Raw genomic sequence first — 89556 nt, 5'->3', positions numbered from 1 at the left:
GGCCAGCTTCGCGTCGAACTCGCGGCGCTCACGCTCCCGCCGCTGCAACTCGGCCGCCCCCCGCGGGGGGGGCCGGGCGGCCGGCTGGGGGGGGTGGGCGGGGGGCGAGGCCGGGCGGCGGGGGCGGGGGGCGCCCCCGCGCCCGCGGCCGTCGCGGTGGCGGCGAGGAGGACGAATCCCCAGGTGTAGTCATGGGCGACGCTGTCGACCGCTCCCATCACGAGGGGTGGGAAGAAGCCTCCGAGACCGCCCGCCGCACCGACCACTCCCGTCACCGAGCCGACCCGCTCGGCCGGCACCAGACGTGCGACGAGCGCGAAAACGGCCCCGGACCCGGCGCCCAGGCCGGCGGCCATGCCGAGGAAGGCCGCCGTTCCCACGGGGACCAGCGCCGTCTCGAACGCCGCGACCAGGGCGCACACCGAAACGAGCCCGTACGAAACCGTCAGCACGGGTACGGGGTGGATCCGGTCCGACAGCCAGCCGCCCACGGGGCGCATGGCCACGGCGAGGACGACGAATCCTGCCGTCCTCAGCGCCGCGTCGGAGCGGCCGAGCTCATAGGCCCGGGTGAGGTACGTCGGGAGGTAGACGCTGAACGCGACGAACCCGCCGAAGGACACGGCGTACAGGAAGGCCAGCTGCCAGGTGGCCGGCGTCCGCATGGCCAGCGCCGTGCGCGACACCATCGACCCCGTCGCCGTCGCGCGTCCCGGGCGGTCGCGGAGCAGGAACCAGGCCACCGCGGCGTACACAGCGAGACAGCCGGCCACGAGATCGAAGGGGAAGGCCCGTCCGACGGAGTCGGCGAGCTGGACGGTGGTGAACGCCGACAGGGCCGTACCACCGGTGCCGATGCCGAAGATCCCGAGGGCGACGCCCCGCCGTGCGGGCGGGTACCAGGCGTTGACGAACGGCACGCCGACAGCGAAGGCCGTTCCCCCGAGCCCGAGGAGGAAGCCGCCCGCGAGCACCTCGGCCAGTGAGTCGGCCAGGTGCCCCAGGTACAGCACGGGGAGGATCGTCAGGGCCGCGACGAGGGGGAAGACGCGGCGGGCGCCCCAGCGGTCCGTCAGCGCCCCCGCCGGGATCCGGCCGAGCGCGCCCACCACCACGGGTACGGCGACCACCAGCGACTGCTCGAAGGAGCTCAGCCCGAGGTCATCCCGCAGCCGCGGGCCAAGGGGGGCCAGCAGCGCCCACGCCCAGAAGCAGAGCGCGAACCCGGTGGTGGCGAGGAGCAGCATCTGCCACGGCCGCGGTGCGTCCGCGACCGGCGGGCTCTCCGCGTTCCGGACCATGGTGGCCTCCCGGCAGTGATCCGCGTGGACGGCGTAAGGCGTGCTGTTCCCCACTCTCCGGCCGCCGGGCCCCGGCTCCCAAGGGCCACTCGTACCGTTCCGTGACCGTCCGGCCCCCGGCCAGGGGCCGATCGGCCCTGTGCGGGCGTCCTGGGGCAGCGCACGGTGGGAGTGGTGGATGGACCAGAGGCAGGGGCGTCCGGCGCCTGCCGGTCCGCCGCCGGGAGTGTGAGTGGCCATGATGTTCTGGTACGGCGACGGCATGAACGGATGGGGATGGTTCGCCATGTCGGCCGGCATGGTGCTGTTCTGGGGCCTGCTCATCACCATCGCGGTGATGCTCTTCCGCACGCTGGACCGCGCTTCGCATCGACCGCCGGGGTCTCGGCCCGCCGTGTCGGCCGAGCAGATCCTGAGCGAGCGACTGGCGCGTGGTGACATCGACGAGGAGGAGTACCGTCGGCGACTGACCGCCTTGCGCAGCGCGGAACCGTGAGCCCCATGACCGGCCGGGATGCGGGCGGGGGACCGGCCGGTCACCCTGGGAGCATGGTCGCTCGGATGCCCGGGAAGCCGGGTCGACGCTCAGATGCGCTCCGTGAGCTGACCGCACGGCACGGAGGGCGTGGAGGGCTGTTGCCGGCCGCGCTGGAGCGTGCCAGGTCGGGTACCGGTGAAGAGCCCGGGACGTGGGCTCCCCAGGTCGCGGAGGCAGCCGGGCTTCCGGCGGCGGGGGGCCGGGGCCCGCCCACCTCCTCCCCCGACCGCGCCCCCCCGGGGGGCGCGCGGCATGTCCGGGTGTGCACCGCGACGGCGTGCTTCGCCGCGCGGGGCGGCCGTCATCTGGCGGAGGTCGAGCGGGCGCTCGGAGTGACGGCGGGCGCGGTCGACGAGGCGGGTGCGACGTCGCTGCAGACCGTGCACTGCCTCGGCTACTGCTACGCGGGCCCCGCCGCCCTCGACGGCACCCTTCCCCTTACGGGCCCGGACCTGGCCGACCAGCTCGGCGGGCGGACGGAACCGCGCACGCCCGGCATCCCCGTGGCCGACACCACCGGGGCGCCCGTCCTGCTCGCCGGGATCGTGGGAGGGCAGGACGCCTGGGAGGTGTGGCGGGCAGCGGTGACCGGGCTGCGGCCCGATGACGTACAGAAGGAGACCGCCGCCTCAGGACTGCGCGGGCGCGGCGGAGCCGGATTCCCCGTGGCTGCCAAGTGGGCCGCGGCGGCGGGGAAGCCGGGTGCGGTCGTCGTCGCCAACGGGGACGAGGGCGACCCGGGCTCGTACGCCGACCGGCTGCTCATGGAGGAGGACCCCGAGCGCGTCCTCACCGGACTCGCGCTGGCCTGCTTCGCCTGTGGCGCCGGGCGCGGGATCGTCCTGGTGCGCTCCGAGTACCCGAGAGCCATGGCCCAGCTGCGGTGGGCGGTGGCGCGCGCGACGGAGGCGGGCGACCTGGCTCCCTCGGTCGGGGCGGCCGGTCCGCGGCCGTTCGTCGAGATCGTCGAAGGAGCCGGTTCCTACGTCTCCGGTGAGGAGACCGCCCTGATCGCCCGCTTGGAAGGCGCTCGCGGCTGTGCGCGCCCCCGTCCCCCCTACCCCACGGACCACGGCCTGTGGGACGCGCCGACGGTGGTCAACAACGTGGAGACGCTGGCGGCCATCCCCTGGATCGTCGCCCACGGCGGAGCCTCCTACGCCCGACGCGGCGTACCGGACGAGACCGGCACCAAACTGGTCTGCCTGTCCGAACGCTTCGCCCGCCCCGGTGCCTACGAGGTCGAACTCGGCACTCCTGTCGGCGAGATCGTCACCCGGTTCGGCGGTGGCCTGAAGGAAGGGCGTGAGCTGGTCGCCCTCCAGATCGGCGGCCCTCTCGGGGGCTTCCTCGCCGGGACCGCGCTCGACGTCCCGCTCACCACGGCCGCTCTCGCCGAGCATGATGCCGCTCTCGGGCACGCCGGCATGGTCGCTTTCGACGCCGGCACCGATCCGTACGAACTCCTGCGACACATCTGGGAGTTCGCCGCCGACGAAAGCTGCGGAGCCTGCTCGCCCTGCCGGGTGGGTACCCGCCGAGGGCTCGAACTCGCACAGGACCGGGGTGGGCCGGGGGAGACCTACGAGCGAATGGCACGGCTGATGGGCGAGGCGAGCCTCTGCGCCTTCGGCCGCCGTGTCCCCGCCGCCGTCCGCAGCCTTGCCCGCGCCTACGGGCCGGCCCTGGAAGGATGGGACCGATGACCCGGCTCCAGGTCGACGGCGTTCCGGTCGAACTGCCCGCCGGGGCCACGCTGCTCGACGCCGTGCGTGCCACCGGAGCCGACCTGCCCGCCCTCTGCCACGACGACCGCCTCCGGCCGGCAGGCTCCTGCCGGACCTGCCTGGTCCGCGCCGACGGCCGGACCGTCGCCGCCTGCGTCACACCCGCGGTTCCGGACCTCACCGTCGACACCGCCGACGCGGGCCTGCGCGAGCTGCGCCGGGACGCGGTCGCCCTGATCGCCTCGGCGCTCCCGCCGTACGCGCTCTCCGACAGCGCCCACAGTGAACTGGCCGAGGCGTGCCGGGCCTTGGGTATCCCGGCGGACGCGGCCGCCGGTGACTCCACGCGCGGGCGGGACGAGAGCCACCCGTACGTCCACCTCGACCGCGACCTGTGCATCGCGTGCGGGCGCTGCGTACGGATGTGCTCCGACGTCCAGGGCACGTTCGCGCTCACCCTCACCAGGCGCGGCGTCGACACGGTCGTCGCCCCGGGCACCGGCGGCGACTGGGCCGAATCCGACTGCGTGTCCTGCGGCGGCTGCGTCGACACCTGCCCCACCGGGGCGATTACGCAGCCCGGACCCGGTCACGGCCTCACATCGCGGCAGACCCCCGATGACCGCGTGCGGACCACCTGCGGCTACTGCGGCGTCGGCTGCACCCTGGACGTCGTCGTCCGCGAGGACCGCGTCACCGCCGTGCTGCCCGCCCGGGACGGGCCGGTCAACCAGGGCCACGCCTGCGTCAAGGGCCGCTTCGCGTACGGGTACCTCGGCGCCGCCGAGCGTCTCACCGAGCCCCTGCTCCGTGAGAACGGAGTCCTGCGGCCCGCGAGCTGGGATGAGGCCGTGGCCCGGATCGCGGACGGCCTGCGCGCGGCCGTCCGTGACGGCGGCCCCGACGCGGTCGCCGCGATCTCCTCCGCCCGCGCCACCAACGAGGAGAACTACCTCGTTCAGAAGTTCCTGCGGACCGTGATCGGCACCAACAACGTCGACAACTGCTCCCGCCTGTGCCACGCACGGTCCGCCGCGGGCAACCGGGCGACCTGGGGGGGGGCCGGGGGCACCGACCCCTTCGACGACGTCGAGACCGCCGACTGCCTTCTGGTCGTCGGCGCCAACCCCGTCGAGGCCCACCCCGTCGTCGGCGCCCGACTCCTCCAGCGCGCCCTCGCGGGTGCCTCCCTTGTCGTCGCCGATCCCCGTTCCGTGGGGCTCGCCCGCCACGCCGACCTGCACCTGCGCCCCCGCCCCGGCACGAACGTCGCTCTCTTCCACGGCCTCGCCCACGTCCTCGTCGACGAGGACATGACCGACCCCGACTTCCTCCGCGACCGCGCCACCGGGCTCGACGAACTCACCGACCTGCTGGCCGACCACCCGCCCGAGCGGGTCGCCGGGATCACGGGCGTCCCCGCCGACGACATCAGGAAGGCCGCCCGGCTCTACGGGCGTGCGGAGCACCCCGCCGTCCTGTACGGGCTCGGCGTCACCGAGCACCTGCACGGCACCGACGGCGTCCGGAGCCTGGCGAACCTCCCCATCCTGCGTGGTGCCGTCGGTGGCACCGGCCGAGGCTTCGGCATCAGCCCCCTGCGCGGCCAGAACAACGTGCAAGGCGCCTCCGACATGGGAGCCCTGCCCGACTTGCTCCCCGGCTACGGCCGTGTCACCGACCCGGAGGCCCGCGCCCGCGCCGAGGCGGTGTGGGGCCGACCGGTCCCACCGACACCAGGGTTGCGCATCCCCGAGATGTTCGCGGCGGCCCGGGAAGGCAGGCTGCGGGCGCTGTGGATCATCGGCGAGGACGTGTGCGCGACGGACCCCGACAGCCGACGCGTGGCCCAGGCTCTCGACGCCTGCCCGCTGGTCGTCGTCAACGAGCTATTCCGCGGCGAGACCGCCCGGCACGCCGATGTCGTCCTGCCCGTGGCCTCGTGGCTGGAGAAGGACGGGACCTTCGTCAACTTCGACCGCCGCTTCCAGCGCGTACGGCCGGCGGTGGCTCCGCCGGGCACGGCGCGCTCCGACTTCGAGGTGGTGCACGCCGTCGCCGCTGCTCTCGGTGCCGACCTGGGGTGTCCTACCCCGGCCGCGGCACTCGCGGAGTGCGGACGTGTGACACCTCTCTTCGCGGGTCTCTCGCACGAGCGACTCGACCGGGAGGGGGCCGTACCCTGGCCCTGCCCGGCACCCGACCGGCCGGGCGAAGCCACGCTGTACGCCGACGAGTTCGCCACGCCCGACGGACGCGCCCACCTGTCGGCGGCCCCGTATCTGCCACCCGGCGAGGAACCGGACCAGGACTATCCACTGGTCCTCGTCACGGGGCGCCGCTGGGCCCACTACAACTCCGGAAGCATGACCCGGCGCGGCGGAAATCTCCTCCTCGACGCGAACGACCGCCTTGACCTGAACCCCGAGGACGCCGCCCGGTTCGGAGTACGGGACGGCACACCGGTCACCGTCGAGAGCCGGCACGGGCAGGCACGACTCGTCGCCCGCGTCGGCACGGAACTCGCCCCGGGACAGGTCTTCTGCGCGTTCCACTTCCCGGCCAGCGGCGTCAACTCCCTCACCTCGGAGCACGCCGACACCGTGACCTCGTGTCCGGAGTACAAGGTCACTGCGGTACGGCTGCGGCCGACGGCACGCGAGGGCTGATCGGCACCGAGTTCAGGCGTGGGGCACGACGGCCACGGGCACCGGGCTGTGGTGCAGCACCGCGTGGGCCACGCTCCCGATGCGCGCGCCCAGAGCCGAATGGCGAGTGCGCCGACCCACCACCACGAGCGCGGCGTCCCCGGCGGCCTCAACCAGTTCGAGGCCGGCCGATCCGACCACCACGCGGGCAGTGGTCTCGACGTCGGGGTACTTCGCGCGCCAAGGCTCCAGCAGCTCTTCCAGCGAACGCTCGATCTCCGGAGCCAGGGCAAGGCGGACGTCCGGGACCATGGCGGGCCCCAGGCCGGCGAACGGCGGAAGCTGCTCCGCGTACACGACATGGACCCGGGAGTCACGCCGGGCGGCTTCCTCGAAGGCGAAGCCCAGCACGGCGTCCACGGGCCGTCGCACGTCGGTCCCGACCACGACCGGGCCTCTCGGATCGGTCGCCCCGCTGTCGGCCCGTACCAGCACGACAGGGCGTTCGACCGCACCGGCGACCGTCAGGCCGACCGAGCCGAGCAGATAGCCGGCCACACTGCCGAGGGCCCGTGAGCCCAGAACGAGCAGCTCGCTCTCCTCGGCTGCGGCGACGAGGCCCGGCACGGGCCCTGTGGGCAGCAGGCGGGTGGTCACCGACAGGCTGGGACGGCGCTCGCGCAGGCGTGCGGCGGTGCGCGACAGCATCTCCTCGGCCCACGTCTCGTCGGCCCCTCGCGGCATGAATGCCAGCACGCTCTCCGGTACCGGTTCCTTGGCGCACACCAGGTGCACGCCGGTGCCGCGCAGCAGAGCCTCCTCGGCCGCCCATTCCGCGGCGGCGGTCGCTTGTTCCGTGCCGTCCAGGCCGACCACGATGTTCCGCGTCATGACCGCGTACCTCCTCGTGCGGTGTCATCTGTGTCGTACGTGAGACGGGTGGAGGAGACCGAGACCACGCCGTCGACGGTCGCGACCATGCGCTCGATCGCCGGGATCATGCCCCGGAAGCGCAGCCTGCCGGCGAGGTCCACCCGCCCGTCATGTACCTCGACGGTGAGCACGGCCGGTCCGAGACGCAGCGTGTCGCGGAGCACGTCCTCGACGATCTCCCGGCGGATGTCGTCGTCCTGGCGGAGGAAGATGCCGAGCAGATCGCGGCGGCTCACGATGCCCACCAGCCGGTCCTCGTCGTCGACGACGACGAGCCGCTTGATCCCCTGGACCTCCATCAGCCGCGCCGTCTCCGCCACGGTCCAGTCCGGGCGGGCGCACACGGGGGGTGCCGACATCAGCTCCTCGGCCCGTGTCCCCTCGGCCTTGGCGCGCTCCCATGCCTCCAGGTTCGGAACGGCCGGCCGATCACCCGGTGCGGCGGCCTGGTCGGCGGTCTTGCGGAGCAGATCCCCCTCCGAAACCACGCCAACTACCCTGCCCCCGCCGTTCAGCACGGGAACAGCGGTCACCCGGTGCTGTGAGAGCGTGCGGGCGACCTCCTTGAACGAGGCGTCGCCGCGGACACTCACCACTTCGCGCGTCATCAGTTCGCCGATCCTGCGGTGACGCATCACCCTCTCCTTTCTTGTGCGGGTGTACGTTCCTCGCCCACCAGGCGAGCGGCGCAGCCGTCCCAGGTGTCGAGGGCCGGATAGTCGTCCTCGGTGAGTTCCGTCCCGCTGAGTTCGGCGAGCGCCTCGACGAACTCGAGGAAGTCCAGCGAATCCATCTCGAACGCGTCCCTCAGCGACACGCGGGGATCCAGCCCGGTGAACTCGGCGCCGGGGACGACACGCTGCACGGCTTGCCGAACGAACTCCTTGGCCTGGTCGTGGTTCACAGTTCCTCCGGTTGTTGCAGGAGCCGGTCCATGGTGGTCAGGAAACGCGCGCCGGTGGCACCGTCGGCGGCCCGGTGATCGGCGGACAGCGTCGCCGTCAGCACGGGGTGCACTCCCAGTAGGCCGTTCACGGCCACCGGCCGCTCGACGATCCTGCCGAGGCCGACGAGCGCGACCTGCGGCGGGTAGACGACGCCGAACACCGCCTCGACGCCCTGGTCGCCGAGGTTCGTGACGGTGAGACTGGGATCGGCGGTCTGCGACGCTCGGAGTCGACCTCCCCGTGCCCGTGCCACCAGATCCTTGAGTGCGGCCATCACCTCGGCCACGGAGAGCGTGTCGGCGTGTGCGAGGGCCGGGGCGACAAGACCACCGCCCCGCAGGGAAACGGCGACGCCCAGCCGTACCTCCTCCGCCGGGACGAAGCCGTCGTCGCCCCAGTGCCCGTTGAGCTCGGGCACTTTGCGCGCAGCCATCGCGACGGCCTTGAAGGTGAGCGCGGCGGGCACCAGACGGGCGGACAGCGGCAGTTCGCGGTTGCGAGTGTGCATCCACTCCAGTGCCGCTGCCATGTCCACGGTCGTGGAGAGGTAGAAGTGCGGGATCTCCCGCTTGGACCGGCTCATGAGCCGGGCGGTCGCCGCCCGTGCCGCATCCGGGACGGCCGGCCGTGGTGCGCCCGCGGCGGCTGCGGCGGAACGGACATCCTCGGCACGGACGGTGCCGCCCCGCCCCGTGCCGGTCACCTCGGTGAGGTCGACGCCGAGTTCCGTGGCCAACCGCCGCGCGAGCGGTGAGGACTTCACCCGCGCCGGAGCGGGACGCTTCCCCGTCGAGTCGTCAGTGCGCACCGGCTTCGCCGGCCGTGGCGTCGACGCGGCCTTGTCGCGCTCTGGTGCCGGCGCAGCTTCCGGCTTCGGTTCCGCGTGTTCCACGTCCGCGCGTGTGATCCTGCCTCGGGGGCCCGAACCATGGACGGCGGCGAGGTCGACGTGCCGGTCCTCGGCGAGACGGCGGACCAGGGGTGTCGACGGCGGCGAGCTTTCGACGGGCTGTCTTTGGGCGACAGGCTGTCTTTGGCCGGTGGGCTGCCTTTCGGTGGGCCGGCTCTCGGCGGTCGTGCCGATACGTGCCAGCGGGGTGCCCACCGGCACGGTGGTGCCCTCGTCGACGAGGAGGGCCTCGACCGTGCCGGTGTCGAAACACTCCACCTCGATCGCGGACTTGGCGGTCTCGACCACGGCGATGACGTCGCCCCGCGTCACCTGGTCACCTGGATGCACCAGCCACTCGGAAAGTAGGCCCTCGTCCATGTCGGCGCCGAGCGACGGCATGGTGAACTCGGCCATCTCAGCTCACCACCCGGCGCGCCGCCGCCACGATTCCGGACGGCTGGGGGAGCGCCGCCTCCTCCAGCCGACGGGCGTACGGAATGGGGACCTCCGCGCTGCAGACCCGTTCCACGGGCGCATCAAGGTCGAAGAACGCCTGTTCGCAGATACGCGACTCGACCTCGGCCGACAGACTGCCGCTGCGCCAGCCCTCGTCCACCACGACGGCCCGGTGGGTCCGGCGGACCGAGCCGACGACCGTGGCGTCGTCCAGGGGCCGCAGCGTCCGCAGGTCGACGACCTCCGCGCTGATTCCCTCCCCGGCCATCGCCTCTGCGGCTTCGAGGGCTTTGGGCACGCAACCGCCGTACGCGACGATCGTGACGTCGGTGCCCTCGCGGCGGACGGCCGCGCGGTCCAGGTCGACATCGTGGACCGCCGGATCGAGCATGCCGACCGCGTTGTAGAGGCTGCCGTGTTCGAAGAGCAGGACCGGATCGGGGTCGGCGAGCGCGGCCGCCAGCACATGGCGGGCGTCGTCGACCGTGGCCGGCGCCAGGACCCGGAGCCCGGGGATGTGCGCGTACCAGCCTTCGAGGCTGTGGGAGTGCTGGGCAGCCAGCTGTCGTCCCGCGCCGGTCGTCATGCGGATCACCAGCGGCACTCCGAGCTGTCCGCCGGACATGTGGCGCAAGGTGGCGGCGTTGTTGAGGATCTGGTCGAGGGCCAGCAGGCTGAAGTTGACCGTCATGATCTCGACGACGGGCCTCATCCCGGCCAGGGCGGCGCCGATGCCGGCTCCGACGAACGCGGACTCCGACAGAGGCGTGTCCCGGACGCGATCCGGTCCGAACTCCTCCAGGAGGCCGAGGCTCACGCCGAAGCAGCCGCCGTAACGGCCCACGTCCTCGCCCATGAGGAAGACCCGGTCGTCCGAGGCCAGGGCCGCGCGCAGCCCCTCTCGCAGGGCCTCCCTGTACGTGGTGGTGCCGTCGTCGGGATGGGCCCGCGGTCGCGTACGCGTGGTCATGACGGAGCCTCCTCGTGTCGACCGGTGACATGGAGCAGTAGGTCTTCGGTCGGCTCCTCGGGTGCCTGTTCGGCCGCCCGGACGGCTCGGTCGATCTCCTCCATGACCTCGTGGTCCAGTGCTTCCAGCGCGGCGGTGTCGAGGAGACCGGCTGCGGTCATGCGGTCGGTGAGGCCCGTGACGGGGTCGTGCCGCTTCCACTCCTCGACCTCCTCCTTCGGCCGATACCGGTCGGGGTCGTACATCGAGTGTGCTCGGAAGCGATACGTCCGCATCTCCAGGAAGTGCGGTCCGTTGCCGGCGCGCATGGACTCGACAGCCCCGCGTGCCGCCTTCTCCACGGCGTGTACGTCCATGCCGTCCACGGCCCAGGCCGCCATGCCGTACGACGCGGCCCGCAGGGCGAGGTCCGTCTGTGCGTGTTCGCGGGCGAGGGCCGTCCCCATCGCGTACAGGTTGTTCTCGCAGACGAAGAGCACGGGCAGTTCCCAGAGGGCCGCCAGGTTGGCGGTCTCGTGAAACTCGCCCTCGGCGAAGGCCCCGTCACCGAAGAAGCAGCAGGTCACCGGGGACTCGCCGCGCATCCGGTCGGCGAGGGCAAGACCGGCCGCGAGCGGCAGTCCGCCGCCGACGATCGCGTTGCCGCCGTAGAAACGGCGGTCGGAGTCGAAGAGGTGCATGGAGCCGCCGCGGCCGTGGCTGCACCCGGTGGTCTTCCCGTACATCTCCGCCATCACGGCCTCGGGCGGTACCCCACGGGCCAGCGCGTGGCCGTGTTCGCGGTACGTGGAGACGACCGCGTCCCGCTCGTCGAGCGCCTGGTGGACGCCGACCGCCACCGCCTCCTCGCCGATGTACAGGTGGACGAAGCCCCGAATCGCCGCCGCGCTGTACAGCTCGACGCACCGTTCCTCGAACCGCCGGATGAGCAGCATCTGCCGCAGGAGGTCCAGGTCGTGGGATGCCGCAGGAGCGGGGGAGGGTGTCGCGGCTCTACGAGTGCGACGGTGACGCTTCTTCTGCGACGTCCCGGCGGACATGCCGTCGTGTGCGGTGGCCATCACGGCTCCTTCCCGGACATGCCGACCGTCCCGGCCGGTTCGGGTGCCTCCAGCGTTGACACATCGCCTTCGGGCAGGCCCAGTTCTCGGGCTCGGAGCAGGCGGCGCATCACTTTGCCGCTGCGGGTGTGGGGCAGGTCCTCGACGAACTCGATCTCCCGGGGAGCGACGGCCGGGCCGAGGCGCCGTCGGGCGAACGCCATGACGTCGCGCCCCAGTTCGTCGTTGGGCGGATACTCGGGGCGCGGCAGCACGAACGCCTTGACGATCGAACCGGCCAGCGGATCCGGACGTCCGATGACACCGGCCTCGGCGACGGCCGGATGCTCCATGAGCGCGCTCTCCACCTCGAACGGCCCGATGAGGTGCCCCGCGGACTTGATGACGTCGTCGGCCCGACCCACGAACCAGTACCAGCCGTCGGCGTCGCGGCTGACGAGGTCGCCCGTCAGGTACCACCCGTCCGCGAAGCACGCTTCGTACCGGCTCGGTTCGTGGAGGTAACCGCGGAACATCGACGGCCAGCCGGCCCACAGGGCGAGCTCGCCCTGGGCACCCGGCTCCTGGAGGATCTGGACGTGCCCGCCGGTGACAGCGGCCCGCCCGTCCTCGCCGCATGCCAGTACGGCGGCCTCGACACCGGGAATCGGTCGGCCCATCGAACCGGGCCGTACGGGATCGGCTGCGAAGTCGGCGATCATGATGGCGCCCGTCTCGGTCTGCCACCAGGTGTCGTGGACCGGTAGCCCGAGCGCTTCCTGGCCCCAGTGCACGGCCTCGGGATTCAACGGCTCGCCGACGCTCGCGACGAACCGGAGGGCGGAGAGGTCGTGGCGCGTGGCAGGCGTCGCGTCGCCACCGCGTGGCGCGGCCCGCATGAGCATGCGCAGCGCGGTCGGGGCCGTGTACCAGACGGTGACCTGCTGGTCGGCGAGGATCCCGTACCAGCGGGCGGGGGCGAAGTCCCCTTCGTCGACGACGGTCGTCACCCCATGGGTGAGCGGGGCGATGATGCCGTACGACATGCCGGTGACCCATCCGGGGTCGGCCGTGCACCAGAAGACGTCGCCCTCGTGCAGATCCAGGGCATAGGCGGCGGTGACGTGATGGGCGAGGACCGCCTCGTGCACGTGTATCGCGCCCTTGGGCGTGCCCGTCGTGCCGCTGGTGAAGTGCAGCAGTGCCGGCTCGGCCGGATCGGTCGGCCCCACCGTGTACTCGTCCGGCGCGGCGGACGTGAGAGCGGGGAAGGAGAGGGTGTCCGGGGGTGGGTCGGTGCCGGGGTCGAGGAGCAGGACGTGGCGCAGGTGCGGAAGTCGGGACCGTATCGGGGCCACCTTGCGCTCATACAGCTCCCGGGTCGTGACCAGGGTCCTGGCGTTGCCCAACCCCATGCGCAGCGCGACGGGTTCGGGTCCGAAGGCGGTGAACAGGGGGCACAGGACTCTTCCGGCACGCAGCGTGCCGAGGACGGTGCTGTACAGCTCGAACCGGCGGCCGAGTAGGGTGAACACCCGCTCGCCGCGTTCCACGCCCAGTGTCTCCAGTACGTGCGCGAAGCGGGAGCTCTCGGCCGCGAGTCGGGTGAAGGTCACCGTCTGCACCGATCCGTCACGGGCGATGCAGCGCAGCGCGACGTGTTCGCCGTGGCCCTCCCGCAGGTGCCGGTCGACGGTCTCGTACCCGATGTTGATGCCGCCGTCCGGCAGCCCGGCGAGCCGGGACCGTGCGCGCCGCCAGGAGAACGTGTCCCGGGCACTCTCGTAGTCGGGCATGACCGGGGCCACCCACAGGGCCTTCATCGCGGTTGCTCCACGTCGAGCGCGAGGTTGTCGTAGGAGTACTCGATCGATTCGTGCAGGGCGACCACTCCGTCGACCGAGCGGCAGAGCCGCACGATCACGGGGATGTCGGCGCGCTCGTCGACTCGGCCCGTCAGCCTGACGACTCCGTCGTCGACAGTCACACGGATCGTGTCGGGGGCGAGGCGCAGAGTGTCGGACAGGACGTCGTGCTCGATCTCGTCGCGGATCGCGGTGTCACTGCGCAGGAAGGGGCGCAGCAGGTCACTGCGGCTGATGATCCCGACGAGTCGACCAGTCTCGTCGGTGACGGGCAGCCGTTTGATCCCCTTGCGGTGCATCGTCCGGGCCGTCTCGACGAGATTCCAGTTCGGCTGGGCCGTGACAGCGGGCGAGGTCATCAGCTGGGCGGCCGTCTCCGCATCGGGCGACCCTTTCTCCTGGGACAGCAATCGGACGCCCGTTGGGCGGCCCTCCGGATCGGGGAGCTCGGCTGTGGTCCGCAGCAGGTCGGCCTCCGAGACCACGCCGAGCAGGCGTCGGTCCGGGTCGACGACCGGGACCGCCGAAACGTCGTTTTCGGCGAAGAGCCGGGCGATCTCCTTGAACGAGGTCTGCGGGGCGGCAGTGACCACGGAGTGGGTCATCACCTCGAAAACCGTACGGTGCTGCATGACGGTCCTCCTTCACGGGACGTGGCGGCCCCGGTAGATCTCACCCTGCTGCGCGAAGCCCACCCTCGGGCAGTGCCGAATGGTCCCCTTCCGGGACTGTTCGCCCCTATGACGGTCGGCCGGCCAGGACGCACGGTGGAGGCGAGAGCACCGGTCTCGGGGAGGCCGCGGCCGGGCGCGCGGGGCCGGGAGGCGAGAGCGATGACTGCGACCGGAACACGGCAAGCCCAGGAGAGGCCACGCGCCGGGCTGTGGGCTCATGTCGGAGACCGGCTGATCGTGGGTGGTGCCACGGTCGGCGACGAGGGGCGTGACGGTGAGATCGTCGGGCTGCACCACACCGACGGAACTCCCCCCTTCGACGTCCGATGGTCGGACACGGGCCGGGTGACCCTGGTGTTCCCGGGCCCGGACGCGCGGGTCCAGCACTTTCCGGCGCATGACGCGACGCATGACGCGAAGGCCGCTACGCGGTCGTGAACTCCGCGGCCGCGTCCACCACGCCGGGGACCGCCCGGGCGAGCCGCAGAGCCAGATCCGCAGATACGGACTCGGGCAGGCGCCCAGTGAGCGTCACCGCGCCGGCCGCGACCCGTACGGTGAGCGCGGTGTCGCCTTCCGGGAACAGGTGCGTGAGGAGTTCGTGCCTCACGTCCTCGGCGACTTCGGCGTCGGAGCGCAGGTAGACCTTGAGCAGGTCGCCCCGACTGACGACACAGAATGTCCGCCTCGGACACCACGCCGACCACCCGCCCCTCGGCCGACAGCACGGGAACCGCGCTCACGCCCCAGCGCCGCATGGACCGGACGATCTCCTTGACCGGTGCGTCGAGCCTGGCGGAGACCACCGCATGGGTCATCACGTCGTCGACGGTACGTGGGTGCTTCATGACCGGCCTCCGGTGCTTCTGCGCTCTGAGTCACGCGTGGTCCGGGCGGACCACGCCCGGGGCCGACCGGCCCTACCCAGCGCCCGCCACCCGGTGCGAGCGTGGCAGCAGGTCACCACTCGACCCGGAAGGCGGTGGGCACGATGGAGTCGCCCCTGGTGGTAGGAGTCGACGGGTCCGATGCCAGTCTCACGGCGTTGGACTGGGGCGTCGACGAAGCGGTACGGCACGGGGTTTCCCTACGGATCGTCCACGCCTCGATGTGGGAGCGGTACGAAGGAGTCGTGCCGACCTGGGCCACAGACCGGCCCTCGGGCCAGGTCCTCGCCGAGAACATCGCCGGCATCGCGGCCGAACGCGCCCGGCGCCGTGCGCCCGACCTCCCTGTCACCACGGACGTCCTCGCTGAGGACGCCTCCACCGGGCTGCTCAGGGAGGGAGGGGACGGCTCCCTCCTTGTCGTCGGGTCCCGAGGGCGCGGTGAGTTCGCCGACCTTCTGCTCGGATCCGTCAGCCTCGTCGTGGCCGCCCGGGCCCACTGCCCGGTCGTCGTCGTCCGTGGGGATCGGCAGGCACTGGAGGCACGCCACGGGCGCGTCCTGCTCGGCGTCGGAGAACACGACATCGACTCGCCGGCCGTGCGGTTCGCCTTCCGTGAGGCTGCGGTCCGGGACGCCGAACTCGACGTCGTCCGCGCCTGGCGACGACCGGCGCACGGACCGGCCGACCACCTGCTGATGAAGCGCGCCGGGGGAGCCTATTTCGCGGAAGAGTCCACCGAACTGCTCGACAAGGCCCTTGAGGCCGCGGCGTCCGAACATCCCCAAGTCCGCCTGCGCAGGAGCTCGGTCGAGGGCCCCGCCCACACGGTACTGACCGAGCGCTCGGCCGCCGCCGACCTGTTGGTCGTCGGGGCACGACGCAGGGACAGACTCGTCGGCCTGGAACTCGGCAGGGTCGCCCACCGCGCCCTGCACCATGCCTCGTGTCCGGTCGCCGTCGTACCCCAGCAAAATCCGGAGCCCAGGGAAGGAGACCGGTGATGAACACGGCCGATGACCGGCACGCGCCGCACGTCACGAGCGACCTGGGCCGCCGCGTCGCGGCCCGGCGCACGCAGCTGGGCCTGTCCCGGGAGGAAGTGGCCGAACGAGCCGGCTCCGCACCGAGCTTCATCGCCTACGTCGAGGAGCAGGTGCCGATGCCGGGGAGCGAATTCCTGGTCAGGCTCGCGAACGCCCTGGAGACCACCGTCCAGGATCTCACCGGGTACGGGTCGGACCTCGCGCCCGGAGGAGGCAACGCGGGACACCGGGCACGGATGGAGGAGATCGGCGAGGCCGAATGCTGGGAACTGCTCAACAGCCACGGCGTCGGCCGGATCGCCGTCGAGGGAGAGGACGGCCCGGCGGTCTTCCCTGTGAACTACCGAGTCGTCGACGGGGAGATCGTCTTCATGACCGCCGCCGACTCGGCCCTCGCGCGCGCTTCGGCGTCCGGAGCCGAGGTCGCCTTCGAGGAGGACCGCCTGGACGAAGCGTTCAGCCAGGGTTGGAGCGTGCTCCTCGTCGGTCCGGTACGCACGGTGTCGGACGAGACCTCGGTACAGAGGATCACGGACGCCGGCCGCCCGGAGCCGTGGGCCGGGGAGGGGCGCGACACCATGGTGACGCTCTCGCCGCGCCGCGTGACCGGCCGCCGCATCCGCGTGCCGGGCGCGCCCGGCACGCCGTCGGGGTCTGCCGATCAAGGGCCGTCGCGCGCATCGCGGTCTGCGTAGGCCGAGTCTCGGGAACGTCGCGCCACGCGAGCGATCGCGAGTGCCGGTCCGTCAGTTGCCTCGCTCTCCCGCTCCGGTAGAGCGCGGCAAGCGAGATGGTGTCTTTCCGCGCCGGCCAACGGTGGAGTCGTCGCCGTCCGCTCACAACAAGGGGACGACGGCGACCGGCGCGGGGCTGTGGTGGATGACCGCGTGGGCGACATGGCCGAGATGCGCGCCGAGGGGGACCTTCCGGCTCCGGCGTCCCACGATGACGAGCTGCGCGGTCTGTGACGCCTCGACCAGCTGGTAGGCAGGCGAGCCCACCACGGCCGTGGCCGCCACGTCCACGCCCGCGTACCGCTTCCGCCAGGGAGCCACCAGGTCGTCGAGACCGCCGAGGAGTTGGCCGCCCAGCTCCTCGCCGATCCCGGGATCCATGACGGCCGCGTAGCCGTACGAGGCGGGAAGCGTCCAGCTGTGCAGGAAGCGCAGCGGCGTGTTCCTGCGGGCGGCTTCATTGAACGAGAACGCGAGCAGGGCCTCGCACGGGTGGTAGATGTCGACGCCGACCACGATTCCGCCTTCGGGAGTCACGGGGGCGCCCTCCGCGCGCACGAGGACGACGGGCCGGCGCGCCGAGCCGACGACGGCAAGGGAGACCGAGCCGACGATGAAGCCCCGGACGCCACCGAGCCCACGCGATCCGAGCACTGTCAGATCCGCCTCGTTCGCGGCGGCCGTCAGTTCCTCGGCCGCCCGACCCCGCGCACGCTCCGTGAGTACTTCGAGGCCGGGGTGGTCCTTCCGCACGCGGTCCGCCTCATCCCGCAGGAGACTCTCGCTCCGCTCGCCCATGGTGCGGGCGTATGGCAGGGGCACCTCAGGGGTGTTCGGCCACTCCTCGACGTGCACCAGCCGGAGGGGCACTTCACGCAGCACCGCTGCCGTCGCCGCCCAGCCCACGGCGGCGAGGCTTTCCTTCGAGCCGTCCAGACCGACGGTGACCTGAGCAGTCATGGCATGCCTCCTCAGTCGTGTCCGCTCCGTTCCGCGCGAGGTCCGGATCGGAGAGGACATCCCGAATTCCAGGCTGGTGGTGCCGCGCCTCCCGGCAGCAGGGCCGGGCAGGTCTCGATCGGGGCCGAACGGCCCATCGCGAGCATGCCCACCACGGTGTCAGCGTGGGAGGTGTCGCCCCTTGGGACGTGCCCCTGCGAGGGGCGTACCTCGGAGGAGGAAGCCATGACCAGCGAGATCCCCGCTCGACCGGAGCTCGGCAACGTCGTCGTGGGAGTCGACGGGTCCCCCTCCGGGCGCACGGCCGTGCTCTGGGCCGCAGCCGAGGCGGACCGCCGGGGGCGGCCCCTGCATCTCGTCCACGCCGCCGACACCGACCGCCGGGCCCTCTTCGCGAATGCCGAGACGATCCAGGCGATACGCGAAGCGGGCCGCGACCTGCTGATCGAGTCCGCGAGCACGGTCCAGGAGCGCTTTCCGGACCTTGCCGTCACAAAAGAACTGAGCCGCCAGGAGCCGGTCGCCGGCCTCCGGGCGGCCGCCGGCCACCGGGGCACGATCGTGGTGGGCAACCGGGGGCTCGGTGGCTTCTCCGCGCTCATGCTCGGCTCCGTGGGTCTGGGCGTTGCAGCCCGCGCCGAGACGCCCGTGATCGTCGTCCGCGGTGACAGCGACCGCCCCGAGTCCGGCTCGGTGACGGCAGCCGTGCACGGCGCCTCGGATCTCGGGTGGCTGCTCGTCGCGGCTGCCGAGGCGGATGCCCGCAAGGCGGTCTTGCGACTGGTGAGCGTCTGGAACGTGCTCACCCACGTCGGCATGGTCGCGACCATGCTGGACGACCTCGACGAGATCGCGCGGCAGCGCGTGCACGAGATCAAGGCGCTCGCCGACCGCGTGCGTGACTTCTATCCCGGGCTCATCGTCAGCCATCACGTCGAGACGGGCACGAGCACGCCCGGGATCCTGGTGGAGGCGAGTGCCCACACCGATCTGCTCGTGATGGGCAGAGAACACCGTGTTCTGGGCGCAGGCCCGTCCCTGGGGCGCGTCGCCCACGTCCTGCTCCACCACGCCCACTCACCGGTGGAGATCGTCCCACCCGCCTTCGCCACCCGGGTCGAGAAGACGTGAACGAGATACTGCTCGGAATCGACCCCCGGGAGCAGTCGATCCCCGCTCTCGTCTGGGCCGCCGACGAGGCCGTACGAAGAGGGCTGGCGCTCCGCCTCGTCGTCGCCGTACCGCCCGCCCACGACAGGCTCCGCTACGACGCGCTTGCCCACCAGAGCGCCCTGCGGCTCCGGGCGGAGTCGGCGATCGCCAACGCCGAAGACCTCGTACGGGAACTCCACGGCGGTCTGCGAACCGCGACGGAACTCGTGAACGGTGTGCCGGCGACCGTGCTCCACGACCTGGCGGCGCACGCCGCACTCGTCGTCGTGGGCTCGCGCCGTCTTGGCAGGGCGGCCGAAGCGTTCAGCGAGAGTTCCGTGGTCGTCCCGCTGACTGCGCGGGCCGAATGTCCCGTCGTCGTGGTCCGCGAACCCGAACACAGCGCCGTGCACCCACCGACCCTCGTCGTCGGCGTGGACGGAAGTGAGTCCTCACAGGCCGCGGTCGCCTTCGCCGTCGAAGAGGCGAGCATGCGCGAGGCGCGACTTCGCGCCGTCTGGGTCTGGCCCCCGTCCGTCCTCGCCCACGACGATGTGGCCGAGGGGCTGGCCGAACGCCGTCGGCTGCTGGCCGAGTCAGTGGCCGGGTGGGCGCAGAGGTACCCGGACGTTGCCATCTCCCAAGAGGTCGTTCGAGGACACCCGGTCGAGCAACTCGCCCTGGCGTCCCAGCAGTCCCTCGCCCTGGTCGTCGGCCGCAGAGGCCGCGGCGGCTACTCCGGCATGCGGCTGGGTTCGACGGTCCACGGCCTGCTGCACCGCGCCATGTGTCCCGTGATCACCGTCCCTCTCCCGTGGCGCGAGGGGCGGACCGGCAACCCTGCATGGGCCGATCGGTCCCGTTCCGGTACGACCCGACCGGCCCCCGCCCGCTGACCCGCTCGGCACTGGGGCGCTACGGCCTCCGCGCGGGACGGTGGGGCGAGAGGACGACCCCGGTCCGTCCGCCGGTTCCCCGGAGAGGTGAGCACCATGCAGCGCATCCGGATCAGCCCCCGGCCCCGAGAGCCCCGCAGGCCGAGGCCCCTCGATCTGCGCACCCCGTCCGGCCGACAGCTCCCGTACTGAGGACGCCCGAGACCACGGAGCACGGAGGATGTCATGGGACCGATGGGACGCGTCGTACGGTTCACGGAGCTGGGCCGCTCGGATGTCGGCCGGGTGGGAGGCAAGAACGCCTCGCTGGGAGAGATGACCAACCGGCTCGGCGATGCGGGCATACGCGTACCGCCGGGCTTCGCCACTACCGCCGAGGCGTACGAGGAACTTCTCGCGAGCCACGGACTGCGCGACTCTGTCGAGGAGCAGATCGACCGCCTGCACCAAGGCGCCCCGCTCGATGAGGTCGGCGCGGCCATACGCTCGCTCTTTCTCGCGCAGCAGCTGCCCGAGCCCCTGCGGGACGCCATCCTGACCGCGTACGAGCGGCTGGCCGAGGAGAGCGACCGGGAGACACCCGAAGTGGCCGTGCGCAGCAGCGCGACGGCCGAGGACCTGCCCGAGGCCAGCTTCGCCGGACAGCAGGAGACCTATCTGAACGTACGAGGACCCGAGGCGCTCCTGGCGGCGTGCCGGCGCTGCTACGCCTCCCTGTTCACCGACCGGGCGATCGACTACCGCGAGCGGATGGGCTTCGACCACCTCGCCGTCGCCCTCTCCGTCGGCGTCCAGCTCATGGTCCGCTCCGACCTCGCCGGGGCCGGGGTCGCCTTCACCCTCGACCCGGAGAGCGGCTTCCCCGAGGTGATCGTGGTGAGTGCCGCCTGGGGCCTGGGCGAGACCGTCGTCAGCGGCCAGGTCGACCCCGACGAGTACACGGTGTTCAAACCGAGCGTGAAGGACCCTGCACTGAACCCCGTGATCGATGTGCGGATCGGCACGAAGCGGCTGAAGACCGTGTACGCGGACACCGGGCTGACCCGCACCCTCGACACCGCCGACGCCGAGCGGAACCAACGGGTACTCGCCGACGCGGAGATCCGCGAGCTCGCCGCCTGGGCGGCCGCCATCGAAGAGCACTACGGCTGCCCCATGGACCTCGAATGGGCCAAGGACGGCCTCACCGGCGAACTCTGGATCGTCCAGGCGCGCCCTGAGACCGTGCAGTCGCGCCGGCGGTCCACGACCCTGCGCCGCTGCCGGCTGACCGCCGTCCCCGGTGAAGCACTCGTGGAGGGCATCGCGGTCGGCGAGGCGATCGGCCAGGGCCCCGTCGTCGCCCTCGACGCCCCTGTCGACCTCGACCGCTTCCCGAAGGGCGGAGTTCTCGTCACCCGAGTCACCGACCCCGACTGGGAACCGGTCATGAAGAGGGCGTCGGCGATCGTCACCGACCATGGCGGACGCACCTCGCACGCCGCCATCGTCAGCCGCGAACTCGGTGTCCCCGCCGTCGTCGGCACCGGCAACGGCACCCAGGTTCTGCAGGAGGGCAGGCAGGTGACCGTGTCGTGTGCCGAGGGCGAGCGCGGACGGGTCCACGACGGCCTGCTCGCTTACGAGGAGATCCTGACCGACCTCGCGGAGCTGCCCGCCACACGCACCCGGGTGATGCTCAACCTGGCCGACCCGTCGGCCGCGTTCCGCTGGTGGAGGCTCCCCGCCGACGGAGTGGGTCTCGCGCGTCTTGAGTTCATCGTGGCCCACCAGGTGAAGGTCCACCCGATGGCGCTGCTGCACCCGGAGCGGCTCGATCCGCATGACCGTCATGTCATCGGCCGGCTCGCCGAGGGGTACCTCGACCGCGGACAGTACTTCGTCGAGCGCCTGGCCCACGGGATCGCCCGGATCGCCGCTTCCCGCTGGCCGGCCCCCGTCGTGGTCCGGACCAGTGATTTCAAGACGAACGAGTACGCCAAGCTGCTGGGCGGCCGGCCCTTCGAACCGGACGAGTCCAACCCGATGATCGGCTGGCGTGGTGCGAGCCGCTACTACAGCGACGGCTACCGCGAGGGATTCGCCCTCGAATGCCGTGCGCTGCGCCGGGTCCGTGAGGGGATGGGACTGACGAACGTGGTCGTCATGATCCCCTTCTGCCGCACCCTCGGAGAGGCGGACCAGGTACTCGCGGTGATGGCGCAGGAGGGACTCGTACGAGGTGAGAACGGCTTGCGCGTCTACGTCATGGCGGAGATACCGGCCAACATCATCCTCGCCCAGGACTTCGCGGAACGCTTCGACGGGTTCTCGATCGGCAGCAACGACCTCACCCAGCTCACCCTCGGCGTCGACCGCGACTCCGAGGCCCTCGCCCATGTCTTCGACGAGCGGGATCCCGCCGTCGTCCGCAGTGTCCAGGTCCTCGCTGCCCGAGCCCACGCGGCCGACCGCCCTGTCGGACTGTGCGGGCAGCGGCCCAGCGACGATCCGGCGTTCACCGCCATCCTGGTCGACGCGGGCCTCGACTCCATCTCCGTGGCGCCGGACAGCTTCGCAGCCGTCAAACGGCACGTGGCCCGCGCGGAGGCGACGCTTGAAAGGGGCACTGGAGGAAGGGAGGAGTGACCATGCCCAGGAAGACACGGCACCGACTCGCCCGGGACGCCGGGCCGACGGCCAAGCCCGGTCGACCGGCGGCCACAGACACGCGCCGCGGTCGCCCCGAGAAGCACCAGCCACCCGCAGAGGGAACGAACAGGCTTCCCCTGCGCCCGGTGCACACCATCAGGGTGTCGACGCTCTTCCTCTGATCTCTGAAGGAACGGCGTATCGGCCGGATCACGAGTGAGGGGGGCCTGAAAGGAGGCCGCGGCCATGACGACCGCAAGGGAGATCATGCACACCGGTGCGAGCTGCGTGCAGGAGAACGAAACCCTGATGGACGCAGCACGGCGCATGAGCGAACTGGATGTCGGCGCACTGCCCATCTGCGGGCCGGACAACCGGCTGCACGGCATCATCACCGACCGGGACATCGTGGTGAAGTGCCTCGCCAAGGGCAAGGACCCCCACCACATGACGGCCGGACTCCTCGCCCAGGGCAAGCCGATCACGGTCGATGTGGACGCCGACAGCGAGCAGGTGCTCCGCACGATGCAGGAGCACCGCGTCCGCCGCGTACCCGTGATCGACGACCACCGCCTGGTCGGCATGATCAGCGAGGCGGACCTGGCCCGGCACCTGCCCGAGGAACGAGTGGGCCACTTCGTCGAGGAGATCTGCCGCTGAAAGCACCGGAACCGTGGCGCAAGGGGCCAGTCGGTCCCGGTGCGGCCCGTTCGGCCCCGTCGGACAGCCCCCTTGGATGCTGCGCCACGTGACCTCGCAGGCGGACGATGGGGTTACGGAGTCGGACCGGCCCCGTACCCCGGTCCACCGCCCGTCCGTACCGAATCGGGCCCACGGCGACCGCCCTGGGCCCCGGGAACGAGGAGCAGAACAATGGCCGGAGGCAAGGTGGAACGCAGGCACAGCCTCTTCCCCGACTTCAACGACTGGTTCAACCGGGAGTTTCCGGGGCTGCCCGGGTGGCGACCCGCGACGGCTGCTCACTCCATTCCCGTGGAGGTGTCAAGCGACGCCGGCGGGTACGTGCTGCGGGCCGAACTGCCCGGAATGGACCCCGACGACTTCACCATCACCGTCGACGACAACCTGATCACGGTGAGTGCGGAACACAGCGAGAGCGAGGAGGACAAGGAGCACTCGGAGTTCCGCTACGGATCGTTCCGCCGGACCGTGCGTCTCCCGGCCACCATCCCGGCCGACGACGTCGAGGCGTCGTACGAGGACGGCATCCTCACCATCCGCGTCCCGATGCCCGAGCAGGAGACCGGTGCCGCACGCACCATCCCGGTGAAGCGAGGCGGCACCCCGCCCGAAGGCGCCACGTCGTGAACCCCTAAGTCCGGAACGGATCCGGGCATGACCCACCACATCGGAACGGAACTGGACGCCACCCCCTGAGCGGTGTCGCAGTTCCTCATCCGGCCACACCCGACGGGAGGTGCGGCATGACTCACCAGGAGCCTTCGGGCAGTGGGTCCGGCCCGCCTGTGGAAGGATCCCGCGGGCGTGCCGCCTTTGCCCTCGTCCTGATCATCGCCATGGTCTGCGGCGCCGTGGCCGGCGGAATGCTGTGGAACGCCGGAGCGAGGGCCGATCGTGAACTCGCCGCCCACCGTCATCAGGTGCAGGCGACCACCACAGGGCCGGCCAAGGAAACACCCGCCGCCGGGTACGGCACGAAGCCGCAGGCCCTCGCACCGGCGGCGTGGGAACAGCCGGAGCACGTCCGCCGCTCAGGGACGATCCATGTCCCGCCGAGGACGCCCCCGGGCCGCGTCGTGACGATCTGGGTGGACGACGCGGGATCCCCCACCCGACCCCCGGGCAGCGCTGCGGACCGGGCATTCACCTCTCTCTCGGGCGGTATCGCGGCAGCGGGTGCCGTCGGGGCGACGGGAGCCGGCGTGGTCCTCCTCGTACGGCGGCGGAGCGAAGGACACCGGCTCGCGGCCTGGGAACGGGAGTGGGAGCAGGTGGAACCCGTGTGGTCCGGCCGCCTGCACCGGGGAAGTGATGCCGGGGGCGACGATGACTGACCGCGCTGCCGGCCGAACCGCAGCGGATCCGAGCACCACCCCTGCCCCGGCGCTGCCCTTCGACCCCAGCGAGCCCCTGCCCAGGCTGCGTCGGGAACTCGCCACCGGGCCGGACGGGCTGTCCGCCCGCGAGGCCGCCCGCCGGCTCGCCGTTCACGGGCCCAACGAGGTACGACGCAAGGCCCGCTCCTCTTTCGCGCGGGAGCTGGTCGGGCAGCTGGTACACCCCCTCGCACTGCTGCTCTGGGCCGCCGCCGCACTGGCCTTCGTAGCGGATCTCGGGGTGCTCGGCTGGGCGATCCTGGCGGTCATCGCCGTCAACGCGGCCTTCGCGCTGCTTCAGGAACAGCAGGCCGAGCGGGCGGTGGATACCCTCGCGCGGTATCTGCCCGAGCACGCCCTCGCCGTGCGCGACGGCAGGCCCCTCACCGTGGAGGCGCGTGACCTGGTGCCGGGCGACGTGATCCTCCTGGAAGAGGGCGACAAGGTCCCCGCCGACGCGCGCGTCACCGAAGGCGGAGTGGAGGTCGATCTGTCGATGCTCACGGGGGAGTCCGTTCCCGCCGAACGCATGGCCGCGGCCGGACTCCTCGGCGCCCCGTTGCTGGAGGAGCCGAACCTCGTCTTCAGCGGGACGACCTGCGTCGAGGGACAGGCCCGGGCCACCGTGTTCGCCACCGGCGACCACACCGAGATCGGCCGGATCGCCGCCCTCAGCCAACGGACCCGGCGCGAGGCGAGCCCGTTGGAACGACAGGTCAAGAAGGTCGCCTGGCTCATCGCCGGCGTCGCCACCGGCATGGGAGCCCTGTTCCTCGTCGTCGGAGTGGCTGTCGGACTGCCGGTGACCGACTCCCTCATGTTCGCCATCGGGCTCCTTGTCGCCAACGTCCCCGAGGGACTGCTGCCGACCATCACGCTGGCCCTCGCCGTCGGGGTCCGCGCGCTGGCCCGCGAGGGCGCCCTGGTGAAACGACTCAGCGCCGTGGAGACGCTCGGCTCCACGAGCGTCATCTGCACGGACAAGACCGGCACGCTGACCCGCAACCGCATGCGTCTGAGGGCTCTCTGGACCGCGGAGCACGGAGCGGAACCCGGCCCCTGGGCGCAGGAGCTGGTGCGGGCGAGCGCGCTGTGTACCACCGTCACCCGCGAGGAGGAGGGCGAGCTGCACGGCGATCCGACCGAGGCCGCCCTCGTCACCGGGGCCGCCGACCACGGGGCTCCGGTGGATCTCGCCCGGCGCGACGCGGGACGGCGCAGACTGTTCCGCTTCGATCCGCGACTGCGGCTGATGTCGGTCGTCCAGGACGACGAGGCGACGGGTCGCCTGCGGATCGTCGCCAAGGGAGCACCGGAAGCGATCCTGGCCCGCGTCCTTCCCGGCTCGGCCACAGACGCGGCCCGCTCCGCGGCGGAGGAGCTGGCCCAGGGCGGCATGAGGGTCCTCGCCGTCGCCGCGCGGGACCTGCCGTCGGGCGCGGATCCGCCATCACACCGCCAGGACGCCGAATCGGAACTGGGACTGCTCGGTCTGGTCGGGCTGTACGACCCGCCGCGCTCCGAGGTGGCGGAGGCCGTCCGCCGCTGCCACGAGGCCGGGATGCGAGTGCACGTCGTGACGGGGGACAGCGGAGCCACCGCCGCGGCGGTGGCCCGGGAGGTGGGCATCGGAGTGCCCGGCCTGCACGTGGTCGCGGCTTCCGAGTCGCTGCGCGACGACGAGCTCGACCGGCTCCTCGTGGAGGGCGACGCCGAGATCGTCTTCGCCCGCTCCTCGCCCGAGACGAAACTCAAGGTGGCGGACACCCTGCGGGCCCACGGCCGAATCGTCGCCATGACGGGTGACGGGGTCAACGACGCCCCCGCGCTGCACCGCGCCCACATCGGAGTGGCCATGGGACGCTCCGGCACCGACGTGGCCCGCGAGGCCGCCACCATGGTCCTCACCGACGACGACTTCGCCACCATCGTGACCGCGGTCGAGTCCGGGCGCCGCGTCTACGACAACGTCCGCAAGTTCATCGTCTACATCTTCGCCCACGCGACCCCGGAGATCGTGCCCTTCCTCGTCTTCGCGCTCTCCGCCGGCGCCGTCCCGCTTCCCCTCACCGTCCTGCAGATCCTCGCCATCGACCTCGGCACCGAGACGCTGCCCGCCCTCGCCCTCGGCCGGGAACGCTCCGAGCCGGGCATCATGCAGCGGCCGCCCCGGCCACGGCACCAGGGCGTGATCTCCCGCGACATGCTCGTCCGCAGCTGGGGCTACCTGGGCCTGGTGTCGGCGGCCCTCGTCATGGCCGGCTTCTTCTACGTGCTCTGGCGCGCGGGCTGGCAGCCGGGCGATCCCACGGGCACGGGCAGCCCCCTGCACCACGCTTACGTGACGGCCACGACGGCCACCTTCGCCGGCATCGTCACCTGCCAGGTGGGCACCGCCTTCGCTGCCCGCACCGACCACGCCGCGCTGCGGGACATCGGGGTGTTCTCGAACCCGCTGCTCCTCGCCGGCATCGCATTCGAGCTCGCGTTCACCGCAGCGCTCGTCTACGCGCCACCGCTCCAGCACCTCTTCGGCACGGCAGCCCTCCCCTTGGACGTCATCCTGCTCATCGCGACGTTTCCGGTCCTGGTGTGGGGCACGGACGAGCTCCGGCGCGCCAGGCGGCGCCGTCAGCGCGCGGCACCCACGGTCGGCTCGTGACCACCCTGGTCGAGGCGGAAGGGCGGGTAGGTGTCCGTCATGAGGCTCGCGTAGGCGGCGACGCGAAGGTCCCAGCGGTTCAGGCCGAGGATCAGGGAGTCCATGATCGTCACGTCCTCGTCAGGTCGTCGTTTTCGTACGTGAGCCGGTCGACGACCCCCACGACACCGTCGACGCTGTTGCAGAGCCGGAGAAGCACCGGAACGAGGCTGCGGCGGCTGACCGTGCCGCTGAGGGTGACTTTGCCGTCCGTGACCTCCGCCGAGAGGGCTGATGGGCTCAGCCCCAGGGTGTGGGTGATCACGTCCTCGACGATCTCCTCCTGGATAGCCCTGTCCCTCCGCAGGAACAGCTGGACGAGGTCGCTGCGGCTGAGCACGCCGACGAGCTGCCCGTCGTCGTCGACCACGGGCAGGCGCTTGACGCCGGCCCGGTCCATCACGCGTGTGGCGCGCACCACGCTCCACTCGGGTCGGGCGACGACGGCGGGACTCGACATGAGCGCGCCCGCGGTGTCGAGCCCGGCCCCGGCGGCACGGCGGCGCACCAGGTCCGCCTCCGAGACCACGCCCAGTGGCCGGTTCGACTCGTCCACCACACACACTGCGGTGATGTCGAACTCGTCCAGAAGCCGCGCGATCTCCTTGAACGTCGTGTCCGGCACGACACTGACCGCCGTGGGCGTCATGAGATCTGCGACGCTGCGGTGCCTCATTTCTCGTCACCTCCTGCGTCCTGGGCGATGAGCTCGCACCGTACGTCCACCACGCCCTCGACAGCCCGTGCCAGGCGTTCCGCGAGCGGGATGCGCGTGCTGTCGCGGACCTCGCCGGAAAGGGTCACGACGCCGCCGTCGACACGGACGGCGACCTGGTGGCGGGAGAGAGGGAACAGGTGCTCGATGACGTCGTGGCGCACCTCGGCGGCGAGGTCGTCGTCCGGGCGGAGGAAGACCTTGAGGAGGTCGGCGCGGCTCACGATTCCTTGGATCACGCCGCTCGCGTCGACGACCGGCAGCCGCTTCACGCGATGGGCGGCCATGAGGCGTGCGGCCTGAGGAAGTGACGCCTCGGGGGCGACGGTGACAGCGGGCGAGGTCATCAGGTCCTTGGCCCGGCGGGAGCCGGCCTTGGCGGTGGCGTCCAGGCGTCGCATCTGCTCGACGAGGCCGAGGCGGTGGTCGTGGAACTCCTCCTTGAGGAGCAGATCCGCTTCGGAGACCACGCCGACGACGCGGCCCTCGCCCTCGACCACGGGCACGGCGGTCACCTTCCATCGCTCCATGGTGGTGACGATCTCCTTGAACTCCGCGCCGGGCAGGACGGCGACGACCTTCTTGGTCATCACGTCGGCGACGGTGAACGGCTGGGTGGTCATGACTCTCTCTCCTCAGCGGGCGTACGCGAGGCTTTCCGCGCCGAGGCGCGGCATGAGGTCGTCCAGAAGACGGCTGCGGGTGGAAAGGAGCCGACGCGCCATCGTCGCGGCGACGCAGGCGAACACGGCCTCGCCGACGGACAGGTCCTCCGCGCAGAGCTCCCTGACCGCACTCGCGTCGAACTCGAGGGCACGCACCTCGGTGGTCGCCGTGGCACCGAGGTGCCAGTGGTAAGGCGGGAACAACCACGAGCAGCCGAGGAGGGCCCCGGACGCGAGGGTGTCCACGACGGCGTTTCGGCGGCCGGGGACGTGCATGTCGAGTTCGACGCGACCGCATTCGATGATCCAGAAGCGGTCGGCATGCTGGCGCTCGTGGAAGATAGGCGTGCCCGCAGGGAAGCGGACCGGGTGGGAGTGCTCCAGGAGCCGGTCACGTGCCTCGGGGGAGAGCTCGTTCAGCAGCGTCCGCGTGGTGGTCATGATGTCCTCCAGCCCTTCCCTCACAGGCTCCCGCGCCGCGTGCGGGCACGGGGAGGGCCGCGCAGGTCACACCGGGGGACCGAAGGGCCCGCCTCAGCGGACCAGGACGGCCTCCCCGGAGCGGGGTACGACGGCCGTCCAGCCCAGTTCGTGGTCGATGCGGTCGCGTAGTGCCTCGGAGGCGGCCGGTTCGCCGTGGACGAGGTAGGTGGTGTGCGGGGGAGGGGCGCCGCGCAGCCAGTCGATGATCTGGCCGGCGTCGGCGTGGGCCGAGAAGTGGGGCACGTCGGCGACCTCGGCCCGTACGGGCACGTACTCGCCGAACATCTTCAGCGTCCGGGCACCGTCCACCAGGTCCCGCGCCCGGGTGCCGGCCGCGGCGAAGCCGACCACGACGACCGCGTTGCGCGGATCGGGGAGCAGTCGGTGCAGGTGGTGCAGGACGCGGCCGCCGGTCGCCATGCCGGCCGAGGAGACGATGACGGCGGGGCCGTGCGTCCTGTTGATGTCGATGGATTCCTGGACCGTCCGGGCGGCGAGGAACGGTTCGGGGTTCAGTGCGGCCTCTCCCTCGGCCAGGATCTCCGGCCGCAGCTCCGTGGACTGCTCGCGCACCGCATCTCGGTATACGTCGAGGGCTGCCAGGGCCATGGGGCTGTCCACGTACACGGGGACCGACCGGGGAAGGATGCCCGAGTCGCGCAGCCGGCTCAGCTCGTGCAGGACGACCTCGGTGCGGTCGATCGCGAAGGCCGGGATGACGACGGTGCCGCCGCGGGCGAGCGTCCGGGCGATCACGGCGGCGAACTCCGACCGGGCGGACTCCTGGTCGTGGCGCCTGTCGCCGTACGTCGACTCCATCAGCAGCACGTCGGCGCCCGAGAACGGCTCGGGCGGCAGGAGAAGCGGGTGTCCTGGGCGGCCCAGGTCTCCGGAGACGGCCAAAGTGTGACCGTCCTCCAGCGTGAGGTGCACCCATGCCGACCCGAGGATGTGCCCGCCGTGGTGGAGCGTCAGCCGGTTGCCGGCCATGATCTCGACGTCCTCGTCGACCGCGACGGGGTCGAAGAACGCCACTGTCTTCTCGACGTCGGAGTCGTCGTAGAGGGGCTTGGCCGGGCGGTGCTTGGACCAGCCGTGCTCGTCGGCGTGCCGTGCGGCCTCCATCTGGAGGCGGGCACTGTCGCGCAGCACGATCCCGGCGAGCCGGGCGGTGTGGGCACTGGTGAGGATCGGTCCACGAAAACCCTGCCGGACCAGGCGCGGCAGGTAGCCGCAGTGGTCCAGGTGGGCATGGGTGACGACCACGGCGTCGACGTCCGCGGCGTCGCGGGCGAACCGCTCCCAGTTGCGGCGCCGCAGGGCCGCGAAACCCTGGAAGAGACCGCAGTCGAGGAGGATCCGCGCATGGTCGCTCTCGACCAGGAACTTGCTGCCCGTGACCGTACCCACCCCGCCCAGGAAGCTGAGCAGTGCCGGGCGCGGGGTGGTGGGAGCGGGATTGGGGGCTGCTTCGGACATGGCCATCCCTCCTTCGCTGGGGGCCGGTCTCCACCCTCGCATCCGCCCGAGCCGGTCCAGAGGGTCCATGCGGGCCCGTTTCGTGGGCCGACCGGCTCATGCGCCGCAGGGAGGCTCCGCGGAGCCTGGTGCCGAGGACCGCACCGACGCGCAACGGGAAGTGGGTGGACGTCGTGAAGGCACTCGTCTTCCGGGGGCCGGGCCGTATGGACTGGCAGGATGTGCCCGACCCGGTCATCAACGAGCCTGGCGACGCGATCGTGCGGGTCGACGTGGTCACCATCTGCGGCACGGACCTGCACATCCTGAAGGGGGACGTCCCGGAGGTGACGCCCGGCCGGGTCCTCGGACACGAGGCGGTCGGTACCGTGGTCGAGACCGGAAGCGACGTCCGCACGGTACGACCAGGCGACCGCGTCCTGATCTCGTGCATCTCCGCCTGTGGCAGGTGCCGCTTCTGCCGTGAAGGCCGCTACGGGCAGTGCCGGGGCGGAGGCGGCTGGATCCTCGGCCACACCGTCGACGGCACCCAGGCCGAGTACGTCCGTGTGCCCTTCGCCGACCTGTCCGTCCACCCGCTGCCGGAAACGATCGACAGCTTCGACGCCGTCCTGCTCGCCGACATCTTTCCCACCGCCTACGAGGTCGGGGTTCTGAACGGCGCCGTGCGCCCCGCCGACACCGTGGTCGTCGTCGGCGCGGGCCCCATCGGTCTCGCCGCCATCACCACCGCACGGTTCTACAGCCCGGGCCGGATCGTCGCCGTCGACCTGGCCGAGTCGCGGCTGGCCGCCGCCCGCACCCTCGGCGCGGACGCCACGGTGAACGCGGACGAGGGCCCGGAACAGCTGGTCGCGGATCTGACCGACGGCCTCGGCGCCGACGTCGTCATGGAGGCGGTAGGCGTTCCGGAGGCGTTCGAGATGTGCACACGGATGGTCCGGCCCGGTGGCAGGATCGCCAACATAGGTGTCCACGGCAAGCCGGCGGCCCTCCACCTCGAAGACCTGTGGATCAAGGACGTCACCATCACGACCGGTCTGGTGGACACCTCGTCCACGCCCATGTTGCTGCGCATGATGGCCGACGGGCGGCTGCCGTCAGCGGATCTGGTCACACACCGGTTCGAGCTGGGGCAGATGGAGGAGGCGTACGGGGTCTTCGGCGACGCGGCCGAGACCGGCGCCCTCAAAGTCGCCCTGGGCGGCCCGCAGCACACGGCTGTGAGCCTCCCTGACACGCCGGTGGCCTGATGAACGGCCGAGGCCCGGGTTCTCGGCCGCCGGACGGTGTCGTCCTCGACACCGACGGCGTACTGCTCGACTCCGCCGTCGTGCACGCGGCGGCGTGGAAGATCGCGTTCGACGCCTGCCTCGACCAGCTCGCGCCCGACAGCGGGACACAGCCGCCCTTCGACGCGGACGCCGAGTACCGCCGGCTCGTCGACGGCAGGTCCCGGTACGACGGAGCCGCGGCCTTCCTCAGCGCCCGCGGCCTTCACCTCCCCGTGGGAGAGCCGCACGACGCGCCCGGCTGCGGCACGGTCTGGGGCGTCGCGGCACACAAGGAACAGGCGTTCGTCGAGCTGCTGCGTACGGAAGGCGTCACCGCCTTCGCCGACGCCCGGCCGGCCCTCGCGGCCCTGCGCACGGCGGGCGTCCCGTGCGCCGCGGTGTCGGCCTCCCGGCACGCCCGGCAACTGATCCGTGCCGCGGGACTCGACGGTCTCCTCGCCGTGATCGTCGACGGCGAGGACGCCGCCCGGCTCGGCCTCGCCGGCAAGCCGGATCCCGCGCTCTTCCTGCGGGCCGCCGCCCTCCTCGACACCCATCCGCAGGAAACCGCGGTCGTCGAGGACGCACTCGCCGGGGTCGTGGCGGGGCGTCGCGGCAGATTCGGTCTCGTCGTCGGCGTCGACCGCACTCCGCTTCCGCGCACCGCCGCCCTCCTGCGGGAGCAGGGGGCAGACCTGGTGGTCCCGGATCTTATGACGCTGGTCCGGAGCGTGTGGGGTGAGCGCGGATGACCACCGGCTGGACGTGGAGCTACGACCGTTACGAGCCGGAGCGCGAGCGGCTGGTGGAAGCGCTCTGCACGCTCGGCAACGGCCGGTTCGCCACCCGGGGGTCCGCTCCCGAGTGCACCGCCGGGACCACGCACTACCCGGGCACCTACCTGGCCGGCTGCTACGACCGGCTCACCTCGGTCGTCGCGGGCGAGCGGGTCGAGAACGAGGACCTCGTCAACCTTCCGAACTGGACGCACCTGCGCTACCGCTGCCTACCGGACGACGGTCCGGCCGGTGACTGGCTGACGCCCGATGCCGTAGAACTGCGCCACTACGACGTCCACCTCGACCTGCGCGCGGGTGTGCTCACCCGGCGCCTGTTCTTCGAGGACGCCCGCGGTCGGGGCCTACGCGTCAGCCACATCCGCGTGGTGCACATGGGAGACCCCGGGCTCGCGGCCCAGTGCACCCTGTTCCGCGCCTACGGCTGGAGCGGTTCGATCGAGGTTCGGTCCGTCCTCGACGGTGCCGTCACCAACGCCGGGGTCGAGCGCTACCGGCACCTCGACGGACGTCATCTCACGGACCACCGGTCCGGATTCGAGCCCGACGGCGTCGCCTGGATCTCCTGCCGCACGGCCGCTCCGGGCATAAGGGTCGCCATGGCCGTGCGCACGGTCACCCGCCCCGCGCAGCCCGCGCGCGAGGCGGCCACGGCGGCCGGCACCGTGCAGACGTACCGGCTGCCGGTCGTTCCCCGCCGCTCGGCGATGGTCGTGAAGACTCTCGCGCTGCACACCTCGATGGACCGGCCCGCCGTCGCCCCGCTTCCTGCGGCCGTCGACGCGATCGCTCGTGCTCCGGCCTTCCCCCGCCTGCTCTCGTCGCACAAGGCGGCCTGGCGGCGCGTCTGGGAACAGGGCGAGTTGCATGTGCCCGGGGAGGCGGGCCGCATCCTGCGGCTGCATGTCTTCCACCTGCTTCAGACGCTGTCCCCGCACACGGCGGACCTGGACGTGGGTGTGCCCGCGCGCGGACTGCACGGTGAGGCGTACCGGGGGCACGTCTTCTGGGACGAGCTCTTCGTCCTGCCCTACCTCGACCTGCACTTCCCCGAGGTGGCCCGAGCGCTGCTCATGTACCGGCACCGTCGACTGCCGGTAGCGCGCGAGGCCGCCCGTCTCGTCGGTCGGCAAGGGGCGATGTACCCATGGCAGAGCGCGAGTTCGGGACGGGAGGAGACGCAGACCCTGCACCTCAACCCGCGTTCGGGACGCTGGCTGGCCGATCACTCACGGCTCCAGCGCCATGTGGGCTCCGCCGTCGCGTTCAACGTCTGGCGGTATGCGCAGGCCACCGGAGACCGTGGTTTCCTCCACTCTGCCGGGGCGGAGATCCTCCTTGAGGTCGCCCGCTACTGGTCCGGGGCTGCTGACTTCGACCCCGCCCTGCGGCGCTACCGCATCCGCGGGGTCGTGGGACCCGACGAGTACCACGACGCCTATCCCGGTGCCGTGGCCCCGGGCATCGACGACAACGCCTACACCAACGCGACCGCCGCCTGGGTGCTCGCCCGCGGCCTCGACCTGCTCGGTGAACTGCCCGGGGCCCGGCGCTCGGAGCTCTCGGAGCAGCTGTCGCTGGACGCAGGCGAACTCGCCCGTTGGGAGGACGTCTCCCGCCGTTTGTACGTGCCGTTCCACCAGGGCGTGGTGAGTCAGTTCGAGGGCTACGGCGAGCTGGCGGAGCTCGACTGGGAGGCGTACCGGGCGAGGTACGGCGACATCCGCCGCCTCGATCGGATCCTCGAAGCCGAGGGCGACACGGTCAACCGCTACCAGGCGTCCAAGCAGGCCGACACCCTCATGCTCGGCTACCTCTTCCGGCCCGATGAGCTGTACGGCCTGTTCGACCGGCTCGGGTACGAGCTGGACGACGAGGTGTGGCGGGCGACCGTCGCGTACTACCTGCGGCGCACCAGCCACGGCTCGACGCTCAGCAGCCTCGTCCACGGCTGGGTCCTGGCCCGGCAGAAAGGTCCCGAGGCTTGGCGGTACTGCGAGGAGGCCCTGCTCGCCGACGTCGCCGACGTCGAGGGCGGAACGACAGGCGAGGGCGTCCATCTCGGCGCGATGGCCGGCACGATCGACCTCGTCGAGCGTGGCATCACCGGCCTGGAAACCGGACCGGAAGGGCTTCGGGTGGCCCCGGTGCCGCTGGCGGAGATCCCCAGGTTCGCCTTCACCCTGTGCGTCGGCCGCCATCGAGGAGTGCGCCTGCGGATGCTGCCCGGCCGGCTGGCCGTCCGGGTACCCGCCTCGTCCGCGGGCCCGCTCGCCGTCTTCCTCCCGGGCGACCGGAGGGTCACCGTCGCACCCGGACAGGAGCGTTGGTTCCGGCTGTGAGGAGCGGATCCGTCCGTGCGAGGCGGTTCAGTCGAAGGCGAGCACCTCGGAGACCGGACGGCGCGGCGTGGCACGGCCCCCGGGGCCGTAGCCCAGGCGGATCACCATGTGGACGAAACCGCCGACCGCGCCGGGATCGCGGGCGTCGGAGCGGAGCTCGGGCCATTCCAGCGGCTGGGACATGAGCGAGGTCGCGAGACCGTCGAGAGTGGCCTGCAGAAGGACCCGCTGCAGGGCCTGGCCTGCCTTCAGCCAGTCCTCCGGCGCGTCCCTCGGCGTGCCGAGCAGCGCGATTTGCGGCCTCTTCTCGAAACGGGCCGCATCACGGCCGGGCACCCGCCGACGGGAGTCGAAGTCCCTGACGGGGGAGGTCACGTCGTACTGCCGCGGGCCGAGGGCGTACGCGGGGATGCCCTCGGTGGCGGGGCCTTCCCCGGCCTCACCGGTGCGTGTCCAGGCGGCGATCTCCGCACGTACGGCCTCGTCCGCTGCTTCGTACAGCGCGGAGGCGTGGACGAGACCCATGACCATGACGGCATGCCACTCGCCCGGCACGACCAGCCTGCAGTCTTCGAGCAGAGCAGCCGCACGGAGTCCGTCGATCACCTCGGTGGGGATCCGCTCCTCCGTGAACGGGAAGCGGCTGGTGTGCCGCCGCGCCAGGGCGGCATGGAGGCCGCCCAGATCGCTGTCGGCGTCATCGGGGCCGGTGAACCGCACGTCGGCGAAGTGCCAGGGATCTCCGGGGGACGGCAGCAGCCGCACGACCGGATGCAGGCCCCGGTACGCGGCGGCGACCCGCAGACCGAACAGGGCGGCGCCGCAGCCGAGGTGCAGGGCGCGGTGATCGGGGTCTCCGTGCGGCATGCCGCGCCGCGGATCACCGTGCAGTTCGATGACACCGGTGTCCGTCCTGGCGACGAACTTCCACGGCTGTGCGTTGTGCATCGAGGGAGCCGTGACGGCGTCCTCGATCAGCGAGGTCACGAGGGGTCGGGTCAGAGCGGTGGTAGACACGGTTCGTCCTGTCTGCGGTGAGTCACCAAGAGAAGTCGTGCGGAGTCCGGGTGGAGGACGTGAGACGCGTGTCGTCCTCATGGAAGGACAGCCGGTCCACGACCGCGACCACACCGTCGACCCGCTCGGCGAGTTCGACGAGCATCTGGGCCTGGCCGCGTCGCCGGACACGACCGGCGAGCGTCACCACGCCGTCGAGGACGTGCACGTCGACCGCGTCCCCGGGCAGGTCCATGGCATCAGTGAGGACGTCCTCGCGGATGCGGCGCCGGATCTCCGCGTCCGGGCGGAGGTAGACGCAGAGCAGGTCACGGCGGGTCACGATGCCCACCAGTCGCTCCTCCACGTCGACCACGGGGAGGCGCTCGACTCCGCGACGCACCATCAGCCGCGCCGCGTCGGCCACCGTCTCCTCGGCGTGGACGGTGACGGCCGGCGTGGTCATCAAATCCCGTGCGGTCAGCTCGTGGCGGGCCAGGAGGTCGCTCTCGGAGACGACTCCGACGACGTGGTCGTCCTCGTCCAGCACGGGGACCCCGGTGATGTCGTGCTCGGCGAGCAGTTTCGCGATCTCCCTGAACGACGTCGCGGGGACGGCGGACACCACGTTGCTGGTCATGAGACCGCCGATCTTCATGTGCTTCATCGCGGCGCCTCCTGTCGGGGGTCCGGAAGGTGTCTGTCCCGTGTGACCAGCCTCCAACGCACGCCTGGGGTCGGCGAGGGCCGAACGGTCCCAGGGCAGGACCGAACGGGCACGTCACTGCCCCTCCGTACCCCGACCGGCCCGGGTGGGGACCTTTGGTCCCGCCATTGGCCCCAGCGGCCCTCCGGCCGCCCGGCACCGACTGCCAGGGTGGAATCAAGTCCCCCGGACCGTGCGAGGAGGAACCATGGACGGAACCACGGCCCGTCCCGGCCTCGGCAGGGTCGTCGTCGGCGTCGACGGATCACCGTTCGCAAGCACAGCGGCGATGTGGGCGGCGGCGGAGGCAGCCCGGCGGGGCAGCACGCTCTGCCTCGTCCATGCGGCTGACACGGACGCGTCGGCTCCGTTCCTGCCCCAGACGGAGATCGTCAGGAGCCGGCAGGCGGGGCGGGAACTGCTCGACCGGACCGCCGAGGCGGTCACGGCGCGCCACCCCGAGCTGACCGTCGTCACAGAACTCACCGATGGCGCTGCCCCGGGCAGTCTGCGACGAGCCGCCGCTCTCACCGGCACGATCGTCGTGGGACACCGCGGCCTCGGCGGATTCTCGTCACTGCTGCTCGGATCGGTCGGCCTTGAGGTCGCGGCCGGCGCGACCACGCCCGTGGTCGTGGTGCGCGGGGCCGAGCCGGCCGAACCAGCCGAGCCCGCCGAGGTAGGCGTCGTCCTGGCGGCGGTCCGGGACGAGGCCGACGTGGGCTGTGCCCGTGCGGCGGCTCGCGAGGCCCTGTTGCGCAAGGCGCCTGTACGACTCCTGCATATCTGGGGTACGGGGCTGTCCAGCGGGCCGCGGGCTCTGCTGCGCAACGGTGGCGAGGAGGTCGCCCGCGATCACGTACGCGCGCTGTCCTTGGTGTCGGACACCGTCCGGGACGAGTTTCCGGCACTGACCGTGCACGCCGACGGCGAGAAGAGCCACAGTGTGCCCGGAGCTCTCGTCGAGGCGTCGCGTCACGCGGACCTGCTCGTCGTGGGAGGCCGGCGGTCGCCCGGCTATCTCGGGCCCACCATCGGACGGACCACGCTCGGCCTGCTGCAGCACGCCCACTGCCCCGTGGAGCTCATCCCTCGGCAAGGGCCCGGACACGGGAGCACGTCATGACACGCACCACGGCCCGACGCGACATCGCGATCGGCATCGACCCGGTCAAGAACTGGCACCTGGCCCTTGCCTGGGCGGTGGACGAGGCTCACCTGCGAGGCGTGGGACTGCGCCTGGTGGTCGCGGTACCACCGCGGCACGACACCCAACACGTCGACGACACCCCCCGTCGCCTGGCACAGAGGCAGGCCGGTACCGAGGCCCTGCGTACCGCACTCGCCTGGGCTCAGGCCCGGCAGCCGGGCGTCGAGGCCACCTCCGCCCTTTTCGACGGGTTCCCGGCAGCAGTTCTGGCCGGCCTTTCACAGGAGGCGGGCATGGTCGTGCTGGGCTCCCGGCACCTCAGCCGTACCGAGGAGTTCCTGAGCGCCGGCTCCCTCGTCGTCCCGGTCACCGCGAAGGCGCACTGCCCAGTGGTCGTCGTGGGCGACGCGGAGCACGTCACGCAGGAGACGCCCTACCTCGTGGTCGGCGTCGACGGCAGCGAGTCCTCACGAGCAGCCCTGGCCTGGGCCTTCGAGGAAGCGGACCTCCGGCGCTGCGCGCTGAGGGCCATCGCCGTCTGGCAGCCCCCTGTCTTCTCCCTGCACAGCGGTGACACGCTGTTCCACGCCGAGCGCCGCCTCCTCTCGGAGACCACCGCGGGCTGGGCGGAGAAGTACCCCGACGTCCGACTCACCCACGAGGTGTCGACCGGTTCCCCCGTCGAAACGCTCGCGAACGCCGCCGAACACGCCCTGGCCGTCGTCGTGGGCCGTCGGGGCCGGGGTGGGTACACAGGGATGCGGGTCGGTTCCGTCGTCCACGGGCTGCTGCACCGTGCCCACTGCCCGGTGATCACCGTTCCCGCAGGGTGAGCAGGCCATGACCAGGGCGGCAGCGGACCGGGCGCCCGTACGGGTGCGCGAGACGACGGGACTCACCCAGGAGGAGGCCGCCCGCCGCCTCGCCGACATAGGACCCAACGAGGTGACCGCGAGCAAGCCCGTACGGGTGCACCAGCGGGTCCTGGCCCAGCTGACGGACCCGCTGATCATGGTCCTCCTCGGGGCCGTCGTGCTGACCCTCGCGATCGGCGACCATCCTGACGCGATCGTCATCGGGATGGTCGTCCTCGTGAACACGACCGTCGGGGTGGCGCAGGAGATCCGCGCCGACAACGCCGTCGCCGCGCTCTCCGCCCTCACCGCCCCCCACGCGCGCGTACGGCGCGACGGCGCAGTCTGCGACCTCTCCGCCGCGTCGGTCGTCCCCGGTGACGTCCTCCTGGTCGGTGAGGGCGACATCGTCGCCGCCGACGCCGACCTCGCCGAGGCGTCATCCGTGCTGGTGGACGAGTCCATGCTGACGGGGGAGTCCGTGCCTGTCGACAAGGATCCGGGTGCGACGCTGAGCGCAGGCACCGTCGTCGTCCGAGGCCGGGGCGTGGCGGTGGTCACGGCGACCGGGGCGTCCAGCGCGCTCGGCCGCATCGCGGCTCTCCTCGACGAACGTCGTGAGCCGACCCCGCTGCAGCACCGACTCGCCGCCCTCGGGCGCGTCCTCGCGGCCGTGACACTCGCCCTGTGCGTCCTGGTGTTCGCCCTGGGCCTGGTGCGAGGGCTGCCGCTCGGGACGATGGCGGTCACCGCCATCAGCCTGGCCGTGGCGGCGGTCCCCGAGTCCCTCCCCGCCGTCGTGACTCTGGCCCTGGCTCTCGGGGCCCGGCGCATGGTCACCAGGCACGCCCTGGTGCGGCGGCTTCCTGCGGTGGAGACGCTCGGCTCGGTGTCCGTCCTCGCCACGGACAAGACCGGCACTCTGACCGAGGGCCGCATGGTCGTCCAGCACGTGTGGACGCCGCGCGTGAGCGCCGAGCTCTCGGGTGTGGGGTACGAACCCGTGGGCGAGGTCCTGGTCGCCGGGAGGCCGGCGGAGGCGGACGAGCTCGAGCCGCTTCGTGAGCTGTTGACGGTCACCGCGCTGTGCAACGACGCGACGCTGCGCCCGGCGGATGACGAGGCGCCCGACGGCCGCTGGACGGCCTTGGGCGACCCGATGGAGGCCGCTCTGCTGACGGCAGCGGCCAAGACGGGTTGCCCGGATCCCACAGAACTGGCGCTCACCCGTCCCCGGATCGGAGAGGCGCCTTTCGACAGCCTCCGCAGACGCATGACCACACTCCACGAGACCGGCGGACACGGGGTGCTCGTCTGCCTGAAGGGCGCCCCCGAAGCCGTCCTCGACCCGGCCGTCCTGTCCGATCCTCCGGACGCGCTCGCGGAGGCTCGCCAAGAGGCCGCGCGCCTGGCTGCCCGGGGATACCGCCTGCTCGCGGTGGCATCGGGGACGCGGAACGACAACCCGCACCCGGTCACCGCGGCGGAGTCGGGGCTCGCTCTCCTCGGCCTCGTCGCGCTCAGTGACCCGCCCAAACCGCATGCCGCAGCGACCCTCGCCTCCTGCCGGGCGGCGGGGATCACCGCCGTCCTCACCACCGGCGACCACCCCGCGACGGCTCGGGCGGTGGCGTCGCATGTCGCGCTCCCGGGCGACGGCGGCGCGTCGGAGGGCCGCGTCGTCACAGGGGCGGACGTGGCCGCGGGACGGGTCGCCGACCTCACCTCGGTGCGGGTCTTCGCCCGTACGGACCCCCAGCAGAAGCTGGACATCGTCGAGGCGTGGCGCGCCAGGGGAGCGGTGACCGCGATGACCGGTGACGGGGTCAACGACGGCCCCGCCCTGCACCGCGCCGACATCGGCGTCGCCATGGGCGCGCGCGGCACGGAAGTCGCGCGGCAGGCCGCTGACCTCGTCCTCACCGATGACGAGCTGTCGACGGTCGTGGCGGCCGTCGACGAGGGACGGCGCGTCTACGACAACATCCGGCGCTTCCTCGTCTACGGGATGGCCGGCGGCGCGGCCGAGATCCTCGTCATGCTGATCGGCCCGCTGCTCGGGCTGCCGTTGCCCCTGCGAGCGGGCCAGATCCTGTGGATCAACCTCCTGACGCACGGCCTCACCGGCGTCGCCATGGGCGCCGAGCCGGCCTCACCGGGAGCGATGCGACGACCGCCTCGCCCGCCGGACCAGCACATCCTGGGCGGCGGTGCCTGGCAGCGCCTGCTCGTCCTGGCCGCTGTCGTCACGGCGGTCTCGCTCGGCGCGGGACTCGGCGCCCGCGCACTCGACCTCGCTTGGCAGAGCGTCCTCTTCCTCGCGCTGCTCGCCGCACAGCTGGGCGCCGTCCTGGGACTCCGCTCCCGGCTGTTCACCCGCAAGAACCCGTTCCTCCCGTTGTCCGTCCTCGCCTCCGCCCTGCTTGCCGTGGCGGCGCTGTACGTGCCCTTCCTGAGCTCGGTCCTGGAGACCGAACCGCTCGGCTGGGCGGGCGTCGGGATCGCGGTGGCCGGTGCCCCCGCGGCGTTCCTTGCCGCGAGACTCGTCCGCACCGCCTTCCGCGGGACGCATCCGGCTGGAGCGCCGGAGACACCGGAACTACCGTGAGTATGTGCTCGTCAGGCGAGGACTGTGCGCTCGACGCGGCCGGAGGTGGTGATGGAGCACGAGGGGCCGGTGCCGGCGGACAGCAGGCTTCCGCGCCTGCGACTCGACGAGCTGCTCGACGAGGTCCAGGCACGTATCGACGAGGTGAGGGGCACCAGGGACCGCCTCAATGGGCTGCTGGAAGCCGTCATGTCCGTGGGCAGGGAACTCGACCTGCCTCAGGTGCTGAAGGGCATCGTGGAGGCGGCCGTCACCCTCGTGGACGCCGAATACGGTGCCCTGGGCGTCATCGGGGACGACAGGAAGCTCTCGGAGTTCCTCCCCGTCGGCATCGGGGACGACCTGCGGGCGCGGATCGGCGACCTGCCCTCCGGGCACGGCCTGCTCGGTGAGCTGATCCGCAACCCCGAACCGCTGCGACTCTCCGAGTTGTCCGAGCATCCCGTCTCGTACGGCTTCCCGCCCCACCACCCGCCGATGCACACCTTCCTCGGCGTGCCCATCCGGGTCCGCGACGAGGTCTTCGGCAACCTCTACCTCACCGAGAAGCGCGGAGGCGCGGACTTTGACGCCGAGGACGAGGCGGTCGTCACGACCCTGGCCGTCGCGGCCGGCATCGCCATCGAGAACGCCCGCCTGTACGAGGAGGGCCGCCTCCGGCAGCGGTGGCTCGCCGCAAGCTCCGATCTCACCAGCGCCCTCTTGTCCGGCGAAGAGGAGACCGAGGTCCTCGACGAGATGCTGGAGCAGGCGGTGGACATCGCGGCAGCCGACATGGGGGTCTTCTACCTGGTGGGCGCCGACGGTGAACTGCGGGGCTCGCTCGCCCGCGGCGAGGGGGCCGAAGCGCACCGGGGCGTCGTCCTGCCGTCCAGTGAAGGAACGCTGGCCGAGGCTGCCCTGGCTCAGGAGGGCCTGGTCACGGTCGCCGACGTCGAGAACGAGCCGCGCATCAGGGTGCAGCCCGAACGGTGGGAGGGATTCGGGCCGGCCGTGGCGGTCACGGTCGGCACCAAGGAGCGGTTGAGCGGGGTGCTGATCCTCGCGCGGCGGCACGGACGGCCCCCGTTCACCGGCTTGGAGATCACCGCTCTCCCCGGATTCGCGGGGCAGGCGGCCCTGGCGCTGGAACTGGCCGACCGGAGGCGGGACGCCGAGCAGGTGATCCTCCTGGAAGACCGCGACCGGATCGCCCGCGACCTGCACGACCTCGCGATCCAGCGCCTGTTCGCCACCGGAATGACGCTCCAGAGCGCCCAGCGGTTCGTCGAGCACCCGGAAGCCGTGGACCGACTGGGACGGGCGATCGACGACCTGGACGCCACCATCAAGATCATCCGGTCGACCATCTTCGGGCTCCGGGAACACAGCATGCCGGGCACCGTCCCGAAGCTGAGGAACCGGGCGGTCAAGGCGGTGGACGAGGCCGCGACCACGCTCGGCTTCGCCCCCGCCCTGCGCATGGAGGGCCTCCTCGACACGGACGTGCCCTCCGAGGCGGCCGAACAGGTGATCGTTGTCATCGGTGAAGCCCTCACCAACGTGGCCCGCCATGCTCGGGCTCGCCGAGCCGAGGTGTCTGTCGTCGCCGAGGACGGAGTCCTGGCGGTTACGGTGAGTGACGACGGCGTGGGCATACCGCAGGGCGGCAGGCGCAGTGGGCTGCGGAACCTGTCTGAGCGGGCCGAGCGGCTGGGCGGCACTCTGTCGGTGCGCGCCCGGGTGGAGCCCGGCAGCGGCACGGTACTCGAGTGGCGCATCCCGCTGCCGACCGAGCGGGAATGAGCTACGTCTCTCCGGCGTCGTGCTCGTGGGCCTGTGCGGCGATGACGGCGGCCTGTACGCGGCGTTCCACGCCGAGCTTGCCGAGCAGCCGTGAGATGTGGTTCTTGACGGTCTTCTCCGACAGGTAGAGCCGCTTGGCGATCTGCCGGTTGGTGAGCCCCTCGCCGATGAGGTCGAGTACGGACCGCTCCCGTTCGGAGAGGGCCGCGAGCCGCTCGTCCTCCGGCGGCTTCGCTGCCTCCGGGTCTCGGAGCGAGTGCATCAGCCGCGCTGTGGTGGCCGGGTCCAGCATCGACTGCCCGGTGGCGACGGTCCGCACGGCTGAGACGAGGTCCGATCCCTTGATCTGCTTGAGGACGTACCCGGCCGCACCGGCCATGATCGCGTCGAGGAGAGCGTCCTCGTCGTCGAACGACGTCAGCATCAGGCACGCCAGCTCGGGCATCCGGGACCGCAGCTCCCGGCACACGGAGATGCCGTCGCCGTCCGGTAGGCGTACGTCGAGAACCGCCACGTCCGGCCGCAGGGCGGGACCCCTGGCCAGCGCCTGCTCCGCCGTCGCCGCCTCGCCGACCACCTCCATGTCGGGCTCGTCGTCGATCAGGTCACGGAGGCCCCGGCGGACGACCTCGTGATCATCGACAAGGAACACCCGCGTAGGTGCGGTGGCTGCCGGCAGATCGGTCATGGGCACCCCTATGGTCGGTCGGGTAGTTGCCCGCCCCTACCAGGATTGTCCATCAACGGAGCGTCTCAAGGGGTGGCGAGATCCATCCGGACGTCGACGACGCCCTCCACAGCCCGCGCGGCGCGGGCGACCAGAGGCACCAGCGACCGGTCGGAAAGCGACCCACGGAGAGTGGCCACACCGTCCGCGACGGTCACCTCCAGCCCCACGGAGGCGGCCGACTCGCCGAGGACGTAGTGGCGGATCTCCTCCTCGATCTCGGCGTCCGTACGGAGGAACACCTTCAGCAGATCGCTCCGGCTGACCACACCTTCCAGCATGCCGACGCCGTTGACCACGGGCAGGCGCTTCACCCTCCGCGTCGCCATGATCCGTGCCGCTTCGGCGAGCGTCGCGTCAGGATGGACCGTCACGGCCGGGCTGGACATGAGTTCCCCAGCCCGCAGAGCTCCGGCCTTTGACGCTGCGGCGAACTCGTCCGGGCGGGGCTCGTCCGTGCGGAACTCCTCCTTCGGTAGCAGATCGGCCTCCGATACGACCCCGATCACCCGTCCCTCCCCCTCCAATACGGGCACGGCGCTCACCTTCCACTGGTCCATGAGCGCGACGATCTCCTTGTACGGCGCGTCACGCCCAATGGCGATGGCGGTACGGGTCATGACGTCGCTGACGGTGTAGCGCGAGGCGGTCATCACGTTCTCCCAGAGGGATGAGGATCTACGGGCCGCTCCCGTGCGGGGCGCAGATCCAACAGCCGCGCACGGACGGAGAGGACACGGTGGGCGAGCATGTGTCCGACGAACTGGTCCAGAGCGAGACGGGGCCTCCGCACCGGAGTCCACTCCACTCCAGTCTGGCCTCGTTCCTTGAGGGGAGAGGAGGGCCGGATGGCCCCCCTTGGGCCCTGTTCGGCCGGTGCAAGGCGTGTCGCGCTCTGGCTGGCGGAGCACGGCTTCGCCGATCGCACCCGAGTCCCGGGCGGCGCTGGCGAGTGCGTCAGCCAGGATCTCCGCGCACCTGATCTTCAGCTCAACCGCCACAGTCCCCGTGGGTCTTGGTTCCTTTGCGGATCAGTCAGGCGACCTGGAGGGCCGCGCCCCATGCCCTCGCGCGATCCCGTTCGCCTTCGCGCAGCGGTCCTTCGGTGTCCTCGATGATGAATCCCTCCGGTTCCGCGACGAGTTCGTAGCCGTGGCTGCGCAGCCGACGTGCGATGCCGCTGGCGGCGGCGCCGGCCAGGCGCATGTCCGCCCGGGTGTCGAAGGCCGCGGCGGCATGGGTGCCGGTGTGGGCCTTCGGGAGCGTGTCGTGGAACCAGTCGCGGACGCCAGGACCTTCGGCGCCCTCCTCTGGTGTGAAGGGACGCTCCTTCTTCTCAGCCTCGTGCTCCTCGCCCTTCAGCCCCATCTTCCGGCTCATCCCCGTGGTCATCCCCCGCATATGGGTCGGCCCGCCGACGACCAGCAGGTCGGTGGGGCCGATGCGCTCCGGCAGGGCGTCGGCCACGGCCACGCACTCGACCTCGGCGTCCGGGTGCGCTTCCTTCACACCCTCGCCGATCGCGTCAGCGATCTCACGTGTGTTGCCGAACAGGCTCTCGTACACGATCACAGCACGCATCACGGCTCATCTCCTCAGGTGATTCCTTCTCCGGTCTCCGCCGCCGCTTCGATCGCCCGTAGCGCTCCGCGCAGCACGATGCCGACGCCGGGGGAAACCAGCGTCCAATAGCGGCCGAACCGCGTGGTGGAAACGGGGTCGGTGCAAGCGGTACGCGCTTCATAGGTCAGGAGGGACCGCCGTGCGCCGTAGGGGTGGACGACGAAGGCGGCGGCCATCTTCGCCCAGCCGGGTTCCGCGAAGCCCGGGTAGTCACCGGGTTCGACGCGGCGCCACTCGATGGTGGGCTTCCACACCTTGCCGACCGCCCCGAAGACGATCTCGCGCCCCGCTCGCTCCCCCAGGGCGACCCAGGGCTGAGCCAGGTCCTCCCGATCACCAGCTGCGGCGGTTTCGAACAGGTCGGACACCCGCATCGAAGGCGGTGTGGCCACGGGGCGACGGCGCACTCGGTCCGGCACGCCACGTGCCCACATGACCGCGTCGAACAGCGGCGAGTGTATGGACAGCATGTCCAGGTCGCGGGCTGCGCGGTACACGACGTCCGGCTCGGCGGTGATCACGGCGCACTCCAGGCGGGAGAACCGGAACTCGGGCAGCGCCGCGTCGAGCAGGAGCGGCTCGGCTGTCGCGGTGACGCTCGGCTGGGCATTCATGGAGACCTCCCACATCCGACACCACCAGTCTGGTCCACAGCACAGGCATCTCGCTGGGGTCGAACGGCCCCCAACGCACCGCTGACATCTCCGCCCGCTCCACGGCGGGGCCCGCGATCTCGGCCATCTCGCGAAGCCACAGGCGTTGTGGCGCGTCAGCCCGTCACCGGTTCAGTGGCCGGGGCTGGGGTTATGAAGGACGGCAGGTGATGACCGCGTACGCCGGCTCCGGCAGGGCCATGAAGTCGCCGGTGGCGGTGTCCGGGCACTGCCACACCGGCCCGAGCCCGGGTCCCGAGCTGCGGGAGGCGGCGAGGGCGACGACACGGGGTGAGCGTGAAGCGGACCCGGCCTGCTCGCGAACTGCTGGTCAGGACTGGGATACGGGTGGGATGAACTGGGAGAAGAGGGGTATTTCGACGCCTCCCCCGTGGGAAGGCTCGAGTGCTCCGAGAAGGCGCCTGACCCGGGGAAAACCCCAGGTCAGGCGCCTTCTATCGTGCCGCTAGAAGAACCCGAGCTTCTTCGGCGAGTAGCTGACCAGCAGGTTCTTCGTCTGCTGGTAGTGGTCCAGCATCATCTTGTGGGTCTCCCGGCCGATGCCCGACTGCTTGTAGCCGCCGAAGGCGCTGTGGGCCGGGTAGGCGTGGTAGCAGTTCGTCCAGACGCGGCCCGCCTGGATGGCTCGGCCGGCGCGGTAGGCGGTGTTCGTGTCGCGGGTCCAGACGCCGGCGCCGAGGCCGTAGAGGGTGTCGTTCGCCGTGCGGATCGCGTCGTCGAAGTCGGTGAAGGAGGTCACCGCGACGACCGGGCCGAAGATCTCCTCCTGGAAGATCCGCATGCGGTTGTCGCCCTCGAAGATCGTCGGCTGGATGTAGTAGCCGCCCTCCAGATCGCCGCCGTGGCCCACCTGCTGACCACCCGTCAGGATCTTCGCGCCCTCCTGCTGGCCGATCTCCAGGTAGGAGAGGATCTTCTTCAGCTGCTCCGCCGAAGCCTGCGCGCCGATCATCGTCGCCGGGTCCAGCGGGTGGCCCGCGACGATCGCCTCCGTACGGGCGACCGCTGCCTCCATGAACTCGCCGTAGCAGCCCCGCTGGACGAGCGCCCGCGACGGGCAGGTGCAGACCTCGCCCTGGTTGAGGGCGAACATCGTGAAGCCCTCCAGCGCCTTGTCCCGGAAGTCGTCGTCCGCCGCCCACACGTCGTCGAAGAAGATGTTCGGCGACTTGCCGCCCAGCTCCAGCGTCACCGGCTTCAGGTTGGCGGAGGCGTACTCCATGATCAGGCGGCCCGTCGACGTCTCACCGGTGAAGGCGATCTTCGCCACCCGGGGCGAGGACGCCAGCGGCTTGCCCGCCTCCTCGCCGAAGCCGTTGACGACGTTCAGCACGCCCGGCGGCAGCAGGTCCGCGACCAGGCTCAGCCAGTAGTGCACCGACGCCGGCGTCTGCTCCGCCGGCTTCAGCACGACCGCGTTGCCCGCCGCCAGCGCCGGCGCCAGCTTCCACACCGCCATCAGGATCGGGAAGTTCCACGGGATGATCTGCGCCACCACGCCCAGCGGCTCGTGGAAGTGGTACGCCACCGTGTCCTCGTCGATCTCGCTGAGCGCGCCCTCCTGCGCCCGCAGCGCCCCCGCGAAGTAGCGGAAGTGGTCGATGGCGAGCGGGATGTCGGCGGCCAGGGTCTCCCGGACCGGCTTGCCGTTGTCCCAGGTCTCCGCGACCGCGAGCGCCTCCAGGTTCGCCTCCATCCGGTCGGCGATCCGCAGCAGCACCCCCGCCCGCTCGGCCGGCGCCGTCCGCCCCCACGCCGGGGCGGCCGCGTGCGCCGCGTCCAGGGCGCGCTCGACGTCCTCGGCCGACCCCCGCGCGATCTCGGTGAACGGCTTGCCGTCGACGGGACTCGGGTTCTCGAAGTACCGGCCGCCGGCCGGGGCGACGTACGCGCCGCCGATCCAGTGGTCGTAGCGGGGCTGGTACGCCATGAGCGCGCCCTCGGTACCGGGTGCGGCGTAGCGGGTCATGGGCAGACCTCCTGCGGGTCGGACGGAGCCGGACCGCCGGGCCCCGGGAGCGGGGCGCGCACGGGCGGCCGGACAGGGCGGGCGCCCGGCGTCCCGGCCGGCGCGCTCTCACCGCCGAGTGTGCGGAAGCGGACGTTGCAACCCCGTTGCACCGGCGCACAGTTCCGCCTCCAGCGCGTCGAGCCGGGCGCGCACGGGTGCCAGTTGCGCCGCCGGCACCGCCGCGCACAGCGCCCGCCACACCTCCACGTCCTCCTCGCCCCACGCGCTGTACGCCCAGTCCGCGAGCAGCCGCGGATCCGCCCGCGCCACCAGCGCCGCCCGCAGCCGGTCCGCCAGCCGTTCCCGCAGCCGTACGACCCCGGGCGCGGTCGACCCCGGCAGCAGCGGGCCCGCGTACTCCCCGGCGGCCGCCGCCACGGCCCCCGAGGCGAGGCGCCGGTCCACCGCCGCGAAGTCCGCGTCCACCGGCACGGCGAGCCGGTACGGACGCGAGCACAGCAGCTCCGGACCGAGCACGGACCGCAGCCGCGACAGCTCCGCCCGCAGCGTCACCGGCGTGACCGACTCGTCCTCGTAGAGCAGCGTCAGCAGCTCCCCGCCCGTCACGCCCTCCGGGCGGTGCGCGAGCACCACCAGGATCTCGCTGTGCCGCCGGCTCAGCGACAGCCGCCGCCCGTCCACCGTCAGCAGCGCCTCGTCCCGGCCCAGCGCGGTCAGCCGGAGCCGCCCGGACGGCGGGGGAGGGGCCAGCAGCGCCAACTGGGCCTCCGCCGCCCGCGCCACCGCCCGTACCAGACCGAGACTGTGCGGGTGCGCGAGCGGCGCGCCGCCCGTGAGATCGATCGCCCCCAGCAGCCGCCCGCTGCGCGGGTCGTGCACCGGCGCCGCCACACACGTCCAGTCCTTCACCGGCGGCCGGAAGTGCTCCGCCGACACCACCTGCACCGGCCTGCCGACGGCGAGCGCCGTCCCCGGCGCGTTCGTCCCCGCCGCTGCCTCGGCCCACCCCGCACCGGCCACGAAGTTCATCCGCCGCGCCTGCCGCAGCGTCGCCGGATCCCCCTCCACCCACAGCAGCCGCGCGCCCGCGTCGCACACCGCGAGCAGATGCCCGCCGTCCCGGGCGTCCGCGCCGAGCAGCTCCCGGATCACCGGCATCGCCGCGGCCAGCGGATGCCCCTCCCGGTACGCCGCCACCTCCGCTTCCTCCAGCTCCGTCGGCGCCGCCCCGTCCCGGCTCACCCGGGCCCGCTCGGACCGCCGCCACGACTCCGCGACCAGTGCCCGCACCGCCTCCCGCGCTCCCGATCCCGGCTCCGGCTCGCGCGGCCCGCTCCTCCGCGTCGTCGCCTCGCTCAACTCGGCCTCCCCATCGAGGACGTACGGCTTCCAGGCGCACATCGTCGTGGCCCCGCCCGCCGCCGACAAGGACCCGGCCGGCATCGCATATGCCGCATATCCGGGAGTCGCCGACCCGGTGCGCGCCGCACCGCGCGCCCGGCGACACACGGCCCGTCGTCCGCGCCGGGACGGCACCCAGCGGATAGCGTCGGCCGAGGCGCCCCACGCCGCGCGCTCCCAGCCCGGACGAAGGAAGGCAGTCGCAGTGTCCCGGAACCGCCGCTTGATCCTGAGCCCGCCTTCCCGCGTGTGGGGCCTGCTCTCCGACGGCCACCGCTACGGCGAGTGGGTCTCGGGCACGCAGCAGATCCTCGCCGCCGACCCGCACTGGCCCGACGTCGGCGCCCGCCTCCGCGTCCGGGTCGGCGTCGGCCCGGTGACCCTGGACGACACCTGCGTCGTCCGCATCAGCGAGCCCGAACGCCGCCTGGAGCTGGAGGCGAAGGCCGATCCCTTCGGCGCCGCCCGCATCGCCATGAACCTGATCCCCTGGGGCGAGAACACCCTCTTCCTCCTGGAGTGGCACACCCTGAGAGGCCCCGGCACCCGCATGCACGGCCTGCCCGTCGACTACCTGGTCTCCATCCGCAACGGCATGATGCTGACGAAACTCGCCCGCATCGCCGTACGCGAGCAGAGGAACGCGGCCACACACGTCTGACCCGCGGCGGACGCAGCCGCTCGACGAATGTCCGGAAGCCCTTGGCGAGCGGGAGTTCGATGTCCTCCTCCACGTCGAACCATGTGACGGACGGTTCGCCGGACTCGCCGCAGGTCCGGTAGCCGAGGGCGATCCAGTGGTGGCCGTCACCGGAGAGCGGGACGAGGGGCGACGGCAGGCCCCACTCCTCGACCAGATCGCGCGTGCCCAGCAGGGACAGCCAGTCGTCGGACGGGCCGATGCCGAGGACGCTGTCGAGCGGGACGTGGTCATCGCTCCACGACGTCTCCGTCTCCGTCGAGAACGCGTTCCACCGGTCCGCCACCGGGCCGCTTGAGCTCCAGCAGCCCGTCCGGCAGCCGGAGGCCGAGCCGGTGCCAGGCGTCCCGGCGGCCGCGTCGGTCAGGGGTTCTCGTCACTCCGGGGCGACGTGCCGAGGAAGCGGATGTGGGGGCGGCCGTCCTGCGCGGGGTGGGTCACCTCGGCCCGGACGCCGTAGACGTCCGCGATCAGGCGTTCGGTGAGGACGTCGGCCACCGGGCCCGCCGCCGCGATGCGGCCCTCGCGCAGGACGACCACGTGGTCGCAGTACATCGCCGCGAGGTTGAGGTCGTGCAGGGCCATGACGCACGTCAGGCGCAGGTCCGCGACCAGGGCCATCAGGTCGAGCTGGTGCTGGACGTCGAGGTGGTTCGTCGGCTCGTCGAGGAGCAGTTCGCGCGGTTCCTGGGCGAGGGCGCGGGCGAGCTGGACGCGCTGGCGCTCGCCGCCGGAGAGGGTGCGCCAGGTGCGGTGCGCCCGGTCGGTCAGACCGGTGCGGGCGAGCGCGGAGCGTACGGCCTCCTCGTCGGCGGCCGTCGCCGGGGACCACGCGCGGCGGTGCGGGACGCGCCCGAGGCGTACCGCGTCGGCGACGGTGAGGTCGACCTGGGTGTCGGCGTGCTGCTCGACGACGGCGACCCGCCGGGCGAGCGTGCGGCGCGGGACGGCACGCAGGGGGTCGCCGTCGAGGGTGACGACTCCGACGTCCGGGGTCAGGACGCCCGCCAGGACGCGGAGCAGCGTGGACTTCCCCGAGCCGTTCGGGCCCAGCAGCCCGGTGAGCGTGCCCGGGCCCGGTGCGAGGCTCACGCCGTCCAGGATCAGCGCGCCACCGGCGGTGCGGGAGACGTGCGCGGCGCGGAGCCCCGGGCCGCCGTCGGTGCGCGGGCGCGTGTCCGTCATCGGGTGCTCCGGGTGCGGTACAGGACGAGGACGAACGCGGGGACGCCGACCAGCGACGTCACCACCCCGACCGGGACTTCCTGGGGATCGAGGACGGTACGGGCCAGGGTGTCGGCCCACACCAGGAAGACCGCGCCGGCCAGCGCTGTCAGGGGCAGCAGCCGGGCGTGACCGGGGCCGGCGAGCGCCCGGACCGCGTGCGGCAGGACCAGGCCGACGAAGCCGATCGCACCGGCCGCGGCGACCAGGACGGCGGTCAGCAGGGCGGTGACCGAGAGGAGGACCAGCCGGGTCCGGGCCACCGGCACGCCGAGCGTCGCCGCCGCGTCCTCGCCGAACGCGAAGGCGTCCAGCGTACGGGCGTGGCCGCCGCAGACCAGCAGCGCGACGGCGAGCACGGCCGCGCACACCCCGGCGTCGGCCCAGTCGGCGCCGCTGAGCGAGCCGAGCAGCCAGAAGAGGACGCCGCGGGTGGTCTCGGCGTCCGCGGCGGTCATCACCACGAACGAGGTCAGCGCGGAGAAGAGCTGCATCGCCGCCACCCCCGCCAGGACGACGCGGTCCGTCGAACCGCCCAGGGTGTGGCTCAGCAGCAGGACCAGGCCGAAGGAACAGAGCGCGCCGAGGAAGGCGCCGCCGGCGACGGACACCGCACCGCCGCCCACGCCGAGGACGACGACGGCGACCGCCCCGGTCGAGGCGCCCGACGAGACACCGAGCACGAACGGGTCGGCGAGCGGATTGCGCAGCAGCGACTGCATCACCGCCCCGCAGACCGCGAGCCCGGCACCGCACACGGCGGCGAGGAGCGTACGGGGCAGCCGCAGGTCCCAGACGATGCCGTCCCGGATCGGGCTCAGGCCCGACGGGCTGCCGCCCAGGTGGGAGGCGACCACGGACCAGGCGTCGGCGACGCGGATGTCGGCCGGACCGACGGTGAGGGCGAGCGCCACGGACGCGCACAGGAGGAGGACCCCCACCGCGCCGGCGACCGGCGGGAGCGCGCGGGACGGGCGGAGGAGCGGCGGAGCGGGGGCGGCCTCGTCCCGTTCCTCGGCGCGGACGGTCTTCGCCGCCGGCGGCGTCACTTGGCGAGCCCGTACGTCCGCAGCGCGGCGGCCACCTGCTCGATGCCCTCGACGGTGCGGATCGTGGGGTTCATGGCCTGGCCGCTGAGGATCACGTACCGCTTCTTCCGCACCGCCGTCATGTTCCGCGTGACGGGATGGGACTCCAGGAACTCGATCTTCTTCGCGGCGCTCTCGGCCGACTGGGCCTTGCGGGTCAGATCGGCGATCACCAGCACGTCGGGATCGCGGTCGACGACCGTCTCCCAGTTGATCTGGGGCCACTCCTCCTTGGTGTCGTCGAAGACGTTCTTCACGCCGAGTTCCCGGCTGACGATCCCCGGCGCGCCGCAGCACCCGGCCATGTACGGGCCCTGGGAGTCGGAGAACCAGTAGAGGACGGACGCGTCGCCGAAGTCGGCGCCGGCCTTGGCCTTCGCCACCCGGGCGCGGAGCTCTCCGACGAGCTTCTCGCCGCGCTCGGGGACGCCGAAGATCCTCGCGAGGTCGCGGACCTCGCCGTACACGGTGTCCATGGTCAGCGGGGCGGTCCGGACGCCGTCGCCGTCGCCGCTGTTGTCCTTGCCGACGCAGTCGGCGGGGGAGAGATAGGTGGGCACGCCCAGCTGCGTGAACCGCTCCCGCGGCGCCACGCCGCCCTTGCCCAGCGTGTAGAGGAAGGAGGCGCTGACGAAGTCCGGCTCGGTGTCGAGCACCTTCTCGAAGGACGGGTACCGCTCGGCGAGCCGGGGAACCGTGGCGTTCGCCTTCTCCAGGCCCTTGAGGACGGGGTCCGTCCAGGTGGCGGTGCCCACCATCCGGTCGGCGAGGCCGAGCGAGAGCAGGATCTCGGCCGAACCCTGGTCGAGGGCGACCGCACGGCGGGGAGCCCGGGCGACCTCGACCCGCTGCCCGCAGTTGTCGAGGCCGACGGGCCGGTTGCCGGAGTCCGCCCCCTTCCCGCCGGCCGGAGCGTCCGGCGAGGCCGGACCGCCGCCGGCGCAGCCGGCCACGAGGAGACCACCGGCGACGAGCAGCACGGCGGAACGGACGGAAGGTGCGAAGGGCACGGTGAGGAGTCCTCTGCGTCACGGCTCATGCGCGGAGCCTGTCGTACGGTGCTCCCCGGACGACGACCGGCGCCCCCCGGGTGCCAGCAGGTCTTCGGACTCGGGGTCAGCCGGACGGAACGCCTTCCCAGGCCCCTCGGGGGCCCAGTGGCCGATGTCCCGCCCGTCACCCTCACCGCTGCGCGTCAGCTCCGGATTCCCACCGGATTCCCTGACCCGCGCACGTACCGCGTCGGCACGTGCGGAGGTACGACTGGCCTGGGCAAGCTACCACAGAGCGATCTTGGACCCGCCCGGCCGCCCGTCGAGGGCCCGGCGGGCGTGGACTCACCGCCGACCCGCGACCTCCGCCAGGGCGTTCTTGACCTCCTGGGCCACGCGGGCCGCGTCGTCCGGGTTGTTCACCACGTCGGTGTTGTTCATGTCGACGACGAGGACGTCGCTGGCCGAGTAGTGCCGGTGCACCCACTCGTCGTAGCCCGACCACAGCGTCCGGTAGTACTCGACCAGGCTCTCGTCCTGCTCGAAGTCGCGCCCCCGCAGCCCGATGCGGTGCAGCACCGTCTCGAAGTCGGCCTTGAGGTAGACCATGAGGTCGGGTGCCTTGCGGTAGGGCAGGCCCTCGATCTCGCGCATCATCTCGTCGAGCAGCCCCTCGTACACCTGCATCTCGAGCGAGCTGATCCGCCCCAGGTCGTGGTTGACCTTGGCGAAGTACCAGTCCTCGTAGATGGACCGGTCGAGCACGCTGTCGTCCTGCTTGTACGCCTCCTTGATCGCGGCGAACCGCGTCTGCAGGAAGTACAGCTGGAGGAGGAAGGGGTAGCGCTTGGCCTGGATCTCCTCGGGGCTCGCCGAGTAGAACAGCGGGAGGATCGGATTGTCGTCCACGCTCTCGTAGAAGACCTCGGTGCCCAGCTCCTTGGCCAGCAGTTCGGCCACGCTGGTCTTGCCGATCCCGATCATGCCACCGACGCAGATCACCGGCATACCTCACTTCTCCCTGGGGTTCTTCTGTTCGTGGACGGGGAGCCGGCCTCCCGTACCTCGCGGACCGGACCGTTCTCGTCGACCGGTGGGCCGGGCCGTACCGCGGCCGCCGCTCCGAGCGACGGGTCGCGGCCCCACGGCCGCCATGAATCCTAGATGACGATCCGACCTGGGCGGGCCGGTGCCGGTCGCTGACCGCCGCCGAAGAAGCCGAGGCTGCCGGTGTGCCGGGAGCGGTCGCCGCGCGGGTGGGCGGCGTCGGAGCGGTCGGCGGGAGCCGAGAGCGCGGCGAGGGACCGCAGGGTCGCCAGACCGGCCAGCACGTCGCGCCGGTTCCCGGCGGACTTCGTCCAGGCGGGCAGCCGGGCGAACATCGACAGCGTCGGGGAGGCGTGCCGCACGCGGTGGTGTGCGCCGACGTACGCGGCGAGGGCGTCGACGTGCTCCTCGTCGTAGGCCCAGAGGACGCGTCCCGCACAGCGCGTCTGGAGCCACAGCGGCTGCCGGAAGAAGGGGTCCTCGGTGCCGCCAGGGCGGGCGCCGACGACACCGCCGCCGCGCCGTTCGGGACGGTGGTCGGCCGCCGCCCCGCACCCGGGGCAGGCCAGCCGGCGCGGGGAGAAGAGCAGTCCGCCGAGGTACTCCGGCGGGGCGAGACCCGGCCGGGGGACGACGAGCGCGCGGCCGCCGCAGCGCGGACAGACCACGAGGATCCGGCGGGTGAAGTGCGCGAGCCAGGTGCCGCGGTCGTGATGCCGGGCGGGTTCGGGGTGCGCGGACGAGGTGCCCATGGCGGCCATCCTCGCCAGCGGCGACCGGTCGGGGCAAGCGGGTGCGGGGCGGGTCCGCGGCGGACCCGCCCCGCGTGCCGTCCGTCAGGGGCAGTTGACCCGGACGTCGGAGGGATCCGTGGTGCAGGTGTCCGTGTTGAGGCCGCCGTTCGCCGTGTCGTTCCCGGCCACCCCGTCCACCGTGTTCAGCGAGTCGTTGCCGTAGTTGCCGAGGAGCGTGTCGGCGCCCGCGCCGCCGACGAGGGTGTCGTTGTGGTAGCTGCCGTCCACCCGGTCGTCGCCCGGTCCCGCGTGGACGGTGTCGTTGCCGAAGCCCGCGTTGACCGTGTCGTTGCCGCTGAGGGCGCAGATCACGTCGCCGCCGTACGTGCCGTTGAGGGTGTCGGCGCCGCTGGTCCCGATGATCGTGCAGCCGCGGGTGTTGCTCACCGTGGTGGCACGGGTCGCGGTGTTGTTGCCCGGTGCGGGGTCGGTCTGGGCGGCGGTGACGGTCGCCGTGTCGGTGAGGGTGCCGGTCCGCGAGGGCTCGGCGACGATCGTCACGGTGGCGGTGGAGCCGGAGGGGCCGCCGGTCGGCGCGAGCGTGCCGATCGCGCAGGTGACCCGGCCCGGGACGGTCGTACAGGTGCCCCGGTCCGTGGTGGCGGAGAGGATGGTCGCCGTGCCCGTCAGGGTGTCGGTGAGCTGCACGCTCGTCGCCGAGGTCGAGGTGCTGTTGTTCGTCACGCGCACGGTGTACGTGGCGGTGTCGCCGATGCCGACCGCGCCCGGCCCGGTCTTCGTCACCGACACGTCCACGCCGGCCGGCGGCTCGATGCCGCCCCCGCCCAGGTACCGGGCCAGGCCGCGGTGGCCGTCGAGGCTGTACGCGGTGCCGGCGAGCCCGGCGGCGACGATCTTGCCGTCGCTCTGCAGCGCCACGCGCGCGGCGGCGTCCGAGGAGCCGCCGAAGTCGGTGGTCACCTTCCCGTCGCCGCCGAAGTCCGGGTCGAGACTGCCGCCGGTGTTGTACCGGGCCAGGGCGAAGTCGCCGCCGTAGGCGCCGGCCGCGACGATCCGGCCGTCGGACTGCAGGGCGACGTCCATCGCGCCGCCGTCCTCGGGGCCGAAGGAGGTGAGGACCCGGCCGTCGCCGTCGAAGCTCGGGTCCGGGGCGCCACCGGTGGTGAACCGCGCCACCAGGAAGGAGTTGCCCTCCTTGCCGGCGACGACGATCCGCCCGTCGGACTGGAGCTCCACGCCCTCACCGGTGCCGAGCCCGGTGGTGACCCTCCCGTCGCCGTCGAAGCTCGGGTCGAGGCTGCCGTCGGGGAGGTAGCGGGTCAGGGCCAGACCGCCGGCGTATCCCGCCGCCACGATCCTGCCGTCGGCCTGCGGCACCAGGTCGGCGACCCCCTGGCAGCAGCCGGTGCCGAAGGTGGTGGTGACGCGGCCGTCGCCGTCGAAGCCGGGGTCCGGGACGCCGGAGGAGTCCCAGCGGACCAGCGACCACACGCCGTTGCTCGACCCGCCGGCGACGATCCTGCCGTCCGACAGCACCACCACCGACTCGGCGGTCTCGATCGCGTCGACGTCGATCTCGGTGAGGACCTTCCCGCCCTCGCCGAAACTCGGGTCGAGGCTGCCGTCGGGAAGGTAACGGGCCGCCGCCCACGCGCCGTTGCCGCCCCAGTCGGTGGAGCCGCCCACCGCGACGATCTTCCCGTCCGGCTGCAGGGCCAGCCCCCGGCCCTCGTCGTTGTTCGCGCCGACGAAGTCGGTGGTGACGATGCCGTCGCCGCCGAAGGTCGCGTCCAGACCGCCGTCGGTGTCGTACCGCGTCAGCGTGAAGTCCCCGGAGGTCTCCGTGGTGTAGCTGTACCCGATGGTGACGATCTTCCCGTCGGGCTGGATGACCATGCCCTCGGCCCCCGCGTACCCGCCCAGGTCGGTGACCACCCGGCCGTCGCCGTCGAAGGTGGGGTCCAGATCGCCGGGCGCGGCCGTCGCCACCGCGGGCAGGCCGAGGACGAGCGCCAGCGCCGTGGCGCCCACCGCGCCCGCGCGTCCGGCCCGGGGCCAAGGGGATTTCAGGGACATGCGAGACCACTCCGTCCGTCGGATCCTGGGGCCCACAGCTTTCTGCGACGGCGGCGGGCGCCCGGCCCGTGACGGGCCGCACTGCGCCTACTGGACGGCGACGCTCCACCCCCAGGGGTGAGGAGGCCGCGGGAACCCCTCAGCTGCCGTCGTGACGGCGTATCCAGTCCAGGGCCGCGGCACGCTCGGCCTCGGTGGGCGCCGGATTCAGCTGGTCCGGGTAGCGGATCAGGAAGTGCTCGCGCGCCGTCCGCACGCCGATCGCGCGGGCGGCGGGGGAGAGACGGGGGTGCTCGGCGACCTCCTGGGCGCGCTGCCACCAGCCGCGGCTGCGCACGTCGACGGCGTAGTGCCACAGCGGCTGGCCGGCGTCGGCGACACCCACGAGGACCTGGCGGAGCTTGTGCTCGGGGATGCCGGGCGTGCCGATCAGCCGGTCCGCCACGAAGAGGGGGTGCTCCCCGTCGAGGCGGGCCCGGACCAGCACCCAGGTCATCAACTGGCCCACGTCATGGGCCCGCGAGGTCGCGAACTCCCGGAGCGCGGCGGCCTTCGACTCGTCGGGCGCGCCGAGGTGGGTGAGGAGCCGCAACTCGGTCTTCCAGACCGGCCGGGGACCGTCCCACCAGGCGAGCAGCTTCTCCGCCGCCGGGTGCCCCAGGTCGAGGGCGAGGCAGGTGAGGGTGACGAGCGGGTGGCGCCATTCGGTGTACGTGGTCGGGTACTTCTTGGCGAGGTCCTTCATCCGGCGCGGCAGCAGTGCCTCGACCTCGGCCGGACCGGCCAGGCCGTGGGAGTGGAGCAGTTCGAGGCAGAAGCCGAGCCCCTGGAGGCCGGTGCCCGGATCCGCGATCCGCTCCCGCAGCCAGCGCACGTCGCCGTCGGTGAGGGTGCGGTACCGGTGCCACACACGGCCCAGGACGCCCTCGGGAGCGGTCAGGTCGGGGCCGGTGCCGGACAGGAGCCTGTCTCGGGCCGCCTCGTAGCGCTCGATCGCGGCCAGAGCGTCGGCCGGGTCGGTGACCGTCCCGGGCGGGGTCCCGGTGAGGCGGGCGTCCTCGGGGCGGAGGGCTGCCTCGCGTACGAGTTCCACGTGGTCGCGCGCGGTCTGGGCGGTGAGGACCCGCAGGGCCCGCGGCAGCCGTTCGTCGGTGGCGAAGCGGACGGCCAGGAGGCCGGCGTGGGACCGGCCGGCGAAGGCGTCCGCGCCCGTCTCCCGGCGCCAGTCGGCCGTGACCGCCCCGGTCAGCGCCGCCGCCAGCGCCCGCAGGGCGGCCTCCGGCGCTCCATGGGCGTCGAGTTCCGCCGCGAGGACGATCACCGCCCGCACGGCGTCCGGCTCGCGCAGCGACCGGTACAGCGCCAGCCAGGCGGAGACCGCGCCCGGGACGCCCGCGAGCGCGTAGGCGCGGACGACCTCCAGCCCCCGTTCGGACGGCACCTCGGCCACGATGCCCGCCGCCGGGGGACCGAGGGCCGCGACGGTCTCCCACGCCTCCTCACCGCCGTGGCGCAGCAGGGCGTGGAGCAGTTCCCGCCACCCCGTCCAATGGACGAGGCGCCCTGCGTACTCCTCCCGCCACGCGCGCAGGAGCCGTACCGCCTGATCGGGTGTCAGCCCGTCGCGCCGCTCCAGCGCGATCGCGAACCGGGTCGCGCCCGCGAGGTCCCGGGCGCCGTCGAGCTGTTCGTGCAGCCACGCGGCTTCACCCGGGGACAGGGCCCGGTACGCGACGGAACCGGGGCCGCGGCGCACCGGCTCGTCGAGTGCGGTGAGGAACTGCCGTACGCCGTCGGGGTCCCCCGGGTCGGGCAGGCCGTCGTCGCCGCGCACGGTGATCCGGTCCAGGCGGAATGCGCCCTGCGGCCCGCCGTCGAGGACACGGAACCCGGCAGGCCCGGCGCCGAGCCCGGCGGCCACGACCGCGTGGTCACCGCCCCAGTGGAGCAGCAACTCGCCCGTGAGGACACCGGAACGGTCGAAGGCCCGCCCGTGCGACTGCCAGTGCCAGTACGCGAAGGAGACGGGTCCGGCGAGGCCCCGCTCCGCGACGAGCTCAGCGGCGTCCTCGTGCCCGTCGGACTGCGTGTACCGCCCGCGCCCCGGCGGCGGCAGCACGACGAACCCGTCACCGCCGAGCCCCTGCCACCAGGCAGAGATCTCGGCGAGGTCCGAGCGCCGCCGCGTACGGCGGGCGGCTTCGCCGCTTCCGGGGTCGTTCACGTGCATCTCCCTGGATGGGGGGCCTTTCGCGGACGACGTTCGCGTCCACGGACCACCCTGCCACGGGGCACTGACAACCGTTCCCGCCGTGATGGGCCGGAGTTGCGCGGGCGGCGCCGCCCCGTTGTGCCCGGACGTGGCCGGTCGCCGGTAGCGTGCGCCCTGCACAGGTGCTCGAAACAGGTGCTCGAAGGCACGCGGACGGGCGGGGGAGCAGGCATGAGTCGCATCGTCGAGTTGTGGGCCGCCGGTGACGTGCCGGACCGGGACGGGTTGTACCGGGCGGACGGTTCGGCGCGTGCCGTCGAGGTCGACTCCGCCGCGCTGTCGCGGTTCGGCCTGGGCGGGCCGCTCGATCCGGAGGAACTGCTGTGCGGCGATGCCGGGGGTACGACCCCGTACGACATCCATCCCGGGTGCGTCGCGGAACTTCCGGACGGCTCCGGTTTCGTGTGCGGCGGCGACGGCGCGCACGGGTCGGAGGGGTTCTTCGCGCGGCTGGATGCCGACGGGAAACTGGTGTGGGTGGTGTCGATGGCCGACTCCAACCCGTTCGAGAGGGTGGAGGCGGACGGGGTGACCGCCCGGTTCTTCAACAACCTCGGCAACTCGATCGCGATCGACCTGACGGATCCGGCCTTCCGCGTCTGATTCCGCTCGTCGAGGAAGGACGGCAGGCGTGGCGAAGAGCAGGAGGAGGCGCGAGGACGTGTGCGTCGGCCGTGTCCTCGCATGGCACGCCGAGGAAGGGTGGGGCGTCCTGACGTCCGACGCCGTGCCGGACGACGTGTGGGCACACTTCTCGGCGATCGAGGCCGAAGGATTCCGCGAGCTGACCGTGGGCCGGCGCGTCACCTTCACGGTGGAGGAGGCCGAGCAGGACGCCTACCACTGGCGTGCCGTGCGTGTACGGGAGGAGACCGACGAAGAACACCGTCCTTGAAACGGTGCGACCGCCCGACCTCAGTTGGCGAAGCCGCCCTTGGGTTCGATGATCTCCAGGTTGGTGCCGTCGGGGTCGTTGAAGTAGGCGACCTTGGTGCCGAGGGCCGCGTCCGGGGTGACCTCGCCCGCGATGAAGGTGTAGTCGTCGCCGAGGAAGTCGTACCCCGCCTCCTTCATCCTCCGGTACACCGCGTCGAAGTCGTCGACCTTGAAGCACAGGTGCATGGAGCCGGGGCGGTTGGCCTTGCCGCCGGTCCGTTCGCCGACCGGTTCCGTGAACTGGATCAGGTCGATGCCGAGCCCGTCGATGTTGATCGTCGCGTACCGCAGCTTCGCGACCGGGAGCCCCTGGGAGATGCCGAACGGCACGCTGTCCATGGTGCCCTGCGCGACGGGTCCCCGGCCGGTCAGGGCCGTGTAGAAGGCGATCGAGGCGTCGAGGTCGGAGACCGAGATCCCGACGTGGGCGCCTCGGGTGAGGTTCATCGGGGTGTCGGCGACAGTCATGAGGTTTCCCCTCGTCTTCCCCCCCCCTGCGGGCATTCACGGCCCATTCTGGTCGATACCCCGCTCCGCGCATCTCGGCGTTCCGCCGGAGGGCGAGCGCGGGGTCCTGGGGGCGAAGCTCGGGCCGTGGGTTCAGGCCACGGGCTCCGGTGTCGGTGAGGCGGTGGCCGGGGCGGCCAGGACCTTGCGGGTGATCCGTTCGGCGAGGGCGGCGACCAGGGTCCGCGGGCGGCGCGGTGTCAGGTGTGCGGACAGGGCGTTGCCGAAGCCGGGGGCGAGGTAGCCGCGGTCGCGGTCCAGGGCGCGGAGGGCGGCGCGTACGACCGGCTCGGGGGTGGTCATCGAGCCGGTGACGGCCGCCTTGCGGGTGCCGATGGTGTCGAAGAAGGCGGTCTCGACCGGGCCGGGGCAGAGCGTGAGCACGCGGATGCCGCGCCGGCGGTACTCCTGGCGCAGGGCGAGGCCGAAGTTCAGGACGAACGCCTTGCCGGCGCCGTAGACGGCGAAGTACGGGGAGGGCTGGAAGCCGGCGTTGGAGGCGACGTTGACGATCGCGCCGCGGCCGCGCTCCAGCATGCCGGGGAGCAGTTCGTGGGTGAGGTCGACGAGGGCGACGACGTTGACCATCAGCTGGTCGTGGTCACGGGCCCCGGGGATCTCCTCGAAGCGGCCGCAGGTGCCGAATCCGGCGTTGTTGACGAGCAGGTCCACGGTGAGCGCGCGGGCGGCCAGCTCGTCGGCGACGCGGCGGGCCGCGTCCGGCTCCGCGAGGTCCTGGACCAGCACATGGGCGCGGACGCCGTGGTCGGCGACCAGACGCTCGGCCAGGGCGGCGAGCCGGTCTTCCGAACGCGCCACCAGGACCACGTCGTGTCCCTGGGCGGCGAGCTGGGCGGCGAACTCGGCGCCGAGGCCGGACGACGCGCCGGTGATGAGGGCGGTGGTGTGGTGCACGGGGTCCTCCTTCAGTCGAAGTGAACTGCGTCATGAACGTACCAGCAATCACAGGAACTGCAACAGTGATGATGCAGATAACTGCCATGGTGCATCACGGATGTAGGATTTCCTCGACCGGTTGCCTGGCAGGAGGCGTGATGGCTGAGACAGGGGCGCGAGCCTTGCGCGCGGACGCGGAGCGCAGTGTGCGCGTCATCCTGGAGGCGGCCGAGCGGGTGCTCGCCGAGGAGCCCGGCGCCTCCATGGAACAGATCGCCGCCGCCGCGGGCGTGGCCCGTACGACGATCCACCGGCGGTTCGCCAGTCGGCAGGCGCTGATCGAGGCGCTCGCCTCGTCCGCGGCCCGGCAGCTCGCCCAGGCGGTGGACGACGGCAGGCCGGACACCGCGCCGCCGCTGGTGGCGATCCACCGGATCACCGCCAACGTGCTGCGGGTCAAGAGCGCCTGGGCCTTCGCGCTGGGACTGCCGGCGGACGAGGACAGCGAGGCCGCCACCCTCCAGCGGGACATCGCCGACCGCTGCGTCGCCGTGCTGAAGCGGGCCCAGAAGGACGGGCTCATCGACGAGTCGGCCGACCTCGACTGGGTGCGCCGCTTCTACTACGCGCTCCTCGGCGAATCCCTGCGCGAGGCGGCGGACGGCACCGACCCGGACGCCCTCGCCACCCGCATCGTCGACACCCTGCTGCACGGCGCCGGTCCGCGTGACTGAGCGCACCGCGGCGGTTCCCCGGGGTGCCGGCGGTCGAGAGAGCCCCTTCGACCCGAGGTGATCCTCGCGTTCCACGGCCTGTGCCTCGTGCTCCACGACGGCGAGTGGTCCATGGGGGACCTCGCCGCCGACGGATCGGTCACGTGCTGGGACGCCTCCTACGGCCCGGATCTGGCGGAGGCCATCCGCGGCATGTGAGGGTCGCCGAGCGTCGGCGGCCGACGGACCGTCTCCGCAGAGGCGGCGGCCGGACCCGCGAAGACGCCTCGCCCACCACGGAGAAGACGGCCGGTCATTCGCTCAAGCGACCCGAAGCGCGGACGTGCGTCGCCGGCCGCCCGCTCCCCGACGGAGGCGCGAGCGAGGGAGAGGCCGACCGGACCCGCGGCTCCACCGCCGCTCCGTGAACGGGCGGACTCGTCCCCTGACCGTGCCGTCGACCGGGGTCACCCCAAGGCGAGCCACCGGATCCCGAGCCGTTCGATCAGCTCGCCTTCCGTCTCGTCCAGAGGCTCCCTGCCGGTGGCCTTGCGCAGGAACGCGGGTCGGCTCCACCCCAGCCCGTCGAGGGCGGCGGCGTGCTCGCCGCCGAGCAGCAGTTCCGTCACGGCCTCGCCCGCCGACGGCGTCAGCCAGGGGTCGCGTCCGAGCGCGTCGGCCAGGTCGAGACCGTGGACGGCGACTTCCACCACGCGGGTCAGCAGGAACTCCGACAGGAGCATCGCGTCGCCGTGCCGCGTCCGGACGGTCCGTCCGGACGGCTGCGCCCGGCACAGGCGGTCGGCGCGCGACCAGGTCGCGGCGAAGTCCTCGGCGTAGGCGGCGCCGTCAGCCGACCGTGCCGCACGGTCCTGGGCCAAGGCGATCCGCGTGCCGTTGGTGCGGGGCGAGAAGCGGTCGTCCGGGCGGTAGTACTCCGTGGCGGAGATCCCGGCCTCGGCCGGGGCGGGCGCCTCCAGCATGGCCGGAAGCCAGTCGATCACGACCGTGACGTGACCGAGCAGATCGCGTACGGACCAAGGCGCGCAGCGCGTCGGGAGGTTCCACTCGGCCTCGGAGAGTCCCGACACGGCCTTGGTGAGGGCTTCGGACTCCCGGCGGAAAGCGTCGCCGAAACGGTCGTGGTTCACGCCGCGTCCCCGCCCTGCTCGGACCGGAGGGTGGAGTAGATCACGAGGTCGTTCCACTGTCCGCCGCGCCACACCGCGGACCGCAGCACGCCCTCCTTCACGAAGCCGGCCTTCTCCAGCGCGCGCTGCTCCGCGAGGTTGGCCACGTCCGTCCACGCCTGGATCCGGTCGGCCCTGGTGTGCTCGAACAGGTAGTCCACCAGCAGCCGTTGGGCGCGGGTGCCGATGCCCCGGCCGCGGGCGGAGGGCGCGAGGCCGATCGCCAGGCTCCAGTTGGTCAGGTCGGCCGGTCCCCAGGTGCCGGGGAACCACTTCACCCTGCCCACCGTCACCTCGCCCTCCACGACGGAGAGCACCCCGCCGTCGGGACCGAGGAGGCCGCTCTCCGCGAAGCGGCGGCGCAGGTCGCCCGTCGACTGGAAGCCGAACCACTGATGGGCGCCCCAGCCCTCCGGCCCGCTGAACTCCCGTTCCCACACGTCGAGGTCCTCGGCGGTGACGGGGCGCAGCGCGATCTTGTCGGACATGGAACGGCTCCTGGTCCTCTCGGGTCGCGCGGCACGATGCGCGCGGCCGTGACGGTGGCGTCTCGTGAACGCCTCAACCCGACGTCACGCGCCCCGGGCGGCCACGGTTGCGTCCGCGCCGCGAAAGATCGTCGAACCGGCGCCGGAGCCGGACGGGGGAGCTTCCGCCGACAGGTCCCCGGCCGGGCCGGGCGCCGGGGGAGCCGGCCAGGTGGACCGGTGGCGCCCATGAGGTGGACGCCCGGCGTGGGATCCGTCCGGCGGCCGTACGGCGGGTCAGGATCGGCGGCGGCGACCGGCGCCCGTCCGGTCCAGGTCCGCTGAGGAGGAACCGGTGCCGGCACGTCCGACTGTGTGGAGCGCCCTGGCCGCGGTGGCGTTGCTGTCCCCGGGCCTCGTGGCCCCGGCCTCGACCCGGCCGCCGGCCGCGCCGGCCCCGGGGCCCGAGGCGCCGGGCACGCTGTGCGCGGCCGCCGGGACCCTGCGGGGCGCGGACGGCCGACGCGCCACGGTGAGCCTGTGCGCCGACGGAGGCAACCCCCGCCTGACGATCTCGGCCCCGGCCATCTGCGCGCGGCCGGGCACGCCGGGCGGCCCCGGCTGCCGCACCACCGGCACCTGGACGGCCCGCCACGCCGGGAGGACGCTCTCCGGAACCCTGCCCGGCGCCGCCGAATACCCCGGCCCGGGGACGTACGAGATCACGGCCGCGGTACGCGTCCGCTCGGCACCCGGAGGACTCGACCTCCAGGGCACCGTCCACGCCACCCTGACCCTGGCCACGCCGAAGGCGCGACCCACCCACGCCATCACCGTCGACCGCTCCACACTCCGCCGGGGCGCCACGACCACCCTGACGTACACGATCCGCCGGGACAGCGAGGAAGGCGACGGCAGCGCGCGCTTCGGCCTGATCGGCGAGGAGGGAACCGGCGTACGCGTCACCACCGCGGACCCCCGCTGCGTCAACCCGCTCGTCGGCAGTGCCCCCGCGAAGACCCGGCTGCGCCACGCCCTGGACTGCGCCCTGACCACGCTCCAGCCGGGCAACCCGCAGAGGGTGACGGTCCGCGTCACCGTGGGCGACACGTGCTCCACCGTGGTCTCGAAGCTCGGCTACTGGATGCCGGACGGCCAGACGCTCTACACGGGCGGCATGCTGCCGGGGCCGAAGCTGACCTGCCGTTAGCGTCGGCCTCCGGGGTCGGGCGTCCCCCGGGCGGGAGGCCCTGCGCGGTCACCGCGCACGGCGGTGCCGAGGACGTGCGTGCCGGCGGGCAGCGGGATCCTGCTCGGCGGGAAGTCGAAGCGGTCGACCGTGGTCACGCGGAAGCCGGCCGCGGCGATGGCCCGCTGGGTGTCGCGGCCCGTGTGGCAGCCACCCGTCAGCCGCGGCCAGAGGGTGGCGTCGAGGGCGCGCTGGACGCGTCGCATCGCGGGGGTGTCGGCCCGGACGTGTTCGAAGAACCGGAGCTGTCCGCCGGGACGGAGGACCCGGTGGAGTTCGGCGAGGGCGGCGTGCGGGTCGGCGATGGAGCAGAGCGCGAGGCACGCCACGGCGGCGTCGAAGGAGTCGTCCGGGAAGGGAAGCCGCTCGGCGCGGGCGTCGCACATCTCCACGGGCACGGGGGCAGCCCGGCTCCGCTCCCGCGCCCGGGCCCGCAGGTGCGGTTCCGGTTCGACGGCGACGAGCCGGGTCACCTCGGGCGGGTAGTACGGGAAGTCGAGACCGTTGCCCGCGCCGATCTCGATCACGTCACCGGAGAGGCCGGCGACCAGTCGCCTCCGGTGTCCGGCGATGCCGGCCCTCTCCAGCGCCGGGCCGGCGAACCGGGCGTAGAAGCGGGCGAAGAGCGGGTGCGGCTTGATCGGCTGCGTCATGGCGACCGTCTCGTCTGTGGCAGCCCCCGAGAGCTGTTCTCGTACGCGGAGGCGCTGCGGGGTGAGATGACTCCACGATAGGGGAGGGGGGCCGTTCCCGCCGGGGGCTCGCCGGACCGGCCCTTCGAGCGCAGCCGAGGTGTTAACGCTCACAACTTCGGAGTCCCTGCGTGCCGCCATGGACCCACTCTCGCGCATCAAGAACGGGTAACAGCCGTACAGGCCCTTGAGTTACAAGTCTGTTAGCGCTCACAATGTGTCGCGTTCGCCAGCTCACCGACCGGCGGAGGCCGACGCCTCGCTCTGCCTCCGCCGGTTCGACCACCGCTGCGCAGCCATGCCTTCACCGGGCCCGTCCCTTCAGGGCTCCGCCTGGTACGACGCACGTCCCGAGAGGAACCACGACATGGCCCACAGAGCCCTCCGCGTCATCACCGCCGCCATCCTGGCCGCCGGTGTGCTGACCGCCTGCACCACCGAGCCCGCGCCCACCGGTACCACCGGCGGCTCCGGCAAGGGGTCCTCCGACGGCAAGCTGGTGCTCGGGTTCGCCCAGGTGGGAGCCGAGAGCGGCTGGCGCACCGCCAACACCAAGTCCGTGCGCGAGGCCGCCGAGAAGGCCGGCATCACGCTCAAGTTCTCCGACGCGCAGCAGAAGCAGGAGAACCAGATCAAGGCGATCCGCACCTTCATCCAGCAGAAGGTGGACGTCATCGCCTTCTCGCCGGTGGTGGAGTCCGGCTGGGACACCGTCCTGAAGGAGGCCGAGAACGCCGGCATCCCGGTGATCCTCACCGACCGCGCGGTCGACTCGCAGGACACCTCCCTCTACCGGACCTTCCTCGGCTCCGACTTCGTCAAGGAGGGCCAGGAGGCCGGCAAGTGGCTCGTGAAGGAGTACGAGGGCAGCTCCGACCCCGTCAACGTCGTCGAGCTCCAGGGCACCACCGGCTCCGCCCCCGCCAACGACCGCAAGGCCGGCTTCGCCGAGGTCATCAAGGGCGACCCCAAGTTCAAGGTCGTCGCCTCCCAGACCGGCGACTTCACCCGCGCCAAGGGCAAGGAGGTCATGCAGGCGTTCCTCAAGTCCCACGAGGACATCGACGTCCTGTACGCCCACAACGACGACATGGCCCTGGGCGCCATCCAGGCCATCGAGGAGGCCGGCAAGAAGCCGGGCACCGACATCAAGGTGATCTCCGTCGACGGCATCAAGGACGCCTTCGTCGCCATGCAGGAGAAGAAGATCAACGTCGTGGTCGAGTGCAACCCGCTCCTCGGCGACCAGCTCATGGAACTCGTCAAGAAGGTCGCGGCGGGGGAGAGCGTCCCGCGACGGGTCGAGGTCAAGGAGGGCGTCTTCACGCAGGACCAGGCCGCTGCCGCCCTGCCCGGCCGCCAGTACTGACCCACCGCCCGCACCGGACCGGGGGCGGCCTCGCGCCGCCCCCGCTCCCTCAGGAGAGGAGGGCGGATGACAGCCCCACCCACCCCCCGCACACCCACCCGCACCGACCGGCCGGTCCTGGAGGCCCGCGGCATCCGCAAGGCGTTCCCCGGCGTCCTCGCCCTCGACGGTGTGGACCTGCGCCTCTTCCCGGGCGAAGTCCACGCGCTGATGGGTGAGAACGGCGCCGGCAAGTCGACCCTCATCAAGGTGCTCACCGGGGTCCACCCGCCCGACGCGGGCACGGTCTCCGTCGACGGCGGCCCCCAGCGGTTCGCCGAACCGCTGGAGGCGCAGCACGCCGGAATCAGCACGGTCTACCAGGAGGTGAACCTGTGCCCCAACCTCTCGGTCGCCGAGAACATCCTCATCGGCCGTGAACCCAGGCGCCTCGGACTCGTCCACTGGAAGGCCCTCCACCGGCGCGCGGCACAGCTCATCACCGAGCTGGAACTCGACCTCGACGTCCGCATGCCGCTGAGCGCGCACTCCATCGCCGTCCAGCAACTCGTCGCCATCGTCCGCGCCGTGGACATCCGGGCGAAGGTCCTCGTCCTCGACGAGCCCACCTCCAGCCTCGACCGGGACGAGGTCGCCCAGCTGTTCGCCCTGGTGCGCCGGCTCCGCGACCGGGGCGTCGCGATCCTCTTCGTCACCCACTTCCTCGACCAGGTCTTCGACCTGTGCGACCGGGTGACCGTCCTGCGCAACGGACGCCTCGAAGGCGAGTTCCGGATCGACGAACTGACACCCGTCACCCTGGTCCACCGCATGGTCGGCAGCGAACTGAGCACCCTCGACGAACTGGCCGAGAGCTCCCACACCGGCACCGCGGCCCCCTCCGAGTCCGCGGAAACCCCCTTCCTCAGCGCCCGCGGGCTCGCCCGCACCGGCTCCATCCAGCCGTACGACCTGGACATCCACCGCGGCGAGGTCATCGGCCTGGCCGGACTCCTCGGCTCCGGACGGACCGAGGCCGCCCGACTGCTCTTCGGCGCCGACCACGCCGACGGCGGCGAACTACGGATCCACGGCGAACGCGCCGTCCTGCGCTCGCCGCGCACCGCGATCGCCCACAAGATCGCCTTCTGCTCGGAGAACCGCAAGGCGGAGGGCCTGATCGGCGACCTCACCGTCCGCGAGAACATCGTCCTCGCCCTCCAGGCCGCACGCGGCTGGACCAGGCCCCTCTCCCGCACCCGGCAGGACGAGATCGCCGCCCGGTGGACCGAGGCCCTCGACATCCGCCCGGCCGACCCCGAAGCCCTGGTCCGCAACCTCAGCGGCGGCAACCAGCAGAAGGTGCTGCTCGCCCGGTGGCTGCTCACCGACCCCGAGCTGCTGATCCTCGACGAACCCACCCGGGGCATCGACATCGGCGCCAAGACGGAGATCCAGCGACTCGTCGGCCGTCTGGCCTCGGAAGGCACCGCGGTCCTCTACATCTCCGCCGAACTGGAGGAAGTGCTGCGGCTGAGCCACCGGGTCGGCGTCCTGCGCGACCACCGGCTCGTCGCCACCCTCCCCAACGACACGACCCTGACGCCCGACCGGATCCTGGGCGCCATCGCCACCGGAGCCACCTCATGACACCACCTGACGACACCGGCGCCGGGGGGCGTCCGGCCCGGGCGCCCGGCGCCCGGCGGCTCACCGAGCACCGTCTGTTCTGGCCCGCCGCCGTCCTGGCCGCGCTGCTCCTCGGAAACGTCGCCCTCACCCACGACTTCCTCGCCGTCCGCGTCCAGAACGGACACCTGTACGGCAGCCTGATCGACATCCTCCAGTTCGGCGCCCCGCTGATCCTGGTCTCCGTCGGCATGACGCTCGTCATCGCCACCCGGGGCATCGACCTCTCCGTCGGCTCGACGGTCGCCATCGCCGGCGCCCTCGCGTGCGAGCACATCGCCACCGCGAAGGACCCCGGAAGCCTGTCCACCGTCATGGCCGCGATCGCGGTCGCGCTCGGCGTGGCCGCCGTGATCGGACTGCTGAACGGCCTCCTCGTCGCCCGGCTCGGCGTCCAGCCCATCGTCGCCACCCTGGTCCTCATGGTCGCCGGGCGCGGCGTGGCCCAGCTGATCACCGACGGCCAGATCATCAGCGTCTCCAGCAGCCCCTACAAGATGATCGGCGGCGGCTACTGGCTCACCCTCCCCTTCGCCGTCCTGCTCGCCGCGGCCCTCGTCGCCGTCACCTCCCTCGTCACCCGACGCACCGCGCTCGGCATGCTCATCGAATCGGTGGGCGGCAACCCGGTCGCGAGCCGGCTCGTCGGCATCCGGGCGGCCGGGCTCCTGGCCACGGTGTACGTCGTCAGCGCCGTGTGCGCCGCGGTCGCCGGCCTGATGATCAGCTCCAACGTGTCCAGCGCCGACGGCAACAACGCCGGCCTGTGGATCGAACTGGACGCGATCCTCGCCGTCGTCATCGGCGGCACCGCGCTGACCGGCGGCCGCTTCTCCCTCGGCGGCACGGTCCTCGGCGCGCTGATCATCCAGACCCTGTCGACCACCATCTACACCCTCGGCGTCCCGCCGGAGACCACCCTCGTCTTCAAGGCCCTGGTCGTCATCGTCGTGTGTCTCGTCCAGTCGCCCGCCTTCCGCGCGCGACTCTCCCGCCGTCGCCGGACGACCGCCCCCGACCCGGCCCCCGCGGCCGGCGACCTGACGGCCCGCCGGCAGGAGGTCCACTCGTGAGCACCACCCTCAGCTCCCGCACCAAGCCGCTCCACCGCTTCTCGGCACGGCACGCCGCCCGCCTGCCGCTCATGGTGACGGCCACCCTGCTGGTCGCGATGTTCTCCATCGGCTCCGTGCAGTACGAGGGCTTCTTCTCCGCGCAGGTCCTGCTCAACGTCCTGATCGACAACGGCTTCCTGCTCGTCGTCGCGATCGGCATGACGTTCGTCGTCCTCACCGGGGGGATCGACCTGTCGGTCGGCTCCATGGTGGCCCTGTCGACCATGCTGACGGCCTGGCTCGTCGAACAGAACGGGCTGCCGCTCGCCCTGGCGGTACCGGTGGTCCTGCTGGTGGGGGCGGGCGGCGGCGCCCTCATGGGCTGGGTGATCCACGCCTTCGAGATCCAGCCCTTCATCGTCACCCTCGCCGGCATGTTCCTCGCCCGCGGCCTCTGCTACATGATCAGCACCGAGTCCATCTCGATCACCGACCCGACGACCACCCGGATCGCCCAGACCCGGGTGCTCCTGCCCGGCGGCCTGTTCGTCTCACCCGCCGTCGTCATCGCCCTGGTCGTGCTGGCGCTCGCCTTCGTCGTCCTCCACCACACCCGCTTCGGCCGCGGCGTCTACGCCCTGGGCGGCAGCGAGTCCTCCGCCCGCCTCATGGGCCTGCCCGTCGGGCGCACCAAGGTCATGGTGTACGCCGTGAGCGGCCTGTGCTCCGCGCTCGGCGGTCTGCTGCTGACCTTCTACATGCTGTCCGGATACGCCCTGCACGCCGTCGGCATGGAGCTGGACGCCATCGCCGCCGCCGTGATCGGCGGGACGCTGCTGACCGGTGGTTCCGGCTTCGTCCTGGGCACCGCGCTGGGCGTGACGGTCCTCGGTCTCATCCAGACCATCATCAGCTTCCAGGGCACGCTCAGCTCGTGGTGGACCCGCATCGTCATCGGCGGTCTGCTGTTCGTCTTCATCCTCCTCCAGCGCCTCTTCGGCGGAGCCCGCCAGACGGAATGACCCCTGGTCGAACCCGCGTCACCACCGCGGGGGCGGCGAGGGGGGGGGGGGGACGCGCCCCCCCCCCCGCGCGGGAGCCACACCCCCCCCCCCCACCCACACACACACCCCCCCACGCCCGGAGCCGACCCCGCCGGCCACCTCCCGCTCCGACCAGGAGGTGTACGTCGTCACCTCGGCGTCCGGTTCGGCCCGGGCCAGCCGGTCCACGAGACCGCCCAGCAGCGGCCCGTGGGTCCCGCCGAGCCGGTGCCCGGCGGCGCCGTCCCGGGCGAACCGGACGGCCTCCTCCTGGAGTCCGCGGACGGCGGGCAGCACCACCCGGGCCCGGTCGAGCACCAGATCGCCCAGCGCGGTGGCCCGCACCCCGTCCCGGCCGCGCGTGAACAGGGCGCCGCCCAGGGTCCGTTCGATCCGCTTCAGCTGGGCGCTGAGGGCGGGCTGGGCCAGTCCGAGGGCGGTGGCCGCGCGGGTGAGGCTGCCGGCCTCGGCGATGGCCCGGACCGTCTTCAGATGCCGCAACTCCAAGTCCATGCGCCCAGCTTGACGCCCCCACCCTGACAGGTCCAGACCAAGGGCGGGGTCATCGGGGCTATCGGGCGCGGAGCCGCTCCGGCAGCCAGGCCAGCTGCACCGCCTGCTGGAACGCCTCGCCGCCCTCGTGGTCGTTGAAGTCGTAGACCTCGATGGCCTTGTCCTCGTGCGCGTACGCGTTGAACGCGGCGAACACCGTCGACGGCGGGCAGGTCAGGTCCTCCAGGGCCGTCGAGAACAGCGCCGGCGCCGTCGCCCGGGCCGCGAAGTGCACCCCGTCGAAGTAGGCGAGGGTCCGGCGGACCTGCTCGACCCGGCCCCGGTGCGTCTTCAGGTAGTCGCCGATCTCCCGGTACGGCTTCCGGTCCGTGACGGTCGTCGCGCGCGGGAAGTCGCACAGGAACGGCACGTCCGGCGCCACCGCCGCCAGGTCCCGCACCAGACCGGAGACCGCCACGGTGATGCCGCCGCCCTGGCTGATCCCGGTGACCGCGGTGCGGGCCGCGTCCGCCAGCGGGTGCGACCGGGCCGCCTCCACCGCGCGCACGGCGTCCGTGTAGAGCCGCCGGTAGTAGTACGTCTCCGGATCCTCGACGCCCCGCGTCATGAAGCCGGGGAACGCCGGCGCGCTGCCCACCGGGTCGGCGGTGTCGCCCGGCGCCCAACCACTGCCCTGGCCGCGGGTGTCCATCACGAAGTGCGCGAACCCGGCCGACGCCCACAGCAGATGACTGTGCGCCAGGCCCCGCCCGCCGCCGTACCCCAGGAACTCCACGACGACCGGCACCGGTTCGGTGATCCCGGCCGGGACGACGAACCACCCCTTCACCGGCTGCCCGCCGAAGCCGGCGAAGGTCACGTCGTACGTGTCCACCGTCGCGAGCCCCGTCGCCACCCGCTCGAACCGCGCGTCCAGGTCGTGCTCCCGGGCCTCGCCGAGCGTCTTCGCCCAGAACGCGTCGAAGTCCTCGGGCTCCACCGAGGCACTGCGGTACTCGCGGAGCCGGTCGAGGGGCAGGTCGAAGAGGGGCATGCACACCGCCTGGTCAGGTCATCGGTTCGAAAGGCCGACCGGTCCGACCGGCCCGTCCCACCCTAGGCCCTGTCTGACGATTCGCGCCGGGTCCGGCCCGCCCGGCACGCACGCTCGCCGCACGGCAGAAACACCCAAGTAGCTCCGCTACGAGGGCGCCCCTGCCGCACGCCGATCGCACGCACCGGACGACCCGGCCTGATCCGGCGCGAATCGTCAGACAGGGCCCAGCCCGCACCCCGGTCGAATTCATATACGTGAACGATCGTCCACGCCCCACCCCGTGGGCACAGCTTGCGGACGTGCCGCGCGAGCCTTCTTCCCGGAGGGGCCCGGGGAGGCCAAGGTGGGGGCGACAGCGGCGAACGGAGGGGTGCGGTGATTGTCGGAGTCCTCAGGGAGGAACGGGACGGGGAGCGGCGCGTGGCGGCGACGGCCGCCACGGTGGAGAAGATCCGCGGGCTCGGGTACGAGGTCGTCGTCGACGCCGGCGCGGGCGCGGCGGCGGGCTTCCCCGACGGCGCCTACGAGACGGCCGGCGCGCGGATCGGCGAGGCGACGGCGGCGGACGTGGTGCTCGGGGTGAACGCGCCCGGGACGGACCGGCTGGACCGGATGCGCCCCGGGGCCACCGTCATCGCGCTGTTCGCCCCGGCGACCGACCCGGCCGTGGTCGAGGAGCTGGGCCGGCGGCCCCTCACCGTCCTGTCGATGGACGCGGTGCCGCGGATCAGCCGGGCGCAGTCGATGGACGTGCTGTCGTCGATGGCGAACATCGCCGGCTACCGGGCCGTGGTCGAGGCCGCCCACGAGTTCGGCCGCTTCTTCACCGGCCAGGTGACCGCCGCGGGCAAGGTGCCCCCGGCGCGGGTCCTCGTCGCGGGCGCGGGCGTCGCCGGACTCGCCGCGATCGGCACCGCGGGCTCGCTCGGCGCGGTCGTCCGCGCCACCGACCCGCGCCCCGAGGTCGCCGACCAGGTCCGCTCGCTGGGCGGCGAGTACCTCGCCATCGACTCCCCGGAGACGGAGGTGTCGAAGACGGGCTACGCCAAGGAGATGGGCGACGACTACAAGGCCCGCGAGGCCGCCCTCTACGCGGCGGAGTGCCGCGAGGCCGACATCGTGATCACCACCGCCCTGATCCCCGGCCGCCCCGCGCCCCGGCTGATCACGGCGGACATGGTGGCCTCCATGAAGCCGGGCTCCGTCATCGTGGACATGGCCGCCGCCAACGGCGGCAACGTCGCCGGCACCGTCCCGGGCGAGAAGACCGTCACCGCCAACGGCGTCACCATCCTCGGCTACACCGACCTGGCCGGCCGCCTCCCCGCCCAGGCGTCCCAGCTGTACGGCACCAACCTCCTCAACCTCCTGAAGCTCCTGACACCGGGCAAGGACGGCGTCCTCGTCCTCGACGCCGACGACCCCGTGCAGCGCTCGGTCACCGTCGTACGCGACGGGGAACCGTCCTGGCCGCCGCCGCCCGTCGAGGTCTCCGCCGCCCCCGCCACCACCGGCGCCACACCCGCGAGCCCCGTCTCGCCGGTGAAGGAGCCGATGACGCCGAGGCGCCGCTTCACCGGCGTCGCCCTCGGCGCGCTCGCGCTCTTCCTCGCCGTCGGCTTCGCCCCGGCCGCGCTCCTGCCCCACGTCACCGTCTTCGTGCTCGCGATCGTCATCGGCTACTACGTCATCGGGCACGTCCACCACGCCCTGCACACCCCGCTGATGTCGGTGACCAACGCGATCTCCGGGATCATCGTCGTCGGCGCGCTGCTCCAGATCGGCCACGGCGGCACCGTCGTCACCGTGCTGTCGGCCGCCGCGATCCTGCTGGCGAGCGTCAACGTCTTCGGCGGCTTCGCGGTGACCCGCCGCATGCTCGGAATGTTCAACAGGAGCTGACATGTCCGCCACCCACGCCGCACAGGCGGCCTACCTCGTCGCCGCGCTGCTGTTCATCCTCGCGCTCGCCGGACTCTCCAAGCACGAGTCGGCCCGGCTGGGCAACGCCTTCGGCATGCTCGGCATGGGCGTCGCCCTCGTCGCCACCGTCGTCCTCGCCGCCGACCGCGGCATCGCCGCCGGAGCCGCCGGCCTGCTCGCCGTCGCGATGCTGGCCGGCGCGCTGATCGGCCTGTGGCGCGCCCGGGGCGTCGAGATGACGGGCATGCCCGAACTGATCGCGCTGCTCCACTCGTTCGTCGGTCTCGCCGCCGTCCTCGTCGGCTGGAACGGCTACCTGGAGGTGGAGCACCACCCCGGAGGAGCCGAGGCCGCCGCCCTCGACGCGCTCGGCACCCTCGGCATCCACCACGCCGAGGTCCTGATCGGCGTCTTCATCGGCGCGGTCACCTTCACCGGCTCGGTCGTCGCCTATCTGAAGCTCGCCGCCCGGATCGCCTCCCGGCCGCTGACGCTCCCCGGCAAGAACGCCCTCAACCTCGGCGCGCTCGCCCTCTTCGCCGCCCTGACCGTCCGCTTCACCGTCGCGCCCGCCCTGTGGCCGCTCGTCGCGGCGACGGTCCTGGCGCTCGCCCTCGGCTGGCACCTGGTCGCCTCCATCGGCGGTGGCGACATGCCCGTCGTCGTCTCCATGCTGAACAGCTACTCCGGCTGGGCGGCGGCGGCCTCGGGCTTCCTGCTCGGCAACGACCTGCTGATCGTCACCGGCGCGCTCGTCGGCTCCTCCGGCGCCTACCTCTCGTACATCATGTGCCGGGCGATGAACCGCTCCTTCCTCGCCGTCATCTCCGGCGGCTTCGGCATCGAGGCCCCGGCCGGCTCCGAGACCGACTACGGCGAGCACCAGGAGATCAGCGCCCAGGGGGCCGCCGAACTCCTCGGCGCGGCCCGCTCGGTGATCATCACGCCCGGCTACGGCATGGCCGTGGCGCAGGCGCAGTACCCGGTCGCCGAACTCACCTCGAAGCTGCGCGCGAAGGGCGTCGACGTGCGGTTCGGCATCCATCCGGTCGCGGGCCGCCTCCCCGGGCACATGAACGTGCTGCTCGCCGAGGCCAAGGTGCCGTACGACATCGTGCTGGAGATGGACGAGATCAACGGCGACTTCGCCGACACCGACGTCGTCCTCGTCATCGGCGCCAACGACACCGTCAACCCGGCCGGCGCCGAGGACCCCTCCAGCCCCCTCGCCGGCATGCCCGTCCTCACCGTCTGGGAAGCGGACCGGGTGATCGTCTTCAAGCGCTCGATGGCCTCCGGCTACGCGGGCGTGCAGAACCCGCTCTTCTTCCGCGAGAACACCTCCATGCTCTTCGGCGACGCCAAGGACCGCGTGGAGGACATCGTCAGCGCCCTGTGACCGGCTCGCCCCGATCAGTCGGTGCGGCGCAGGGCCGGTGGGGTCCAGTCGCCGGTGAGGGCGGGCCGCTGCGGCCAGTACAGGCGCAGGAAGACGTTGAAGCGGCCCGCGGGGGCCGGGAGCCAGTTGCCCTCGCGGTCGGGTCCGGGGTTCTCCTGCTGGACGTGGATGTCCAGGGAGCCGTCGGGGTTGGTCCGCATGCCGCTGCGGTCGCCGATCGCGTACCGGTCCAGCGGGTTGTCGGCGAAGAGCTGACGCTCGTTCATCATCGTCAGGGACCAGAAGCCGTCGACGGGCGGGGTCTGACCGGCGTCGAAGTGCAGCACGTAGGTGTGGGCGCCGTCGAGGGGCCTGCCGTCGGCGTCGGTGGTGGCGTGCGGGTACAGGGCGTCGGCGTCGAGGTTGGCTCCGTACCCGAACCGGGTGATGACCGCGCGCTTCGCGTAGTCGGTGCCGTAGGCCCCCAGACCTCGGTGCACGGTCCATCCGCGGGTCCTCCCCGCCTCCGCCCGCGCGAGCAGCTCGCGCAGGGCCTCCGGGCCCCGCCGCGCGCCCGCCTCCAGGACGGCGAGCTCCTCGGCGGACAGGTCGTCCAGGCTCGCGCCCGGAGCGATGCCGAGCTTGGCGACGCGGCCCAGGAAGGGGGCGTCGGCGGGGGCGGGAGGGTTGTCGACCATCATCCGGTTGAGCAGGGCGAAGTAGTCGCGGCCGCTGAGCGCGTGCACCTGGTCGACCGGCGCCGTCGTGAGGTCGACGCCGGCGGGAACGGGCACGTCGGTGGGGGGAGCGTAGTCGCCGGGGTCGCCGGTCCACCGCGACAGCGGGACCAGCCGCGTGGCGTCCTGGAGCTTGTTGACGGCCGCGAAGTCCGACGGGCCGCTCGTCGCGTACCGGGCGATGACCCAGTTCACCGCGGTCGGCGACGTCAGCGGCGTCAGGCCCTCGGGGACGTCTCCGGACCAGGACGGCCCCGCGATCAGGAACGGCCCGGCGGACGAGCCGTCCCCGCGCCGGCCGACCACGGCGCACACGTCGGACCAGGCGTCCAGGATCGGGACCATCCAGAAGCGGTCCCCGAAGTCGGGCAGGGTCAGCACCAGGGGCTCGTCGGTCAGGTCGAGCCAGGCACTGGAGTAGAGGGTGTCGGCGTTCGGCGAGACGACCTCGGTGAAGGAGGCGTCCGGGGTGGTCCGCATGTAGCAGAACTGGTTGACCGGGGCCTTCCTGCGCGCGTCGTCCCGTGCCGGCACGGCCGTCATGATGTCCTTCGTCACCGCCGCCGTGACCAGCGGATACCCGTAGAGCCACGCCTCCGCGGCCAGTTCCCGCAACGACTCGTCCGACATCCGCCGCTCCCACCTGTGAGGTCGATCCCCGTTCCGGCCCGACGCTAGGAGCCCGGCCCGCCCGCCGCCCGGCGGGCCCGCCGAACGGGTGACGGGGGCGGGCCGGGGGTCGGGTACGCGGGGCGGGGGCGGGCCGCGGGTCAGGTACGCGGGGCGGGGGCGCCGGCCCACACGGCGCGCAGGTCGGCGAGACGGTCGAGGACCACGTCCGCCCCGGCCAGTCGGGAGGCGGTGTGGGTGGTGGTGAGCGCGGCGACGAACATGCCCGCCCGAACGCCGGCGGCGACCCCCGCCGGGGCGTCCTCCACCACCACGCACGCCTCCGGAGCGGCGCCGAGTGCCCGGGCCGCGGCAAGGTACCCCTCCGGATCGGGCTTGCCGTGCCGCACGTGGTCGGCGGCCACCAGCACCGCCGGAACCGGCAGTCCGGCGGCCCGCAGCCGACCCGTCATCAGTCCGGACGGGCCGGAGGTCACCGCGGCCCACCGCTCCGGCGCCAGCGACGCGAGGAGTTCGGGGGCGCCCGGCACGGGGCTCAGCAGGTCGCCGCCGGCGGCCTCCAGCTCCTGGATGCGGGCCAGGACCGCGGGGACGTCCGGGGGCCGGAAGAACATCGGCACGATCTCGGCGTCCCGGCGGCCGTGGCATTCCGCCAGGATCGCCTCCGCGTCCGCGTCGAACTCCGCCGCCACCTGCCGCCAGACCCGCACGATGAGCCGGCTGGAGTCCACCAGCGTGCCGTCGATGTCGAAGAGCACCCACGGGTCCGCCGGGGGCACCGGCCGCCCCGTCACAGCGCGCCCGCCGCGGCCGCGCCGAGCGAGCGGAGCGCGGACAGCACCCCGGCGGGGTCCTTGAACAGCGCCGAGGCCACCACCAGCCGGTCGGCGCCGGCGGCCCGCAGTCCGGCGGCTCGCTCGGCCGTCACCCCGCCGTCGGCCGCGATCCGGATGTGGCCCAGACCGCGCGCGTCCAGGTCGGCCCGCAGCCGACGGATCTTGTCGACGGTGTACGGGAGGAAGTCGCTCGTCCCGGGGTTCACCGCCATCACCACGACCTGCTCCACCAGGTGCGCCACCTCCTCCACGGCCGAGAGCGGGGTGCCCGGGTTGAGCGCCAGACCGGCGGCGATTCCGGAGCGCTCCAGCTCGCGCAGCACCCGCCCGATGTGCGGGGTGCCCTCCACGTGCACGGTGACCAGGTCGACCCCGGCCGCGGCGAGCCCGTCGAGGTACGCCTCGGGCCGCGCCACCTGGAGGTGGGCGTCGAGCCGGCCGCCGAACGCCGCGCGGACCGCGCCGACCGCCTTGAGGCCGAAGCTGACGTCCGGGACGAACACCCCGTCCATCACGTCGAGATGGAGCAGTTCGGCCCCGGCCGCGGAGACGTCGGCGACGGCCCGCCCGTACTCCAGGGGGTCGGCGCCGAACAGCCCGGGGACGATGGTGGCGGGGACAGTGGGGGCGGTCATGCGTGGGCTCCTCGGTGCGGGGCGACGACCGACAGCAGCGTGTCGGTCATCAGGTCGGTCTCCTCGGGAGTCATCTCCGGCCGCAGCGGCAGACAGAGCGCGTTCTCCGCGAGGAAGCGGGCGTTCGGATACGCCTCCGGGTCGAAGTCGTACGCGGCGAAGGCCGGCTGGAGCGGGATCGGCACCGGGTAGCGCACCACGGCGTCGATCCCGGCGGCCCGCAGCGCGGCCAGCGTGACGTCCCGGTCGGGCACGATCACCTGGTACATGTGGTAGACGTGCCCGGGCCCGGCCTCGGGCACCCGGACGGCGCTCCCCGCCAGCGCCCGGGTGCACCGGTCCGCGACGGCGCGCCGGGCCCGGTTCCACTCGTCGAGCCGGGGCAGCTTGTGCTCCAGGACCAGCGCCTGCACCGAGTCCATCCGGCTGCTGTAGCCGGCCTCCACGTGCTGGTTCTGTTCGCGCTGGCCCAGCCCCCGCAGCACCCGCAGCCGGTCCGCGAGCTCCGGCCGGCCGGTGATGGCGGCGCCCGCGTCCCCGGCCGCGCCGAGCGTCTTCGACGGGTGGAAGCTGAAGCAGCCGATGTCGCCGAAGGTGCCGGCGGCCCGGCCGTCCCACTCGGCGCCGACGGCCTGGGCGCAGTCCTCGACCAGGGCGAGGCCGTGCCGGGCGGCGAGCGCGCCGATCCGGTCCATGTCCAGGACCTGTCCGAACATGTGGACGGCGATGATGCCCCGGGTACGGGGGGTGATCGCGGCCTCCAGTTGCTCCAGGTCCGTCATGTAGTCGGTCCCGGTGCAGTCGACGAGCACCGGGACGGCGCCCACCCGTACGATCGCGAGCACCGTGGAGTGGAAGGTGTTCGCCACGGTGACGACCTCGTCGCCCGGGCCGATCCCGAGCGCGCGCAGCGCCAGGACCAGCGCGTCGGTGCCGGAGTTCACGCCGACGGCGGCGCCGGCGCCCAGCCGCTCGGCGAAAGCGCGTTCGAACCGCTCCACCGGTCTGCCGAGGATGTAGTCGCCCGACAACAGGAGTTCGGAGATCCGGCCGGTGAGGGCCGGGAGGTCGTCGAACTGGGCGGGATAGCCGTAACGGGGTACCAGCATGGTCGTCTTCCTGGGTGTTCCGCGGAGTCTTCCGGGGTTCTCGGGGTGGGGCTCAGCAGCCCGGGGGCAGGTCGGCCACCGTGGTGACCGGGTCGGGGGCGCGGACGGCACCCGCGGGCAGGGTCGGGTCGACGAGCACCTTCAGGTGCTCGCCGCGCAGCGGCTCGCCCGCGGGGCCCGCGCCGAGCAGGCGCGCGCCGGGCGGGTCCGCGGCCATCGACCGCAGCACCGGGCCCGCCGCCTCCAGCGGGACCACATGACTGAGGACCCGGGCGAACCGCGCCGGATGCGCGATCAGCAGCTCCTGCGCCCGCCGCAGATGGACCGCGGAGGTGCCGCGGTGCCCGGTGAGCCGGACCCGCTTCCCCGACGGCAGCGTCACGGCCGGTGCCGCGGCGGGCGCGGGGGAGCCGCAGACGTGCGCCCGGCGCACCGAGTTGAGGTCGAGCGCGCCGGTCAGCGGATGCGTGCCGCCGGTCCCGAAGCCGCCGAACAGGTCGATCGCGCCGCCGTCCGCGACGGCCCCCATGGCCTGGCCGAGGGCGGCGCCCGCCGCCTCCCGGGGCAGGCAGACGAAGGCCGCGGCGACGGGCCGGGCGGGTGGCGCGGTACGGAGCCGGGTGGTGTCCAGGACCTCGCGGCGGCGCAGCCACTCCAGCCGCTCCGGGCGGGCGTGGACGAGGGTCGTCGCGAGGCCGCGCACCTCGCCGACGAGCGCGGCGAGGACGGCCGTCGTACCGCTGCCCCACACCGCCGTGTCGCCGCGCGCCCCGGCGGCGTCGAGCAGCTCCCAGCCGTAGAGGACCGCGCCGAGCGGTTCGACGAGGACCGACAGGTCGGCGGGGAGGTCCGGCAGGGCGGGAACGAGGTGGCGCAGGACCGGATCGGCCGCCGCCGCGAAGTCGCCGTCGAGCGCCGGGCCTTCGCCGGGCGTCGGATAGCGGCGGCGGAGGACGCCGTCGTGCGAGTGGCCGAGGATGTGGTCCTGGTCGTCCGGGTCGACGGGGTTGAAGAGGACCCGGCGTACCCCGGATCCGGTGCGGTGCTCCGCCAGTCCCTCGTGGCCGAGGACGGCGGCGCCGTCGGGCCGGATCCCGCGCTGGATCTGGAGGTCCGTACCGCAGATTCCGGCCCGCAGCACCCGCAGTGGAGGCCCGCCCGACGCGGGGGCGGGGTCGGGCGCGAGGCGCAGCCCGCCCCCGGGGGTGCGGACGAGGGCGAGGTCGTCGACGGGCGGGCGGGCGGGGGCGTCCGGGGGAGCGGCGCTCACGCGGCGACTCCTTCCGCTTCGGTGACCAGCCGGTCGAGGAGCTCCACCGCGCGCCGCAGGCCGTCCGGGGTCAGGTCCTCCGCGAACACGCACGTGCCGATGCCGGCGGGGAGCGGGAGGTGCTGGTGCCCGTCGCGGTGCCGGGTGGACTCGGCGAGTGCCTTCGCCAGGAAACCGGGCGTGCACCGCTCGTGCCGGACCGGGAGCCCGGTCCGCACCAGGAGCCGCAGCACCCGGAAGGCGTCGGCGGACGAGAGGAAGCCCAGGTCGACGGCGATCGCACAGGACAGGGCCATGTCGAGGGACACCGCCTCGCCGTGCAGCAGGGCGGGCTGGAGCACCATCTCCAGCGCGGGTCCGAAGGTGTGGCCGAAGTCCACCGCCCGGCACAACTCCCGCTCCCACAGGTTCGGTTCGAGGTGGGCGAGCATCGCGGTGATCGCACGGCGCATGACCTCGCCGCCCTCGGGGCCGGCCATCCGCCCGTCGACCAGGGTCTCGGCGTGTGCGTCGAGCAGGTCGAACAGGACGGGGTCGTCGATGACCGCCATCTTCACGATCTCCGCGATGCCGTTGCGGAGGTGACGGGTGCTCAGGGTGTGCAGGAAGGAGCGGTCCACGAGGGTGTCGGTGGCCGGGTGGTAGGTGCCGAGCCGGTTCTTGTGCCCGTGCGCGTTCACCGCCGTCTTGGCGCCGACCGCCGCGTCGATCATCCCGACGAGGGTGGTGGGGATCCGGACGAAGGGCGTGCCCCGCCGGTACAGGCTGGCGGCGAGCCCCACCAGGTCGGTGAGCACCCCGCCGCCGACCGCCACGATCGGGTCGCGCCGGTCCAGGCCGACGGCGTCGGCCGCGCGCACGACCCGCTCCACGGCGGCGAGTTCCTTGCCCGGCTCGCCACCGGGCAGGGCCAGCACGTGCGGGACGGCGTCCCGGGCCCGGAAGTAGGCGTGGAGCCGCTCGCCGTGGAGGGCGAGCACCCGCTCGTCGATCACGACGAGGCGCCGGGCCCCGGGCGTCAGGCGGGCGGCCCGGGCCAGCGCACCGTCGGCGGGGTCGAGCAGCCCCGGCGCCTCAACGACCCGGTAGGAGACGGACTGGTGGGCGTGGACGGTCCATTGCCCAAGGCTCATGCTGTGTGCACTCTTTCGTTCGGTAGTCCCCGTGCGTGGACCCCCGCGCCGCGCAGGGCGCCGAGTCCGTCGGGCCGGCCGCGGACGATCCGGCCGGCGAAGTGGTCGGGGTCCCGGTCCGTGATGCCGTACAGGCCGGTCCGGGCCAGGTTCCGCAGCAGGCTGTGCAGATAGGCGTCCCCGAGCCCGTCCACGACGCCGCCGGTGAGGACGGTCGGGGTGACCTCGGGGTCGAGGGCGGCCTGGGTCGTCAGGACCTCGGCGAGCGGCCGGGTCACCGCATCGAGCAGCCGGAGCGCGCCGGGGTGGCCCTCCGCGACCCGAGCCCCGAAGGCACGGGTCAACCGCGCGTCGCCGGCACCCGGTTCGGCCGGTCCGTCGCCGACAGGTCCGCCCCAGGCCGCCGTCGGCAGGCGGCGCAGCAGGCCGACGATCCCGGAGCCGGAGGAGTACGCCGCCACGTGGTCCGGCGCCCCGCAGTCGCACCGCGCGGAGAGCGGCGCGCCCTCCCACTCCAGGCGGGACGGCAGGTGCCCGATCTCCCCCTGGAGGCCGTGGCGGGCGTCCAGCGGGATGCGGCCGGTGGCCGGCTCGATCGTGCGGTAGGCGATGCCGGTGCTCACCGTCAGGGCGGCGGCCCTGCCGTGCGCGGGCACGGCAGGATCGGTGAGCAGGGCGTACGCGAGCGCCGACACGTCGTTCACCACGGACCAGCGGACGCCGGGTCGGCGGGCGGCGAGTTCGGCGGCGGGCCACCAGGAGGTCGTCGCGCTGCCGAACAGCGGTGCGCTGCCCCGTACTTCTCCGGTCCTGCCGTTCATGGCCGCGCCCAGCGACACCCCGCACAGCGGCGGGCCGGGTGGCTCCCCGGGGCCGGCGGCGAGTTCGGCGGCGCCCTCCCGGAGGACCGCGTCCACCGCCTCCACCAGCCAGTCGAGGATCGCGTCCTGGAGCACGCGGACGGGACCCGGCCGGGTGCGGGCGCCGACGGCCGGGTCGCGGCGGAACACCGCGACGGTGTCGTCGGCGCGCAGCACGCCCGCCCGGAACCACGTGCCGCCGAGGTCGAGGACGACGACCGGCCGCCGGCTGCCGCGGGCCAGGTCGGCGCGGAATCCGCCGTCGTACGCGGCCGAAGGAGCCGCCGTCACGGGTTCGGGCCGGCGGCTTCGGCGTCGAGCAGCAGGAGCCCGTCGCCGGCCAGGAACGTCCGGGCGGCCAGGGTGTCGGGGGTGGCGCCGGCGACCTTGGCCACGGCCTCGGTCTTCCCGGTGCCGACGGCCATGACGATCCGGGTGGCGGCACCGCTCAGCGCGGGCAGCGTCTGGGTCATCCGTACCGCCCCGTCCACGGTGGTGGTCACGGTGACCCTGGCCGGGTCCGCCGGGTCGTAGCGGTCGGCGAAGAGCGAGGCCAGATGGCCGTCGGGGCCGAGCTGGAGCAGGACGAGGTCCGCGCTGCCGCCCGGCGAGAGCGAGGCGAGCAGCTCCGCGTAGACGGCGGCGGCGCCGGCCGGGTCGCCGGCGCGGACCGGCATCGGGTGGCGCCGCTCCTCGGGCACTCCGGCCGGATCGAGCAGAGTCTCGGTGATCATGCGCCAGTTGGAGCCGGTCTCGGCCTCGGGGAGCACCCGGTCGTCGGTCTGCACGACGTGGACCGCGTGCCACGGCACGTCGCGGGCGGCGAGCAGTCGATAGGCGTCGGCGGGCGTGTTCCCGCCGGTGAGGGCGACGACGCAGCCGCCGCGCTCGGCCACAGTCCTCCGCACGGCGTCCGCGACGGCGTCCGCGGTCCGCTCGGCCACCGCGAGGGCGGTGGGGAACTGCTGTGAACGAAGCGAACTCACGGTGATTCTCCCGGTCTTTCCCGTACCGTTTCCGAAAACCCTTTCCGAAACGGTCACGACCCTACGGACCGGTGCCCGTGTCCGGCCACGCCGCGGAATGGGCCGAGTTGAACACCGGGGCGGCCCGGGACCCGGCCGGAAAAGTGACGTTGAACGGCGCGAACGCGTTGTTAGGGTGCCCGCCATGTCGAACAACAGCGCCACCGGATATCTCGAACGGCTCGGCCTCGAAGGAAATCCGGAGCCCACGCTCGGAAACCTGCGCCGGCTGCACCGCGCCCATGTGGAGCGGATTCCCTACGAGACCCTCGATTTCCATCGGGGCGTCCCCGCGGGCCTCGACCCCGGGGAATCGGTGCGCCGCATCGTGGCGGACCGCCGCGGCGGCTACTGCTTCCAGCTGAACGGGGCCTTCGGCACGCTCCTCACGGAGCTCGGGTACCGGGTCACCCTGCACTCCGTCGGCGTGCAGGGCGCCGACGACCCCGCCCCGGTGGGCGTCAACGGCAACCACCTGGCGCTGCTCGTGGCAGGGGACGCCTTCGAGGGACGCTGGCTGGCCGACGTGGGCCTCGGCTTCGCCTTCCACGAGCCGCTGCCGCTGCGCGCCGGACGGACCGAGCAGGGGCCGTTCGCGTACGAGCTGGCGCCGTCCGCCGCCGCGCCGGGCGTCTGGCGGCTCGACCACCACCCGGTCCGGGGCTTCACCGGCGCCGACATCTCCACCCGCGAGGCGCGCATCGAGGAGTTCGGGGCGGAGCACGTACGACTCTCCACCTCCCCGGGCTCCGAGTTCGTCCGCACCGCCCGGGTCCAGCGCCGGGACGCGCTCGGCACCGACCTGCTGCTGGGCCGGGTGCTGACGAGGATCACCGCCGACGGCGAGACCCGGCGGGAGATCGACGACGCGGGGGAGTGGTTCGGCGTCCTGCGGGACGTCTTCGGCCTGCCGCTCGACGACTTGGACGCGGCGGAGCGGCGGCGGCTGTGGGAGGTCGTCGGCGCGGCCCACGAGGAGTGGCTGGCCGCCCGCCGCTGACCGACGCCCGCGGGTGACGGACCGAGGGGACGCGGGTCACCACCAGGTGCGCGGGGCCCCCTCGGTCCGGCGGCCGGCGAGGAGTTCGGCCGCGGCGACGGCGTTCACCAGGCCCGCACCGTACGTCTTGACGACCGTCGTCCCGGTCGGGACCGGCAGGTCGCGGTAGCCCATGTCCACCAGGACGGCGTCCGGCCTGCGGGCGAGGAGCCCGGACACCAGCGTCTCCTGCCACGGGTCGGCGGCGTCGGCGCGGACGACCACGGCCAGCGGTGTGCCCGAGGGGACGTCCAGGGCACCGGCGGGTGTGCCGGGCGGGACCGCGAGCGCCCCGACGAGGCCGCCGAGCCGGTCGAGCGCCCCGGCCAGACCCCAGGGGACGGTGCCGCAGGAGATGTTCGGCTCCGGGCGCGCCTCGACGACGAAGCGGGGTTCCGGCAGGGGGAGCGTCCCCCGTACGGCGACGGCCCGCCGGGCCGCCGCCAGGCCGGTCCCGGAGAGGTCGGGCCCCGGCGGCACGGGGGCGGCGGTCGCCGCGCGCAGCCGGGCGACCCGCTCCGCGGCCTCCTCCAGGCGCGCCAGGGGCAGCACGCCCTCGGCGACGGCCCGCCGGGCGCTCTCCCGGATCTCGGCGCAGAGCTCCTCGCCGTCCTGCGGCCCGATGACCATGAGGTCCACGCCCGCCGCCCAGGCCCGGACGGCGGCGCCGCCGAAGCCCAGCGGACCCCGGGCCGACTCCATGTCGAGGGAGTCGCGGTCGACGACGCCGTCGAAGCCGAGTTAGCCCCGCCGGACGTCGGTGACGAACCGCCGGCTGAACGTGGCCGGGGCGTCGTCGAAGGCCGGGACCGCGACGTGGCCGGTCATGACGGCCTGTACGCCGGCCTTGACGGCGGCCGCGAACGGGGCGAGGTCCCGCGCGCGCAGCTCCGCCTCGGAGGCCCGCACGGTGGGCAGCGTGAAGTGGGAGTCCACCCGGGTCGCCCCGAGCCCCGGGAAGTGCTTGGCGGTGGCGGCGACCCCGTGCCGCTGCACCCCCGTCACGAAGGCTCGGGCGTGGGCGGCGACCCGGGCCGGGTCGGCCCCGAAGGACCGGGTGCCGAAGACGGGCAGCTCGGGGCCGGGGCAGATGTCGAGGCAGGGTGCGAGGTTGACCGAGACGCCGGCCTCGATGAGGTCGGCGGCGATGGCGGAGCCGACCCGTTCGGTCAGCTCCACGTCGTCGACGACGCCGAGGGCGAGCGCACCCGGATAGTTGCTGCCCCGGTGGTACTCGGCGCGGGTGATGTCGCCGCCCTCCTCGTCCAGGGCGACGATCAGGTCGGGGCAGTGGGCCCGCAGGGGGCCGGTGACCACCTCGCGCACCCGGCCGTCGAGGAGCCCGAGGTTGGCCCCGTAGAGCACGATCCCGGCGAGGCCTTCGTCGAGCGCGCGCTTGAGCCAGTCGGCGGGGACGGCACCGCCGTAGGCCGGCAGGAGACAGGAGTTGACGAGGGTCGACAGACGGTCCGGCACGGTTCCTCACCTGGGTCGTTCGGGAAGCTGGACGGGCGGCGGGCGCGCCGCGCGGCTCGCGCGCCGCGCGGCGTGTGCGGCGCGGTCAGGCCGACCCGCGGTGGCGGTGCGCGAGCCGCTCGGCGAACTCGAGCCAGGCGTCGCTGCACCGCTGGGCCAGGTCCGCGACCGTGTCGGCGGCGTGGCTGGGGACCTGGTCGGCGACGGCCGCCCACTCGTCGGGCACCAGGGTGTGGCCGCCGAGCCAGCGCAGGACCTGCCGGCCGTTCTCGGAGAAGCGCAGCGAGGGGTCGGCCATCAGGATCCGCAGGATCGCCTGCGCGTCCCGCCGCTGCGGCACGGCGGCGACACCGGGCCGGGCGGTGTGCCGGACGACGGTGGCGACCTCGGAGCCGGCGGAGGCGCCGCCGCGCGGGCGCTGTGGCAGGACCGGGTCCTCGCCGCGCAGCACCCGCGCGCGGACGTCGGAGGCGGTGCCCAGCGAGATGCCCGCCTCGCGGGCGATCTGCCGCAGCGGGGCGTGCGGGTTCGCCTTCACCAGCTCTCCGGCCGACCGGCGGCCCTCGGCGGTGCTCAGCGGACGGCGCCGGCCGTCGCGCCCGATCCGGCTGGGAAGCCCCGGCTCACCGGCGGCCGATTCGGTGCGCAGGGCGGCGACGGCCTTGGCCGCGAGGCCCGTGGTCTCGCCGATCGCGCGGTCGGACCACTGGGGGCGCGAGCGCAGGATCCGGGCCGCGGCGGCGCGCCGGTCCGCGAGGGTGAGCGGGAGGCCGTGGGCGATGTTGAGCCGCACCGCGAGGAGGAACGCCTCGTCCTCGTCGCCGTCGACGAACCGGGCGTCGATCCGGTCGTCGCCGCGCCGGACGGCGGCGCGGACGCGGTGGGTGCCGTCGACGACCCGCATGGTCGGACGGTGCACCACGATCGGCGGCAGGGGGGTGTCGGACTGTGCCAGGGTCCTGATGTGCTCGGTGTCCTCGGGGTCGAGCCGGGGCGAGTCCGCGGAGCGCAGCGAGGCGATGAGGACGGACTCGACCGGGGACCTCCCGGACGCGTCGGCCTCGGGCCGGGGATCGTCCGCGTCGGACCAGTTTTCCATCGGTGTGTTTCCCCCGTGAATGTGCTTTCGGTGCTGTTCTTCGGGAACCCGGATGCCGGAGGTCCCGGCGTCGGGGATTCCGCGCATCGGAATTCCGCGCATCGGAGATCCGGGCATCGGGAATTCCGGGTGTCGGGAATTCCGGGTGTCGGAGATTTCCGCCTGTTCCACCGGCCGGATTCTGTTCCGGGCCAGGTCCTGGCCCGCACGGGAACGACATACCGGATACGGGCAGGGATGGGGGACATCCTCGGCCCGGTTTCCGGGAAGGGCACGGGAGGGAGCGGTTTCCCCGGGGGGAATCCGCCCGATCTCCGGCGGCTCCCCGGGATCATGCCCGGTGAACCTAACAGGGCCCGTCTGGCATGTCTAGACCAATGGTTTCGATGATGGTCCGTACACCGCGCGGTGAGGCAGAGTGCGTGCCGGGCGCCGGAGTTGACGGGGTGTCCGGGCCCCTCGGCCCGCCCCGTGCCCACCGCGCCGCGAACGACCGAACGGACCCAGGAGCGTGCCGGTGACACCCGATTTCGAGGTCTACGCGACGGCCAGGACCGCGAGACCCGGCGAACCGCACGGCCTGCCGGCGCTCACCGAGATCTCCCGCACCGCCGAGGCGCACGGCGTCACCGGCCTCCTGGCCTTCTACCACCACCGCAACCCCGACCCCTGGCTGGTCGCCTCCGCCCTGCTCGGCGCCACCGACCGCCTCGTCCCCCTGGTCGCCACCCAGCCCTACGCGCTGCCACCGTTCACCGCCGCGCAGATGATCCACACCCTCACCGTCCTGCACGGCCGCCGGATCGACCTCAACCTCATCACCGGCGCCACCGGGGCGGAGCTCCGGCAGGTCGGCGAGACCCTCGACGCGGCGGAGCGGTACGCCCGCGCCGCCGAGTACGCCACCGTCGTCCGCCGGCTGCTCGCCGAGGAGGGCCCGATCGGCTTCGACGGCGCCCACTACCGCTTCGAGGGGCTGCGGATGAACACCCCGCTCGCCCCCGCGCTGCGCCCCCGTGTCTTTCTGGCAGGCTCCTCCCCCGCCGCCCTCGCCACCGCCCGCGAGGTCGCCGACGTCGCCGTCACCCACCCCGAACCGGTCGACCGCTTCGCCGCCGACTACGCCCGTGCCCTCGCCGGCGGCCCCCGGATCGGCATCCGGGTGGGCATCGTCGCCCGGCCGACCGCCGCCGAGGCGTGGGCCGCGGCCCGGGAGGCGTACCGCGAGACCCGGGCGTCCCGGCTCACCACCGCCCTCCGCAGGACCGGCGGCTCGGACTGGAGCCGCAGGCTCGCCGTCCTGGCCACCGACGGCGACGTCTACGACGAGGTCTACTGGACCGGCGCCTACCGCGCCGACCGGGGCACCCTGCCGCTCCTCGTCGGCGGCTACGAGGACGTCGCCGGCTACCTCGCCCGCTACCGCGCGGCGGGCGTCCGGGTCCTCGTCCTCGGCAACACCAGCACCGCCGAGGACTTCGGGCACGTCGCCGCCGTCCTCGCCGAACTGCGCCGCGGCTGACGCCCGTCGGGTGCCGCGCACCCCGCCCGGACCAACCGCGACGGGCGCGTTCGACTGCTCCCCGTCCG

The 89556-nt window shown here is 72.8% G+C and carries 80 protein-coding genes, 3 pseudogenes and 1 riboswitch; of the genes and pseudogenes, 33 read left to right on the top strand and 50 right to left on the bottom strand.

Translation table 11 applies throughout. The features are described 5' to 3' along the window. The coding region (locus tag ACFW1I_RS00415; protein WP_384664635.1) for a nitrate/nitrite transporter at positions 1-1301 on the bottom strand (1301 nt) is incomplete at its 3' end. Between the two features lie 238 nt (positions 1302-1539). On the opposite strand from ACFW1I_RS00415, the gene ACFW1I_RS00410 reads away from it, so the two are divergent. Genes ACFW1I_RS00410 through fdhF form a run of 3 tightly spaced genes read left to right on the top strand, consistent with a single transcriptional unit; the run spans position 1540 to position 6235 of the window. Beyond that, complete coding sequence (locus ACFW1I_RS00410) at positions 1540-1797, top strand: SHOCT domain-containing protein (RefSeq protein WP_384664858.1); 258 nt, start codon at positions 1540-1542, stop codon at positions 1795-1797. 53 nt (positions 1798-1850) lie between these two features. After that, positions 1851-3545 (top strand): NADH-ubiquinone oxidoreductase-F iron-sulfur binding region domain-containing protein, encoded by a 1695-nt coding sequence (locus ACFW1I_RS00405; protein ID WP_384664633.1) that lies wholly within the window; start codon positions 1851-1853, stop codon positions 3543-3545. Further along, positions 3542-6235 (top strand): formate dehydrogenase subunit alpha, encoded by a 2694-nt coding sequence (gene fdhF, locus ACFW1I_RS00400; RefSeq protein ID WP_384664631.1) that lies wholly within the window; start codon positions 3542-3544, stop codon positions 6233-6235. The genes ACFW1I_RS00405 and fdhF overlap by 4 nt, the downstream gene beginning before the upstream one ends. 12 nt (positions 6236-6247) lie before the next feature. Here fdhF and ACFW1I_RS00395 read toward each other — a convergent pair whose 3' ends face one another. The 8 genes from ACFW1I_RS00395 to ACFW1I_RS00360 are packed head-to-tail and all read right to left on the bottom strand — an operon-like array spanning position 6248 to position 13949. Further along, the gene (locus ACFW1I_RS00395) at positions 6248-7105 is read right to left on the bottom strand and encodes a universal stress protein (protein WP_384664629.1); all 858 of its coding nucleotides are present in this window, start codon (positions 7103-7105) and stop codon (positions 6248-6250) included. Then, entirely contained in the window at positions 7102-7782 is a 681-nt protein-coding gene (locus ACFW1I_RS00390) for a CBS domain-containing protein (protein ID WP_384664627.1), read from the bottom strand. Before ACFW1I_RS00390 ends, ACFW1I_RS00395 begins: the two co-directional genes overlap by 4 nt. Further along, positions 7782-8051: a phosphopantetheine-binding protein gene (locus ACFW1I_RS00385; RefSeq protein ID WP_384664625.1), complete on the bottom strand. Its 270-nt coding sequence runs from the start codon at positions 8049-8051 to the stop codon at positions 7782-7784. Before ACFW1I_RS00385 ends, ACFW1I_RS00390 begins: the two co-directional genes overlap by 1 nt. Then, positions 8048-9400: a 2-oxo acid dehydrogenase subunit E2 gene (locus ACFW1I_RS00380; protein ID WP_384664623.1), complete on the bottom strand. Its 1353-nt coding sequence runs from the start codon at positions 9398-9400 to the stop codon at positions 8048-8050. The genes ACFW1I_RS00385 and ACFW1I_RS00380 overlap by 4 nt, the downstream gene beginning before the upstream one ends. Before the next feature lies 1 nt (position 9401). Continuing rightward, a complete protein-coding gene (locus tag ACFW1I_RS00375; RefSeq protein ID WP_384664621.1) occupies positions 9402-10412 on the bottom strand; it encodes an alpha-ketoacid dehydrogenase subunit beta in 1011 nt (336 codons plus the stop codon). Then, entirely contained in the window at positions 10409-11473 is a 1065-nt protein-coding gene (gene pdhA, locus ACFW1I_RS00370) for a pyruvate dehydrogenase (acetyl-transferring) E1 component subunit alpha (RefSeq protein ID WP_384664619.1), read from the bottom strand. Before pdhA ends, ACFW1I_RS00375 begins: the two co-directional genes overlap by 4 nt. Further along, the gene (gene acsA, locus ACFW1I_RS00365) at positions 11473-13275 is read right to left on the bottom strand and encodes an acetate--CoA ligase (RefSeq protein ID WP_384664617.1); all 1803 of its coding nucleotides are present in this window, start codon (positions 13273-13275) and stop codon (positions 11473-11475) included. The genes pdhA and acsA overlap by 1 nt, the downstream gene beginning before the upstream one ends. Next, complete coding sequence (locus ACFW1I_RS00360) at positions 13272-13949, bottom strand: CBS domain-containing protein (protein WP_384664616.1); 678 nt, start codon at positions 13947-13949, stop codon at positions 13272-13274. The genes acsA and ACFW1I_RS00360 overlap by 4 nt, the downstream gene beginning before the upstream one ends. A gap of 108 nt (positions 13950-14057) precedes the next feature. Between ACFW1I_RS00360 and ACFW1I_RS00355 the strand changes: the two genes are divergently transcribed. Next, the gene (locus ACFW1I_RS00355; RefSeq protein WP_384664615.1) at positions 14058-14429 is read left to right on the top strand and encodes a DUF1918 domain-containing protein; all 372 of its coding nucleotides are present in this window, start codon (positions 14058-14060) and stop codon (positions 14427-14429) included. On the opposite strand, the gene ACFW1I_RS00350 is transcribed toward ACFW1I_RS00355, so the two are convergent. Continuing rightward, positions 14416-14601 carry a BON domain-containing protein gene (locus ACFW1I_RS00350; protein WP_384664614.1) on the bottom strand — a complete coding sequence of 62 codons (186 nt, stop codon included), beginning with the start codon at positions 14599-14601 and terminating at the stop codon, positions 14416-14418. The genes ACFW1I_RS00355 and ACFW1I_RS00350 overlap by 14 nt on opposite strands. A 124-nt stretch (positions 14602-14725) precedes the next feature. Continuing rightward, positions 14726-14809, bottom strand: a pseudogene (locus ACFW1I_RS00345) (hypothetical protein); the annotation flags it as partial. Positions 14810-14982: 173 nt separating this feature from the next. Between ACFW1I_RS00345 and ACFW1I_RS00340 the strand changes: the two are divergent. After that, positions 14983-15882, top strand: coding sequence for a universal stress protein (locus ACFW1I_RS00340; protein WP_384664856.1), 900 nt, complete (start codon positions 14983-14985; stop codon positions 15880-15882). Continuing rightward, positions 15882-16619 (top strand): helix-turn-helix domain-containing protein, encoded by a 738-nt coding sequence (locus ACFW1I_RS00335; RefSeq protein ID WP_384664854.1) that lies wholly within the window; start codon positions 15882-15884, stop codon positions 16617-16619. The genes ACFW1I_RS00340 and ACFW1I_RS00335 overlap by 1 nt, the downstream gene beginning before the upstream one ends. A 141-nt stretch (positions 16620-16760) precedes the next feature. Here ACFW1I_RS00335 and ACFW1I_RS00330 read toward each other — a convergent pair whose 3' ends face one another. After that, positions 16761-17618 (bottom strand): universal stress protein, encoded by an 858-nt coding sequence (locus tag ACFW1I_RS00330; RefSeq protein ID WP_384664612.1) that lies wholly within the window; start codon positions 17616-17618, stop codon positions 16761-16763. Positions 17619-17843: 225 nt separating this feature from the next. On the opposite strand from ACFW1I_RS00330, the gene ACFW1I_RS00325 reads away from it, so the two are divergent. The 6 genes from ACFW1I_RS00325 to ACFW1I_RS00300 all read left to right on the top strand — a co-directional run bounded on the left by ACFW1I_RS00325 (position 17844) and on the right by ACFW1I_RS00300 (position 27037). Next, the gene (locus tag ACFW1I_RS00325) at positions 17844-18749 is read left to right on the top strand and encodes a universal stress protein (RefSeq protein ID WP_384664610.1); all 906 of its coding nucleotides are present in this window, start codon (positions 17844-17846) and stop codon (positions 18747-18749) included. Continuing rightward, positions 18746-19666: a universal stress protein gene (locus ACFW1I_RS00320; RefSeq protein ID WP_384664609.1), complete on the top strand. Its 921-nt coding sequence runs from the start codon at positions 18746-18748 to the stop codon at positions 19664-19666. Before ACFW1I_RS00325 ends, ACFW1I_RS00320 begins: the two co-directional genes overlap by 4 nt. A 234-nt stretch (positions 19667-19900) precedes the next feature. Then, the gene (gene ppsA / locus ACFW1I_RS00315) at positions 19901-22294 is read left to right on the top strand and encodes a phosphoenolpyruvate synthase (protein WP_384664607.1); all 2394 of its coding nucleotides are present in this window, start codon (positions 19901-19903) and stop codon (positions 22292-22294) included. Between the two features lie 249 nt (positions 22295-22543). Continuing rightward, positions 22544-22957 carry a CBS domain-containing protein gene (locus ACFW1I_RS00310; protein ID WP_384664605.1) on the top strand — a complete coding sequence of 138 codons (414 nt, stop codon included), beginning with the start codon at positions 22544-22546 and terminating at the stop codon, positions 22955-22957. Positions 22958-23170: 213 nt separating this feature from the next. After that, positions 23171-23626 (top strand): Hsp20/alpha crystallin family protein, encoded by a 456-nt coding sequence (locus ACFW1I_RS00305; protein WP_384664603.1) that lies wholly within the window; start codon positions 23171-23173, stop codon positions 23624-23626. A gap of 699 nt (positions 23627-24325) precedes the next feature. After that, positions 24326-27037, top strand: a complete 2712-nt coding sequence (locus ACFW1I_RS00300) for a cation-translocating P-type ATPase (RefSeq protein WP_384664601.1) — start codon at positions 24326-24328, stop codon at positions 27035-27037. Here the strand turns inward: ACFW1I_RS00300 and ACFW1I_RS00295 are convergent. The 5 genes and pseudogenes from ACFW1I_RS00295 to ACFW1I_RS00275 form a co-directional block, all read right to left on the bottom strand. Next, positions 27007-27132, bottom strand: a pseudogene (locus tag ACFW1I_RS00295) (DUF4389 domain-containing protein); the annotation flags it as partial. The gene ACFW1I_RS00300 and the pseudogene ACFW1I_RS00295 overlap by 31 nt on opposite strands. A gap of 14 nt (positions 27133-27146) precedes the next feature. Next, positions 27147-27752 carry a CBS domain-containing protein gene (locus ACFW1I_RS00290; protein ID WP_384664600.1) on the bottom strand — a complete coding sequence of 202 codons (606 nt, stop codon included), beginning with the start codon at positions 27750-27752 and terminating at the stop codon, positions 27147-27149. Next, on the bottom strand, positions 27749-28414 hold the full coding sequence (locus ACFW1I_RS00285; RefSeq protein ID WP_384664598.1) for a CBS domain-containing protein: 666 nt from the start codon (positions 28412-28414) through the stop codon (positions 27749-27751). The genes ACFW1I_RS00290 and ACFW1I_RS00285 overlap by 4 nt, the downstream gene beginning before the upstream one ends. A gap of 12 nt (positions 28415-28426) precedes the next feature. Beyond that, positions 28427-28897: a cyclic nucleotide-binding domain-containing protein gene (locus ACFW1I_RS00280; protein WP_384664596.1), complete on the bottom strand. Its 471-nt coding sequence runs from the start codon at positions 28895-28897 to the stop codon at positions 28427-28429. A 93-nt stretch (positions 28898-28990) separates the two neighbouring features. Further along, positions 28991-30418: an MBL fold metallo-hydrolase RNA specificity domain-containing protein gene (locus ACFW1I_RS00275; RefSeq protein WP_384664595.1), complete on the bottom strand. Its 1428-nt coding sequence runs from the start codon at positions 30416-30418 to the stop codon at positions 28991-28993. A gap of 173 nt (positions 30419-30591) precedes the next feature. On the opposite strand from ACFW1I_RS00275, the gene ACFW1I_RS00270 reads away from it, so the two are divergent. From ACFW1I_RS00270 to ACFW1I_RS00260, 3 genes are read left to right on the top strand one after another with little or no spacing between them, the layout of a single operon-like run. Continuing rightward, positions 30592-31671, top strand: coding sequence for a zinc-dependent alcohol dehydrogenase family protein (locus tag ACFW1I_RS00270; protein WP_384664852.1), 1080 nt, complete (start codon positions 30592-30594; stop codon positions 31669-31671). Then, on the top strand, positions 31671-32444 hold the full coding sequence (locus ACFW1I_RS00265) for an HAD family hydrolase (protein ID WP_384664593.1): 774 nt from the start codon (positions 31671-31673) through the stop codon (positions 32442-32444). The genes ACFW1I_RS00270 and ACFW1I_RS00265 overlap by 1 nt, the downstream gene beginning before the upstream one ends. Further along, positions 32441-34831 carry a glycoside hydrolase family 65 protein gene (locus ACFW1I_RS00260; protein WP_384664591.1) on the top strand — a complete coding sequence of 797 codons (2391 nt, stop codon included), beginning with the start codon at positions 32441-32443 and terminating at the stop codon, positions 34829-34831. The genes ACFW1I_RS00265 and ACFW1I_RS00260 overlap by 4 nt, the downstream gene beginning before the upstream one ends. 27 nt (positions 34832-34858) lie before the next feature. On the opposite strand, the gene ACFW1I_RS00255 is transcribed toward ACFW1I_RS00260, so the two are convergent. Both ACFW1I_RS00255 and ACFW1I_RS00250 read right to left on the bottom strand, forming a co-directional pair. Beyond that, on the bottom strand, positions 34859-35848 hold the full coding sequence (locus tag ACFW1I_RS00255; RefSeq protein WP_384664590.1) for an Acg family FMN-binding oxidoreductase: 990 nt from the start codon (positions 35846-35848) through the stop codon (positions 34859-34861). A 22-nt stretch (positions 35849-35870) separates the two neighbouring features. After that, on the bottom strand, positions 35871-36494 hold the full coding sequence (locus ACFW1I_RS00250) for a CBS domain-containing protein (protein WP_384664589.1): 624 nt from the start codon (positions 36492-36494) through the stop codon (positions 35871-35873). 247 nt (positions 36495-36741) lie between these two features. Here ACFW1I_RS00250 and ACFW1I_RS00245 point away from each other — a divergent pair, with 247 nt between their 5' ends. The 4 genes from ACFW1I_RS00245 to ACFW1I_RS00230 are packed head-to-tail and all read left to right on the top strand — an operon-like array spanning position 36742 to position 42930. Next, the gene (locus tag ACFW1I_RS00245) at positions 36742-37659 is read left to right on the top strand and encodes a universal stress protein (protein WP_384664587.1); all 918 of its coding nucleotides are present in this window, start codon (positions 36742-36744) and stop codon (positions 37657-37659) included. After that, positions 37656-38516, top strand: coding sequence for a universal stress protein (locus tag ACFW1I_RS00240; RefSeq protein WP_384664585.1), 861 nt, complete (start codon positions 37656-37658; stop codon positions 38514-38516). Before ACFW1I_RS00245 ends, ACFW1I_RS00240 begins: the two co-directional genes overlap by 4 nt. A gap of 7 nt (positions 38517-38523) precedes the next feature. After that, positions 38524-41145 carry a cation-translocating P-type ATPase gene (locus ACFW1I_RS00235; RefSeq protein ID WP_384664583.1) on the top strand — a complete coding sequence of 874 codons (2622 nt, stop codon included), beginning with the start codon at positions 38524-38526 and terminating at the stop codon, positions 41143-41145. 51 nt (positions 41146-41196) lie between these two features. Continuing rightward, positions 41197-42930: a GAF domain-containing protein gene (locus ACFW1I_RS00230; protein WP_384664581.1), complete on the top strand. Its 1734-nt coding sequence runs from the start codon at positions 41197-41199 to the stop codon at positions 42928-42930. A gap of 1 nt (position 42931) precedes the next feature. On the opposite strand, the gene ACFW1I_RS00225 is transcribed toward ACFW1I_RS00230, so the two are convergent. From ACFW1I_RS00225 to ACFW1I_RS00200, 6 genes are all read right to left on the bottom strand, one after another. Further along, on the bottom strand, positions 42932-43618 hold the full coding sequence (locus tag ACFW1I_RS00225) for a response regulator (RefSeq protein ID WP_384664579.1): 687 nt from the start codon (positions 43616-43618) through the stop codon (positions 42932-42934). Between the two features lie 65 nt (positions 43619-43683). After that, positions 43684-44310 (bottom strand): CBS domain-containing protein, encoded by a 627-nt coding sequence (locus ACFW1I_RS00220; RefSeq protein ID WP_384664578.1) that lies wholly within the window; start codon positions 44308-44310, stop codon positions 43684-43686. A gap of 382 nt (positions 44311-44692) precedes the next feature. Further along, entirely contained in the window at positions 44693-45238 is a 546-nt protein-coding gene (locus tag ACFW1I_RS00215) for a flavodoxin family protein (RefSeq protein WP_384664576.1), read from the bottom strand. Positions 45239-45252: 14 nt separating this feature from the next. After that, a complete protein-coding gene (locus ACFW1I_RS00210) occupies positions 45253-45894 on the bottom strand; it encodes a hypothetical protein (RefSeq protein WP_384664574.1) in 642 nt (213 codons plus the stop codon). Between the two features lie 505 nt (positions 45895-46399). Then, positions 46400-47923: an aldehyde dehydrogenase family protein gene (locus tag ACFW1I_RS00205; protein WP_384664573.1), complete on the bottom strand. Its 1524-nt coding sequence runs from the start codon at positions 47921-47923 to the stop codon at positions 46400-46402. Between the two features lie 108 nt (positions 47924-48031). Further along, entirely contained in the window at positions 48032-49327 is a 1296-nt protein-coding gene (locus tag ACFW1I_RS00200) for a GAF domain-containing protein (RefSeq protein ID WP_384664571.1), read from the bottom strand. Between the two features lie 205 nt (positions 49328-49532). Between ACFW1I_RS00200 and ACFW1I_RS00195 the strand changes: the two genes are divergently transcribed. Next, the gene (locus tag ACFW1I_RS00195; RefSeq protein WP_384664569.1) at positions 49533-49988 is read left to right on the top strand and encodes an SRPBCC family protein; all 456 of its coding nucleotides are present in this window, start codon (positions 49533-49535) and stop codon (positions 49986-49988) included. Between the two features lie 402 nt (positions 49989-50390). Here ACFW1I_RS00195 and ACFW1I_RS00190 read toward each other — a convergent pair whose 3' ends face one another. The 7 genes from ACFW1I_RS00190 to ACFW1I_RS00160 form a co-directional block, all read right to left on the bottom strand. Continuing rightward, positions 50391-51212 carry an ABC transporter ATP-binding protein gene (locus tag ACFW1I_RS00190; RefSeq protein ID WP_384664567.1) on the bottom strand — a complete coding sequence of 274 codons (822 nt, stop codon included), beginning with the start codon at positions 51210-51212 and terminating at the stop codon, positions 50391-50393. Beyond that, the gene (locus ACFW1I_RS00185) at positions 51209-52192 is read right to left on the bottom strand and encodes a FecCD family ABC transporter permease (protein ID WP_384664850.1); all 984 of its coding nucleotides are present in this window, start codon (positions 52190-52192) and stop codon (positions 51209-51211) included. The genes ACFW1I_RS00190 and ACFW1I_RS00185 overlap by 4 nt, the downstream gene beginning before the upstream one ends. Positions 52193-52296: 104 nt before the next feature. After that, a complete protein-coding gene (locus tag ACFW1I_RS00180) occupies positions 52297-53349 on the bottom strand; it encodes an ABC transporter substrate-binding protein (RefSeq protein WP_384664565.1) in 1053 nt (350 codons plus the stop codon). Positions 53350-53437: 88 nt separating this feature from the next. Then, positions 53438-53562: riboswitch (cobalamin riboswitch) on the bottom strand. Between the two features lie 114 nt (positions 53563-53676). Then, positions 53677-54339 carry a deoxynucleoside kinase gene (locus ACFW1I_RS00175; RefSeq protein ID WP_384664563.1) on the bottom strand — a complete coding sequence of 221 codons (663 nt, stop codon included), beginning with the start codon at positions 54337-54339 and terminating at the stop codon, positions 53677-53679. A gap of 152 nt (positions 54340-54491) precedes the next feature. Beyond that, positions 54492-55130: a hypothetical protein gene (locus ACFW1I_RS00170; protein WP_384664561.1), complete on the bottom strand. Its 639-nt coding sequence runs from the start codon at positions 55128-55130 to the stop codon at positions 54492-54494. 84 nt (positions 55131-55214) lie between these two features. Next, complete coding sequence (locus ACFW1I_RS00165) at positions 55215-57209, bottom strand: calcium-binding protein (RefSeq protein ID WP_384664559.1); 1995 nt, start codon at positions 57207-57209, stop codon at positions 55215-55217. Positions 57210-57348: 139 nt separating this feature from the next. Further along, positions 57349-59439 (bottom strand): hypothetical protein, encoded by a 2091-nt coding sequence (locus ACFW1I_RS00160; protein ID WP_384664557.1) that lies wholly within the window; start codon positions 59437-59439, stop codon positions 57349-57351. Positions 59440-59652: 213 nt separating this feature from the next. On the opposite strand from ACFW1I_RS00160, the gene ACFW1I_RS00155 reads away from it, so the two are divergent. Together ACFW1I_RS00155 and ACFW1I_RS00150 are read left to right on the top strand one after the other, a co-directional pair. Beyond that, positions 59653-60084, top strand: coding sequence for a hypothetical protein (locus ACFW1I_RS00155; RefSeq protein WP_384664555.1), 432 nt, complete (start codon positions 59653-59655; stop codon positions 60082-60084). A gap of 28 nt (positions 60085-60112) precedes the next feature. Then, complete coding sequence (locus ACFW1I_RS00150) at positions 60113-60376, top strand: cold-shock protein (RefSeq protein ID WP_384664553.1); 264 nt, start codon at positions 60113-60115, stop codon at positions 60374-60376. A gap of 20 nt (positions 60377-60396) precedes the next feature. Here ACFW1I_RS00150 and ACFW1I_RS00145 read toward each other — a convergent pair whose 3' ends face one another. Together ACFW1I_RS00145 and ACFW1I_RS00140 are read right to left on the bottom strand one after the other, a co-directional pair. Then, the gene (locus ACFW1I_RS00145) at positions 60397-60885 is read right to left on the bottom strand and encodes a VOC family protein (RefSeq protein ID WP_384664551.1); all 489 of its coding nucleotides are present in this window, start codon (positions 60883-60885) and stop codon (positions 60397-60399) included. A 132-nt stretch (positions 60886-61017) separates the two neighbouring features. Further along, complete coding sequence (locus ACFW1I_RS00140) at positions 61018-61839, bottom strand: SDR family NAD(P)-dependent oxidoreductase (protein ID WP_384664549.1); 822 nt, start codon at positions 61837-61839, stop codon at positions 61018-61020. Between the two features lie 140 nt (positions 61840-61979). Here ACFW1I_RS00140 and ACFW1I_RS00135 point away from each other — a divergent pair, with 140 nt between their 5' ends. Beyond that, complete coding sequence (locus tag ACFW1I_RS00135; protein WP_384664547.1) at positions 61980-62555, top strand: TetR/AcrR family transcriptional regulator; 576 nt, start codon at positions 61980-61982, stop codon at positions 62553-62555. 57 nt (positions 62556-62612) lie between these two features. Further along, the gene (locus tag ACFW1I_RS00130; protein WP_384664545.1) at positions 62613-62753 is read left to right on the top strand and encodes a hypothetical protein; all 141 of its coding nucleotides are present in this window, start codon (positions 62613-62615) and stop codon (positions 62751-62753) included. A gap of 248 nt (positions 62754-63001) precedes the next feature. Here ACFW1I_RS00130 and ACFW1I_RS00125 read toward each other — a convergent pair whose 3' ends face one another. Together ACFW1I_RS00125 and ACFW1I_RS00120 are read right to left on the bottom strand one after the other, a co-directional pair. Then, the gene (locus ACFW1I_RS00125; protein WP_384664543.1) at positions 63002-63685 is read right to left on the bottom strand and encodes a maleylpyruvate isomerase family mycothiol-dependent enzyme; all 684 of its coding nucleotides are present in this window, start codon (positions 63683-63685) and stop codon (positions 63002-63004) included. Then, on the bottom strand, positions 63682-64212 hold the full coding sequence (locus ACFW1I_RS00120) for a GNAT family N-acetyltransferase (protein ID WP_384664542.1): 531 nt from the start codon (positions 64210-64212) through the stop codon (positions 63682-63684). The genes ACFW1I_RS00125 and ACFW1I_RS00120 overlap by 4 nt, the downstream gene beginning before the upstream one ends. Positions 64213-64546: 334 nt before the next feature. Between ACFW1I_RS00120 and ACFW1I_RS00115 the strand changes: the two genes are divergently transcribed. After that, on the top strand, positions 64547-65401 hold the full coding sequence (locus ACFW1I_RS00115) for a hypothetical protein (protein WP_384664540.1): 855 nt from the start codon (positions 64547-64549) through the stop codon (positions 65399-65401). Here ACFW1I_RS00115 and ACFW1I_RS00110 read toward each other — a convergent pair. Then, on the bottom strand, positions 65398-66093 hold the full coding sequence (locus ACFW1I_RS00110) for a class I SAM-dependent methyltransferase (protein WP_384664538.1): 696 nt from the start codon (positions 66091-66093) through the stop codon (positions 65398-65400). The genes ACFW1I_RS00115 and ACFW1I_RS00110 overlap by 4 nt on opposite strands. A 406-nt stretch (positions 66094-66499) precedes the next feature. On the opposite strand from ACFW1I_RS00110, the gene ACFW1I_RS00105 reads away from it, so the two are divergent. From ACFW1I_RS00105 to yjfF, 4 genes are all read left to right on the top strand, one after another. Next, a complete protein-coding gene (locus ACFW1I_RS00105; RefSeq protein WP_384664536.1) occupies positions 66500-67501 on the top strand; it encodes an ABC transporter substrate-binding protein in 1002 nt (333 codons plus the stop codon). Positions 67502-67567: 66 nt separating this feature from the next. Continuing rightward, positions 67568-69130, top strand: coding sequence for a sugar ABC transporter ATP-binding protein (locus ACFW1I_RS00100; RefSeq protein ID WP_384664534.1), 1563 nt, complete (start codon positions 67568-67570; stop codon positions 69128-69130). Beyond that, the gene (locus tag ACFW1I_RS00095) at positions 69127-70242 is read left to right on the top strand and encodes an ABC transporter permease (RefSeq protein WP_384664532.1); all 1116 of its coding nucleotides are present in this window, start codon (positions 69127-69129) and stop codon (positions 70240-70242) included. Before ACFW1I_RS00100 ends, ACFW1I_RS00095 begins: the two co-directional genes overlap by 4 nt. Further along, positions 70239-71246 (top strand): galactofuranose ABC transporter, permease protein YjfF, encoded by a 1008-nt coding sequence (gene yjfF / locus ACFW1I_RS00090; RefSeq protein WP_384664530.1) that lies wholly within the window; start codon positions 70239-70241, stop codon positions 71244-71246. The genes ACFW1I_RS00095 and yjfF overlap by 4 nt, the downstream gene beginning before the upstream one ends. A 60-nt stretch (positions 71247-71306) precedes the next feature. On the opposite strand, the pseudogene ACFW1I_RS00085 reads toward yjfF, so the two are convergent. Next, positions 71307-71780 (bottom strand): annotated as a pseudogene (locus tag ACFW1I_RS00085) (LysR family transcriptional regulator); the annotation flags it as partial. A gap of 58 nt (positions 71781-71838) precedes the next feature. Beyond that, positions 71839-72813 (bottom strand): acetylxylan esterase, encoded by a 975-nt coding sequence (locus tag ACFW1I_RS00080; protein ID WP_384664528.1) that lies wholly within the window; start codon positions 72811-72813, stop codon positions 71839-71841. Between the two features lie 378 nt (positions 72814-73191). Between ACFW1I_RS00080 and ACFW1I_RS00075 the strand changes: the two genes are divergently transcribed. Together ACFW1I_RS00075 and pntB are read left to right on the top strand one after the other, a co-directional pair. After that, the gene (locus tag ACFW1I_RS00075; protein WP_384664526.1) at positions 73192-74718 is read left to right on the top strand and encodes a Re/Si-specific NAD(P)(+) transhydrogenase subunit alpha; all 1527 of its coding nucleotides are present in this window, start codon (positions 73192-73194) and stop codon (positions 74716-74718) included. Position 74719: 1 nt separating this feature from the next. After that, on the top strand, positions 74720-76138 hold the full coding sequence (gene pntB / locus ACFW1I_RS00070; protein ID WP_384664524.1) for a Re/Si-specific NAD(P)(+) transhydrogenase subunit beta: 1419 nt from the start codon (positions 74720-74722) through the stop codon (positions 76136-76138). 14 nt (positions 76139-76152) lie between these two features. Here the strand turns inward: pntB and ACFW1I_RS00065 are convergent, their stop codons facing one another. From ACFW1I_RS00065 to pgl, 8 genes are all read right to left on the bottom strand, one after another. Then, entirely contained in the window at positions 76153-77484 is a 1332-nt protein-coding gene (locus ACFW1I_RS00065; RefSeq protein ID WP_384664523.1) for a DUF1254 domain-containing protein, read from the bottom strand. A 140-nt stretch (positions 77485-77624) separates the two neighbouring features. After that, on the bottom strand, positions 77625-78263 hold the full coding sequence (locus ACFW1I_RS00060) for an HAD-IA family hydrolase (RefSeq protein ID WP_384664521.1): 639 nt from the start codon (positions 78261-78263) through the stop codon (positions 77625-77627). An 11-nt stretch (positions 78264-78274) separates the two neighbouring features. Next, the gene (locus ACFW1I_RS00055; protein WP_384664519.1) at positions 78275-78955 is read right to left on the bottom strand and encodes a ribulose-phosphate 3-epimerase; all 681 of its coding nucleotides are present in this window, start codon (positions 78953-78955) and stop codon (positions 78275-78277) included. After that, entirely contained in the window at positions 78952-80064 is a 1113-nt protein-coding gene (locus ACFW1I_RS00050; protein WP_384664517.1) for a DegT/DnrJ/EryC1/StrS family aminotransferase, read from the bottom strand. The genes ACFW1I_RS00055 and ACFW1I_RS00050 overlap by 4 nt, the downstream gene beginning before the upstream one ends. A 52-nt stretch (positions 80065-80116) precedes the next feature. Next, the gene (locus ACFW1I_RS00045; protein WP_384664515.1) at positions 80117-81334 is read right to left on the bottom strand and encodes a dehydrogenase; all 1218 of its coding nucleotides are present in this window, start codon (positions 81332-81334) and stop codon (positions 80117-80119) included. Then, positions 81331-82467 carry a sedoheptulose 7-phosphate cyclase gene (locus ACFW1I_RS00040; protein WP_384664513.1) on the bottom strand — a complete coding sequence of 379 codons (1137 nt, stop codon included), beginning with the start codon at positions 82465-82467 and terminating at the stop codon, positions 81331-81333. The genes ACFW1I_RS00045 and ACFW1I_RS00040 overlap by 4 nt, the downstream gene beginning before the upstream one ends. Further along, positions 82464-83618, bottom strand: a complete 1155-nt coding sequence (locus ACFW1I_RS00035) for an ROK family protein (RefSeq protein ID WP_384664511.1) — start codon at positions 83616-83618, stop codon at positions 82464-82466. The genes ACFW1I_RS00040 and ACFW1I_RS00035 overlap by 4 nt, the downstream gene beginning before the upstream one ends. Continuing rightward, positions 83615-84313 carry a 6-phosphogluconolactonase gene (gene pgl / locus ACFW1I_RS00030; RefSeq protein ID WP_384664509.1) on the bottom strand — a complete coding sequence of 233 codons (699 nt, stop codon included), beginning with the start codon at positions 84311-84313 and terminating at the stop codon, positions 83615-83617. The genes ACFW1I_RS00035 and pgl overlap by 4 nt, the downstream gene beginning before the upstream one ends. Positions 84314-84497: 184 nt before the next feature. Here pgl and ACFW1I_RS00025 point away from each other — a divergent pair, with 184 nt between their 5' ends. Beyond that, entirely contained in the window at positions 84498-85352 is an 855-nt protein-coding gene (locus tag ACFW1I_RS00025; RefSeq protein ID WP_384664507.1) for an arylamine N-acetyltransferase, read from the top strand. A gap of 36 nt (positions 85353-85388) precedes the next feature. Here the strand turns inward: ACFW1I_RS00025 and ACFW1I_RS00020 are convergent, their stop codons facing one another. From ACFW1I_RS00020 to ACFW1I_RS00010, 3 genes are all read right to left on the bottom strand, one after another. Then, the gene (locus tag ACFW1I_RS00020) at positions 85389-86093 is read right to left on the bottom strand and encodes a hypothetical protein (protein ID WP_384664505.1); all 705 of its coding nucleotides are present in this window, start codon (positions 86091-86093) and stop codon (positions 85389-85391) included. Between the two features lie 39 nt (positions 86094-86132). Next, positions 86133-86867 (bottom strand): glycoside hydrolase family 3 N-terminal domain-containing protein, encoded by a 735-nt coding sequence (locus ACFW1I_RS00015; protein ID WP_384664503.1) that lies wholly within the window; start codon positions 86865-86867, stop codon positions 86133-86135. Between the two features lie 85 nt (positions 86868-86952). Then, positions 86953-87966: a ParB/RepB/Spo0J family partition protein gene (locus ACFW1I_RS00010; RefSeq protein ID WP_384664501.1), complete on the bottom strand. Its 1014-nt coding sequence runs from the start codon at positions 87964-87966 to the stop codon at positions 86953-86955. A 517-nt stretch (positions 87967-88483) separates the two neighbouring features. Here ACFW1I_RS00010 and ACFW1I_RS00005 point away from each other — a divergent pair. Further along, positions 88484-89488 (top strand): LLM class flavin-dependent oxidoreductase, encoded by a 1005-nt coding sequence (locus ACFW1I_RS00005; protein WP_384664499.1) that lies wholly within the window; start codon positions 88484-88486, stop codon positions 89486-89488. Positions 89489-89556: the final 68 nt, after the last annotated feature.

The sequence above is a fragment of the Streptomyces sp. NPDC058955 genome (assembly GCF_042741435.1).
Taxonomy (GTDB): Bacteria; Actinomycetota; Actinomycetes; order Streptomycetales; family Streptomycetaceae; genus Streptomyces.
The sequence above is the reverse complement of the archived record's forward strand: the minus strand, read 5'-3'. Positions and strand labels throughout refer to the sequence as shown.

Coding starts and splice junctions, on each gene's coding strand:
- ACFW1I_RS00410 (WP_384664858.1), top strand. CDS start 1,540: ATGATGTTCTGGTACGGCGACGGCATGAACGGATGGGGATGGTTCGCC.
- ACFW1I_RS00405 (WP_384664633.1), top strand. CDS start 1,851: ATGGTCGCTCGGATGCCCGGGAAGCCGGGTCGACGCTCAGATGCGCTC.
- fdhF (WP_384664631.1), top strand. CDS start 3,542: ATGACCCGGCTCCAGGTCGACGGCGTTCCGGTCGAACTGCCCGCCGGG.
- ACFW1I_RS00395 (WP_384664629.1), bottom strand. CDS start 7,105: ATGACGCGGAACATCGTGGTCGGCCTGGACGGCACGGAACAAGCGACC.
- ACFW1I_RS00390 (WP_384664627.1), bottom strand. CDS start 7,782: ATGCGTCACCGCAGGATCGGCGAACTGATGACGCGCGAAGTGGTGAGT.
- ACFW1I_RS00380 (WP_384664623.1), bottom strand. CDS start 9,400: ATGGCCGAGTTCACCATGCCGTCGCTCGGCGCCGACATGGACGAGGGC.
- ACFW1I_RS00375 (WP_384664621.1), bottom strand. CDS start 10,412: ATGACCACGCGTACGCGACCGCGGGCCCATCCCGACGACGGCACCACC.
- pdhA (WP_384664619.1), bottom strand. CDS start 11,473: ATGGCCACCGCACACGACGGCATGTCCGCCGGGACGTCGCAGAAGAAG.
- acsA (WP_384664617.1), bottom strand. CDS start 13,275: ATGAAGGCCCTGTGGGTGGCCCCGGTCATGCCCGACTACGAGAGTGCC.
- ACFW1I_RS00360 (WP_384664616.1), bottom strand. CDS start 13,949: ATGCAGCACCGTACGGTTTTCGAGGTGATGACCCACTCCGTGGTCACT.
- ACFW1I_RS00355 (WP_384664615.1), top strand. CDS start 14,058: ATGACGGTCGGCCGGCCAGGACGCACGGTGGAGGCGAGAGCACCGGTC.
- ACFW1I_RS00340 (WP_384664856.1), top strand. CDS start 14,983: ATGGAGTCGCCCCTGGTGGTAGGAGTCGACGGGTCCGATGCCAGTCTC.
- ACFW1I_RS00335 (WP_384664854.1), top strand. CDS start 15,882: ATGAACACGGCCGATGACCGGCACGCGCCGCACGTCACGAGCGACCTG.
- ACFW1I_RS00330 (WP_384664612.1), bottom strand. CDS start 17,618: ATGACTGCTCAGGTCACCGTCGGTCTGGACGGCTCGAAGGAAAGCCTC.
- ACFW1I_RS00325 (WP_384664610.1), top strand. CDS start 17,844: ATGACCAGCGAGATCCCCGCTCGACCGGAGCTCGGCAACGTCGTCGTG.
- ppsA (WP_384664607.1), top strand. CDS start 19,901: ATGGGACGCGTCGTACGGTTCACGGAGCTGGGCCGCTCGGATGTCGGC.
- ACFW1I_RS00310 (WP_384664605.1), top strand. CDS start 22,544: ATGACGACCGCAAGGGAGATCATGCACACCGGTGCGAGCTGCGTGCAG.
- ACFW1I_RS00305 (WP_384664603.1), top strand. CDS start 23,171: ATGGCCGGAGGCAAGGTGGAACGCAGGCACAGCCTCTTCCCCGACTTC.
- ACFW1I_RS00300 (WP_384664601.1), top strand. CDS start 24,326: ATGACTGACCGCGCTGCCGGCCGAACCGCAGCGGATCCGAGCACCACC.
- ACFW1I_RS00290 (WP_384664600.1), bottom strand. CDS start 27,752: ATGAGGCACCGCAGCGTCGCAGATCTCATGACGCCCACGGCGGTCAGT.
- ACFW1I_RS00285 (WP_384664598.1), bottom strand. CDS start 28,414: ATGACCACCCAGCCGTTCACCGTCGCCGACGTGATGACCAAGAAGGTC.
- ACFW1I_RS00280 (WP_384664596.1), bottom strand. CDS start 28,897: ATGACCACCACGCGGACGCTGCTGAACGAGCTCTCCCCCGAGGCACGT.
- ACFW1I_RS00275 (WP_384664595.1), bottom strand. CDS start 30,418: ATGTCCGAAGCAGCCCCCAATCCCGCTCCCACCACCCCGCGCCCGGCA.
- ACFW1I_RS00265 (WP_384664593.1), top strand. CDS start 31,671: ATGAACGGCCGAGGCCCGGGTTCTCGGCCGCCGGACGGTGTCGTCCTC.
- ACFW1I_RS00260 (WP_384664591.1), top strand. CDS start 32,441: ATGACCACCGGCTGGACGTGGAGCTACGACCGTTACGAGCCGGAGCGC.
- ACFW1I_RS00250 (WP_384664589.1), bottom strand. CDS start 36,494: ATGAAGCACATGAAGATCGGCGGTCTCATGACCAGCAACGTGGTGTCC.
- ACFW1I_RS00245 (WP_384664587.1), top strand. CDS start 36,742: ATGGACGGAACCACGGCCCGTCCCGGCCTCGGCAGGGTCGTCGTCGGC.
- ACFW1I_RS00240 (WP_384664585.1), top strand. CDS start 37,656: ATGACACGCACCACGGCCCGACGCGACATCGCGATCGGCATCGACCCG.
- ACFW1I_RS00235 (WP_384664583.1), top strand. CDS start 38,524: ATGACCAGGGCGGCAGCGGACCGGGCGCCCGTACGGGTGCGCGAGACG.
- ACFW1I_RS00230 (WP_384664581.1), top strand. CDS start 41,197: ATGGAGCACGAGGGGCCGGTGCCGGCGGACAGCAGGCTTCCGCGCCTG.
- ACFW1I_RS00225 (WP_384664579.1), bottom strand. CDS start 43,618: ATGACCGATCTGCCGGCAGCCACCGCACCTACGCGGGTGTTCCTTGTC.
- ACFW1I_RS00220 (WP_384664578.1), bottom strand. CDS start 44,310: ATGACCGCCTCGCGCTACACCGTCAGCGACGTCATGACCCGTACCGCC.
- ACFW1I_RS00215 (WP_384664576.1), bottom strand. CDS start 45,238: ATGCGTGCTGTGATCGTGTACGAGAGCCTGTTCGGCAACACACGTGAG.
- ACFW1I_RS00210 (WP_384664574.1), bottom strand. CDS start 45,894: ATGAATGCCCAGCCGAGCGTCACCGCGACAGCCGAGCCGCTCCTGCTC.
- ACFW1I_RS00205 (WP_384664573.1), bottom strand. CDS start 47,923: ATGACCCGCTACGCCGCACCCGGTACCGAGGGCGCGCTCATGGCGTAC.
- ACFW1I_RS00200 (WP_384664571.1), bottom strand. CDS start 49,327: ATGTGCGCCTGGAAGCCGTACGTCCTCGATGGGGAGGCCGAGTTGAGC.
- ACFW1I_RS00190 (WP_384664567.1), bottom strand. CDS start 51,212: ATGACGGACACGCGCCCGCGCACCGACGGCGGCCCGGGGCTCCGCGCC.
- ACFW1I_RS00175 (WP_384664563.1), bottom strand. CDS start 54,339: ATGCCGGTGATCTGCGTCGGTGGCATGATCGGGATCGGCAAGACCAGC.
- ACFW1I_RS00170 (WP_384664561.1), bottom strand. CDS start 55,130: ATGGGCACCTCGTCCGCGCACCCCGAACCCGCCCGGCATCACGACCGC.
- ACFW1I_RS00165 (WP_384664559.1), bottom strand. CDS start 57,209: ATGTCCCTGAAATCCCCTTGGCCCCGGGCCGGACGCGCGGGCGCGGTG.
- ACFW1I_RS00160 (WP_384664557.1), bottom strand. CDS start 59,439: ATGCACGTGAACGACCCCGGAAGCGGCGAAGCCGCCCGCCGTACGCGG.
- ACFW1I_RS00155 (WP_384664555.1), top strand. CDS start 59,653: ATGAGTCGCATCGTCGAGTTGTGGGCCGCCGGTGACGTGCCGGACCGG.
- ACFW1I_RS00145 (WP_384664551.1), bottom strand. CDS start 60,885: ATGACTGTCGCCGACACCCCGATGAACCTCACCCGAGGCGCCCACGTC.
- ACFW1I_RS00135 (WP_384664547.1), top strand. CDS start 61,980: ATGGCTGAGACAGGGGCGCGAGCCTTGCGCGCGGACGCGGAGCGCAGT.
- ACFW1I_RS00120 (WP_384664542.1), bottom strand. CDS start 64,212: ATGTCCGACAAGATCGCGCTGCGCCCCGTCACCGCCGAGGACCTCGAC.
- ACFW1I_RS00110 (WP_384664538.1), bottom strand. CDS start 66,093: ATGACGCAGCCGATCAAGCCGCACCCGCTCTTCGCCCGCTTCTACGCC.
- ACFW1I_RS00105 (WP_384664536.1), top strand. CDS start 66,500: ATGGCCCACAGAGCCCTCCGCGTCATCACCGCCGCCATCCTGGCCGCC.
- ACFW1I_RS00100 (WP_384664534.1), top strand. CDS start 67,568: ATGACAGCCCCACCCACCCCCCGCACACCCACCCGCACCGACCGGCCG.
- ACFW1I_RS00095 (WP_384664532.1), top strand. CDS start 69,127: ATGACACCACCTGACGACACCGGCGCCGGGGGGCGTCCGGCCCGGGCG.
- ACFW1I_RS00080 (WP_384664528.1), bottom strand. CDS start 72,813: ATGCCCCTCTTCGACCTGCCCCTCGACCGGCTCCGCGAGTACCGCAGT.
- pntB (WP_384664524.1), top strand. CDS start 74,720: ATGTCCGCCACCCACGCCGCACAGGCGGCCTACCTCGTCGCCGCGCTG.
- ACFW1I_RS00065 (WP_384664523.1), bottom strand. CDS start 77,484: ATGTCGGACGAGTCGTTGCGGGAACTGGCCGCGGAGGCGTGGCTCTAC.
- ACFW1I_RS00055 (WP_384664519.1), bottom strand. CDS start 78,955: ATGACCGCCCCCACTGTCCCCGCCACCATCGTCCCCGGGCTGTTCGGC.
- ACFW1I_RS00050 (WP_384664517.1), bottom strand. CDS start 80,064: ATGCTGGTACCCCGTTACGGCTATCCCGCCCAGTTCGACGACCTCCCG.
- ACFW1I_RS00040 (WP_384664513.1), bottom strand. CDS start 82,467: ATGAGCCTTGGGCAATGGACCGTCCACGCCCACCAGTCCGTCTCCTAC.
- ACFW1I_RS00025 (WP_384664507.1), top strand. CDS start 84,498: ATGTCGAACAACAGCGCCACCGGATATCTCGAACGGCTCGGCCTCGAA.
- ACFW1I_RS00020 (WP_384664505.1), bottom strand. CDS start 86,093: ATGGAGTCGGCCCGGGGTCCGCTGGGCTTCGGCGGCGCCGCCGTCCGG.
- ACFW1I_RS00010 (WP_384664501.1), bottom strand. CDS start 87,966: ATGGAAAACTGGTCCGACGCGGACGATCCCCGGCCCGAGGCCGACGCG.